Source organism: Vibrio pacinii DSM 19139 (genome assembly GCF_000711795.1).
Classification (GTDB): domain Bacteria; phylum Pseudomonadota; class Gammaproteobacteria; order Enterobacterales; family Vibrionaceae; genus Vibrio; species Vibrio pacinii.
Map to the genome: position 1 here is coordinate 288,356 of NZ_JONH01000001.1, position 115,343 is coordinate 403,698.

Here is a 115,343-nt window from a genome sequence, read left to right on the forward strand (position 1 = left end):
CAATACCAATGGCAGCCGTGAGCGCTGCCATTGTAATCGCGTTAGTTACCGACGCCTACCAAGCGTAAGTTAACACTTTCAGTATGGTTAGCGTCCGTAATGACTGGGTATGAGGTATCGGTGATAAAGCGCAGTTGACCATCAACTTCAATTCGCGCACTCACACTATAACGATGGCGTGCTTCAATTTTACTGGTGTCGTAAGCAAGGTCAAACTCGAATGGGACTTGGGCGCCGTTACTTTCAAACCGGTGCTTAGCAATCACTTTAGACGGAGCATCGGCAAGTGAGACATCTTCTAGTTTGATGGTAATCACGGCGTCATCAGGTAATGCAATGCGCTCACGATAAGCAACAATACCAGTAACATGATCGATCTTCGCTTGCGGCGCTTCCTGCTCTGAGTTTTGGCAGCCAACCAATACGCCCCCGAACACAACGGCTAGAATCAAGCCTAATGACTTTTTCATAAAACCTCACTTAACTTATTAAATTATAGTTAATTATAGGTAGTCGCTATACTAATGTCATGGTAGTGACGGTGAATTAACAAGACTCTGACCCAAATTACGCCACGATGACAATCTCGTCGCAGCCGCTGTTTTAATTGTCACTAATAGGCGTAGAATATCTGCATAATATCAAATCAAGGGTTCAATAATGAGTAAACCTCTCAATGAGTTATTAGACTTACTGCAATTAGAAAAGCTCGAAGAGGGCCTCTTCAGAGGTCAAAGTGAAAACTTGGGACTGCCTCAAGTTTATGGTGGGCAAGTCATTGGCCAAGCGCTTTCGGCTGCTCGTTATAGCGTTGATGCCGATCGCACGGTACATTCGTTTCACAGCTACTTCCTCTACCCTGGCGATCCAGAAAAGCCCATTATTTATGATGTTGAAAACCTGCGTGACGGACGCAGTTTTAGTACCAGACGTGTCAAAGCGATTCAAAATGGTCGGCCAATTTTCTATCTCACTGCCTCATACCATGGTGAAGCCCCGGGTTTTGAGCATCAAAACACCATGCCAGATATCCCCGGGCCGGAAAACTTTGCCTCAGAATCACAGTTAGCCGCTCAAATCGAGGCGTTCTTACCAGAAAAAATGAAGAAGACGTTCTGCGGTGAGAAGCCGATTGAAATGCGCCCAGTGACAGTGGTTAACCCACTCAAACCAGAAAAAGTAGAGCCAAAACAATATCTGTGGATCAAGGCGAATGGTGAAGTACCTGATGATCAGTTAATTCACCAATATTTGCTCGGTTATGCATCTGACTGGGGGTTTTTAGTCACGGCGCTGCTTCCGCACGGTGTTTCGCTAATGACGCCTAAGTTCCAGGTTGCCACTATTGACCACTCGATTTGGTTCCATCGCCCATTCAAGATGGATGAATGGTTACTGTATGTGATTGAGAGCCCGACCGCATCGAATACGCGCGGTTTAGTACGAGGAGAGATTTATAATCGTGCTGGTGACTTAGTCGCCTCAGCAGTGCAAGAAGGCGTTATGCGTTTTAACCAATAGCATCAATACCGCTGCGCTCATTGTCGTGGGCGCAGTGGTGATAAGCGATTCAATGTGGTTACTGTGAGCCTTCGCTACTAATCGGTAGCGCGGTCGTATACTTCAGCGGCTCCATAGCAAAAGTAGACGTGACATTCGACAGACCAGCGACAGAATTAACCAATTTTTTGTAGAAACGGTCGAAACAGTGCATATCTTTGACTAACACCTTCAACATGTAGTCATACTCACCAGCCATGCGGTAAAACTCCATCACCTCAGGAAACTCGCACGCGGTAGAAACAAATTGACGATACCACTCATGGGAATGGTCACTGGTTTTGACCAGTACAAAAGCGGTGAAAGACAGACCCAATTTCTCTGGATTGAGCAAAGCGACACGCTTTTGAATCACCCCCGCCTCTTCAAGCTTTTTGAGCCGTTTCCAACACGGTGTCGTGGTTAGATTGACCGCCTCCGCGAGATCGTTTAATGACAAGGTGGCATCGTTTTGTAATAGATCGAGTATTTTTCGATCAATCTTATCTAATTCAATTTCCATACAGACACAAAAGAGAAAATAATTCTCCAAATAAAGCAAATGGAAGCAAAAAAAGCAAAGTTTTTCTCTGCAACAATCGATAAATTAGTTCTATAACGATTCTAAGGAGAAAACTATGTGTACTGATCATGACTGGATTAACAACGCGGTACGTAAAATTGAAGCCGATTACCAGCGTAGCGCTGATACTCACTTAATTAAGCTTGATTTACCCAGTGTTGCCGGCATTGATATCTATCTTAAAGATGAAAGTACACATCCAACCGGTTCGCTCAAACATCGTCTGGCACGTTCACTGTTTCTCTATGCCATCTGTAATGGTTGGGTCGGGCCAGAAACCACGATTATTGAATCATCATCTGGCAGTACTGCCGTCTCTGAGGCCTACTTCGCACGACTTCTCGGGCTGCCGTTTATTGCAGTGATGCCCAAATGTACCGCACGTAAAAAAATCGAACAGATTGAATTTTATGGTGGTCAGGCACATTTAGTTGACCGCTCAGATCAAATCTACGCCGAGTCGCGTCGCCTTGCGAAAGAGCTCAACGGCCATTACATGGATCAGTTCACTTACGCAGAACGTGCCACCGACTGGCGCGGTAACAACAATATTGCTAACTCTATTTTTAGCCAAATGGAATTAGAAGATCACCCTATTCCAGCGTGGGTAGTCATGAGCCCAGGAACTGGCGGTACATCAGCAACCATTGGCCGCTTTATTCGTTATCAAATGCACGACACGAAGCTATGCGTTGTTGACCCTGAGAATTCAGTGTTTCACGACTACTTTCGCACTGGCAACAAAAATCTCATCGGCGAATGTGGCAGCAAAATTGAAGGGATTGGTCGCCCTCGTGTCGAGCCAAGTTTTATTCCTGGTGTGGTCGATGAAATGCGTACTATCGCAGATGCGGCCTCGGTGGCCACGGCGCACTGGCTAGAGAAAATATTAGGACGTAAAGTGGGGGCCTCCACGGGCACCAATTTGTATGGCGTTTTACAACTCGCCAGTGAAATGAAATTACGTGGTGAAAAGGGCTCGATTGTGACACTGCTGTGTGACAGCGGTGAGCGTTATTTGGATACTTATTACAACCAGCAGTGGATCAAAGACAATATTGGCGATCTGCAACCTTATCTCGCAAAACTTGAAACCTTTGAAGCCACAGGTGAGCTGAGCGCATAAGCATTTTAAGACTCGATAGAAAAAACGCCACTGAGTTATCCTCAATGGCGTTTTTATTTATTGTTTATTTTGACGTGCCTCAAAAGCCGCCAATTGCTCTGATGTTGCTTTCGGTTGGTGGTTTTGTTTCCACTCGTCGTAAGTCATGCCATAAACACGCTCACGTGCATCGTCAATCTCGAGCGCTACGCCTTGACTGTCAGCCTCTGCTTTATACCATTTACTAAAACAGTTACGACAGAAACCGGCCAAGATCATCAAGTCGATGTTTTGCACGTCTTTGTTGTCATCTAGATGAGTTAGCAAACGGCGAAATACCGCTGCATCGAGTTTGTCTTGCTCTTGTTGAGATAAATTTTTGTATTTAAATTCAGCCACTTTACTTACCTTTCGATTATTGTTTTAGTGGGTAAAGTGTAACAGCCTCACTATTATTTACTCAATACAAAAACGCCCAAGCTAAGAGCTCGGGCGTTGTTTAAATCGATGGTGATTAACCTTGAATGCCAACAATCAACCACGGTGCATTCGGTACCGTTAGGTCGCGCTCTAAGTGCCAGATATCTTCGATGTTCTCTTCAATACCTTCAACTGAGTCGCGGTAACGACCACTGAACTGTAGGCTCAACTGTGCTTTGCTTGCATCGCAATCAGCACGAACAATTTCTGCATCGACATACATGACGTCAGTATGCTGCTCACCTTCAAGCTTAGCTCGCTCCGCTTGTAGGTCGGCAAACAAGCTTGGTGACACGTATTCTTCAATCGTCTCAAGCTGGTTGTGATTCCACGCACCTTGCAAAATTCGGTAGTGCTCACGAGAACCGTTGATAAAGGCAGTTTGATCAAATCCTTCAGGGTAACGGTGCGGAACATCCGTTTGAGCACCAAAACCAAAGCCACCTTGATTAGCGCCTGCTTGCGGTTGCTCAAAGTTATGCATGTTCGGTTGCTCAAACTTAGACGCAGAACCGCCAAACGCAGGTTGCTGACGATGTTGGTTCATACTGCCCTGCTTAGCGCCAAGCATGCTACGCATCAACTTGAAGATAACAAAAGCAATCAAGCCCATGATCAAGATATCCATAAATTGGATACCCTCAAAAGCGCCACCAAAGAAAGCCGCAAGTAGACCGCCTGCAAGTAGGCCGCCCATTAACCCGCCCATTAACCCCTTCTTGCTTGATTGAGTTTTTGTGGTTTGGTCTTTGCCTAGCGTATTGGTGTTCTGTTGTTGCTGTTTTGGCGCAGGCGCTGTTTTAAAGCTTTTGCCAAAAGATTTGCCGCCACCGAACTTTTTAGCCTCAGCGATCGGGGTGATCGCGACTGAGACCATAAGCAGTGCAACAAGGGAAAAGAGTCGTTTCATGTTCTTCCTTAAGGTTCTTAATCGGATTAAGTCTTTTATTTATCACACCATAGTAACGTCCAGCTCACCAGTTTCAACTAAAACATTGCAGTTTGATGTATCAGAATATTGCAAATAATGATCGGCAACGTTGACGCTCTCTCCCTTCGCTCATAAAATATTGAACGTTGTTCATTACAGATTTTTATCATGGCTAGAAGAAACGATCATACTCGAGAAGAACTGGTGGCGCTCACGCTTAATACTGTCAAAAAGTTTTTGGCAACCCACTCTTATCATGAGTTAAGCTTGAGAAAAATTGCGAATATGATTGGTTATGTCCCAAGTACTTTAGTCAATGTCTTCGGCAGCTATAACCTACTCTTATTGCACACCGTTGCCCAAACTTTGGATGAACTTTCAGCCGAGGCAAATACCGTAGTCAAGCGCAGCCAAGATGCTGAGGCTGCACTGTATGATTTAGCTTACTGCTATCACGATTTTGCGCTGCGTCATCCTCATCGCTGGCAATTAATTTTCGAGCACAACATGAATGGCGATCCACTACCAGATTGGCAGGCGCAAAGAATTAACGCCATGACCAACATGCTAGAGGGCCTACTTCAAACACTCGCGCCACAGCGCAGCGCCGCTGATGTGCTTAGAGCGAGCCGTGTTCTGTGGTCTGGCGTACATGGTATTACGCTCTTAAGCGTCGACGATAAATTTTTTGCCGCTGAACCTATCGACGGTAAAGAATTGATTAGCAATCTTTTGTCCCATTACTTAAGCAACTGGTAAATTCACCAACTAAGGCTAAACAATGCCACAAAATCAAGCTTCTTTGATGAAGCAAAAGCGCTTTCTACCATACTTCATCACCCAGTTTTTTGGCGCATTTAATGACAACATCTTTAAAAATGTTTTGTTGTTGTTTGTGGCTTTCGCAGGTGTCGGCGCTTTACCTGTCTCAAGCAATCTATTTATCAACCTCGCCGCTGGGCTGTTCATTTTACCCTTTTTTCTTTTTTCGGCATCGGCTGGGGTATTAGCTGATAAATACGAAAAATCCTGGTTTATCCGTAAGGTTAAATTGGCTGAAATTGCCATCATGTGCCTTGGCGCTATCGGCTTTATCACTGAAAGCTACGTTATTCTGCTGATATTACTGTTCTTAATGGGTACACAATCCGCCTTCTTTGGCCCGGTCAAGTACGCCCTGTTGCCCCAACAATTAAAAGCCAATGAATTAGTACCAGGTAATGCGTTAGTCGAGACAGGAACCTTCTTAGCGATTCTTCTTGGCACACTGGGCGCCGGAGTGATTGCTTCAGCCGATGATGCTAAATATGTTGCAGCCGCGTGCGTCATTGTGTTTGCTCTTCTTGGCTATATTTCAAGCCGTTCGATCCCTTGCGCGCCAGCAAGCAACCCTAGCCTCAAGTTTCGCTGGCAGCCGATTAAGCAGACCAAACAAACCATTGCCATTGCCAAGGCTGACCCTACTATATTTAAAGCACTGATGGCGATTAGCTGGTTTTGGTTTCTGGGCGCGGCGTACTTAACTCAATTCCCGAACTTTACCAAGCTACACCTCAACGGCAGTGAAAGTGCGGTCTCCTTTCTGTTGGCCCTGTTTTCTATCGGTATTGCATTAGGGTCGCTTGCTTGCGACAAATTATCCAATCATCGTATCGAAGTGGGCATCGTTCCCTTGGGTAGCTTAGGCATTACCGTCTTTGGCGCTTTAATGGCGACCTCTGTACCGGAGACGATGTCGAACATAACCAGCTTCAGTGAATTGATTCACTACTCACCACTTTGGCCACTGTTTGCTTACCTATTGCTACTTGGCGCCTCTGGTGGCGTGTTCATTGTGCCTCTTTACGCCCTCATGCAACAACGCGCTCAAGTAAAACAACGCGCTCAAGTGATTGCCGCACTCAACATTTTCAATTCACTGTTTATGGTTGGCAGTGCGGTTCTGGGTATCGTCTGTTTATCACTTTTAGAACTGACGATTCCTCAACTATTCCTATTACTGGCAATATTGAACTTCCTTGTTGCGAGTTATTTGTTTATTCAAGTGCCGATCTTTGTCGTACGCTTTCTGCTGTGGGTGCTGACCCATACTATGTACCGTGTATCGCACAAGAACTTGCACCACTTACCAGAAAAACAAGGCGCATTACTGGTTTGTAACCACGTCAGTTATATGGATGCCCTGTTGCTTAGCGCTGTCTGTCCACGCTTGATTCGTTTTGTCATGGAAGAAGAGTATGCCAATACACCAGCGCTGAAAAAGTTTCTTAGCCGCGCGGGGGTAATTCCTATTTCGGCCACCAACCGCCGCTCTATCATTCGCGCTTTCAATCAAGTTGAACATGCCCTTGAACAAGGCCATATCGTGTGTATTTTTCCAGAAGGCCGCCTGACCCCTGACGGTGAAATCCACCCTTTTCTGCGCGGCATGGACATCATTTTGAAACGCAGCCCAGTACCTGTCATTCCAGTTGCGTTAAAAGGTATGTGGGGAAGCTATTTCAGTCGACACAAAGGCAAGGCGTGTCAGGGGCTACCTACACGTTACTGGTCTCGTATTGAGATAGAAGTGGGCGAACCTGTACCACCCGAGTTGGCGTCGACTGCCATGATGCAACAAAAAGTTGCACAACTGCGCGGCGATTGGCGTTAGCCTTCGACGGTTTGCTAACCACAAGCGTTAAGTTTTTCTTAACGCTTGTTCAATACAATCGGCTCTCTTTATCGCGATGGTTTCGATACACTGCGTCCTCACATAAAATATCTTACTGATTATGAACTCACTTTCTAAGTCATCACCCTTCTGGATTGCCGCGGCAATCTGTTTAACGCCACTTATCTCATCACCAACGGCGTTAGTGATCGGTTTCTTGCTTGCCTCATTAGGTCTAGTCCCTACCACCGTTAACCTTGCCAAGATCACCAAAAAGCTGCTTGCGTATTCGATTGTAGGTTTAGGGTTTGGCATCCAGTTTCAACAAGCCCTTGCCGTGACTTCAGACGGCATAGGTCTGATTGTTGTGACGATCATGGGCACATTATTGGTGGGGTGGTGGTTAGCAAAGTTACTCGGATTGAACCGGGAAACAAGCTATTTGATCTCGTCAGGAACAGCGATTTGTGGCGGCAGTGCGATTGCCGCAGTTGCTCCCGCGATTCAAGCCAAAGATGACCAAGTAGGATTAGCACTAGCAACGGTGTTTGTCCTTAACTCAATTGCCTTGTTTGTGTTTCCGGTCATCGGCCATGCACTCGAGCTAGACCAAATCACCTTCGGCACTTGGGCTGCGATTGCAATTCACGATACGTCTTCGGTTGTTGGTGCTGCCTCTGCCTACGGTGAGCAAGCGCTGACTACCGCAACCACGTTAAAATTGGCTCGTGCATTGTGGATCATTCCAGTGGCTCTGTTCAGCGCTTTTTTGTTTCGCAATGATTCGAAGAAAATAACCATACCTTACTTTATTTTCTTTTATTGCGCGGCAATTGCAGTGAGTGATTTTCTACCACAGTTTGAGTTGGTGTACCAAGCGATCTTCGACATCGCAAAACGTGCATTGGTGGTGTGTCTGTTTTTGATTGGCTGTGGTATTTCGTTCGAGAAGCTAAAAAGGGCCGGGCCAAAACCCTTGCTGTTTGGTGTGATCTTGTGGGGATTAATTTCGGTCAGTTCGCTGGCGTGGTTAACGCTGCATTAATGCTCTCTGGCTTGGCGGACACTTTTTGCTCGGCTAGCAAGCTTGATGTTTCGCACTAACACTAGGGTTGAAACAAACGCAGACAACTCCATTAATGAACGAATCAAACCGTCACTATTAATCGCGATGATAATTTGCACTATAATCGCTGCGATCAACCCGACTCTTAACATCGTTATACCCTAATTCCTTTTATATTTGCTTTATTATGAATCAGGGTTATATGATTACTAAATTCGTATTGGCACTATGAAATTACCAAATTAACTAAGTGAGTTTTGTCGGCTCTCCTAGGTAGAAACCTTGCAAGTAATCGACGCCCAACTCAGTCGCGATGTCACATACCGCTTGGTTATGAACAAATTCCGCCACCGTTTTAGCGCCAAACACATTGCATAGTCTTACTAATTGAGAGGCGACTTTACGCTGTTTAGAGTCAACATCAATATAGCGAATCAAGCTGCCATCAAGCTTAATAATATCCGGCTCAATTTTGATGATTTCATCGAGGTTCGAATAACCCGAACCAAAGTCATCAACAATAATCGTCACCCCCATCCTTCTAAAATGATTACAGACTTCGCTCATCCGCTCAAAGTCGTGAATTTGTTCAGATTCAACAATTTCGATACCGACTCGAGTTGGGTCTTGCAGGGACAGTATATTCGACTCAAGCAACTCTAAGGTTGTATCGTTAACGATATCTTGATGGGAAAGGTTGAGCGAAAACTTCTCATTACGAGGCTGCATCAACTCAAAACTATGGTTGATCATTAGTTGGCTCATTTTGTTGTATAACCGTGTACCTTGAATCAAAGGTAAAAAGTAACCCGGCGGCAGAACTTTTGACCCATGAGTTAAGCGCGCCAAGCATTCATAGTTGCTGAGCATTCGGGTAGTCGCATCAAAAATGGGTTGCACATAGGGCTCAATATTGCGCTGGGCAATCGCATGGTTAGTGATAGAGAGCTTTTCGAGACGGTCGCGACGTTGCTCCTCTTGCTGAATTAAATCATTGGCATCAACAAAAGACTGATTGGTCTTGTTAGCGTGACGGCGTGCTTCAATTGACTTAAACAACAGTGCGTCATCAGAACACGACATAAACGCCTTTTTCTGCACAATACCAGCACTGATCGATACAGCAAGATGGGTACTATCTAAAAACGAGAATCCTTTAAAGTCGACAGATTCGACTTGCTCAAGTAGCCGCTCAAATCGACGCCTTACCTCGTGCATTGGCAACGGGTTGCTGAACACCGTCGCCCACTCCCCAATTCCGATGCTGTAAAGCTTTGCTCCTTGAGGTAAGTGGTCACTGACCAACTGGGCGAAAAATGAAGTTAACATCACCAAAAGATTGTCGCCAACCGAGTAACCATATTTCTCATTGATATCGGTTAGGTTATTAATTTTTACATTGAGTAAGCTGTCATCTAGCCCCATCTCAGCGATATTTTCGATCAACACCGCTCGATTGGGAAGCCCAGTGCGACGATCAGTGCGATAACTTGAGACCAGCGCATTCGCCTGACTTTCAATCTTGTCTTGCATGATTTGATTGTAGTTTTCTAGATCTGAAAATGAATTGCGAATCATCGAAAACAGTGGCGACATAGTCGAAGACGCATCGACGTTAGGTAGTACTATATCTTGTTTCGCCTCCCCTTCGCGCATCGCCAGTAACGTCAGACTATGATGCAGCACCCTTTGTTGTTGCTGCTCTTTGTACAGCTCTCCCATGCAGTAGAAGCCATAGCAATCTGCGACCGACTGTAAGGGCTCTAGTTCCGCATTGCCCTCAATAAAATCGAGGCGCGATGTACAGTTATAAACAAAAATAGCATCCGGTTGCAGGTGGGCAAGATGAAAGGCGCCCTGCTTGACCTGCTGTATGGTCAGCTCAGGGTGGTCATAACAGAATCGAACCTTATCCCCTTGCTCTAAAGGCTGATCAAATTCAATACTCAAGTCTTCTAACACCGCGACTGGCGTGGCAAGTTCTTGATCTTGCTGATCACCTTTCATCATCGGAAAGCCAATCAATAACTCCGGTGCAAAGTGTTCGCCATCGGCTAGGTAACGACGATAAATATGGCCAATCGCTTGATGGTTGAGTTCAAATACCCGATTCCCTTGCGCTTTGGTCACGACAAATGTTTGACCAATCGGGTTCCACTCGTTGTAGGATTTTTGCCAAACATGCAGTGTGGCTGAGTGAAACGCGACAGCGACTAAAGCGTTTTGATAGAACTCACCATTGAGCATCGCCCAACGGCCATGATTCGTTACCGTGGTTGCGCCACCAGCGATTGGAACCGTGTCATGACGAAATGCTTGAAAAAGGTCTTCATCGTTGGCGCTTAAACGGTCAGCAAAACAGAGGATCGCTTTTGTCTCATCGGTGATCGCCAGCTCTTGACGTAATTGATGCGTAGCATGACGCTCTGTCGGTGAAAAATGAGCCACTGCGCTCGTCAATCGTACTTGTTCAAATTGACTAATAACGGCGACTGTCTGCTGGCGCGTGATTTTACCTTGGTCTATTTTATGCTCAGCACTACTGCCAATCACAACAGCGCTTGGCCACTTGATACGCAGTGATAAGCAATAACCCTGAACTTCACCTTGTGCTTGGTTTGAGAATAGTTGTACAAGTGGGTTTGAGTAGTGGTGATTAACCGATTCAAGCAGGATATCCAGTTCCTGTTGATTGGAAAAAGTGATAGAAGTGCTATCCATACGACAAAGGCGACCCTAGCTAATTACACCCGGTGATTATCTCGCTGAACGACGATCGAATGCAAAAACCGTCACTCAGCATGTGACTTTAAGCAATAATTATGCAGCCACAACACATTTTCGATCACACCGTATTATCCCTGAGTTGGATAATTCAATTTCAACCACTGCTTTACGGCGTGGCGTGATATTTTAATGCCATTCTCGCTTAAACCCGCTGGCATCGTATAGTAGGCGATGGGCCACTTAAATCGGCTTAGTTGACTGTCAAGATACTCAGGCATGATGCCACTATCAAAACCATCGGACGTTATTATGACCGCCACCGGACGATGACCAAACTCGAGATCTTCAACTGGCACGACGATGGCGAAATCAATCATAGGATGCCGATTTAATACTTGCTCAATCTCTTCACAATGAATGTTTTCACCGCCAGAGATAAACTGATTGTCAGCTCGACCAATAATTCTTAATTCGTCTCCTACCCACTCACCCAAATCCTTAGTATCAAACCAACCATTGACTGTTAACGGTGTTAACTGTCCACATTGATAGTAACCCGACGCTAAGGTTTCACCTCCAATGTAGATGCTTTGTCCCTCTAGCTTTAAACGCCGTTTTGCTAGCAGACGACCTGCACTGTACGTGCTATCCACTCGCTTAGCCGTCACCGTAGAGGCGGCTTCGGTTAAGCCATAACCTAGCCAGGTCTCGATCCCTCGCTGCGCCGCTTGCTGACTTAACCCATGATCAACATGGCCACCACCAAGCAACACTTGCTTTAATTGTAACGGCTGCGCACTGTCGAGCAGTCTTCGCAATTGAGTCGCCACTAACGAGGCGTGTGTGACACCTTGAATATCTTGACTTAACTCGCCACTACCCACTTTAAGGCCTGCACCACTCAATAGCCAACGATAGACAATCGCCAATCCCGACACGTGATAAAGCGGCAAACTGAGCAACCAACAGTCGCCTTGCTTGAACGGGAAAACGGCCAATAGCCCCTGCGCAGAAGCAAGATGCTGACGAGAACAGTGCGCCACCGCTTTCGGCGTTCCAGTCGAGCCAGAGGTAAAGACAATCGAGGCTAATGCATCTTGATCATAACGGCTTTGCGCATCAGGGTGTAACGACATCGGCGCATGATCTGTTTGATAGGTGCAATCGGTTTTATAAGTATAATCGGTCTGAAAAATATGCTCGGTTTCAAGAGTAATCGTGGCCGTACAAGGCGCAGATGATAATGGCTGAGTAAACCAAACATGGGACTCGCGCGGATCTTGATAGAGTGTCGCTAATTTAACGTCAAGTTCGCTTTTTGTCTGCGGCATGGTCAACGCATTAATCGCGCCTAATTCAAGACACGCTAAGTAAACCAGCAATTGCTCAACGCTATTCTTGCCAACACTGGTGATCACATGTCCAGCTTGGATCCCCTGCTGTGTTAACCCTGCAGCCACTTGATCAACCTTATCGGCTAGCTCACGCCAAGTGTATTGATGTGTTGGTGTGATTAAAGCAGGCAATAAAGGGCTCTGATGAGCCCAGTGTTTAAGCAAGGAACTCATGACTGCCAGATAAGCGCTTGTTGGTTAAGTGGCACAACAGGAAGCTCACAGCCTGGCCACTCGACTTCCAACTGCTGAGCAAACAACCCTATCGTGTCTAATCCTGGGGTCTCTTGCGGTAATTGCCATGCAGCAAACCGTGCAAGCTGAGTTAAGCCTAGACTCGACTCAATACTCGAACTAATGATGACTTTAATTCCTAGCGATTTAGCAGTGGCGATTAACTCGGCGCAACGCTCAATTGAGCCAATCAAAGTCGGTTTAATAATGATCGCTTTAGCACCATTGTAATCTTGCAGTTTAAAGTCATCTTTGCGTACAGAATGTTGCAACGTTTCATCCCAGGCGATGGCAATACCAGTCGCGATGGCAAATGAAAAGCTTTCGCCCGGCGACTGACAAGGCTCTTCAATAAACGCAATACGCTGACGCAGTGATGGGGCGATTTTCTTAGCGAACTGCAGCGCTTTTTCTGACGTCCATGCGCGATTGGCATCTAAGCGCAATGTCAAATCCGGAATCGACTCCAAAAATAGACTAACAAGCATGCCATCACGAATCGGCTCGTAAAGGCCAACTTTAATCTTGGCGACTTTTTCTCCGCTCATCGCATTGAGTTTTGGCAGCAGTTCATCAGGATCACCTGAGCATAACGGCGCCGCTTGATAACAGCCTTGCTCAGGCAGAATGTCATCGAGCTCAAGTTGCGCCATCGACAAACCAAATGCGACGGAAGGAAACAATGGCTCTAAATCAAGTTCAACACCTTGTGACCACAGAGCAAGTTGCTCAACCAGTTGAGCGTAAGTTTCCTCGAGGCTCTCGAGACTAAAACCCGGCAACGGCGCAATTTCACCACGACCTATTTTGTCATCCAGTGCCAGTTCAACAATAAACCCTTCTCGCACCGTTAAGCGTTGCTCTCGCAGAATCACCCCACTGTCCATCGGCAATTCATAGCGATAGAGTTTGGCTGATCTCATAGCTTAATCCTTTATTCATTCTTTTATCATTGTTATCACCCTCTAACCTTAGCAGTTAGAATGATGATGATTGATTTTGTTTCCACCCAATGCCAATCAGTGATACTCGATATTCAAGTATCACTATTACGATTACGCGCCAGTCTGGTTGGCGCGTAAAGCAGATTTAGTTAGATTGGCAAGTATTAAGGATTACGTGGAAACTTGTTGAAGTCAGGGCGACGTTTTTCGTTAAACGCATTGCGGCCTTCTTGCCCCTCTTCCGTCATGTAGAACATCATCGTCGCATTGCCCGCTAGCTCTTGCAAACCCGCTTGACCATCACAGTCAGCATTGAGCGCCGCTTTAAGACAACGCAGCGCCATTGGGCTATGTTGCAAGGTCTCTCGGCACCAGCGTACGGTCTCTTTCTCTAACGACTCAATTGGCACAACCGTGTTAACCAACCCCATATCTAACGCCTCTTGGGCGTCATAAAAGCGACATAGGAACCAAATTTCACGCGCTTTTTTCTGGCCGACAATACGCGCCATGTACGACGCTCCCCAACCGCCGTCAAACGAGCCTACTTTTGGCCCAGTTTGGCCAAACTGGGCGTTCTCAGCAGCGATGGTCAGATCACACATCATGTGTAATACATGACCACCACCCACAGCCCAACCTGCTACCGCAGCAATCACGGGTTTAGGGCAGGTACGAATTTGACGTTGAAAGTCGAGCACATTGAGGTGGTGGGTACCTGAATCGTCTTGGTAACCGCCGTAGTCACCACGGATTTTCTGATCGCCACCAGAGCAAAATGCTTTCTCTCCAAGCCCCGTCAGGATAATAACGCCCACCCCTTCATCATAACGAGCATCCGCTAACGCATTAATCATCTCTTTGACAGTTTGTGGCCGAAATGCATTGTGAACTTGCGGACGGGCGATGGTGATCTTGGCAATACCATCTGCCGATTTGTGGTACTGAATATCTTCATATTCACCGCTGCAGTCATTCCAGTTTACGGGTGCATAAAGTTCTTCTTCTGAGATACCGACTGTTTTTGCCATGGTGATTCCTATTCTGTTACTTAGTGACTCAGCTCAAACCATTAAGCTTCAACTGAGCATTGATTATGTCTGCGAATGCTTGGGGCTGCTCTAAATGAACATTGTGCCCAGCATTGACTACCTGGCTAAAAGACAAACCGCTTAGCTTAGCCAACTGACTAAATTTATGATCTTTTTCACCACAAATGTAATGTGTTTTTACTCGTGTACGTTTTAGTTCATCGAGTAAGTCATCTTGTTTAGCGAGCGAGGTCGCCTCGAGCATATTCGCCACCGACGGGCCAAGATTAGCACTGCGTTTCGTTATCAGTTGTTGTCTTTGCTCATGGTTTAGCGAACTAAATACGGGCTGTTGATACCAATCGCTTAACACCTGTTCAATCGGCTCATTTCTAAACCGCGCCGCCCAGTGACTATCACTAAGCCATCGCGCTTGCTTTGCATCTCGGTGCGAAAGGCCAAAGTTTCCTCCTTCGACGATCAACATCTGCACATTGAGCTGAGCAAAATCGCCATTTGCAATCCCTGACATCGCAATCCGACCACCCAGTGAATAGCCCACCAGCACTATAGGCCTGTGCGGCATAATATGGGTAAGGAGTGTGTCAGAAATTTGCTTGCAACAATCACCAAAATGACGACAAGCGTCAAGAGCGCTCACGCCATGACCCGGTAGGTCAAGACAAATATATGGCCGAGGGCTTAAGTGCTCGGTCACTGAATGCCAATCTTGTCCTGAACCCAATAATCCGTGCAAAAACACCAACACGGCTTGGTTAGTGGTATTAATGTTGGCACTGGCGCGACTATAAAGCATGAACTTGACGCACAAACTCTTTAAGTTGGTTTGACGCTTGATTGGCTGGCGTTTGGATCTCGACTAACAACGCCCCTTTACCGCTACTCAAATGCACCTCAACGGCATGTTGATACTCTGCCAAGGTTTGTGGCCGCGTATAACCTAATTTGAATTGTTTCGCCGCAAATTCAAAGTCATAACCATGTGGCATCTGATACAACGTTTGCTTCTGCTGCTCTGGTACTGGCAACAAGTCAAATATAGCGCCGCCGTCGTTATTGGTGACCACAATAACCATAGGGGTCGTTTGTTTGGTCAGCAGGGCGAGCGAATTAATATCGTACAACGCTGAAGTATCACCAATGAATAGCGTTGTCGGGCGATTTGTCACCCGCATTACACCCGCGGCAGTGGCAATGATGCCATCAATTCCTGACGCGCCTCGATTCGAATAAACCTCATAACCATCAAGGCGACCAAACATATCAACCAGACGAACAAATAAACTGTTACCGAAAAAGATCTGGCTTGATTTAGGAAGTTTGTCGACCGTCAATGCCAATGAAATTTCATCGACATTAGCGTCACGATTTAAATGGGTCAGAGCCAGCAACGCTACCTGTTCCGCAACTTCAGTCAAGCTATCAGCCCACCCGGTTGTGGTGTGGCCTATGGTTGGCCATCTCGCCAGTAATGAGTCAAAAAAACAGCCAATCTCACACTGGTGATGAATCTGCATCAAATGCGCTTGATTGTTTCTCGCTCCATTAGGCGAAAGGTAATGATAATCAGCATCGCGCCGTTCAACTTGTTCGGTTAACCATTGATTTAGCCGCTTAGAGACAATTCGCGCGCCCACTTGCAGCACCAGTTGACATTGATTAATGACCTCGGCTCGTTGGTGATGTTGCAGCCACAAGTCATAGTGCGCCCAATCAGAACAAACACCAGATTGAGGATCGCACAATAGCGGCCAACCCAGTTTGTGTGCCAATTGCTGCGCTTTTTTAGCTTCACTCACGGTCACACAACCGAGCACGATGACGCCTTTCTTATCGACAAAACTTGCTGTCGGTACAGTCGCCTGGCGATCGGTAGACCACTGCTGACAGTAAGGGCGCTCACTTTGCTGCCATCGAGCCACTTCATCAAGGTAGTCTTGATAAAGCGCTTTTGGCTGTTCACTATAAAGCGGTTCTGGGAAGGGGCAATTAATGTGTACCGCACTGCCCTGCTTGTTCTGTTGAATCAGCAACTGATCAATCGAGGTCAGTAGCCATTTAAGGGGTGTGAGTAAATTTGGACTTGGCAGATCAAGCGCTGCGGTTACATGGTGAGAAAATATCCCCGACTGAACAATGGCCTGATTGGCACCGCAACCGACCAACTCAAGTGGTCTATCTGCGGTTAATACCACGAGTTTCTCACCAGTAAGTTTGGCTTCTGCGATCGCCGGAAGCAAATTGGCTACGGCGGTACCTGAAGTAACGACAATGGCGACCGGTTTATTGCTTGCTTTAGCCAACCCTAACGCAAGAAAGCCTAAACCTCTCTCATCAAAATGAGTGTGCAGGGTGAGCTTTTGATTCTCGTCCGCTTCCAAAGTTAAAGGTGTCGAACGTGAACCAGGAGCGATACAAATATCGCTGACACCGAAACGGGTCAGCTCTTCAAGCAAGGTTTGGCACCAAATACGATTGATCACCGCCTGTTCTATTGCCTTGGTCATCATCTATGAAGCCACTCCCAAAGAAGGATGGTCTGAAATCAGTGACAGCAGCGTCGACATTTTTTTATCCAGCTCTTGCCACTCGTGTTCAGCTATCGACCCCGGCACAATGCCCGCGCCAGCGAACAGCTGAACCTGATCATCCACTACCAAGGCACTGCGAATCGCGACACAGAACTCTGCGCGCTGATGGCTAATGAACCCCATTGAACCTGCATACCAGCCGCGTGCAAACGGCTCATGCTGCTGGATAAACGCCATCGATGCTTTACGTGGCAAACCCGCCACAGCCGCCGTCGGCTGTAACGCCTCAAGCAATTGAACACCGTTAGTGCCTTTATGCAGATGGGCACGAATGTTGCGTTTGAGATGTTGCACTTTACGCAATCGAACTAATCTTGTGTCTTGTTCTACTGACACCTGATCTGAATGTGGTGACAGTCTGTCAATAATATCATCGACAACATACTGGTTTTCGTTGAGATTTTTGCTATCACTCGCGAGCCAATTGGCCAGCGCCATATCCTGAGCGGCATTTTGGCCACGCCCAATGGTGCCAGCCAGCGCCTCCGTGTTGAGCTCTTGCCCTTGACGGGCATAAAGTCGCTCAGGTGTGGAACCGATAAAACAGTGTTTTTTATCAAAGGCGAGCAAAAAATGAAAGCTGTGATGATTTTGCAGATAGCTCGACTTTAGCAGTTGTGCCGCACATAGGGGCTTATCTAAAGTTAGGGTCGTTTTACGTGCCAAGACCACTTTTTTAAACTGTTCATTTTCGATACCTTGCAACACTTTGTTGACCAAATCAGACCATTGGTGTTGCTCAGGAATATGTTGAATTGATTCAATATGCGATGAAATGGCACGCAGTGGCGCAACATCAAACTGAAGTTTAGACAAGCTCGCTAGAGTACGCTGCTTCTCGCTATTCAAGTTGATCGCAAGTGACCATTGGTCATCAAAGCGAATCAGCTCAATTTGCGGGAGGAAAAAAAATGACGACATGCAGCGGCGGTTTTTATCCGTTTGTCCGTCAAACGAACGCCCACCCCAAACGCGTTGGTCATCAGCCAAAATAGTATAGGCCGGAGCGGGGTCGACAAAGGTGTGCAATTGCCCTAAGGCGACCACTTCTTCACGAGTATCACGAGACTGCCAATAAAACTTTGGGAACACTGGTTGAGCGTCCAACCAGTCGACAAATGCAAAGTCCGGTTTTTTTTCAAGAACTTGAACCAGACGGTTTACACCCTGTTGCGCTTCCTTAGCGCGTTCAATCAGTTCAGAAACGGCTTGATGAAAGTCAGACAAATCAGCCTCGTATGCATAGGAGTTATTAATTATTTTACCTCGCTACTCTATTTATAGACCTTACTCAAATCAAGGATGTCAGTAATGTTTTATATATTCCTGTGATAACGGGCGTGCTACAAGGCAGGAATTATCGCCATTGGCTCAGATTTTTATTCTAAGTAACCTCATTTTAAGTTACTTTAATAAAGGAATGTCAATAAATTCAGGTTTTATTCAATGCAAAATATCGGGATGTCGTCAAAACTCGACAATGTCTGCTATGACATTAGGGGTCCTGTACTTAAACATGCTAAGCGCATGGAGGAAGAGGGGCATAAAATACTAAAGCTAAACATTGGTAACCCCGCACCATTTGGCTTTGACGCCCCTGACGAAATTCTGGTCGACGTGATTCGTAACCTACCGACTTCACAAGGGTATTGTGACTCGAAAGGTATCTACTCAGCACGTAAAGCCGTGGTGCAACATTACCAACGTAAAGGAATACGTTCACTTGATGTTGAAGATGTCTACATCGGTAACGGCGCCTCTGAATTGATCGTCATGGCAATGCAAGCTTTACTCAATAACGGCGACGAAATGTTGGTCCCAGCGCCCGACTACCCGTTGTGGACGGCTTCGGTCGCACTCTCTGGTGGCAAAGCCGTGCATTACTTGTGTGATGAACAGGCCGACTGGTATCCAGATCTCGACGATATTAAGAAAAAAATCACGCCTAAAACACGTGGTATTGTGTTGATCAACCCAAACAACCCAACGGGCGCGGTTTACAGTCGTGACTTTTTACTCGAAGTGATCGAAATCGCTCGTCAGCACAAACTGATTATTTTTGCTGATGAGATCTACGACAAAGTGCTCTACGACGGCGCCACCCATACGTCCGTTGCCACACTCACTGAAGATGTTTTAGTCGTGACCTTTAACGGCCTGTCGAAAGCGTACCGTGTTTGTGGTTTTCGTGGTGGTTGGATGTTCTTAACCGGACCAAAACACCAAGCACAAGGCTACATCAACGGACTCGACATGCTGTCGTCAATGCGCTTGTGCGCCAATGTACCGATGCAACATGCCATTCAAACCGCTCTGGGCGGTTATCAAAGTATTAATGAGCTGCTGTTACCTGGCGGGCGTCTGCTTGAACAGCGTGACCGCGCCTTTGAGCTTATCAATCAGATCCCCGGGGTCTCGTGTGTTAAGCCGAAAGGAGCGATGTACTTGTTCCCAAAAATCGACACGAAACGGTATAACATCAAAGACGATCAGAAAATGGTGCTCGACTTCTTGATTCAAGAGAAAGTGTTGTTGGTTCAAGGCACTGGCTTCAACTGGCCGAAACCGGATCACTTCCGTATTGTTACGCTGCCGCATGTTGAAGATTTAGAAATGGCGATTGGTCGTTTTGAACGTTTCTTATCGACATACAGTCAGTAGTAATTAGACGCTATTTTTCATATGCTTAAAGGGTGCTCATCGAGCACCCTTTTATTTTTAACGCTTAGGAGTCATCCATGCCCAATACCAACCCAAAGGAAAGCCATTTTTTTGCCCACCTTGCTCGCATGAAACTCATCCAGCGTTGGCCTTTGATGCGCTCAGTGTCGACTGAAAATATCTCTGAGCATAGTCTACAGGTGGCGTTTGTAGCCCATGCCTTGGCCGTGATCAAAAACAAAAAGTTTGGTGGCGATCTCAACCCAGAACGCATTGCTATTTTAGGCATGTATCACGATACCAGCGAAGTGCTGACTGGCGATTTGCCGACTCCGGTAAAATACTACAATCCTGACATTGCCAAAGAGTACAAAAAGATTGAAGCGGCAGCAGAACAAAAGCTGCTTTCTATGCTGCCTGAAGAGTTTCGCGATGACTTTGCTCCTTACTTGGTCTCTCAGTCAGCGCATCCTCAAGATGCAGCCATTGTGAAGCAAGCGGATACCATCTGCGCCTATTTAAAATGCCTTGAAGAGCTCAGTGCGGGCAACCATGAATATGCATTGGCTAAAAAGCGCTTGGACGTGACACTGAAAGAACGTTACACCGAAGAGATGGACTATTTCCTTAATACCTTCGCGCCCAGCTTTGAGCTTTCTCTTGATGAGATCAGCTAACATTCAGTATAGAGTAACTTTCAAATCATAAATTTTAACCTAAGAGTGAGCATACAGAGGTTGACGATGGGTATTCCAATCAGCGATTTATGGCACGACCGTCACGATGATGAACATAAAATTCGTCGTGATGATCATCGAAGCCCATACCAACGAGACCGCGCACGCATTCTCCATTCGGCGGCCTTTCGCCGTCTGCAAGCGAAAACCCAAGTTCATGGCAACAGTTTTGATGACTTTCACCGTACCCGTTTAACCCACTCGTTGGAAGCGGCTCAATTGGGCACTGGCATTGTCGCGCAACTTAAAAAGAAACAACCGCAATTTCGCGACTTGCTGCCGAGTGATAGCTTAATCGACTCAATCTGCCTTGCCCACGATATCGGCCATCCCCCTTATGGTCACGGCGGAGAAGTCGCTCTCAACTACATGATGCGTGAACACGGCGGCTTCGAGGGCAATGCACAAACTTTTCGTATTGTGACCAAATTAGAGCCCTATACTGAGCTGTTCGGTATGAACCTCGCGCGCCGCACCTTGTTAGGTTTGATCAAATACCCTGCGTTAATTAGCCATACTCGCGCTGCCGTCATCCCTGCAAGTGTCTCACATCAACGTCAACTGCGCGCTCGCGATTGGGCGCCAGCGAAAGGCTTATATGATTGCGATAAAGCTTTGTTCGATTGGGTGTTAGCGCCATTGAGCGAGCAAGACAAAACCTTGTTTAGTCAGATGCGTGATGAACCGCTATCTGAGTACCAGCATAAAAAAACACGCTTTAAGTCAATTGATTGTTCGATTATGGAGCTTTCTGATGATATTGCCTACGGCGTTCACGACCTTGAAGATGCCTTAGTACTCGGTATGGTCAATCGCCATCAATGGATTGAGGGAGCCGCCAGTCAACTTGCCGAGTGTGGCGATGTATGGTTTGAAAAACATATTGATTCGATTACAGAAATGCTTTTTTCTGGCACACACTATCAACGTAAGGATGCCATCGGAGGCATGGTTAATGCGCTACTGACCAGTATTTCGATAAAACCCGTTGAGGCGCCATTTGATTGTGAACTGCTCGCACTCAACGCCGTACTCGAACCGACCATGGATAAAGCGCTCAACATCTTGAAACGCTTCGTTAGTGACTATGTTATTCAAGTCCCGCACGTTCAAGTCGTTGAATACAAAGGCCAACAAATCATTATGGATATTTTTGAAGCCCTAAGCGCCGATCCTGAACGCTTGCTGCCAGTCAACGTACGGCAGAAATGGTCAGCGTGCGACAACAATAGCGCAGGTTTTCGCGTGATAGCCGATTACATTTCATCCATGACTGACGGGCACGCTCAAAGACTGCACCAACAACTGTTCTCTTCTCACTAAGTCCGTGGTTAGGCTATTCAGATTCTGCAAAATAATGGCTAGGCAACTTGGTAATCGCTGCTTTCAATGCGTTGAAACAGCGTTCATCAATTGCGGTATGAAGGTTCTCTTGCATAATGAGTAAGGTCTTAGGTACGGGCACCGCACCCCGATATGGCCTTTCTGCCGTGATGGCATCAAAAATATCCGCGGTAGTAATGATCCGGGTTGAGAGTGGAATTTGTTCGGCACTAAGCTGTTTTGGGTAACCAGTACCATCGAGCTTTTCATGATGCGCGCCTGCGATCCACGCCATCTCTTTAAACGGTTTTAAATAATTGAGAATTTGTTCGGTCAGTGCTGCGTGTGATTTAACGGCTTCCCACTCTTGTTCGTCGAGTTTACCCGGTTTATCTAAGATGGCATTGCTCACACCAAGTTTGCCAAGATCATGCAGCAAGGCGGCGCGTTTTAACCACTGCCTTTCAGCAAACTCAATCCCGAGTTCCTGTGCAATTAAGTCGGTATAGACGGCAACACGTTCACTATGACCTGCAGTATAAGGGCTCTTCGAGTCGACAATTTTACCAAACGCACTAACGATACAATCGAGGTACTCTTCATCAACAATGACACTGGCATGAGCGGGCGCGAGGCTCATCACACGTTCAGCGATATCCGCCGCATTAAGCCCCTCAACAAAGCTCGCTCGTTGTGATATATCGACCAAGTGCGCCACTAACTGTGGGTCAAACCAACTGCCACTACGGGCCTCAATTTCAGCAATCGCGCGGTCTAAGTCATGCTCAAATTGGAACACGTCAACCACCTGAGCGAGCAAAGCAATGCGAGAAAACAACGGAATCTGATCGTGTTTGAGTTGCTCCGGGCGCCCCGTTCCATCCCAGTGCTCATCTAAACTGTGTACACCTCTTGCCACCAGCTCATTAAATCGCAGCTCTCGGGCCACCTCCGCACCACGAGTACAACGGGTTTCAATCAGCTCTTGAGCGTAATCATTACCATTTTTGAGAATATCGATGGTGGCTGAGATCCGAGTGACCCAGCTCTGGCCGATCCCGGTATTTTTCACCACAAAGTTAATCGCACTAGACAGACTCGTACCAACAGTTTTGTAGTTGCGCTTAAAGGAACGATCATCGGTCATATAGAGTTCACAAATACGTGCAGCATTGCTACTACACCCGGCATCTTTGAGCAGCAGTGTGAAAAATAGATCATACAGCTGTTCGTCGCCAAGTTGCATTGCATCACCAAGGTGCATACCGATCCAACAACAGCGAATACAGTGTTCAGGCGGTTGACCTTCTGTCATATCTAACGCTGTGGTTAGCGAGAGCATTAGCTCAGATAACGGAATGGTTTGATTGACGTGAGGTTGCATAAAAGTCCTTATCGAGCACAGAAAAAATGTAGCAAGCGCCTAATGATGATTGTCCTTATCACCACCCATTAATACGCAACAATCGAACTTCTAGTTTAGTGGCTCATTGCGATAAAATCACTCGTCATCTGCGAGAAATGATTCTAACTGACTGTGTAAGCGGCTTTTTTCTATATCATTAATAAAACTAGCGTTGATAGCATTACGGGTAAACTGCGCCAACTCTTGCTGGCTGATCGCATGGCTCTCGGCCACCGCGATAAAGTTGTCAGTCATGTAACCGCCAAAATATGCCGGGTCGTCAGAGTTAATCGTCACACATAAGCCTCGGCGTAACAGCTCGACAATATTGTGTTCACTCATGGTTGCAAACACTTTTAACTTAGTATTTGAAAGTGGACAAACCGTCAACGGCATTTGACTTTGCTCAAGTACATTGACTAACGCATCATCATCGGCGCAGCGAACCCCATGATCGACTCGGCTCACTTTAAGTAATTCTAGGCTGTCATAGATATTGCTCACCGGCCCTTCTTCACCGGCATGAGCTACCGTCAAAAATCCCTCGTCTATTGCCTTTGCAAACACTCGGGCAAACTTTTCTGGAGGGTGACCTAGCTCTGATGAGTCAAGTCCAACAGCAACAATTTTATCTTTATGGGGCATTGCTTGAGACAAGGTGGTAAAAGCACTCTCTTCATCAAGATGACGTAAGAAACACAAGATGATTTGGCTGCTAATACCAAGTTGCCTATAACCCTCTTGCAGTGCTTGATAAATACCATTGATCGCCGTATCAAATTCAATCCCACGCTCGGTATGAGTTTGTGGATCAAAAAAGATTTCGGTATGAATGACATTGTCCTCATAGCAACGGATAAGATAAGCCCACGTCAGGTCATAGAAATCTTGTTGATGAATGAGAACGTTAGCACCTTGATAATAGATATCAAGAAATGACTGGAGATTGCTGAACTGATAAGCCTCTTTCACTTGTTGAGACGTAGAAAAAGGCAAAGCAATTTGATTACGCTGGGCCAGTTGAAACATCATGTCAGGCTCAAGGGTGCCTTCAATATGCAGATGTAATTCGACTTTAGGCAGTTGCTGAATAAAAGTAGTGTGATTCACGCTTACGTCTCTCCATTCAATATGATGAGTTTTCAACAAGCCCTTTTCTCTGAAAAGCGTAAGTCATACAAAGAGAAAAGCGCTGTGCGCTTTACTCTTGTTCATAATTCATTGATTTAATTATACTAAAATCATCAACAAAGTCACTCAAAGGTGTATTCGCTTTTAAATCTGAACAATACGGCGCTTTATCATTCTAGATGAGTATGCTTAAGTCCGTGAGCACTTAGTGACATTTGGTTAGCAGGGTATCTTTGGTGGCTGACTCCCCAAAGTTGAGTGCTACTCGAATGAGCGCTGTAAAGGTTAACTTCATTGCTTTCTTTATATCCATCGACTTGTAGGTTGGGGGAGTTAGCAGGTTTAATTTTTCGTAGCCAATCTTGGTCTTTATTATACTTACTGTATTGCCAACGCATGTTAGGATCATTTGCATTACACTTGGCTAACCTGATCGGGCTGCCAGCGAAGTTTGAATCGTATCGCCAACAATAATTCCAATCCATTTTAGAATGTATTTGTTGGGTTTGTGCAGACCAGAACCAGTTTTGTCTTGGATCTGATGCATCACACGTCACCTGAATAAGTAATTTATCAGATGTTGTATTGCCATCATAACCAATACAACGCCCTGTTCCATTTCTAGATTGCATCGTGTAATAATGGACATCTTTATAAACATATTTTCTTTCGTTGAAACTACCACTTTTCTCCATATAGATTGGAGCCTTAACAGTTGCAGTTTGTGGATACCAAAGTTGGTCTATTTTAAGGTCCAACGTTATTTTTCCTTTATAGTTTTCTATTCCGTCATTATGTTTTAATTCAACTTGCATTCGCGTCGAATTATTTTCCAATTTAATATCGGCATATTGCCCAATAGGGCGTTGGTCATTACGTATTGTTGGTGCAACGACTTGAGCTATTCTTCGACCATTAGGGAGTGTGATATATTGCTCCCCTCCCCAAGCATGGGTATGCCCAGCCAGTAAAAGTACGACATTGTACTCTTGAATTAGATTAAGAAAACGTTTTCTATCAGCTTCTTTCCAATCATGATGATTAGCCGGAATATGAAACATCAACACCACTTTCTTGCCACTATTACCGACATTGATGTCTAGGTCATTTTGTAAGAAATCAAGTTGACGATAATTTTTTACATCCTCATATTTGGTGGGGCGTTCAGAAGAGAACACGCCAGTTCCAAGCGCAACAAAATGTATCTCCTCCACATCCCACGAGTATAGAGCCCCACTTCGTCGATAACTTTGACGAGCGTATTCTCTGTTTCGATCGATAAAACTCTCAATTTTTCCATGTCTAGAAACTCCACCAGTCGTTTCATCATGGTTCCCTATGGTTTCATATGACTTATCCATGACGTTATAATATTTAATGATATTTTTCCAATGTTGAAACTCCTTCCCAAAAATACTGTTGTTGTGAGCGGTCTGGGTCATATCGCCTCCTACAAGTAAACCAAATATAGGATTAGGAGTATTTCTACTGTATGTTAAGTCATAAATAATACCAGCCAACTTATCTAAAGTAGGGTCATTAATATCTGAGCGACCTGTATAAAACTGAGGGTCAGCGGTAAATAAAAATCGCGTTAATGCGTCTCGTTTTTCTGCATTTAATGTATTTAAGTCACTTTCTTCTTGAATATTTAATCTCATATCACTGTCAGAATATGAGCAAGTACTCCAAGCAAGAAAAAATGTATATATATATAGCTGTGCAGTATTTTTAACACTCATTGAATTCATCCCCATATAGAATTAATTTCTTTATATTTATTTATATTGACATATTTTAAACAACCGCTTTATTACAGTTAAACCATAGCACTAATGATATAGTTATTAATAAAACAAAGTGTTCTAAAACTAAAATGAGAAAGTGAAGACGAAATAAATCCACCCGCTGGCATCAAGAATTACAGATAGTTTTCAGGCCTCAAACCTGAACCTTCAAGTGGAACGCAGATAGTTACTCTCAAACACACCCGGCGGCATTTGCTTGATTTGAAACTCAATCATCTGATTAAACGTGTGAATCAACGCTGAGAAGTCTTGCTCTGGTTCGAGTAGCGAAAGAATATGATAACCAGCTTCAACCGTTGACAAGCTATTGCCATCTGGCGCTTTACGAATACGATAATTGCCTTGCAGATCATCGGGTAAACGGATCAGAGGCAAAGCGTGCAAGTTGCTTGAAAGCTGCCACATTTTATACGCTTTCTTCCAAGTGCCATCGAGCAAAATAACACGGGCTTTTTTGTCCTGGCGCCGCTTTCCGACTTCGCCGTGGGCAAGGGCAGACTCTCCCGGGTAGAGAACAAAATGGCAATAGTGCGGATCGCTGAGCAACGCGTTGAGCTGCGTGTTGTCACTGAAGTCCTCCCCGACTAAACAGTGGCAGTTCGCTAATGAGAGTAGCAAGATTCTCGCCGTCCCCATCGGCTTGTTTGTTTCGCTATGATGCTGGAGGATGACCAACTCAACATTCGATGTTAGGCTTTGTACCCACTCACAGATACAAGCTTTGAGTGATTTTTTACATTGAGAACAGTATCGGGACATAGAGTGCGTGTATTTTTTCTGTTAATCGCTATTAGCTTAGTTTGCATCGGCTTACAGTTCGAGCCGCAGGCCTCTTTAGTTAATTGGCAGCGTTACCTTATTTTGGACGGCCAATGGTGGCGAATCCTAACAGGAAACTTCACCCATACCAACTTTCCCCATTTAGCCATGAACTTAGGCGGACTTTGGATGATCGGTTTGATTTTTAAACCGAGTGACAAAGCGTTGCTATTTTGCCTATTAGTGACCAGCGCTGCCATCGGCGTACTCAATTTCCTTAGCAGTATGAATAGTTATGTTGGCCTATCAGGGACCTTGCACGGCTTATTTGCTTATTTTGCCCTCCAAGAAGCGCTGAATGGGCGTAAGAGCAGTTGGTTACTGGTGATCGGGGTTTGTGCGAAAATTACCTGGGAATTGACCATGGGCGCATCACAGTCGACTCAAGTTCTGATCAATGCTCAAGTGGCTGTTGACGCTCATCTTTATGGCGCTCTGTCAGGTATCGTTCTCGCAATGGCACTTTATATACGCCAATATAAAGCAAGACATCAGCCCGCTTCGTCATAATTTGGTTGATGTTCCTCGTTAAAGGGCGCAGAATGGCGCCCTTTTTCGCGTAGTTTCAATTTGCTCGCGATTTGTCCGATTTTACCATCTAGAGAACATACTATGGGTTTTACCTCCTTGGGCCTTTCTGCTCCGATTCTTAAAGCAATTGAAGAGCAAGGCTATGACACTCCCTCTCCTATTCAGGAGCAAGCAATTCCTGCCGTTTTAGCAGGTAAAGATGTCATGGCGGCTGCGCAGACAGGTACCGGTAAAACGGCTGGTTTCACTTTGCCTATCTTAGAACGTTTAGACAATGGCCAGCGTGTGAAAGGCAACCACATTCGCGCTTTAGTTCTAACACCCACTCGTGAGCTTGCAGCGCAAGTACAAGAGAATGTTTTCAAGTACAGCCGCTACCAACGCCTGACGTCTCAAGTAGTCTTCGGCGGCGTTAAAATCAACCCACAGATGCTTAAGCTGCGCCAAGGGTGTGATGTATTGGTGGCGACACCAGGTCGACTTCTCGATCTATATCAGCAAAACGCGCTTAAATTTGACCAACTCGAAGTATTGGTTCTGGACGAAGCTGACCGTATGCTCGATATGGGCTTTATCCGCGACATCAGAAAAATTCTTAACTTGTTGCCAGCAAAACGCCAAAACCTACTCTTCTCTGCGACGTTCTCGGCTGAAATTCGTCAATTGGCGAAAGGTTTAGTGAACGACCCAGTTGAAGTGTCGGTCAATACTGAAAATTCGACAGCCGTAACAATTGAACAGTGCATCTACCCAGCTGACAAACGCAAAAAAGCGCCGATGCTGGTGAAATTGATCAACGATGGTAACTGGAGACAAGTACTGGTCTTTTCTCGTACTAAACATGGTGCCAACCGTCTGTCGCATTACCTTAATGAGCAAGGGATTACCGCAGCACCGATTCATGGTAACAAGAGCCAAGGCGCTCGAACTCGTGCATTGGCTGATTTTAAATCGGGCGATGTTCGCGTCTTAGTCGCCACCGATATTGCTGCGCGTGGTATTGATATTCCTCAGCTACCACAAGTGGTTAACTTCGAGTTACCCAATGTCTCTGAAGATTATGTTCACCGTATCGGTCGTACTGGCCGCGCAGGTGAAGTGGGTAAAGCGATCTCCCTGGTTGAGGCAGATGAAGCCATCGACCTATTTGGTATTGAACGTTTGATTCAACAAATCTTGCCGCGTATGGAGCTTGAAGGTTTTAAACCCGTTAACGAGCTACCAGAATCAAGGCTAGATACACGCCCAATAAAACCAAAGAAACCGAAGAAGCCAAAAGTAGGACACCAAGACGGTCAGCGCTCAGGTGATAATGCACGCGGCAATAAACCGGCAGGTAAGAACAAACGTCACTTCGGTGGTAACAAGCCAAACGGCGAAAGCCGAGGCGCCAACGGCCAACGAAGCGACAGCAATAAACCTGCGGCAAGCAAGCCGGCTCGCCGTCGACCAAGTAAACCGCAAGCGGCTCGCAGCTAAGTCTCGTAGAGAAGTTAAGCTCGCCACATCAAGCATAAAAAAAGCGCCCATCATTTGATGAGCGCTTTTTTATTTGACTTAAACAATCGGGCGTTGGCCACGATCGATAAGTTTCATCAGTACATTATCTGCCGCTTCACCAGCCAGACCAGCCAGCTTAGAGGTCAGTTTTTTCTTTTCGACGTAGTGAATCGCTAGCACGGTTTTCTCTTTACATGCTGCCACGACCAAGTCATCTGACGTTGTGATCTCATCTACTAAGCCAAGATCAAAGGCTGTCGTGCCAAACCAATGCTCACCTGTCGCCACTTTATCAAGGTCAAGTTGCGGGCGACGTTCACGGATAAAGTCTTTAAACAGACCATGAGTTTCTTCAAGCTCTTGTTTGAACTTCTCACGCGCTTTATCCGTGTTCTCACCAAACATGGTTAAGGTGCGCTTATACTCGCCCGCCGTCAGCTGTTCATACTCAATATCATATTTTTTCAATACCTTATGGAAGTTAGGTAATTGAGCAATCACCCCAATCGAGCCAACAATAGCAAACGGCGCTGACACGACCTTATCGGCAATACAAGCCATCATATAACCGCCACTGGCTGCCACTTTGTCTACCGCAATAGTTAAAGGCAACCCAGCTGACTTAATGCGATCGAGTTGCGATGAGGCTAAGCCGTAGCCGTGCACCATGCCGCCGCCAGACTCAAGACGCAGTAAGACTTCATCACCTTCACGTGCCACCGCCAGAATCGCAGTGACCTCTTCGCGCAATGACGCAACCTCTTTGGCATCAATACTGCCTTTAAAGTCGAGTACAAATAGGTGTGGTTCACGTTTGCTATCAAGATCCCCTTCTTTTGAGGCCTTTTTGATCGCTTTCTCACGCGCTTTACTCTTCTCTTTATCGAGTTTTTTCTCCGCTTTATCGCGCGCCTTAAGAAAAGTATTGTCGTGCAAATGATGCTCTAGCTGTTCAACCGTTCGCTTGTGTTGCTCAGTTAAGTCAGTGATTTCTAACTCACCTTTCGCCGCTCCGCTCTTACCGCCCAACGCTTTGGCGATAACTAAAATCGCCATAATGGCAACCACGACAGTCACAATCTTGGCCAAAAACAGCCCGTAATCCAACAAAAATTCCAATGTGATATCCCCTCATATGCGAATTGGTGTATTGTAACCACCAAGTTATGTATTCATAAAGCAGATCATTACAAAAGGATAAACATCGTGGAATATGCTGTTTCTTCAGATGCCCTAAAAGGGAAAATTATTCTGGTTACTGGCGCTGGCGCTGGTATCGGTAAACAAGCCGCACTCTCTTACGCTCAGCATGGTGCAACCGTGATTCTACTGGGGCGAACTGTAAACAAGCTTGAACAGACTTATGATGAAATTGAAGCGGCAGGCTACCCGACACCTGCGATCATCCCTCTCGATATGAAAGGCGCAACCAAACAGAATTATGTCGACATGGCCGATACGATTGAGAGCCAGTTCGGTCGTTTAGACGGTATATTGCATAATGCTAGTCTATTGGGTGTTATCAGCCCGTTTGACCAAATTGGTGAAGATACTTACGACGATATTATGCAGGTCAACGTCAAGGCGCAGTTCTTGATGACTCAAGCACTACTGCCATTACTGCATAAATCACAAGATGGGCGCATTGTCTTTACTTCATCGACCGTAGGCCATAGTGGTCGTGCATTCTGGGGCACCTACGCCATCTCTAAATTTGCTACCGAAGGTATGATGCAAGTCTTAGCCGATGAGCTAAGCGACAGCACCATTCGAGTCAATGCCATCAACCCAGGGGCAACACGTACTGCAATGCGAGCAAAAGCATATCCTGCTGAAGATACGGATCTGCTTAAAACACCTCAAGACATCATGCCACTTTATCTCTACCTGATGGCACCTGAGAGTAAATGCGTCAATGGCCAATGTATTGATGCTCAGCCGAAATAACTCGTAATCCCTTGACTTCCAAACATACCAACGCCTTGCGTCTACTTCAGTAACACGCAAGGCGTTTTGCTTTCCGGCCTAATGACTCAACAAAGCCTTATTGGCAAGATCGTTCAATTGATCTAGCGATTAAGAACTTGCCTTAATCTGTCTTGTGCAACCTCAACCAGAAGATCCGGCTGAAACTTAGAAATGAATCGATCACAGCCAACTTTCTTAACCATCGCATCGTTAAAGCTGCCACTTAACGATGTGTTCAAAGTGACGTAAAGGTCTTTCATACGTGGATCACTACGCACTTCATGCGTGAGCTTATAACCATCCATCTCTGGCATTTCCGCGTCGGTGATCATCAGCAATAACTCTTCAACAACGTTTTTACCCTCATCACACCAGGATTTCAGTAGATTAAGAGCTTCAAGACCGTCACGGCATTCAATAATATTTAACCCTAGCTGAGAAAGCGTACCGCGCACTTGAGCACGGGCTGTCGATGAATCGTCAACAATTAAGACCTTGCGACCGACCATTTCATTGACCAGCTCCTGATCAAGCACTCCTTCAGAAATTGAAATATCGTAATCGATGATCTGAGCGAGTACTTTTTCCACATCAATAATTTCGACAATCTCCTGTCGCTTATCCTCTTTAACATGAGTAATTGCAGTCAAGTAAGTTGAACGACCTGCGGTTTTCGGCGGTGGCTGAATCTCTGTCCATGCGGTATTGATAATATTACGCACCTGACCGACTAAGAAGCCTTGAATACTACGGTTATACTCGGTAATGATCAGGTTCTCTTCTTGATTTTCAAGGCGTGATGGCGGGAAGCCAATCGCAGCTCTAAGATCGATCACTGGCACCGATACGCCACGTAGTGACGCAACACCTGTAATATGATGGTGCGAACCGGGCATTTTCGTCATCGGTGGCACTTTAATCACTTCGCGGACTTTAAACACGTTAATCGCGAATAACTGTCTGCTGTTTAAACTAAATAACAACAACTCAAGCCGGTTTTCGCCGACAAGGTTTGTTCGTTGGTCAACGGTATTTAAAACTCCAGACATACTCATTCTCAACCGGTGTGTATATAACAAAGGTAGTCTATAGCAAGACTAAGATAAAAATAAACCCACATATCATTTCAGATTATATGGGTTTACCTCAAATATAAAGGAGAGCTAAAGCTCAGAAACGCTACCCTTCTATAACCTTCATCAATAAAAGGCCATCGTAGAGCGCTTGCTTAACCAACGCAGCACCAGGCATAGTGGCTTGTTTGTAAAAGCGTGATTCCACCAACTCTAAATCTTGGTGGTAAACGGGCAGACTCTGCTCTTCAATACAGGTCTGAATTGCTGGATAGAGCACGTCTTTTGCTTGATTGATGACGCCGCCAATCAGCACCTTTTCTGGGTTGAATAGGTTGATAACGATCGCTATCGCCGAGCCTAAGTAACGGCCGAGCTTCTCAATCACATCAACTGCCAATGGATCGCCGTTGGCCGCTGCTTCACAAATTTCTTCAACTGAAACTTCTTCGATAGCAGACAGTGACGACGCTTCGCCTCGTGCAATACGTTCGCTGACTTCATTGCGAATCGCTTGAGAACTCGCCACTGTTTCAAGGCAGCCTCGATTACCACAGTGGCACTGTTTTCCACTTGGATCGATTTGAATATGGCCTAGCTCACCGATATTACCATGGCGCCCTTGCAGCACGCGTCCATCCAATATGATGCCCGCCCCCAAGCCATGGTGGATAGAAATCAACACCGAATTTTCATTATCTTGAGAGTGGCCAAACAGTTTTTCAGCCAAAGCCCAAGCGCGAGTATCATTTGCAACAAACACAGGTAAGCCCGTCGCTTTATAAATCTCAGGGCCAAGCGGCAGATTTTCAACATTGTAGTGCGGCATTTGCAGCACAATACCTTGTTCCGAATTGACAAGACCTGGCAAAGTAATCGCAATACTGGTAACACGATCGAGTTGGTCGGCATAAGTTTGAAAAAACTCATCAATTTCATGCAGTAAACGGGCTAGTACGTCATCTTGATCAACTTCATGTATGTCAATTTTGGTGTCGATGAGTACATCTCCACCCAACTCGTGCAGTGCGATGGTCAAATAACCGCGACCAAGGCGCATAGACAGAAACTGCCAACCCTCGTTATTGACTTGTAAGCCAACAGCCGGTCGACCGCGACTGGTCGCTTCTTGGACCGTGGTTTCATGGATCAGATGCGCCTCGATAAGCTCTCGGGTAATTTTGGTGATGCTCGCTGGTGCAAGCGCACTTTTTTTCGAGAGATCTATTCGAGAAATAGGACCTTTTTGATCAATGAGTTTATATACACGGCCAGCATTGACCTGCTTGATGTGATCAATATGGCCTGGTTGAGCCATGTACATAGAGTGCTCCGAATATCAATAACCTAGTAATTTTTTTACTTTGCGAAGTAATTGTGAAGAGCTTTGATGAATCGCCGTGACAAGGGTCACGTATAAACATTTTTGTTTGTGTCGTGAATCAAATAGCGAACTATTAATCACAGTCCAGATTGATTTTTTTTGCGTTAATAATTATGTCTATAATCATACTTGCATCGCTTTAATCACCGCCAAGTGGCGATTTCAAAACACGATGGCACCGCGGGTATATACTTAACCTTAACAGTAATAATGATTAGGTAGAAAGATCCGTGCTCGCCTTTTAGAGTGTGGACTTGGCAGATTCAACTCAAGGAGAACCGAATGACTGCAATCCAAAGAAGAACCAAAATTGTTTCAACCCTTGGACCTTCAACCGATCAACCTGGTGTACTTGAATCTATTCTCGAAGCGGGTGTCAACGTAGTACGAATGAACTTCTCTCACGGTAGCGCAGATGATCATCGTGAGCGGGCAACACGCGTCCGCAATATTGCGGCTAAATTAGGCACTCACGTGGCAATATTAGGTGACCTGCAAGGACCTAAAATTCGTGTTTCAACGTTTAAGCAAGGTAAAATCCAGCTCAATATTGGCGATATTTTCACCCTAGATAGTACGCTTCCAGCTGGTGAAGGGAACGAAGACGCTGTCGGCCTTGACTACAAAGCTCTGCCAGATGATGTTTCAACCGGTGATATTTTGTTGCTTGATGATGGGCGTGTACAACTGCAAGTGATCAGTGTTAACGAGACTCAAGTACGAACCAAAGTCACGATTGGTGGCCCGCTATCAAACAATAAAGGGATCAATAAAAAAGGCGGTGGATTGTCGGCAGATGCCCTTACCGAAAAAGACAAGAAAGACATCTTACTTGCGGCGGAAATCAACGTCGATTATCTCGCCGTCTCTTTCCCACGTAATGGCGAAGACATGCATTATGCTCGTAGACTTGCTACCGATGCTGGACTTCAAGCACGACTGGTTGCAAAAGTCGAACGCGCAGAGACCGTTGCAACAGAAGAGAACATTGATGACATCATCCTTGCGTCTGACACCGTTATGGTCGCGCGTGGTGATCTTGGGGTAGAAATAGGCGACCCTGAATTAATCGGGGTACAAAAACAGCTCATTCGACGCGCCCGTGCACTCAATCGTACTGTAATTACCGCAACCCAGATGATGGAATCGATGATGGAAAACCCGATGCCAACCCGTGCAGAAGTGATGGACGTCGCTAACGCCGTGCTCGACGGTACCGATGCTGTGATGTTATCCGGTGAAACAGCAGCAGGTAAATACCCAATAGAAACCGTACGTTCAATGGCAGAAGTGTGCTTAGGCGCGGAAAAAATGGCCGCCATTAACCGCTCAAGTTATCGTATGGAGTCGGTATTTGACAGTGGTGAAGAAACCATTGCGATGTCGACTATGTACGCCGCCAATCACATGCGAGGAGTGAAAGGCATAGTGACATTAACCGAATCTGGTCGCACGGCTCTTATGATGTCTCGTCTGAGTTCGGGCTTACCCATTTTCGCTCTGTCACGCAACGAACGTACTCTGAATCTTTCCGCACTCTATCGCGGCGTGTTCCCAGTCTATTTCCACGATAAGTCAGATACAGGACTCGCCACAGCGCAAGCAGCAGTGGCAACGTTAAAACAACGCGGCCTACTCGACGATGGTGATTTAGTTATCATTACTCAAGGTGATGTGATGGATGTAATCGGTTCAACGAACTGTCTACGGATTTTAGCCGCTTAACCCTTTCATCAAATAAAGGTAATCATCAAGTAACATCAAGGGAGCCTGGGCTCTGTTGGTGTTACTTTTAATTGGTCATAGAAATAGGCGGCGCGGCACATTGAGAAAATAGCTCCACAAAACGATAGCCGGCATCTAACCCGAGCTGATAGTCATGGAGTAACTCCTCTTTCTCGCTCATCAATGAATTCGATTTCAGTGGCTGTTCAGGTCGAATCTGAATAATAAAGCAATCATCGGGTGGCGAATTTAAGAAGTCTTGGGTTAGCGAGTAGGTTTGATAGTGAACCATCAGCATGTCCGCTAAGCTCGAGTCAAACTTATCGCCGATTAGATGGCTCAAACGGTAGACTTCATCTGCACCAAACAACCAACGACCGCCATTGAGTGATTCGGTTTTACCATCAAGACTATTTTGTTGAACCGCACGTTGCATTTGATAATTAAAAAAAGCACTCCAATCTTGCTTCCACTGGCCTAGCTTCTCTTGCCATTGCCCTTGGATCACATTAAATGAATCTTTCAACCATGTAACCTGAGGCTCCTGATTGACCTCTACGGTGCCTGTTGCTAAATCATGCCCCTCGGTACGAATCACAACAATACAACGCGCCTCTCGACGCCAGGCTTCTTGTACGGGTATTGATGCCGACACTCCACCATCAACATACTCTCCATGTGGAAATTGCACTGGCTGATGATAAAGACGAGGGATTGCACAAGTTGCTATTAACACTTGTCGCCAATCGTCTTGTAGCATGGGTAAGTAGTGATCATGTAAACGCGTTGTATCTGTAACCGCAGCAAAAGCCTCTCGTCCCTGCAGCATTTTACGCCCCATATCGATATCAAGCCGATAGGGGTAATCACTGATTTTATCTAATGCCCAATCAAGGCCAAGAAACTGCTTGCGGCGGATATAACGGAACAGTTGAAAAAATTCAGGATCAGTGGTTAGGTCTAAGATAAAGGAACGCCCTATTCCACGTTGGCGACATAAGAACCCACACAGATTCAGCGCACCCGCTGACGTGCCATAAAAAGAGTGGAAAGGATCAAAGTTGGAAAGAAGAAAGGCGTCTAAAACACCAGCAGTAAAAATACCTCGCTGGCCGCCACCTTGAGCAACCAGAGCATTTTTACCACCAGTGTACCGCTTGAGTCGTTCACTATCGAGATGTACAGCAGCGTTGGTAATAACACCGCAGTTTTTCATACTGAGCCCTACGCTGATGTTACAGCAGTAATAGCAAAGCCGAGTATCATCGCAAAAGCGCACGCGGTGATCAGTAGAGCTAATTTAAGATCGTGTTCCATAAACACCTCCTGATTGTGTAACAAAGTAATAACATCAACCTGATATATCTTCAATAAATACGCTTTTTTCGCGCAAAATTATGGTGTTAGCGTCACATTATCCAAGCATTATTGACCACTATGTCATCACCCAGTAAAGAGCGCGACAAAGGAAAATCAAACAAACCGTCACTACTAGCATCAACTTGACGCTTAACAAACGTAAAAAAGGAGGCCGAAGCCTCCTTTTATCAATGATGAGTTAGTGGGGATTAACCGTTGTTACGGATCCACTCATCCATTTCTGTTTTCAGGTTGTCAGACTTAGTACCGAAAATTGCCTGAACACCACCTGCTACAACAACTACACCTGCGGCGCCAAGTTGTTTTAGTTTCTCTTGGTTAACTGATTCTGTATCAGCAACCGCAACACGTAGACGAGTGATACACGCATCAAGACCTGTGATGTTCGCTTTACCACCAAATGCGGCAACAAGTTCACCCGCTAAGTCAGAACCAGAAGTCATAGCAACTTCTTCAGATTCATCTTCACGACCAGGAGTCTTAAGGTCCATCGCTTTGATAACTGCGCGGAAAACTACGTAGTAGATTGCAGCGTATACAAGACCAACAGCAACCATCAGACCCATTTTCTGAGCGTTACCCGAAAGAACTAGGAAGTCGATCAGACCGTGTGAGAATGAAGTACCGTGTACAAAGCCTAGCGTGTTAGCAACAACGTAAGCAGAACCTGCAAGTAGAGCGTGGATTCCGTACAGTAGTGGTGCAACGAATAGGAACGAGAACTCGATTGGCTCTGTGATACCAGTTAGGAATGAGGTCAATGCCGCAGATGCCATGATACCCATTACTTTCGCACGGTTTTCAGGCTTAGCAGAATGAGCGATAGCAATCGCCGCCGCTGGTAGACCGAACATCTTGAACATGTAACCACCCGCTAGCTGACCGAAGCCATTACCAGCAGCACGAGATGCTTCATCAGCAACTAGGTAACAAGTTAGAACACCGTTCTGAGCTTCACCCGCCGCGTTAATACATTTACCTGCTTCGAAGAAGAATGGTACGTTCCAAACGTGGTGTAGACCGAATGGGATTAGAGAACGCTCAACGATACCGTAAATACCGAACGCTAGTTGAGGGTTTTGATCTGCAGCCCAATGCGAGAAAGAACCAATGGCTGCACCAATTGGTGGCCATACGACAGAAAGTACGAAGCCAAGTGCGATAGCAGCGAAACCAGTAATGATTGGTACAGCACGCTTACCAGCGAAGAAGCCAAGGTATTCTGGAAGTTGGATTTTGAAGAAACGGTTGAATGCCCAAGCAGCAACACCACCGACTAGGATACCACCTAGTACACCTGTGTCGATTTTTTCTACGCCCATAACACCAGCCATTACGCTAAGTGTTGCGGTCATAATGCCGTAACCAACGATAGCAGCAAGACCTGCTACACCGTCGTTATTTGTAAAGCCTAGTGCAACACCTACAGCAAATAGCAGTGCCATTTGACCGAAGACTGAACCACCAGCCTGTTCCATTAGATTAGAAACGATTTCTGGAATGAAACCAAGGTCGGCAGCACCGACACCTAGTAGTATACCCGCAACAGGAAGTACTGATACTGGAAGCATCAGAGACTTACCTACCTTCTGCAGGTTTGCAAAAAGGTTCTTAAACATGTTTATGCTCCTGATAAATTATAAGAATTATTGGGCTCTAACGGCACACCCCCGTAGCCTATAATGTTAGCACCCTAAGAAAATGTAACCACATATGACAGTATATTTTCTGCCTCTAAATATATATTGCGTGTAATCAAACTTTCTAGTTAGTTACGAAATTTAGTTTCAAACTAATAGATAGATCACAATCCACACCTCAATTTGAAATGGATTGCAAAGAATTAACCTATTGATTTAATTGTATTTAGTGACAGACCTGATTAATTTTGATGGGTAAATAAAATAGACGAGGTTGTTATTTTCTGTAACAAATTTACAAGACGACTTTAGCTGCTCTCAACTTCAACAAATTTAGTAAACAATAGCCAATTTTAAACTTATCGTGACTGTTCGCACAAAAAAAAGGAGCCATCGCTCCTTTTTTGTTCAAAACTCATTTTCTATCTCAAAAAAAGATTTCTGAAGTTTTCGCTAGTTTTCTGTCCAACTTCGTGTAACGAACAGCCTTTTAGCTGTGCGATGTACGCGGCGACTTCAACAACATAAGCTGGTTGGTTCTGTTTCCCTCGGTGAGGAACAGGGGCAAGATAGGGCGAATCGGTTTCAATCAATAGGCACTCTAACGGCAAAGCTTGAACAACTTGCTTCAGTTCAGTCGCTTGCTTGAACGTTACAATACCTGAAATTGAGATATAAAAACCGAGTTCTATTGCCGCCTTGGCAAAAGCAAGATCTTCGGTAAAGCAGTGGATCACTCCGCCGCATTTATCCGCATTGCCTTTGCGCAAAATGTCGAGCGTATCTTCTCTGGCATTGCGGGTATGGATGATGAGCGGCTTGTCTAACTTAACGGCCAACTCTACTTGCTGTTCAAATCGCAGTTTTTGCAATTGCGCCGTTTCGGGTTGATAGTGATAATCTAACCCCGTTTCACCAATAGCGACAACACGTGGGTGTGACGCATATTCGTGCAACGTATCTAAAGCAAAGTCACTTTCAACATCAAGTGGATGTACGCCACAAGAAGCATAGACGTTTTCATAAGGTTCGATCATCGCGAGCATATTTGGAAACGAATCAAGCGTAACCCCAACGGACAATAGTTCTCGGACATTTGCGGCGTTGGCTTTATCTATTACATCTTCAATGCCTTGGTGAAGATCTTGATAATCGAGTTTGTCTAAATGACAGTGAGAGTCTACGAACATGTTTCCTCGTTAAATTTAAATAACCAATCCAAGATTAGCAGTTCAGCATTAAGCCCTGAATGCTGGCGGAGTTGTTCCATCAAAGCCAGTAAAGCTTGTGATTGTGAGTATAGCTGCTGATAAGCAACCACGTTGGCAAGTGCTTGAGACCCCGGCGTAAAAAATGCCATGTTTAAACCATAATGCACTTTTTGAGCATCAGACAAGAGATACCACATCCAATTGAGTTGCTCGTGTGGCTCTGTGGCAAGTTCTTTGGCCAACTTAACCACATCACCGGAGCGCTGGCACCAAGCAGTCAATTGAGCTTCTAAAGCCAAGTAACGACTCATTTTATCTTGTTCAATAAACGCGAGCGTCGTAATGGGCGCATTGCCATTGATATGCGCCGCATATTCAGGAACCGTACCGCTAAACTGTTGACTCAACCATTGGGCAACCAACTGTGATTCAGGCGCCGTTAAGTGCCATTGTTGACAACGGCTAGTAATGGTCGGTAATAAGGCACTTGAACGGTGACTGACCAATAAAAACAGACAGGTTTTAGAGGGCTCTTCCAACGTTTTCAATAATGCATTGGCCGCGGATTCATTCATCGCCTCAGCAGGTTCAATGACAAACAAACGCAAACCAGACAACTGCGAAGATTCGTGCGCTAAGCGGTTACATTGACGAATTTGGTCGACCGTAATCGCTTTACCCTCTTTTTCAGGCTTGATGATGTGAAAGTCGGGATGACTTTGAGAATTCATCAACTGACAGCTATGACAAAACCCACACGCCTCTGCTGGGTAGTTTTGGCACATTACTGCACGGCTAAACTGATCAACTAACTGTTCAGCCCCCATCCCTTGCTCGGCAAGCAACAGTGCTGCATTTGAAAAGCGATCCGTTTGCAAGTTTGTCTGCCACTCACTCCACAGGTGAGTTAACCAAGGATAAAGCTCATTCATAGACTATGTATTTAACCAGTTAGTGATAACGAGGCGAATATCCTTCGCCACTTGTTCAATCGACTGTTCGGCGTTAACCACGACAACCGTATCATCATTTTCCGCTAGCTCTAGATAACGCGCACGGGTACGGTCAAAAAAGCTCATATCCATCTTCTCGATGCGATCTAACTCACCACGTCCACGGGCACGTTCAAGGCCAATTCGCGGGTCAAGATCCAAATAGAGGGTTAAGTCAGGCTTAAAGTTACCTAACGTAGTTTGCTTAAGTGCAGCCATCGTCTCACTTGGGATCTGACGACCGCCCCCTTGATAAGCTTGAGAAGACATGTCGTGGCGGTCACCCACCACCCACACACCATCAGCTAGAGCAGGCTTGATAACATTTTCGACCAACTGAACGCGAGCGGCGTACATCAGCAGCAGCTCTGTCATATCTTGCAACTCTTCGCCTTCATGCTCTTGTTTGACCAAAGTGCGTAACTTTTCGGCCAAAGCAGTTCCACCAGGTTCACGGGTATTGCGGATGCGATCAACCCCCGCTTGTTTCAGCGTGTCTAGAACAGCATTAATTGCGGTACTTTTCCCCGCCCCTTCTAGGCCTTCGATGACGATGAATTGTGCGTTTTTCATTGGTTACTTCTTAATTGTTTTAAATAAGCGCGAACCGCGCGGTTATGCTCGACAAGTGTTTTAGAAAAAACGTGCCCACCGTTGCCACTGGCGACAAAATAGAGGTAGTCACTTTGCTCTGGGTTGAGAGCAGCAGCGATAGAGGCTTCTCCCGGCATCGCAATCGGCGTCGGTGGCAACCCCGCGATCGTATAGGTGTTATATGGCGTCGGCGTGCGCAAATCTTTTTTACGAATGTTGCCATCGTATTTATCACCCATACCATAAATAACCGTAGGATCTGTCTGCAATCGCATCCGTTTATTAAGTCGATTGATAAACACTGACGCCACCCGTTCTCGCTCTGAGTCGATGGCGGTCTCTTTTTCAATAATAGAAGCCAGTATTAAGGCCTCGTAGGCCGATTTTAGTGGTAACTTTTCTTGACGCTGTGCCCAGTGCTGGTCTAACACGATTTGTAACTTATCCGCAGCGCGTTTAAGAATATCAAAATCAGACGCACCAAACGTGTAATGATAAGTCTCCGCTAAGAACAACCCCTCGAGTTTGCTATGTTCTAATCCAAGCTTCTGCCCAATTTGCGCTTCACTAAGCCCTTGCAGTTCGTGCTCTAAATACGGCGCGCTACGCAAAATTTCAAGCCACTGTTTAAAAGTCGATCCTTCAATAAAAGTAATCGCAAACTGGTGCTCTTTACCCTGCTTAAATTCCGCTAAGGCTTCAGCTAACGTTAAGTTAGGTTCAAGTAAGTAAGTCCCCGCTCTCAATTGAGTTAGTTGCGGGTAAAAACGACGAACTAACTTCACCCAATCACTTGGATTGATTAGATCAGCTTGGGTAAGATTGATGAGAACGCGGTTAAAGCTGGTTCCTGGTTCAATGGTAAAAATTTGTGCTTCTTTAAGTTGAAGCGGCTGGGTAATGTACTGCTCGACTTGTTTGGTCACGTATGAGTAACCCGCCGTTAGAAAAACAGCGACAAAGAGCAACAAGAGAGCGATTTTTTTAATCACGACTCGACCATCTCCTGAATTCGTGTAGTTATGATTCCAATATCAAAGCGTTGTGACCCTATTTGACGAACCGGTGCAACGCCGAGCAAAGAGTTGCAGATAAACACCTCTTGTGCCTGGATTAAGTCCGAGAGAGGAAACTGGCCTACCTCAACCTTAATCGCCTGCTTTTGTGCCCAATCCAGAACGACACGACGCATCACACCGGAAACACCACAAAGGGATAAATCAGGGCTAAACAGGGTGTTATTTTGCAACCAAAAAAGATTCGCCATGGTCGTTTCGACCACGTTGCCTTTTATATCCAACGCAACGCCATCGGCAAACCCGCGGCGGTCCATCTCACCTTTAAGCAAGACTTGCTCGAGGCGGTTGTTATGTTTATGACCAGCTAGCACAGGGTTGTGACCCAATCGTGTTTCACATACACCTAGCGTCACCCCCTCTTGGCACCATTGTTCATAGTGAGAGGGATAAATAAAGTCGTTAATAGTAACATTTGGTGAGGTGACTTGAGTAGGGCTATATCCACGTCCGCCTTCGCCGCGGCTGATATGTAACTTTAATCCGGCCTTGTGATCATCGCGCATCACACTACTCAGCCATTTTTCGACCAACAGCCAATCAGGATGGGGAATGTACAGTGCATCCAAACAATCGTTCATGCGCTGAACATGAAGGGACCAGTGCTGAATAGCACCATCACGGGTGAGCATGGTGGTAAAACAGCCGTCACCGTATTGGAATGAGCGATCGGTCAATGCAATTGACTCAGCGCGAATACCATTAAGCAACATATCATTTCCTTATGAACACACAACAAACTGACTATTAGAGGCTATTAAATAACAAAACGGCTTAATGCCAAAGCAGTAAGCCGTTTTTATTGAGTTTGCGAAGTCTAATTAAATCTTCTTGAACACAAGCGAGCCGTTCGTACCACCAAAGCCAAATGAGTTACAGATGGCGTAATCCATCGACACTTTTTGCGCTGTATGTGGAACGAGATCGATATCGAGATCGTCTTCAGGATTATCTAGGTTGATGGTTGGTGGGACAATTTGGTCCACCAAAGACATCACGGTAATAATCGCTTCAACGGAGCCGGCAGCACCCAATAAATGGCCTGTCATAGACTTGGTCGAAGAAACTTTAACTTGTTTCGCCCCTTCTTGGCCTAGAGCACGTTTAACGCCTTTAATTTCGGCAACGTCGCCTGCTGGCGTAGACGTACCGTGAGCATTAACATAACCGACTTGAGTACCAGTGATACCTGCATCACGCATTGCCGCTTCCATTGCCAATGCACCACCTGAACCATCTTCACTTGGTGAAGTCATGTGGTAAGCATCGCCAGACATACCGAAGCCAACAAGCTCTGCATAAATCTTTGCACCGCGCGCTTTAGCATGTTCGTACTCTTCAAGCACAATCACACCTGCACCGTCACCTAAAACGAAACCATCACGATCTTTATCCCATGGACGAGACGCTTTTTGTGGTTCGTCATTACGAGTCGACAGTGCTTTAGCGGCACCAAAACCAGCCATACCAAGCGGTGTAGATGCTTTTTCCGATCCGCCTGCAACCATCGCGTCTGCATCGCCGTATGCAATCATACGAGCCGCATGACCAATGTTATGAAGACCGGTTGTACACGCCGTCGAGATCGCGAGATTCGGACCACGTAGACCACGCATAATAGATAAGTTACCTGCAACCATGTTAACGATGGTTGATGGAACGAAGAACGGGCTAACTTTACGTGGGCCTTTTTCAACTAGCGCGGTGTGACCTGTTTCAATCAACTCTAGGCCACCAATGCCTGAACCGATCGCTACGCCAACACGTGCCGCGTTTTCTTCGTTAATTTGTAAACCAGAGTCATCTAAAGCTTGTATACCCGCTGCAATACCGTACTGGATGAAAAGATCCATTTTACGAGCATCTTTCTTCGACATGTATTCTGTGCAGTCGAAATCTTTCACTAAGCCCGCAAAGCGAGTTGAGTAATTTTCGGTATCAAAATGGTCGATATTACCAATACCACTTTGACCAGCTAGCAGGGCTTTCCAAGATGATTCTACGCTGTTGCCTACCGGTGACAACATACCCATGCCAGTGACAACAACACGACGCTTGGACACGATTTTATTCTCCGGAATTGAAATGATTCTATGGAAGGATAGAAGTGTTTAAAAGAACACAGGCGGCCAGAAGGCCGCCTGGGAGAGATATTACTGAGCGCTGTTTACGTAGTCGATTGCAGCTTGAACAGTAGTGATTTTCTCAGCTTCTTCGTCTGGAATCTCAGTGTCGAATTCTTCTTCTAGAGCCATTACTAGTTCAACAGTGTCTAGAGAATCAGCACCTAGATCGTCAACGAATGAAGCTTCGTTTTTAACTTCAGCTTCGTCTACACCTAGCTGTTCAACAATGATTTTCTTTACGCGTTCTTCGATGTTGCTCATTTTTCTTTTCCTTTACAGATTTCGCTCAATGCGATGATTCCGTAGTTTATTAGAACTACTGAAAGTTGCAAGAGGGACCTTGCTGGTCAAACCACAATTTTAGCGATTTTAACCGAAATTCAATACATTTTTGACTTAAATCATGCACAAATGTTGCGCACATCTATGTCAATTATCACAAACTATAGGCTATTTTAATGACAATAAGTAGCCTAGTTGGCGACATTATGGACAAATTCACTGTCGTTGCAGAAATTTGAGTGAAAATTAATGAAAAAATTCCTCAATTCTACAGGAAAGCGATTTACACCATGTACATACCGCCATTTACATGCAAAGTTTCGCCTGTAATATACGCCGCTTCCGGTGAAGCAAGGAAGACAACGGCTGAAGCGATTTCACGCGGATCACCTAAACGACCTGCTGGTACATTGGTAAGCGTCGTTGCACGCTGCTCATCGTTTAGTGCTTTCGTCATATCGGTTTCAATAAAACCAGGCGCAACCGTGTTGACAGTGATTCCACGAGACGCCACTTCACGTGCCGTCGATTTAGTGAAACCTATCACGCCTGCTTTAGCAGCAGCGTAGTTAGTTTGACCTGCGTTACCCATAGTACCCACAACAGAACCGACGTTGATAATACGACCTGCACGTTTTTTCATCATGCCACGCAATACTGCTTTTGACATACGGAAGATAGGCGTTAGGTTTGTATCGATGATGTCGTTCCACTCATCGTCTTTCATTCGCATCAGTAGATTATCACGAGTGATGCCCGCGTTGTTCACTAGGATATCAATCACGCCAAACTCTTCATTGATCGCTTTCAGTGTTGCTTCGATGGATGTCACATCCGTCACGTTAAGCGCCATACCTTTGCCATTATCACCAAGGTATTCACTGATCGCAGCTGCGCCGCCTGCAGAAGTCGCAGTACCGATTACCGTCGCACCGCGCTCAACCAACAGTTCAGCGATAGCACGGCCAATTCCGCGACTAGCACCCGTCACTAGAGCAATTTTGCCTTCTAGATTCATCATGTTCTTCTTTCCTATGATCTGTAAGTTACTTTGCAGCGTCTAACGAAGCGATATCGTTCACAGCAGCGCCACTCAGTGTCTTCACGATACGTTTAGTCAGGCCTGTCAGAACTTTACCTGGGCCCAACTCTAATAGTTTTTCTACGCCTTGATCACTCATTAGCTGTACGCTTTCAGTCCAACGTACTGGGTTGTATAGCTGACGAACAAGCGCATCTTTAATTTTCGCAGGTTCCGTCTCTGCAATCACATCAACGTTATTGATGACAGGCAACTGAGGGGCATTAAATTCAATCTCTTCAAGCGCCACGGCAAGCTTATCTGCCGCAGGTTTCATTAATGCGCAGTGGGAAGGAACAGAAACTGGCAACGGTAAAGCACGTTTTGCACCCGCTTCTTTACACAATGCACCCGCGCGTTCGACGGCGGCTTTACTACCCGCAATCACCACCTGACCTGGTGAGTTAAAGTTGACTGGCGAAACAACATCGCCTTGAGCTGCGTCTTCACACGCTTTAGCAATCGCACTGTCGTCAAGACCGATGATGGCATACATGGCACCAGTACCTGCAGGTACCGCTTCTTGCATTAACTGACCGCGCAGTTCAACCAGTTTGATCGCTTGTTTAAAGTCAATCACACCAGCACACACTAGTGCTGAGTACTCGCCTAAACTGTGGCCCGCTAGGTTAGCCGGTTGTTCTAGACCAAGATCTTGCCAAACGCGCCAGATAGCAACAGATGATGCTAGTAATGCTGGCTGAGTACGATGCGTTTGATTAAGATCCTCAGCAGGACCATTTTGAACCAAAGCCCAAAGGTCATAGCCAAGAGCGTCAGACGCTTCAGCAAATGTTTGTTTAACTACGTCATACTGTTCGCCAAGCTCCGCTAGCATGCCAACTGCTTGAGAACCTTGACCTGGAAATACGATAGCAAACTTGCTCATTATCTATTCCTTAAACCATTTTCTTTCATAAAAGAGAACAAAGAAAAGATGCCAATACTGGCACCTTCAATTGTAATTATTCTGCTGAAGGTTAGAACTTAACCAATGCTGAACCCCAAGTAAATCCGCCACCGAATGCTTCAAGCAACAAAGTTTGCCCGCGCTGAATTCGACCATCACGCACGGCTTCATCGAGTGCCGTTGGCACTGTCGCCGCTGAAGTGTTGCCGTGCTTATGTAGCGTGATAACCACTTGGTCAAGCGACATTGAAAGCTTTTTGGCTGTCGCTGAGATAATGCGATAGTTTGCTTGGTGTGGAACCAGCCAATCTAATTCAGACTTATGCATACCATTGGCAGCCAGCGTATCTTTTACCAGTCGCGACAATTGAGTAACCGCCACTTTAAAGACTTCATTACCCGCCATATGTAACCATTTATTCGCATCTTGACCGCGAATAGGCACAGGTAGGCTAAGCAATTCGCCAAATCGACCATCTGAATAAATGTGAGTTGAGATGATACCTGGCTCTTCACTTTGACCAACCACCACCGCACCCGCACCATCTCCAAACAGAATAATGGTTGAGCGATCGGTAGGATCACAAGTTTTAGACAAAGCATCAGCGCCGATAACTAGCACATTTTTGCACATACCCGATTTGATATGTTGATCGGCAACAGACAAGGCATAAACAAACCCTGAACACGCGGCTGCCAGATCAAATGCAGGACACCCTTGAATATCAAGTTTGGCTTGAACTTGACATGCAGAAGAGGGAAACGTGTGGCTGCTGCTGGTTGTTGCGACAATAATCAAATCAATCGCATTCTTATCAATACCTGCCATTTCGATAGCATTTTTTGCAGCGATATAACCCATGTCGGCAACTGTCTCGTTTTCAGCAGCAATACGACGCTCTTTAATACCCGTGCGAGCGACAATCCACTCATCACTGGTATCTACCATTTTCTCTAGATCTGCGTTAGTACGCACCTGAGATGGCAGGTAGCTGCCAGTACCTAAAATTTTGCTATACATGAAGACTAATAATGCCTCTCGAGTAAAACCGCTTCCAAACGATCACTAATACGGGTGGGTACTTGTCGTTTGACCTCATGCAGTGCTTCACCAATCGCGTTGATGACTGCGTCTACATCAGCACTTCCGTGGCTTTTTATGACAATGCCGCGCAATCCTAGCAAACTTGCGCCATTATACTGGTCGGGGTTCAATGTTTTTAGCTCGTTAAATAGCTCAGAAAATAATTTTCTTGCAATCCAACCCTTTATCGATGAAGCCATCATGCTTGATTTTAGCTTGTCAATAAAGAGCTGAGCAGTACCTTCACATGTTTTAAGGCACACATTGCCCACAAAACCATCACAAACAACAACGTCTGCGGCATCGTGGAGTAACTGATTACCTTCAATATAGCCAACAAAATTGACCGATTGAGTTTGAGATAACATTTCTGCGCAGCGCTTGACAAGATCATTGCCTTTTATTTCTTCTGCGCCAATATTCAAAATTGCCACTCTCGGCGGTCTTTGCAGGTATTGCTCAGCTAATGCACTGCCCATGACGGCAAATTGAAACAGCGAATCGGCGTCACTAGAAACGTTAGCACCTAAGTCTAACATCCAAGTTCGGTTGCCCGATGCCGTCGGCAAAGCAGTGGTAAGCGCGGGGCGTTCAATACCAGGGAGCAGTTTCAATTTAAAACGGGATAACGCCATCAATGCGCCAGTGTTGCCACAACTTACGCAAGCATCAGCTTGATTGGCAGCGACCAAGTCAATTGCGGTGCCCATAGAGCTACCATGACTATTTCTAAGCGCGAGGGAAGGTTTTTCTGAGTTGGAAATCACTCGGTCAGTATGCTCAATACTCAAACGAGTATCAGACTGATAACCAAGAGAAGATAATTGAGATGTGATCGAAGCTTGATCACCAATTAGGGTCACTTTTAGCTCTGGGAAATGCGACAGTGCCTGCACGGCGGCAGGCACTGTGACGCGAGGACCGAAATCCCCGCCCATTGCATCAAGTGCAACGGTTATATTGTGCAAAGGTCAACCTTACTTGTTGATAACCTTTTTGCCACGGTAGTAACCTTCTGCAGTTACGTTGTGACGTAGGTGAGTTTCACCTGAAGTTGCGTCTACAGAAAGTGCTGCTGTAGTTAGGGCATCGTGTGAACGACGCATACCACGCATTGAACGTGATTTCTTGCTCTTTTGTACGGCCATTGACCCTACTCCTATGTAAGTTCTTAAAGAATTACTTCTTTAAGCTTTTTAAAACGTCAAATGGATTCGGTTTCTGCTCTTCCACAATCTCTTCTGGAATATCACCAAACACCATATTATCTGGATTAACGCTACAGTCCGCTTCATCGTGCATTGCTATTTGAGGCAAATTTAAAATGAACTCGTCTTCAACTAACTCAATTAGGTCTAACTCACCGTACTCGTTCAGATCTACCAAATCGTACTCTTCCGGTGCTTCCTCATCAGTCTTTTCACCGTGATACGGTGTATAAGTGAATTGGACATCGCACTGATGTGCGAAAACCTCATTACAGCGTTGACACTCTAAGTCGACTACGATGTTAGCTTTACCAGAGATAACAACGAGTCGCTGCTCATCTAAGTCAAATGACAGTGACACTTGGGCGTCGCGTTTAACGCCTTCGACTGATTCCTCTAAACGCTTAAAGAGACTGACTTGAATAATACCTTCAACATCAAGTCGCTTTTGAGCAGCGCGTGTAGGATCTATCGTACGCGGTATTTTTACCTTTTGCATAGGGCGCGAATTCTATCTTCCAAATCGTTTAGAGTCAAAGAAAAAGGGGAAAAAGTTAGACTTTTTTTCCTTATCAGTTTCGGAGTTAGTATCAAAGCGATAATATCGATCAATCTCGTTCTAACTCATGATTCGATTGTAAATTAAAATGCAAAATTACCAACTAGTTTTAGCTTCTACGTCACCATATCGTCAGCAATTGCTCAATAAACTAGCAATTCCCTTTGTTACTGCGTCACCAGATTGCGATGAAACACCACTTAGTGGTGAATCTCCTATCGAACTGGTCCAGCGTTTAGCTCAGGAAAAAGCCCAATCTTGCCTAACCGAGGGCGCGAGCCTTGTCATTGGCAGTGACCAAGTGTGCGTTATTAACGGTAATATCATCGGTAAGCCACTTACTCGCGATAAAGCAATTGATCAACTGACTCAGCAAAGCGGACAGTCGATTCAGTTCTACACGGGGTTAGCACTACACAACAGCGTCACCGGACAAACTCAGGTAAAAATGGATACCTTTACGGTTCACTTCCGATCACTGAGTCCACAACAGATCGAGCACTACGTTGATAAAGAACAACCTTTCTACTGCGCTGGCAGTTTTAAGAGTGAAGGGTTAGGTATTGCCCTATTTGAGCGTTTGGAAGGCAAAGATCCGAACACATTAGTTGGTCTGCCTCTGATCGACTTGATAGATATGCTGCAATCGCAAGGGTTTGAAGTGCTTTAGCGAGGCAGTGAGTAACGGTTGACGTTTTTGCGTCAACCGTTACTCACTGTTTAGTGACGATGGTCATTGCCACCGCTACAGGCAACGATTTGCGTTGTTAAAGTTTACGTAATCCGGCTAATGCTTGCTCTAGCTTTGGCTCCATTGGGGCATTGATCTCCATCCACTCATCATTCGATGGGTGTTGAAACTTAATATTAGCCGCATGAAGGAACAAACGGTCTAAACCAACTTTACTGGTGTACGCATCGAAACGTCGGTCCCCGTAACGATCATCCCACGCAATCGGATGACCTGCATATTGGCTATGGACACGAATCTGGTGCGTTCTGCCTGTAATTGGACTCGCTTGAACGAGCGTCGCTTGAGCAAATTTTTCAAGGATCTTGAAGCGTGTTTCCGACGCTTTACCATTAGGGTGGACTCGCACAATACTGTTCACTTCATGTTTTAGTAATGGCGCATTGACGACTTTACAACTGCTTTTCCATTCGCCCATAACCAGTGCAAAGTAGAATTTCTTGACTGTTTTCTCGCGAAATTGAGCTTGCAGATGACGAAGCGCCGAACGTTTTTTTGCAACCAGCAAAATGCCAGAAGTATCGCGATCAATACGATGCACAAGTTCTAAAAACCGAGCTTCAGGACGCAATGCTCGCAGTGCCTCTATCGCGCCAAACTTCAGTCCACTTCCTCCGTGCACCGCGGTACCAGACGGCTTGTTAAGAATGAGCATGTGATCATCTTCATGAATGATCATATGCTCAAGCTCTGCCACCTTATTAAGCTTAGTGCTCGGAGCAACCTCATCGGCTTGTTCCTCAATCGTCACCGGTGGAATTCTGACCAAATCGCCCGCTTTGAGTTTGTACTCAGCTTTAACGCGTTTTTTGTTGACGCGAACCTCACCTTTGCGCACGATTCGGTAAACCATGCTTTTGGGGATACTTTTCAATTGGTTGCGTAGGAAGTTATCAATACGCTGACCCGCCATATCATCGTCAATATCGACGAACTGGACTTTCGTTCTAATTTCACTCATGGGTTTATTCTAACACTCAAAGTTGCGCAAAATCACATTTTCTACGCAACATATTGGAAAATTGGCGGACTAAGAATGGCTTGCAAATCCGCTACGAACAGAAATTCATCAATTTTCTTACAAATATCAAGATGAAGCCCGATTAACTCGAAAAAACAGTTGCTTATAAATGATAAAAACGAATTTTTTAGCGTTTTATTATAAAGCAGATTGCTGAGTTTAGTGGGTACTGCTATAGTTCACACCTGCAAACTATGATTTGGTTGCATTTTAAACAAACCAACTCATATTTGAGCAAAAAATCGAGTAGCCCGTTAATCTACCAAAATGCAGCACACGGCGTAAGACATTTTTGGAATTAACACCTTATCGTCCTACTCATCACTCATCATGTTGAGTGTTTTAACGCCACAAATGTGGCTCACAAGCTGTACGAGAAATGCTTGTGAGACTGACGTGCCCGAGAGCATCCCTCCAGCCGGGAGGCTGCACTGATTAAGCCATGGGATCAGGCACCGTGATAGTGATAGCAACGATAAGAACACAAAACGAAGAATGACAACGAGATCTATCAATGAAAAGAATGTTAATTAACGCAACTCAAAAAGAAGAGTTGCGTGTTGCTTTGGTTGATGGTCAGCGCTTGTACGATTTGGATATCGAAAGCCCTGGACATGAATCAAAAAAAGCAAATATCTACAAAGGACGTATCACACGCATCGAACCAAGCCTTGAAGCGGCTTTCGTTGACTACGGTGCAGAAAGACACGGTTTCCTCCCTCTAAAAGAAATTGCCCGCGAATATTTCCCTGAAGGTTACACTTATCAAGGTCGTCCAAGCATTAAAGAAGTGCTTAAAGAAGGCCAAGAAGTAATCGTACAAGTCGAAAAAGAAGAACGTGGCAGCAAGGGCGCAGCTCTTACTACTTTCGTTTCTCTTGCAGGTAGCTATCTTGTTCTGATGCCAAATAACCCTCGAGCTGGCGGTATTTCTCGCCGTATCGAAGGCGATGAACGTACTCAACTCAAAGCAGCATTGAGCACTCTGGAACTGCCGCAAGGCATGGGCCTGATTGTACGTACTGCTGGTGTGGGTAAAAGCGCTGAAGAACTTGAATGGGATCTTAACGTGTTGCTTAACCATTGGGGCGCGATTAAACAAGCCTCCGATACCAATGCAGCACCTTTCTTAATCCACCAAGAAAGTAACGTTATTGTTCGCGCTATTCGTGATTATTTACGTCGCGATATTGGCGAAATCCTGATCGATAGCAACACGATTTATGAACGTGCGCTTGAGCATATTCGTCTAATTCGCCCTGACTTCGTGAGTCGAGTGAAGAAATACGATGGCGAAGTACCACTATTTAGCCACTACCAAATCGAAAGCCAAATCGAGTCGGCTTTCCAACGCGAAGTGCGCTTGCCTTCTGGCGGTTCAATAGTTATTGACCCAACGGAAGCCTTAACCTCTATTGATATCAACTCTGCTCGTGCAACAAAAGGCGGTGATATCGAAGAGACAGCATTAAACACAAACCTTGAAGCCGCAGAAGAAATTGCTCGTCAGCTTCGCCTTCGTGACTTAGGTGGTCTTGTTGTTATCGATTTCATCGATATGACACCCGTCCGTCACCAACGTGAAGTTGAAAACCGTCTTCGCGACTCAGTAAGAATGGACCGCGCTCGTGTTCAAATTGGCCGAATTTCTCGTTTTGGTCTACTTGAAATGTCACGTCAACGCCTTAGTCCATCACTGGCAGAAGCGAGTCATCATATCTGTCCGCGCTGTACCGGTACCGGTGTAGTTCGCGACAATGAATCACTGGCTCTGTCTGTACTTCGTCTTATCGAAGAAGAAGCACTCAAAGACAACACAACCCAAGTATTGGCGGTTGTTCCTGTCCCTATCGCTTCTTACTTACTTAACGAAAAACGCCGTTCAGTTAACCATATTGAACGCATTCAAGAAGTTAAGATTACCGTTGTTCCAAACTCTGACATGGAAACACCGCATTTTGATGTGGTCCGTGTTCGTGATGGCGAAGAGTTCGATCTTCTCTCTTATCTTCTACCGCAAAAGATTGATGCGATGAAGGAAGCGGAAGGTAAAGAGCCAGTTGAAAGCGAAGCGAGACCAAAGCGTCTGGAAGAACCAGCGTTAAAAGGTTTTGCCTCGCCAAGTCAATCTGCTCCTGCGCCAACAGCGATAGCGCCAAAAGCACCAGAAAAAGCGCCAGAGAAAAAAGCGGCGACTGTTGCAGAGCAAGAATCACAGCCAGGCCTAGTAACACGCTTTTTGAAAGCGTTAGGCGGCTTCTTGTCTGGCTCTGCCAAAGAAGAAGAGAAACAGCCGGAAGAACAGCAACCTAAAGAAAAAGAAGAACGTCGCGAAGGTAACCGCAACAATCGCAATCGCCGTCCTCGTAACGATAATCGTCGTCGTAACAACCGCGATACTCGCAACGAAAAACCGGATGAGAAACGCGACAACAAGCGTAAAACGTCGCCTCGCGACGACACACAAGATGAAGTGAAAGGTAACGACCGCAAACAGCAAAACCGTAAGCCGAAGCAAGAACCACGCAATAAGCGTGATGATGCCAAAGCAAGCAAAGTCGCTGAAGAAGGTCTGAAACTTGCCACCGACGCTCAACAAAGTGACCAACCTGAAGTACGCAAAGAGCGTGTTGAAGAGAAAACGGTCAAAATTAAAGAGCGTCGCCAACGTCGTAAGATGACGAAGCAAGTTCGAGTTAAAGATCAGGTAGCGCAAGCTGAATCAGAGCAAAAAGCGAAACAAATCGCAGTTGAAGCAAAAGCGGATACTGTTGAAGAGAAAACGCTAGCAGCACAAGATGCTGAATCAGAAGAGCAACCTAAACAACGTCGTAACCGTCGCTCACCACGTCATCTGCGTGCAAGTGGCCAGCGACGCCGTCGCGGACGCGATCGCCGCCCTAACCCATTCCGCCTTCGCAAAGGTGGTGTTGCTTCTCCTGAGATGGCAATGGGTAAAGTGATGCCAAGTTACGGTATTACCAAACCAGCGCCAAAGCAGAAGCCAAAAACTGAGCCTGTAGTTGCAGCCGATAACGCTGAAATGACGAGCCCAACGTTAGGTGGATTCGCGTGCCCTGAAATGGCAATGGGTAAAGTTATTGTTCGCCGTGAAGACACGATTGTTGAGCCAGTAGTTGATACTGCGCCAATCACTCCAATCGTTGAAGCTCCGGTTGAAGCCGTTGAAACAACTGAACCTGTGGTCGAAACCGTACAAGCTGCGATTGAAACCGTACAGCCAGTAGTAGAAGCAGTGACAGTAGAAACAACGGTAGAAACAGAGCAAGCTTCTGTTGAAATTGAGCCAGTGCAAGCCGAAACGAAAGTTGAAGTTAGCAAGCCTGAGAAAACAGAAATTGTACTACCACCGAACCTTAAAGGTCACGCTTCAGCACCGATGGCGAAAGCCTCAGGTAACACTGAAGTCAAAGAGGTCACTGTTGTGGCAGCACCGCTTAAAGGTGAGCGTTACGACGCTCGTGGTGCAGGTAGTCAAGTTGCGCGTAGTCAAGCGGGCGCAGCAATGACCAAACCTCAGTACTAAATCTCTGAGTAAACCCGATTAAACAGCCTCTTAAACAAGAGGCTGTTTTTTTATTTGTCACACCACTATTACCCATTCCAATCACAGCGTCTATTGCCGACAAAGCTTATATAAAGTGCGACATCTATTTGTCACAAATATTGCTCAAACTTTGTATCAATCTTGAACTTAATCACACTTTTCTGTAGCATGCGCCCACTCGATCTGAATTGTTTTATTGCTCACCTGCTCTTTTACATTGCACTTTTACCCAGTGGCAACAAGTTGCAATTCAGAATACTTCTAAACACTTAGCCAAACTGAGTAAATATGTTCGAATTTCCTCAATTTTCTAAACACTCTGTAAAGAATGATGCTTTATCAGGCCTAACCGTTGCCCTCGCTTTGGTTCCTGAAGCTGTTGCTTTTGCCTTCGTTGCTGGTGTTGACCCTATGGTCGGCCTCTACGCCGCTTTTATCGTCGGCCTTATCACCTCTATTTTTGGTGGCCGTCCAGGCATGATCTCTGGTGCGACTGGCGCGATGGCTGTCGTCATGGTGTCACTGGTTGCCACGCATGGTGTGCAATACCTGTTCGCCGCCGTTATGTTTGCAGGTATCCTTCAGGTTGCTGCAGGCTTATTCAAACTTGGTAAATTCATCCGTATCGTTCCTCACCCAGTGATGATCGGTTTTGTTAATGGTTTGGCCATCGTTATCTTTTTGGCTCAGCTTGGCCAATTCAAAGCGCCAGACATCAACGGCCTGTTAACTTGGTTACCACAAGATCAAATGATTCTGATGCTCGGCTTAGTCGCTTTGACCATGGCAATCATTCATTTCTTACCTAAGTTCACCACGGCAATACCGTCATCATTGGCTGCGATTGTCACTGTGACGGCACTGGTTGTTGGCTTAGATCTGGAAACTCGCACTGTGGTTGACTTCTTGCGTGCCATGTCAGGAGATGAAGCGGCAACGCTTGCAGGTTCACTACCAACGTTCTCAATTCCAATGGTGCCATTTACGTTAGAAACGCTACAAATTATTCTGCCATATGCGATCATTCTTGCCGCTATCGGCCTGATTGAATCACTACTGACGTTGACTGTACTTGATGAAATGACCAATAGTCGTGGCCAATCTAACCGTGAGTGTATCGGTCAGGGTATGGCAAACATGACCTGTTCAGTGTTCGGTGCCATGGGTGGTTGTGCGATGATTGGCCAATCGATGATCAATGTAAACTCTGGTGGCCGTGGTCGTCTATCTGGTATCGTTGCTGCATTAGCGCTACTGTTCTTCATCTTGTTTGCATCATCTCTTATTGAAATGATCCCACTTGCAGCGCTAGTAGGTGTGATGTTTATGGTGGTGATCGGTACCTTTGAGTGGGCAACCTTTAAACTGGCACGTCGCGTACCAAAACAAGATTTTTTCGTTATCATTCTTGTTACTGTGGTTACGGTCCTGACCGATCTTGCCATCGCCGTCTTTGTCGGTGTGATAGTGTCAGCACTGATGTTTGCTTGGCAACATGCTAAGCATATCTACGCCGATACGCACATTAACCAAGAAGGCTCGAAAGAGTATAAAATCCACGGCCCTGTTTTCTTCGGTTCAGTGGCAAACTTCCTCGAAATCTTTGATGCGCACGGCGACCCCGCAGACGTTATTGTTGACTTCGCTGACTCGCGCGTGACCGATCACTCGGCTATAGAAGCGATTGAGACATTGGCTGAACGTTACACAGCGCAAGGTAAAACGTTGCATTTACGTCACTTGAGCCAAGACTGTCGTAAGCTACTCGATAAAGCTGGCAGCTTAGTCGAGATCAACGTGAAAGAAGATCCAAGTTACAAGGTTGCCACTGACGTACTAGCAGGCTAACCACTAGACCTAAAAAAGGGCTTCCAGTTGGAAGCCCTTTTTGTATCAAGTTACCGTCGCTTAAAGCAATTTATTAAGCTTGTTACCAAAGAGTTCAAGACGCCAACCTTGCATCACATCAGGCAGTTTCGCTGGATTACGTTCTTGTTTCCATACCCAGCTGATGAACTGATTAAGCTGTTTCTTTGACGCTAAAAACTCGGTCGCCAATCCACTGGTTTGAGAAGCTTTCTTCACTTCATCTTTAAGGATTTTGAACGTCTGTTTATAACCTTGAGCATCCATCAGGCGCTCTATTGGCTCTGGGTAGTCATCGGCCGTTGTCATCTTAGCTGATTTAACTAATGAGATTAGACGTGCACTATGACGCTGCACAGCGCGCATATCCATCCCCTCTTGCTCCATCAATTGGCGACTTTGAACGCCTTTTCGAGCAATGGTCAGCAAATCGTTTTCTTTAAAGACAAAGTTGAGCGCTAAATCGCGGCGAATCGCTTCGGTTAGCCGCCAAGTTGCTAATGGCTTCAACACCGCTAACTCACTCGGCTTTAACTGCCACGCCCCTTTGATATCGAGATAAGCCATCTCTGGATTCGGGTTCTTAATACGCTTACTGGCGAGTAAGTCGCTTTCTTGCTGGACCGCTTGCCACCAGCCTGCTTGGGTAATTTTCTCAAACAGTTGTTGATATAGTGGCTCAAGGTAGTAGACGTCAGCGGCTGCATACTCTAATTGCTTCTGGGTTAGAGGTCTGGCAAGCCAATCCGTTCGAGACTCGCTTTTATCAAGGTCAACGTTTAAGTACTCGGCGACTAGTGCGGCAAAGCCTGTCGATAAGCCATGGCCTAAGAAAGCAGCCATCAATTGAGTGTCTACCATTGGGTATGGCAAACAGCCAAAGCTATTGTGAAACACTTCCAAATCTTCCCCACACGCATGGAGAACTTTCAACACAGAGGTATCTTGCAACAGTTGAATAAAAGCGCTCATATCATCGATAACAGTCGGATCTATCAAGGATAGCTCTTGACCATCAAACAGCTGTATTAAGCCTAATTGCGGATAATAAGTGCGGGTACGGACAAACTCGGTATCTAGCATCACGACATCAGCTTCGCGTGCACGATTAATCACGATGTCGAGGTGTTCGGATTTGGTAATAATCTGATATTTCACTAACTTCTCACTATTAGCGGTCTTTGGCGGCGAACAAAAAATGCCGACTACATGAGTCGGCATTCTACCATCAAACAGATTATCTTGCTCAGGTAACTGAGTTACTCTTGGGAAGATTGAGCAAGCTTAGCATCGTTTTCTTCACGCAGTACGCGGCGTAGAATCTTACCCACATTGGTTTTTGGTAAGTCTTCTCTGAACTCAACTAATTTCGGTATTTTATAACCGGTTAAATGCTGACGACAGTGCGCAATGATCTCTTCTTTGGTTAAACTCGGATCGCGCTTGACCACATAAACTTTAACCAATTCGCCTGAGACCTCATGAGGCTGACCAATCGCCGCAACTTCAAGCACTTTGCCATGTAGAGCGATCACATCTTCTATCTCATTTGGATAAACATTGAAGCCAGAGACAAGAATCATGTCCTTTTTGCGGTCGACGATGTACAGCAACCCTTCGTCATCGAATTTAACGATATCGCCAGTAGACAACCAACCTTCAGTATTGATCACTTCCTTAGTCGCTTCAGGGCGCTGCCAGTAACCTTGCATCACTTGAGGACCACGGACTTGCAACTCACCCACTTCTGTCATCGCCAGCGGATTACCTTCATCATCGACAATACGCACTTCTGTTGATGGCACTGGCAAACCAATCGCGCCAGTGTAGTCGACAAGATCGTAAGGGTTGCCAGCAACTAATGGCGAACACTCTGTCAGACCATAGCCTTCTAGTAAGTGAATACCTGTGGTTTTCTTCCACTGCTCTGCAACTGCTCGCTGAACCGCCATACCGCCACCTACCGCTAGCTTGAGTTTGCTAAAGTTAAGTTCATGGAAGTCTTCGTTGTTGACCAAGGCATTAAATAGCGTGTTGACACCAGTAATCGCGGTAAACGGATATTTCTGTAGCTCTTTAACAAAACCTGGGATATCACGTGGGTTGGTGATCAGTAGGTTTTGTCCACCCATTTCAATAAACAGTAAGCAGTTCACCGTTAGTGCAAACACGTGATAAAGCGGCAGTGCCGTCACAACCAGTTCACGTCCTTCAGACAACACCGGACCATAAGCGCCTTTAGCCTGTAAAACGTTCGCAATCATATTACGGTGAGTAAGAATCGCTCCCTTGGCAACGCCGGTCGTTCCGCCAGTATATTGTAGGAAAGCGATATCTTCGCCCGACATAAACGGCTTAACGTACTGGAGACGACGACCTTTATGCAGCGCCTGACGCATTGAGATTGCACCCGGCAAGTCATATTTTGGCACCATGCCTTTGACGTACTTAACCACGAAATCGACTAACGTACCTTTCGCTCGGGGTAACATTTGACCAAGACTGGTCAGGACAACATGTTTAACGGGTGTTTTATCAACGATTTGCTCTAACGTATTGGCAAAGTTTGATACGATCACTATAGTCGTTGCCCCCGCATCATTAAGCTGATGTTCTAGCTCTCGAGGCGTATAAAGTGGGTTGACATTGACCGCGATCAGGCCAGCGCGCAGCACACCAAACAGCGCCACTGGGTACTGGAGCAGGTTGGGCATCATCAAGGCAACACGGTCACCTTTCTTTAATTTAAGATCATTTTGCAAGTAGGCTGCAAAGGCACGGCTGCGCTCTTCTAACTTACGGAAAGTCATTACCGAGCCCATATTCATAAATGCAGGCTGGTCAGCGAACTTTTGTACTGACTGTTCAAACATCTCGACTAAAGATGGGTATTGATCTGGGTTGATGTGCTCTGGCACATCACTTGGATAACGCGATAACCAAGGTTTATCCACGGTAAAACTCCTCGAAATTAACTGGCTGTCATCAATGTGAAAAGCTCTATTTTCAAACTCGACTATTACAGCACAGGGCGGCGGTTTGGGCACGAAACACTCAAACACTTGTTTAAATTTTGTTAACTAAGCCAAAAATTAGACTAGATACTCTAGAAGGAGATTGCAGATGACAATGATGGCCGCCGTGAATCCACTCTATTTGCGTGGAGGCGCGAGCATCGATTGATATTGATTGCAAAGATTCAAAACCCTGCTCACCGAGAATAATCAATTGTGAGCACAAGACATGTTGACGAAAGGTGTCAGCGTGTTGGAATGACATTCGATACAGTGACTGACTTTGCAGCTTACTATCGTGCCGCCACTGCCAACCAGAATCACATTGACGTATACCGCGATACACAACAGGGGCAATTAAATCGCTGTCGATGTCATTCACTCTCGCTCGTCTTTGTATCGCTTGTTGCGGCGATGTTAAAGTGCGAACGGGTTTACGACGAATTCGTTGTCGGCTCAGTACCCCATCGCGTAGACGTGACACGCTTAAATGAGGTTCTTCGGCTAAAGGCCCATTTCCTTCTATCTGAACTAATCCGCTAATTTGCTCAGGAAAGGCGGCACTATAGCAACTTGCAATCAAAGCACCAAGAGAATGACCTACTAACACCAGTCTGTTTGGTGATAACTTAGCCAATAGTCGGTAAACATCATCTATATAGTCATGAAATGGGTAGAAATTGTGGCTATCTTTGTGGCTCGAAAGGCCGTGCCCAGGTAAATCGATTGCGCAAAGATGCAATGAGGGTTGAAGTGCATGTAACTCAGACATCACTGTCTCAAAACTGGCGGCGTTATCTAACCAACCATGGATGAATAGCAACGAAACATCCGCGTTAGAGCTCTCGCCATATTCTATCGTTGCTATCTGCACGGCATCGATGCTGTGACATCTTTCTACCCGCATTACTTCACTTCTTTGATCACTTTGCCATATCCGCTGCTAAAATTTGAGTCTCGACAGTAGAGACCAAAACAGGGATCTAAATAGCTGTTTATCTCATGAACTATAACCCGTTCTTCCACTCTCCAAAGATGGAGACCATTGACTTTCATCACTGGAAAGTCATATTGATACTCTCCAACCAAGCCTTTTTCGCGCCCTTTGCTCTCACCAATCAGCGAGATGAGACGACCTTCTGACAAGGTAACAGGATCAGCAAAACCTTCAACATAGGCCACAAAACGCCCTTGCGGCTCTTGATTAATATCCGGCTTGCCCGCAGAACTTATTGGTAGGTTGACGACTTCAATTCGAGTTTTCTGCTCAAGGTTAGTCACTTTGGCAATGACACCACCCAAGCGCACTTGACTTGATGAGTCAGGGTTCGCTTGCCAAGTTTGGTAGTCAGAGATGATATTAGGGTTATCTGATTTAAGGCTATCTGGAAGCGTACTGCAGGCACTGAGGGTAAACAGGCCCAAAAAGGCGATCAGTAGCTGGGATGTGTATTTATTCATCGAAAACTTAAACTTACGTAGCGGTTTAGATATAAATATCGACACCAAGCATCTGAGAAAGTTCCTCGCGCTTGTTCTGATTCAACACGTTGAGGTACTCTTGCATGGCTTTGCGACCTCGCCCTTCAGGCAGATCATACTGTACTTGCGCTTTATGAATATCAGACTCGTTAACGTGACGGATAGAATGGGCCACCGCGTTTGCCACCTTACTAGGTTGACTAACTGGTGACTGGTTTTGCGACTTATTTGCCTCATTCTTTTTGTTGGCCTTATTCGCTCGGTTGGGGCCAGGAATCGAAGGAGGTAATCCGTTAATTGATACCATACTATCCGCTTATCTTAAGAGTCGTATGACTCAGTTACTCTCTGCCAGGCAACTTCTTCCATGCAACAGTATCACGAAGATAAACTGGGCTCGCCTGCTCTGCATCGATGGTATTGCCTTTCGCTAGCTCAAACTTTGCCAGTTGAACAATATCTTCCGCATCAGGAAACAGCACCTCGCTCTGTTGAGTGGCAAACTTGACTTGGCCAAGTACCTCTGAGTATGCCTGCCAACCTGTTCCTGCGCTATACCATTGATGCTCATCAGAGTGACTATTTTGTGCCACTAACTGAGGCGGGAGCACAGCCTCTTCATCCACTGCCAACCAAGTGCCATCTTCTTGACGAAGATAGCGTGCCCAATACACTTCACTCATGCGCGCATCAATCGCTGTTGCAACCTGCTCTGCGCCATGTTTACGGTAAGCGCCTTGTGCCATAGCTGCTAACGTTGAAATACCTATCATGGGTAAATCAGCGCCAAATGATAAACCTTGTGCAATACCAATGCCAATCCGTACTCCAGTAAAGCTGCCAGGCCCACGTCCAAATGCCAATGCATCGAGATCAGTCAAGGTCAAACCGGCTTCTTTCAGCACCTCATCGACCATAGGTAGGATTTTCTTTGTATGATCGCGCGGTGCAATTTCACTGCGCACATATACTTTGTCGTCGACTAAAAGAGCAACCGAACAGTTTTCAGTTGCTGTATCTAGAGCAAGGATCTTTACACTCATTGATATCTCTAATTATTGATGTGTGATTGATGTTCAAGAAAGTCTTGTACCACAGCCAAATCTCTTGTGCGTGGTATCGGCGGCAGGCTCGCAATAAATACTCCACCGTAGTCGCGAGTGACTAAGCGATTATCGCAAATAATCAGCGCGCCTTTATCTTTTTTGTCGCGTATCAGTCGTCCAACCCCTTGCTTTAAAGTGATCACCGCATCGGGGATCTGAACTTGAGCAAAAGGGTCACCGCCTTTTAATTGGCAATCTTCGATACGTGCTTTAAGCAAAGGATCGTCGGGGGCGGTAAACGGCAATTTGTCGATGATAACACAGCTAAGGGCATCACCTCTAACATCGATCCCCTCCCAAAATGCACCTGTGGCGACCAATAACGCATTACCAAGCTCCATAAACTCAGCAAGGGTTTTCTGTTTACTGGTTTCGCCTTGCATCAGCACCGGCACAGTCAAGGTTTGCCTAAAGCGTTCTCCCAGCTCTTTCATCATACTGTGAGAGGTACATAAGAAAAAACATCGTCCTTGGTTTTGTTCAATCACCGGGCTCAACATCGTCACTAACTTTTCAGCCATTCCAGGACTATTGGGCTCAGGTAGATAGCGAGGAACACACAAGCGCGCCTGACTTTGGTAATCAAATGGGCTTGGTAATGACATCTGCGCTTGAGGTTTCAAACCTAACCGGGAAGTAAAATGGCCAAAATCATTATTAACCGCCAATGTCGCTGAAGTAAAAATCCACGCGCCTTGTTTCATCTCGATCTGTTCATGAAACTTATCGGCCACACTGAGCGGCGTAATGTGTAAACTGAAATGCCGAGGGGTGGTGTCATACCAATATGAGTAACCGGTAATCGATACGTCACAAACTCGGTCAAGACGTGCCTTAATTGTATTAGCACGTTCAAAGGCACTATCGAGTAATTGGCTGCGGCCGAGCGCTAATTTAAGCACTTCGATGACAAACTCTAGCGTCTCTTCCAACCGCCTTAACTCGCGGCCGATCGAGGGTGAAGCCAGTGCTTCACGCCAGTTACCACGAAAACCCGGTTCACCCAATACAATTCTTAAGTCCATGGCGGTTTGCAACAGTTTTTCACCCGCCTTCTGTAACTGACGCATATCCTTAGCCTCAGTACGATACGCAATTTCGATATCTTTACTCAGATCTTGAATTTGACGACTCGACAAGGATTGACCAAAGTAATGGCTGGCAATATCAGGTAACTGATGGGCTTCATCAAAGATAAACACTTCTGCTTCAGGGATCAGTTCACCAAACCCCGTTTCCTTGATCGCCAAATCGGCCAAAAACAGGTGGTGATTGACCACAACCACGTCGGCGTCTAACGCCCGTTTGCGCGCTTTAAGCACAAAGCAATCTTGGTAACTTGGGCACTCTTTACCTAAGCAATTATCGTTAGTTGAGGTAATGGTGGGAATAATTGGGCTATCTTCAGCAATCGCATCGCAATCACCCAAATCGCCACTTTTGGTTTCTGAGACCCAACTGCGAACTTTGACCAATTGGCTAAGCAATGTTGGATCAGAAGTTTGATTGTGACTTTCGACCATCTGGCGACTTAAACGATCAAGACACAAGTAGTTCGCACGCCCTTTTAATAACGCCACTTGGCCATAAAAGCCTAATGCGTCGATCATTAACGGCAAGTCACGATGGAAAAGTTGCTCTTGGAGATTTTTCGAACCTGTACTGATAATGACTTTCTTGCCACTCAGCAATGCAGGAACCACATAAGCAAAGGTTTTGCCAGTACCTGTTCCAGCTTCGACCACCACTTGGGTCTGCTCTTTAATCGCCTTGGCAACCGATTCGGCCATATCGACTTGCGCCTGACGCGGTTGAAAGCCCGGAATCGCTTTACCTAGCGCTCCCTGCGCCGAGAAGGTCTTTGAAATCATGAAACAGTATGAGGTTGAACAAGAGGTGGGTAATTATGGCAGCTTTCATACCAGGGCGCGAATGAGATTTTCGCGCCCGAGCAATGTGACAAGGTTAACGTTTATTAAGGTAACGACTTAGCCACGCAGGCCCAGAAAAGCCACCTGGCTCTACTTCTGTCATTGCGCGTGCCGCCTCACTTGGGGATGTTTTGTTTTCCCACATTTGATCGAGAATTTCTTCGTCTAATTCTTTTCCGCCAGTTAGAGCACTGACACGCTCAGAATAAAGCTTACGGGCTAATAGCTCTTTATCCATAAATACCACCTAGAAACACGCTAAACAGAGCAAAAAATTCAAACAAAACACTAAGCCAAACGGTTAACTTAGATTATTTGTTGAAACCTTTTCGATATTAGTTTAATTGTAGCTTCAATAATGAGGGAGAGCTCACCGTTCGAGTCCCCTGTAAAAATTCACAAGTCGAAAAAAATAATTCACGGAAGTTCTGACCAAATGGAAAAGAAAACACTACTGACGCACTGTACAGACGCGCCCGGTCTTATCGCTAAGATCACCAATATCTGTTACAAACACCAACTCAATATCGTACACAACAACGAATTTGTCGATAATACCAGTGGGCACTTTTTCATGCGCACTGAGCTTGAAGGCTATTTTAACGATACCACCTTTCTGGCCGATCTTGATCAAGCACTGCCACAAGGAACTAAGCGTCAACTGATTGGTTCAGACCGTAAACGCATCGTTATTCTCGTCACCAAAGAAGCACACTGCTTAGGTGATATTTTAATGAAGAATTATGATGGGAGCCTTGATGTAGAAATCGCGGCAGTCGTCGGCAACTACGACAAATTACAGAGCCTCACTGAGCGCTTCGACATTCCTTACCATCATGTTTCGCATCAAGGCTTAAATCGTGAAGAGCACGAGAAGAAACTGCTGGCAGTGGTTGAACAGTATCAACCGAATTACTTAGTCTTGGCCAAGTATATGCGTGTCCTAACCCCCTCTTTTGTTGAAAAGTATCATCATAAAATCATCAACATTCACCACAGCTTTTTACCTGCGTTTATCGGGGCGAAACCTTATCAACAAGCGTATGAGCGTGGCGTAAAGATCATTGGTGCAACCGCGCACTTCGTGACCAATGATCTTGATGAAGGCCCGATCATCAAACAAGACGTCATTCCGGTCGATCATAACTTTAGCGCTCAAGATATGGCCCAAGCAGGCCGTGACGTCGAAAAAAATGTCCTAAGTAAAGCACTCAATAAAGTGCTTAATGACCATGTCTTTGTCTACGGCAATAAAACCGTCATTTTGTAACGTCTCCAAAAAAACAAAGGCTTCCGCTCGGAAGCCTTTGTCATTGATTTGCAATTACAGTTTAACTGCGAGTTCAACGCCTTGCTTGATCGCGCGCACCGCGTCTAATTCACCCGCATAATCGGCACCGCCAATCACGTGTAACTTATCACCCAGCAGGGGCCATTGGCTTTCAAATGGGCGCACAGATTCTTGCCCTGCACAAATAACCACTTTATCGGCATCAAGCAGTTGTGGCTTATCATCAATAGTAATATGCAGTCCCTGCTCGTCTATCTGGTCATAGCTCACGCCACCCAACAGGTTGACGCCGCGTTTTTCCAACGTACGCTTGTGGATCCAGCCTGTGGTTTTGCCTGGCCCTTTACCGACACGCCCTTTACGACGCTGCAGCACCCAGACGGTTTTTTCGCTGACTGAATCTGGGTAAGGGTAAAGTCCTCCTGGGTAAGCTATCTCTTTGTCGATTCCCCAGTCGTGCAGCCAATCGTCCAAATTATGCCCGACTGGCTCAGTCAACATTGTCGCGACATCAACACCAATTCCACCAGCGCCAACAATCGCAACCTTGTTACCGACAAAGGTTTTCTCTTTGATCAGCGTTTGATAATCAACCACTTTATCCGGGGTATCTAAACCTTGAATATTGACTTTACGCGGCTCAACCCCAGACGCCATCACCACTTCATCATACTCTGCCAGTAGGTCATAATCCGCTTCGGTTTCAAGGTGCAATTTAACTCCGGTTTGGTCAATACGATTGGCAAAATAGCGAATCGTTTCTCTGAATTCTTCTTTACCTGGAATTTGCATTGCCAAACGGAATTGGCCTCCGATACGGTCATTGCGCTCAAACAAATCGACCTGATGGCCACGCTCGGCTAACGTGGTCGCGCAGGCTAGCCCCGCAGGACCTGCGCCTACAACGGCAATATTTTTCTTGGTCGCGGCCTCGGTGACGACAAGTTCCGTCTCTCGACAAGCCAACGGATTGACTAAACACCCTGCGCGTTTGCCTTTGAAGACATTATCAAGACACGCTTGGTTACAACCAATACAGGTGTTGATCAGTGGCGATTGGTTCTGTTCAGCTTTAATGACAAAATGTGGATCAGCGAGGAACGGACGCGCCATCGATACCATGTCGGCATGACCGCTGGCCAGAATGTTTTCAGCCTCTTCTGGCGTATTGATTCGATTGCAGGTCACAATCGGCACGTTAACATGGGGTCGCACTTTTTCTGTTACCCAAGTAAACGCACCGCGCGGAACTTGAGTGGCAATAGTAGGAATACGTGCTTCATGCCAACCGATACCGGTATTAATGATGGTAACACCTGCTTTTTCTAACTCTTTTGCCAGTGTAACGACTTCATCAAATGTACTGCCCTCTTCGACTAAATCTAGCATAGAGAGGCGGAAGATGATGATAAAGTCATCGCCAGCCGCCTGACGAATGGCTTTGACCACTTCGAGTGGAAAGCGGATGCGATTTTCATAGCTGCCGCCCCAATCGTCGTAACGCATGTTGGTGCGTTTACAGATAAACTGGTTGAGCAAGTAGCCTTCTGAGCCCATGACTTCGACGCCATCGTAACCGGCCAACTGAGCGAGCGAAGCGCTGTTAGCAAAAGCGTCAATCGTACTCCTAATTTGACGACTGCTCATTTCGCTTGGCGCAAAACGGGCAATCGGCGCTTTAATCGCGGAAGCACTTTGCGCGAAAGGGTGCATCGCATAACGACCAGCATGCAGTAATTGCAATGCGATTTTGCCACCGTGCTCGTGCACAGCTTGAGTGACTACCTTATGTGCCTTAGCATGCTTTGGTTTACTGAACTCAGCGCTGAACGGATGCAGTCGCCCACGTAAATTAGGTGAAAAACCACCAGTAACAATAAGGCCAACGCCGCCTTTCGCGCGCTCTGCATAGAAAGCAGCCAGCTTACCTAGCCCCTCTTTGTGCTCTTCGAGACCAGTGTGCATTGAGCCCATCAGCACTCGATTACGTAGTTGAGTAAATCCAAGGTCTAATGGCTTAAGTAGATTTGGGTACATGGCAGACATCACTTAACTCTTTTCTTATTGTGGTCTGACCACAATAAAATCATCGTAATTAAAAATCAAACAGTCGTTTACATTTTTGTAACACCGATCAATCTAACAGTTGTTTGGCTATACGAGTTTGAGTAGGATGTAACTTATCTGATTTTATAAGGTCTTACAGCGAATAAGCCTTAAACTGCGCAATACGCAGCGGAGACATAATGAAAAATATTTTTAAGTTTATTGGCATGCTTTTTAAAGGGGTGTGGAAACTACTCTCCTTTGTACGTATTGCTCTCGTCAATCTGGTTTTCCTAGCCAGTATCGGCGCTATCTATTTCCTTTACACTAGCGCTGAAACGCCGGTTCCTACCGTACCGACTAAATCAGCGTTGATTCTCAATATTTCAGGGCCAATTGTTGAACAATCAAGTTATGTTAACCCAATGGACTCTGTAACTGGCTCTTTGTTTGGTCAAGACCTACCTAGAGAGAATGTGCTGTTCGAGATAGTCGATACGATTCGCCACGCCAAAGATGACAATAAGGTCAGCGGCATCGTATTAGCATTGAGCGACATGCCAGAAACGAATTTAACCAAACTGCGCTACATTGCTAAAGCACTGAACGAGTTCAAAGCCTCTGGCAAACCGATTTACGCGGTTGGGGATATGTATAATCAGAGCCAATATTATTTGGCCAGTTACGCTGATAAGATCTACCTGGCACCCGATGGTGCGGTCATGCTTAAAGGTTACAGCGCCTATTCGATGTATTACAAAACTTTGTTAGAGAACCTCGACGTTAACACTCACGTTTTCCGAGTTGGCACCTACAAGTCGGCAATTGAACCTTTTGTGCGCGATAACATGTCAGAAGCGGCCAAAGAGTCCGCTTCTAATTGGTTAGGTCAACTGTGGGGTTCCTACATTGATGATGTCGCTTCTAACCGTCAACTTGCCCCTGACGCCTTAACTCCTGACATGGACAAATTTTTAGCCTTACTCAAGCAAAACAACGGAGATTTAGCTGCTCTGTCGCTGAACGTAGGATTGGTCGATACCCTGGCCACTCGCCAACAAGTTCGTAAAGCGCTAATGGAAGTGTTCGGTAGCAATGGGGAAGACAGCTATAACCATGTCGATTACTACCAATACCTCACCACAATGACGCCTGATTTTAACCTCGCCAACGATGATATTGCAGTGGTGGTGGCAAGTGGCGCAATCATGGATGGCTCTCAACCACGTGGTACGGTTGGTGGAGATACTGTCGCGGCACTGCTACGCCAAGCTCGTACGGATGACAAAGTCAAAGCCGTGGTATTGCGCGTTGATAGCCCGGGCGGGAGCGCTTTTGCTTCAGAGGTAATACGTAACGAAGTCGATGCATTAAAAGAGGCCGGAAAACCGGTTGTGGTGTCAATGTCTAGTCTCGCTGCATCGGGCGGTTACTGGATTTCCATGAGTGCAGACAGCATTGTCGCTCAACCAACAACATTGACTGGCTCGATTGGTATCTTCAGTGTTATCACTACCTTTGAAAAAGGCTTAAACAAACTCGGTATCTATACTGATGGTATCGGCACCTCTCCATTCTCAGATGTCGGTATTACCACCGGATTATCTGCAGGGGCAGCCGAGGCTTTCCAAATGGGCATCGAGCATGGTTACAGCCGCTTTATTGGCTTAGTGAGTCAATCACGAGGCATCCCGCTGCAACAAGTAGACGATATCGCGCAAGGTCGTGTATGGACTGGCCAAGATGCGCTTAAATTAGGCTTAATCGATAAAATCGGTGATTTTGATGATGCGGTTGCGTTAGCCGCTCAACTTGCCGATGTTGAACAATACAACCTGTACTGGGTTGAAGAGCCTCTGTCACCCGCACAGCAGTTTATCCAAGACTTCATCAATCAAGTTCAGGTTAAATTTGGTTTTGATGTAAATAGCTATCTACCAGCAGCGCTACAGCCGATCGCCACTCAAGTGTTACAAGATGCCGATATGCTACAAAGCTTCAATGACCCTAAAGGTCACTACGCATTCTGCCTTAACTGTCAGATTCAATAACACTAGTCGACAAACATCACTGCACTGCTGAGCAGTCAATAATTAAGGGGGATTCCTGTGCGAAATCCCCCTTTTTATTGGCCTCGATTACGTTATAATTCGTCGCTCTGTTCCCCTACAAAATAACCGGTTTCAAGCAATGGCTAGAAAACATATTTATATCGCTTACACTGGCGGTACCATTGGCATGCAAAAATCCCATGACCACGGCTATGTGCCAGTAGCAGGCTTCATGGAAAAACAACTCGCAAGCATGCCTGAGTTTCATCGCCCTGAAATGCCAGAGTTCACTATTCACGAGTACGAACCGCTGATTGATTCATCTGACATGACTCCGGCAGATTGGCAGCAAATCGCTGATGATATTCGTCATAACTACGATAAATACGATGGCTTTGTAATTTTGCATGGTACCGACACCATGGCGTACACCGCCTCTGCTTTATCATTTATGTTAGAGAACCTCGCGAAACCAGTTATTGTCACTGGCTCGCAAATTCCCCTTGCGGAACTGCGCTCTGATGGCCAAGCCAACTTACTTAATGCTTTGCATATCGCCGCGAATTACCCAATCAATGAAGTCACTCTGTTTTTCAATAATAAGCTAATGCGCGGTAACCGCAGCACCAAATCGCACGCCGATGGTTTTAATGCTTTCACTTCTCCAAACTTGCCGCCGTTGCTGGAAGCCGGGATTAACATTCAAATCAGCAATGATATTAAAGTGGATGCAAAACCCGATGGTGACTTTACCGTGCATGACATCACGCCACAGCCAATCGGTGTGATCACCATGTATCCAGGCATTTCCCATGAAGTGATTCGTAACACTCTACTTCAACCGGTTAACGCCATGATTTTACTCACCTTTGGTGTCGGTAATGCACCGCAAAACCCAGAACTGCTAGCGCACCTTAAAGATGCCTCACAGCGCGGTGTTATCGTGGTTAACTTAACTCAATGTCTCGCAGGAAAAGTCAATATGGGTGGCTACGCGACAGGTTGTGCGTTGGCTGAAGCCGGAGTGATCAGTGGCTATGATATGACGCCAGAAGCGGCACTGGCGAAACTTCACTACCTATTGAGTCAAGGTCTAAGCTACGAGCAAGTCAAAGTCAAAATGCAGCAAGTGCTGCGCGGCGAGATGACAATTTAACAGACAATGATATACAAACCGGCTCAGGCCGGTTTTTTTACACTTGACGTAAAAGGTTGTTGATCAGAGGATTGGCAATCATTATTTAGGGAGAGCAATGATGGAAATTAACAATGTCGCTTTTATTGGTTTAGGTGTCATGGGGTACCCAATGGCGGGCCACTTAGCGAAAGCGGGATTTGATACTCGCGTTTATAACCGCACTGAGTCCAAAGCAATTCAATGGACAAATGAATTCGGTGGTAAGTCTGCAAACACCCCACATGCGGCAGCAAAGGAGTGCGATGCGGTTGCTATCTGCGTTGGCAATGACGACGATGTTCGTAGCGTTGTTTTCGGCCAAGAGGGCGTTCTTGCGGGGATGAAAGCAGGTTCAATCCTTGTTGATCATACCACCACCTCTGCCGAACTGGCGCAAGAGATCGCGCAAGCTTGTGCAGAGAAAGGGGTTCATTTTGTCGATGCTCCTGTCTCTGGCGGTCAAGCGGGCGCCGAAAATGGTGCGCTAACCATTATGTGCGGTGGCGAACCTAGCGTATTTGCAGCCCTCTCTTCACTCTTCGATGCTTATGGCAAACAAGCGGTGCTGCTTGGTGCTAATGGCCAAGGTCAACGCTGCAAAATGGTCAATCAAATCTGCATTGCCGGGATCTTACAGGGTTTGAGCGAAGCACTTCAACTTGCTCAATCAGCAAATCTTGATGTAGAGCAGGTTGTTAACGTGCTTAAACATGGTGCTGCTGGTTCTTGGCAGATGGAAAACCGCGCCGTGACTATGTCACGTGGCGAGTTTGATTTTGGCTTTGCGATTGATTGGATGCGTAAAGACTTAGGGATATGTCTCAATGAAGCCGAGAAAAACAATCTAGATTTGACTATGACTCAACAAGTCGATGCAATGTATCAATCACTGCAAGCACAAGGATTGGGACGAATGGATACATCGGTACTTATTAAGGCGTATCAAAACAAATAATCAGCAAGCCACAGAGGCGAATTACTCGCCTCTGTGATTGGTGCTTATTGAGTGGATGCCTTGAGTGATACGCCGCTGTAAGCTCTGTAACCGTCTAACATCACATGGTACGTACCCGGTTGAGCTTGGGTAAACGTACACGTTTCTTGGTTGCCACTACGATAAGGGCGACAATCCCAATTCGAAGTCGATACCTCAGAGTCATAGTTAACGTATAAATCAACATCACCCGTGCCCCCTGTGGTTTGAATGTTTAGACTCTGCTGCCCCTTTAGCTCAAAGGTGTAGCGCTTTTGACTTGAGCGCGAGCCGCTCAGGTTAGTTTTTTCTACGCCATCGATTAGCACAGTGTCATCGGGTTGCGGTTTTGAGTCGGCATTAGCCATTTCGACAATATACGATAAACCCAGTTTAGCGAACTTTTCTGCATGCGCTCCTGTTGGATCTGAGTTGGCTAGCGTGTCTTGTGCGGTGTGAATCTTGGGATTGTAATCATTAAACTTCGACTCAAACGGCATTGCGGCAGAATAACCGACATTCGTCCAAGAAGCATGATCTGAACATGCATAACCACAACGATCGTAGCCATAGGTTAGACTAGGGATATATTCATCAATCAAGTTGGCAAGAAATTGGGTCAAATTACTATCGGTGTAGTCAGTGATAAAAACAATATCTTGTTGAGACCCTTGATAGTTCGTCATATCCAATTGCAGTACAGAAACGACGTTCTTTCCCTGAGCCTTATATGCATTGGCAATATCCTGAGACCCTCTTAGCCCCACTTCTTCCGCCGCATACGCCATAAAGGCGACTGAACGCTTCGGTTGGAAGTTGTTCTCACTGAGTACACGAATGATTTCACTGACACTGGCGATACCCGACGCATCATCATCGGCTCCTGGGGCGATAGATTGCTCGTTGGTACGGGCGCCTACGGTTGAATCTAAATGCCCACCGACCACGATCCATTCATCGGGAGTTTCGCTACCTTGGATAGTTAACACCACCGATTTTTGATTGTATCCTGAATGAGTGACTTGCTCGACATTGACACCAGAGAGCTGCGAGGTCAACGCACGCCATTCACTAGCAATCCAATCGGACGCTTGCGCACCTGATGTGGTGGTATAGAAACGGTTATTGAAGCTGGTTAACGAACTAATGGTATTGGTTATTTGACTGGCACTTATCTGGGGTAACCAAGCATTGACGGTGGTTTGCTGTGATGGTGTAGGCACAACAAAATTCGCCAAGGTTTGCGGCATCGCGCTTGCAGCCATCGCACTTTGCGCGGACGCATGCACCATGTAACCACCGCAACGGTTATGCTCTTCATGCATATTGTGCGATAACTCGGCTAACTCTTCGGTGGCCACTTCACCAACCCAAACCTTTCCACTGCTTGCGAGTGAATGTGGCAACAGTGATTGAGCCCCCGAGTGCATGACGGTATCTGCAGCATCTGCGCCAATCGAGATCCATACTTTATCTTCAGCATAGGCATTGCAATATGCCGACATTAAAGCCATTGCCAACAACGTTTTTGTGTATTTCATTATCCTCTCCATGGATTTTTAAAGCCCTTTAAAGTTAGGGTAATTATACTAGTAACGAGAACTGTTCGCTTTCTCTTAAGGTGTAAGCTAGGTTTGTCACTGAATCAACAATAAAGATAAATATTATTAAAAATCATAAACTTAAAAACAATTGAGCTAGAGAGCCAACACTCTCTCCCTAGCTCCGAAACACTAGTTTTCAGTTGCGCGTAATACAACACCAGAAAAACTGTTGAATGCTTTTAGCATGATATAGAGATCTTCATCAGACGATGAAACAGAACACGTTTCATTATTGCCAGATCGATACGGTCTACAGTCGTAAGCACCAGTGGTAGGTTCGCTACCTGAACGCACATACAAATCGGCGTCTCCTGTACCTGAACTGATACTAATAGTCAGTGGCGAGGTTCTATTTTTGGCCTTAACGACCAACATACGTTGTTCCCCTTTCGACAAGGCTATTGATGAAATGGGTGTGCCTGGAATAAGCTCTTCAACGCTAGGCACCGATTGACCAACAGAGCCTTCAGGTAAGGTATTATTAAAGAATGTCGCGACCTTAGGCCAAATTTTGCTGATCTTGACCCCTTGGTTTTCACAACCACCAAAGTGATGAAGTGCAATCGCTTTATTGTCTGAAGAGTTCAACACTGGAGAGCCGGATGAACCACCGATCGTGTCGCAGAAGTAGCCAGTATCTGTCCCCGCACCACGCCCGTTGGTAGAAGCAATATCGACTTGGCATAAACCCGAGCCATTTTGATCACTTTCTATTGCAAGCTCTTTGGGGTTTCCGGCACCATGCTGAGGAATATAGATACCGTTGCCATATACTGGTTCAGACGCATCTAAGCCTAAGTAACCAAATGATTCAATCTTGCTAAAATCATCAACAGAGAACAAGGTATAGTCCAAGGTATAATCGGTACTAAATAGCTCGTTACCCATCACTTTTACCGTTGTCGACAATGCTCCACCACATGTATTACGTTGATAGTTAAACCATACCTCGGTGTTTCTAAGCTCAGACTCACTGCCAACACAATGGTTATTGGTAAAGAGTTTATTATCTGGCCCAACCCGCCAAGCCGTACAAAGGCTACGGCCATTGATCAGCAGCCGTGCTACAGGATTAGACCATGCCACTTGCTCCGGATGCGTATCTTGCCAACAAGCAACGTCTTTGCGTTCATTCACTCCACACGTCGATAGCATAGTACTGCTCGGCTCGAAAGCTATCGCCTTTTCATTACCTGCCATAAAATAATCAATATCATACTGCCCCAGTTGTCCTTCGGCATTAGGCACTAATTCAATCTTCACCGAATCACCAAATAGTGATTGCGCAAACCACTCTTGTTGACTTTCGGTATATTCAACCGTTTCCGAGCCATCACTGGACATTAATCGAATCAAACTGCCCCGAGGTAATATCAAATTCTTGAAGTGAATTTTTATGAACTCTGCACCATGATGTTGTATTTCCATGACCGTCGATTCTGATTGATGAGAAGATAACGCCAACGGTATTTCTTCTGCAATCACAGGTAATTCTGTTTGCGCGTACGCCAGCGAAGAAATGAGACAAGAGTAAGCCAGAGTGACATTGCGTATTATGTTGTTCATTGATGTTCCCTTTCAGTGTTGTGGTTTCACTACAAACATAATCGCTAAACGACAATAAGCAACCAGTTGCCTATTGTCGTTTGAGTAAACTATTGTTGACGTTAAAATTTAAATTATAAAAATCAATTGTTTATATTTCTTACTACAAAATTAAGGTACAAAAAAAGCGGCTCACTGAGCCGCTTTGCATTGTTTCAACCTTAACTTAACCGATGTGCGTCACGCCACCCATGTACTTCTGAAGCACTGTTGGGATTTCGATGCGACCATCGGCTTGTTGATTATTTTCGAGAATTGCAACCATAGTACGACCAACGGCAAGACCAGAACCATTGAGTGTATGAACAAGCTCAGGCTTCTTCTCACCTTTACGACGAAAACGCGCTTGCATACGACGAGCTTGGAAGTCCCACATGTTTGAACATGATGAGATTTCGCGGTAAGTCTCTTGAGCTGGAACCCACACTTCAAGATCGTAGGTTTTACGAGAACCAAAGCCCATGTCACCTGTACACAGTACAACTTTACGATAAGGCAGTTCTAACAACTTAAGCACTTTCTCAGCGTGGCCAGTTAGCTCTTCGAGCGCATCCATTGAATCTTCTGGCTTAGTGATTTGTACTAGCTCAACTTTATCAAATTGGTGCATACGAATGAGACCGCGAGTATCGCGACCATAAGAACCCGCCTCAGAGCGGAAACATGGTGTATGCGCTGTCATCTTAAGTGGCAGATCTGCTTCATCAGAAATGGTGTCACGGACCATGTTGGTCACTGGTACTTCTGCTGTTGGGATAAGCGACAGTTTACGCGGCTCTTCGTCGTTCACTTTCTCTTCAAGCGGCTCAGTGTGGAATAGGTCTTTACCAAATTTAGGCAACTGGCCAGTACCAAATAGGCTGTCAGAGTTCACAAGGTATGGCACGTACATTTCAGTGTAGCCGTGCTCTTCGGTATGAAGATCTAGCATGAACTGAGCAATGGCACGGTGTAGACGAGCAAATTGGCCCTTCATTACGATAAAACGTGCACCAGTGATCTTAGTTGCACTTGCGAAATCAAGACCGCCACCCATTTCGCCTAGGTCAACGTGATCTTTAAGCTCGAAGTCGTAAGTTTTTGGCTCACCCCAACGAGAGATTTCTACATTGTCGTTTTCATCTTTACCGTCTGGCACATCGTCAGCAGGCAGGTTAGGAACAGACAGAGTGATCTCATCAAGTTGCGCCATTACCGCGTCAAGTTCTACCTTTTTCGCGTCTAAATCGCTACCAAGAGTACCGATTTGCTTCTTGATCTCTTCTGCGCCTTCTTTATCGCCTGCTGCCATTTTCTGGCCGATTTGCTTGGAGATGGAGTTACGCGTGGATTGTAAATTTTCAACTTCGACTTGAATCGACTTACGTTGCTCTTCAAGTGTACGGATTGTTTCTACATCGAGCTTAAAGCCACGACGTGCGAGTTTTGCAGCTGTTTCATCCAGCTCTGTACGAAGTAATTTAGAATCCAGCATTGTTAATCCTATGCTTTTTTAGTTGTGAAATCGCGCCCAAACATCATGCTCAAACGCTAAAAAATGTTTCCCAAAATAATTGGAGTTGCCGCGCGGCAACAAACCAATTCAGCCCTATGAGCATAGGAGTTCTATGTGATTAGGGTGAATTTGTGCAGTTAACAAAGCTGCGGCTTCAAGTATGAAGGGATAATTGGATAAATGTATCTAAAATAGACGCTTATTCATAGCGCTTTTGTGGGCTTTTTGCGTCTAAACTAGCCAAGTAATCTAACTTTTCGCCAATTTTAGTTTCTAAACCTCGGTTTGTCGGTTGGTAGTAACGTTTATCCGCCATTTCAGGTGGTAGATAACGTTCACCAGCGGCGTAGGCACCGGGCTCATCATGGGCATAGCGATATTCAGCGCCGTAACCGAGATCTTTCATCAAATGAGTTGGCGCATTACGTAAATGAGGCGGAACTTCATACTCTGATAAATTATGCGCATCGGCCAAAGCTTGTTTCCAAGCGGTATACACCGCATTACTCTTTGGCGCACAAGCGAGGTAGACAATCGCCTGAGCAATGGCTCGCTCACCTTCTGCCGGCCCAACACGAGTAAAACAATCCCAGGCTGAAAGCGCAATTTGCATGGCTCGAGGGTCCGCATTGCCAATATCTTCTGAAGCGATCGCCAGTAAACGTCTGGCTATATAGAGCGGGTCACACCCTGCGGCAATCATTCTCGCTGACCAATACAGTGCCGCATCTGGGTTTGAACCACGAATCGATTTGTGTACAGCAGAAATCAGGTCGTACCAAATATCACCCTTGTTATCAAAGCGTGACACCTTCTCACCAGCGACTTCAGCCAGTAACTGCAACGTCACTTGTTTAATGCCCTGCTCATCTTCTTGGGCCATATCATAAAGAAGCTCAAGGTAGTTGAGTGACATTCGCGCATCGCCATTGACCAACTCGGCTAGGCGATCCAATACATTGTCGATGAAGGCGACGGTCACAAGGCCAAGCCCACGATCTTTGTCTGCTATCGCTTGGTCCAGTGCCAAACGAATATCTTGCTTTGCTAGTGAGGTTAACTTGTATACCCGAGCGCGCGATAAGAGTGCATTGTTAAGTTCAAATGATGGATTTTCCGTGGTGGCGCCAATAAAAGTCACCGTTCCATCTTCGATATGGGGCAAAAACGCATCTTGTTGAGACTTATTGAAACGATGCACCTCATCAACAAACAAAATAGTTCGGCGGCCGGCCAATTTGTTTTCACGAGCTTTTTCAATCGCCGCGCGGATTTCTTTGACACCCGATGTCACCGCAGAAACACGCTCCACTTCGGCATTGGCGTAGCTGGCCGCCACTTCTGCAAGAGTAGTTTTTCCGGTGCCGGGAGGCCCCCACAGGATCATCGAGTGAATATGACCGGCCTCTAAAGCGCGCCTCAGTGGCTTACCGTGGCCGAGAATATGCTGCTGTCCAATGTATTGATCTAGCGTTTGAGGCCGCATTCTCGCGGCCAAAGGACGAAAGTCTTCTTCACCGGAAAAGTCTAACGAGTAGTTACTCACAGTTAGTTCCTTTGGTCATCAACCTCAACGCCCTCTGGAATGACAAACTTAAATCGCTCGGCACTCGGCTTGGTCAGATCGATATTGTTAAATGTGAAATTGCTCTGCTGACCATCTTGCTCGACAACGCTAAAACCTTGGACTGCACCCTTGGTATCAATTTCTAACTTAAATTGGCCCTGATTACTGTCAACAGCCGTCGGTGTGAGGGTAAACACATCCCCTTGCTGTTCAACACGGTAGTTATCCCAGTCACTGGCTCGGTTACGTGTTAACAATACAAAGGGAGTTTGTTCTGTTGCTTGTTCTTGTGAGTAAATACTCACTTGCTCAATAAAAGGGCTGTAATACCACAAGCTTTCGCCGTCTGATACCAGTACGTTTTCGTCCGGCGTAGTGGTTGACCAACGAAACAGGCTCGGTCTGGCAATGTCTACTTTCCCTTCACCTTCCATGACCACATCGCCTTCGGGGCTGACTAATTGCTGAGTAAAGTCGGCGCTAAAGCCCTCGTTTATCTGCAATCTTTGGCTCAAATCATCTTTAGGGGCTGCGACGGCTGTAAAGCTCATCAGTAACAGTATCGCCAATCTCTTCATTTCATTTTTCCTAAATTCGTCGCTATTCGGTTATTTATAGCTTGCTTCGCTATTCGCTTTGACCGAAAAAGGTTAACTTTGTTCGATATAAACCACTATTGACCGCAGCACTGCTTGAATTTTTTACTACTGCCGCATGGACACTGATCATTACGTCCGATGCTTTTATAAGGGTTAACACTTTGGGATTTAGCGCCAATCATGGCCTCGTCAGCCGCTTGTGCCACTTCAGCAATCATTAAGTCGAGTTGTGGCATAAGATCGCTAAGCACTGGCGGCTGTTCAATACCAGACGCTTTCATTTGCGCCTGGGTTTGCGCTTCATCAACCGCTAGCATGAATGTCGTTAACATCGCTTGCAACATGCGCAAGGTACCGTCACCAATACTGGTTTCCATCCACTGCTGTTCAATCGTTGGCCATAAAGTCATAAAGCCTTCGGCAAAATCAGCCAATTGTTCTTGTTGACGATCTTCACCGAGTAATGCGAGCACTGAATATTCGTTACGCTTTAAATAGCCGTACTGTTGATTAATATGATTCTCAATGTCTGCTTTCGCCGCCCCGGATTGCTCACCCAATAAGGTTGGCAACCAAGTTTCTGGCGCAAGCGGTTTGGTCGCTAGATTGGCGGCAAGGGTCGCGCCCTCAAGGTACAAAGGTGACTCTTCAGTAATAGTATCGGCAAGTGTCAGTAATCGGTAGTTCATGATCTACTTCTAGTGTTAGCGAGGACTTGGGGCCATTATAACCCGATGCATGCCGCCGGGTCACTTCGAGACTTTATTCACCTCCCATCAATTCGCCATCAACTACCTTGCATTTTCCTGTGATTAAATCATATCGACGATTGAGGATGACATTTACCCTTCAAGCTTCTAAAATCACGCCTCCCGAATTGGAGACGTTTTATTATGCGAGTTGTTTTGGGCCCGATGGAGGGTGTGCTAGACCATTTGATGCGTGAGATCTTAACCGACATCAATGACTACGATTTATGTGTCACTGAGTTTGTACGCGTCGTTGATCAGCTATTGCCTGACCACGTGTTCTATCGTTTATGCCCAGAACTATTACAGGGCTCAAAAACTCAGTCAGGCGTACCCGTCCACGTCCAATTATTGGGACAAGACCCGCACTGGATGGCGCAAAACGCAAGTCGTGCCGCCCAACTTGGCGCTCGAGGCATCGATCTCAACTTTGGCTGCCCAGCGAAGCTAGTGAATAAAAGTAAGGGCGGCGCCGCGCTGCTTCAGCATCCTGAACTAATTCACAATGTGGTCAAAGCGTGTCGTGAAGCCGTACCCGAAGCAACGCCCGTCAGCGCCAAGATTCGTCTCGGTTGGGATAATCCAGAGGATTGTTTTGAAATCGTCGATGCCATTCAATCGGCAGGTGCAGACGAACTGACTGTCCATGCTCGAACTAAGACCGGGGGTTACAAAGCCAGTGAAATTAAGTGGGACTACATCAATCAAATACGCCAGAAATTCACGATCCCATTGATTGCCAATGGTGAAATATGGAGTTATCAAGACGGCCAAGCGTGTATTGAAACGACTGGCGTAGATTCTTTAATGGTGTGTCGCGGCGCGTTCAATGTGCCAAACCTAGGTAACGTGGTCAAACACAATCACTCGGTTATGCCTTGGGCTGAGGTGGTTGAACTGCTGTTAGTCTACTCTCAATATGAGATGAAAGGGGATAAAGGCCTCTACTACCCTAACCGCGTTAAACAATGGTTTTCTTACTTGCGTCAGCAATACCCACAAGCTGCCGAACTTTTCCGCGAGATACGCATCTTCAACAAAGCCGCGCCTATTGTTGATTATCTGACTCGTTATCGTGACGAAATGGCGACCAACTAGAACACCAACTTATCTTTACCCGTCGTTTTTGCTTGGTACAATTTGGTATCGGCAGCTTTGAATAACACTTCAAAGCTGCTGTCCGTCTCAGCAGATACGACTTCTACCCCACCTGAAATCGTAAATCCATCGGATAATACCTGCTGCGCCCCATCACGCACCGCTTTTTGCACTCTTTGCATACTCACTTTCAATGGTTCGATTTCGTTACCCGTCATGAAAACGACAAACTCCTCACCTCCAACACGGGCCGCTGCATCATGGCTTCGGATATTAGCGGTTATTTTTTTAGCCATATAGATGATCACTTGGTCACCGACATCATGGCCGAAGGTATCATTAATTGACTTGAAATTGTCGATATCAAACACCGCTAAAGCTAGATAATTTTCACGTTGCGCTGTCGCCAAATAAACTTCTAATCCACGTCGATTTAACAACCCCGTCAACGGGTCTCTAGCTGCAAGCTGTTTGAAGTAATTGTGCTCTACCCGAATATTTATGAAGAACAACGCTATCACGGAAAAAACATAGGTGAAAACGGCCAATAATAAACCATAACGCTGACGATCAACTAAGTGGCGAATCTCGGCTTTCCAATCATATTGGTAGTAGAGAGTATAATTCACCGCGACACCATCGATCTTGACAGATTCAATCCTCACGGCATCATTCGGCAGTGCTCGATGGGCACTATTATACAAACCCAATTCACCCGCTAAACGTTGTTGGGAACTAAGCAAAGTGTTGTAGGCAATATCAAGCGATAGCATTCCTTGATGAACATCTTGATTGAATACAGGCATCGATAGACTCATCACTAATTGACTGTATGAGAGCACTGGTGCTGGGCCAGAGATAGTAATCAAGTCTCGGTTTCTAGCCGTCACCTGCCAAAAAGGTCGCGTCTTGATGGTGTTTATGATCTCACTGGTAATATTTTTGGCGTAAGTATCGGGCGAAGACATGATGTAGCCCTCGCGATCGATGTAATGAATGCCGAGTAAGAAGTCATCAATATCATGTAGAAAAGAGAGTACTGGAGCTAAAGATACTTGCCCTGACACTCTTTTGTACTGTGCACTGTTTGGGTCACACATTACTTTGTCACCCACTAACATATAGTTAATGTCTATCGCTGGGATTTCGCCGCGACCTTCCGCCCGTAATAACGCATCAATGGGCCACATTTGGCATAAACCATCGACAACTTGACGATTATGATCCACTAGCCAAATAAAATTTGATTTCGAATAGTTTGAGAAGCTGTAATCGATCGCCGACAATACTTTAGTAGCACGTGATAAAGCACTATGTATTCGTTGATATTCATCATTAATTTGGCCATTAACCGAATCGTAATAATTTTTAATCGTCAATGCGATAATCGCCAACGGCACAATCAAAGGCACAAGAAAAACGAACGCTAAACTAAAGTGCCGCTGTCTGTTAACTTGCATCCCATTCCTCAAAAAATAATAAACCTACCCATACTGTAGTTGTAATGGATAGGTTTAGCCGATGTCATTGTGTTGATTATGTCACAAACCAATATGGTTTGTATGGCCACAATAACTCAGTAAGTCACTAATTTAACAGTAAGCTGTCATCAGCAAGCTCTTCGCCACGCACTTTAGAGAACATTTCAAGCAAATCTGGAACTTGCATATTGGCTCGCTGATCTCCTGCGACATCAAGAACAATTTCACCTTGATGGAGCATAACCGTGCGATCACCACATGCGAGGGCGTCTTTCATTGAATGAGTCACCATCATCACGGTAAGGTTAAACTCCGCGACAATTTTTTTGGTCAAACTAATAATAAATGCAGCCATGCGTGGATCAAGTGCAGCGGTATGCTCATCAAGTAACAGCAGTTTGCTGTCAGACAATGTCGCCATTACCAAGCTTACCGCCTGGCGTTGCCCACCCGAGAGCAAACCAATGCTGTCGCCTAAGCGGTCCTCTAAACCCAATCCCAAAATACTAATTCGCTCTTGAAACAGTTTTCTCCGCTTAGCCGACAAAGATAGACTCCACCCGCGCGATTTACCGCGCATATAAGCCAAAGCCATGTTCTCTTCTATCGTGAGATCGCCACACGTTCCGGCTAACGGATCTTGGAACACTCGAGCACACTGCTTTGCTCGTTGGTCGACCGTCTGCTTAGTGACGTCAAGGTCGTCGATAATCACCTTGCCACCCACCATAGGAGTTTCACCCGTTACGGCGCCAAGCAGTGTCGACTTTCCGGCACCATTGGAACCAATCACGGTTAAAAATTGGTGTTCTGGAACCTCTAACGTCACGCCTCTCAAGGCGCGGTTTTCGAGAATGGTACCGGGATTGAATGTCACTTGAATATCTTCTAAATGGATCATGTGGTTTCTCCTGACTCATTGGCTCGCTTTAGCGCTGCTTTACTTGGAGCAGGAGCATTACGCTTTTTTGCTTTTAAGTTTCCTTTTATCTTGGGGGCTATTAGTGCAATAGCAACCAAAACCGCAGTCACTAAATTAAGGTCAGAGGCTTGCAGACCAAACATACCCGTACTGAGGGCAAACGCGACCGCTAAACGATACAACACAGACCCGACGATCACTGCCAACACTGCAACCCAAATTTTGCGACCAGGAATCAGCGTTTGACCTAAAATAACGGCGGCTAAACCAACTACTATCGTCCCTACCCCTGATGTGACATCGGCAAAGCTGTTGGTTTGAGCGAATAACGCACCAGAAAAACCGACAAAACCGTTCGAGAGCGCCAAGCCAAAATAAGTGTAAAAAGCCGTGCTTGCACCTTGCGCCGAGACCATTCGCGCGTTCACGCCGGTTGCACGAAGTCCGAGCCCAAAGTCACTATTCAATAAACGCACGACTAACCATGCAGCGACTAAAACCAGCAGACCAACAATCAAAGGACGAACGAGCATCGGATCGCCGAGGGTTTCAAACGGCGTTAAAATCGTTTCTTCACCGAGCAATGCCATATTGGGCCGCCCCATAATGCGAATATTGATCGAAAACGCCGCGATCATAGTCAGTATTGAAGCCAGTAAATGTAAGATCCCACAGCGCACAGCGAGAAACGCCGTCACCCAGCCGGTTGCTGCGCCAGCGACCACCGCCATCATGGTTGCAATCCACGGGTTAATGCCTGCCACAATTGCCGTTGCCGCGACTGCCGCTCCCATAGGAAAACTGCCATCGACACTCAAGTCTGGAAAATCAAGTACCCGGAAGGTGATATACACACCTAGAGCAACGAGTCCGTAAAGCAACCCGATCTCCAGTGCGCCAAAAAAAGCAAAAGCAGACATATCCACTCCCTCTGTGCTAAAAAAAAGCAGCCCCAAATCCCATCAACTGGCCTTTGGGGCGGTGGATTATTTGACGCTAGTTGCGCGGTCAAGAACAGATTGAGGAATGGTTATGCCGAGTTTCATCGCCGCACTGCTACTGACGACTAAATCAGAACCTTTAGCCACTTTTACATCCAGTGAACCCGGCTCTGCTCCTTCGATAATTGCCGCAACGTAATCGGCGGTTTGCACACCAACTTGGTAGTAATCAAAACCGACACTCGCAATGGCGCCTTTTTCAACATATGAGGTAGCGCCGCCAAACACTGGCGTTTTAGCTTGGTTCGCCGCGACAATCATGCCTTCGATTGCGCTGGCAACGGTATTGTCTGTCGGTGCGTAAATCACGTCTGATTTGGCAACAATCGCTTGGGTCGCCGATTGAACATCAGCACTCTTCAGTGCCGTGGCTTCGACAACTTTAATCCCATGCTCACTCGCACTTTGTTTAAGCAGTTCAACCAAGGTAACCGCATTGGCTTCACCCGGATTAAACACCACACCAATGGACTTGACGTTAGGCATGATCTCTTTAATCAACGCAACATGTTGATTGACGGGTGATAGGTCAGACAGACCCGTGACATTCTTGCCTGGTTGTATCATCGTTTTAACCAACTTTGCACCGACTGGATCCGTAACGGCGGTAAAGACAACCGGAATAGAACGCGTTGCAGAAACCAGCGCTTGCGCAGTTGGCGTTGCAATACCGACCAAAACATCAGGCTTTTCACCAACAAATTGACGCGCGATTTGAACCGCTATGGCAGGATTTCCTTGCGCGGTTTTAAAATCAAAATCTAAATTTTTACCTTGCTCATAACCTTTAGCTTTTAGACCATCGATCAAACCTTGGCGGGTTGCATCTAGCGCCGGATGCTCAACAATTTGTGACACCGCTACCTTGGCTGTTTTAGCCATAATAGAGGTTGAAGAGAGTAACGTGGCACCTGCGAGTATAGCGGTCGCAATGACTTTTCCTGCTTTCATCTTAACTCCTTGATGTAATATCCATTCCATTGAGAAGCCCCGATCACAACGCCCTATGATAAAAACTCAGTAGACATTTATGATTAAGCAAGCAACGTCATTGAGCTGACAGCGCGCCTGTGTTGTGAATAAAGCGCTGGCAACTCTTGGTCTGGTATAAGCAATTGTATGTTGTGTTTAATTTATCGTTTTATCTACACATTCCGTGTACATAGCAAATATTATTACCAGTAAGCTGTACAAAAGAAAAGCAGGTTTTAACATCAAGATAACAAAAAGAGAGACTGGTGAGTATTTACTCTTTAACAGCATGGATCAGTATGTTTCGCGGTGTTGCTTCACGTGGGCAGAATTCTGAAAGAGAAACTCGGTAACCAGCCTGTTGTAGATAGAGTACTTTATCGAGCACAAGCCATAGCTCAAGTGCACGCCTAAACGGTTGTTGAACAAGACTGATACGTTCCATGTGCCAGTATCGCTCGATGCCGAGCTGATGGTAGTGGTCAAAATCAAGCTTGGGCAACGTCAGCGATTTTTTGTCACTTGCCCACAAACAAAACGCAGCGAAACCTTCGGCTAACTGAGACTTTTTGATGCTAGGTACTGGTGCATATTGTGAATGTCCTAACTCCTCACGCAGTAAAATATCGAAACCAAGTCGATAGGACATCTCTTCCATCCGATGTCGTTTGACGCGCTCGCCACCCGTGACCGTTTCTTGCAGAGGAACTCTCAATTCATTTTTTGATAGTACCAGTTGAGAGTCAATCGCTGCCTCAGACAACGGCTGATAGTGATCACTGTTGATTAGATGGTAACAACAAGGAGAAAAAGTAATGGCTGGTAATTGGTACTGTGACGCATGTTTAATCAGCGTGACGTGGAGATCGCCGCAAGCGTGCAGCGCAACCGCATGCTGTCGAGCGTTAAACACATTTTTTGCCGCCGAAGAAAACGCATCGCCTTGGACAAAGCGCATCGGTAGGCCTTGCTTATCAGCGTCGTGTTGGCCTGTTGCACATAACTCGGCCTGAAACTCAAAACTGGTGACAGGCTGCTGTGTTTGACTGGCCAAGATTCGGCCTAAATAGCCTTTGCCTGAGCACCATTCTAACCACTCCTGACCATGATGATCACACACCAAGGCTTCGCCTATGGCGCGAATTTGAGTTAACTTTCGACCGGGAATGCCGCTATCAATGCCACGTGGTAAGCACAATGAACGTTTGTTACTAGGGTTTAACCGCGTGGTGCGACTGAGCATTGCAAGTGCAGGCACAAAGGCTTGCATAACCGTTATTAGCTCAACGCTATTTTGCTTATACCACTCAATATCCGAGGCGTTAAGATTGTTGAGCCATTGACAAAGCTGAGGGTTCTCTTTTAACCAAGGTAGCGAGGGGTGTACGCTCGAAAAAAATGGCTCAAAGCGCCAATACGATTGATTGTCGAGTAGAAATTGATCAAGTGATTGAAATTGGTGTTGCATGACTTCCCCCTAGAAAGCGTAGTTTAGAGGGAAGTGAATAGAGATGATAGCGTTTAACGTATAGGTAGGTCGATATCTTTAAACATCGCGTCGATTTCAGCATTCGATTTAAGCGATAGTGCCTGTTCGACCACTGGCTTAGTTAAGTGCGGTGCAAAACGTTCCATGAAATCATACATGTAAGAACGCAAGAAAGTACCGCGGCGGAAACCAATGCTGGTCGTGCTGGCACCAAAGATATGGCTGGCATCAATCGCGACAAGATCAGTGTCCAACTCTTGATCAATTGCCATACTGGCAATAACACCAACACCAATCCCCATACGTACGTAAGTCTTAATCACGTCAGCATCGGTGGCAGTAAAGACGACTCTCGGGGTCAGTCCGTATTTATTAAATGCAGTATCGAGCTCAGAGCGCCCAGTAAAACCAAACACATAAGTGACCAAGGAGTAAGAAGCCAAATCTTGGATCGACACTGTTTCTTTCTGCGCTAGTGGGTGATTTTTAGGCACAACAATCGAACGATTCCAATGATAACAAGGCAACATAATTGCATCTTGGTATAGATGCAGGGCTTCAGTCGCAATGGCAAAATTTGCCGTGCCTTTGGCAATCGCCTCGGACATTTGCGATGGAGTACCTTGGTGCATATGCAGTGATACTTTAGGGTAACGCGCAGTAAACCCTTTGATTACATCTGGTAATGCATAACGCGCTTGGGTATGGGTGGTTGATATATTCAAGGTGCCCATTTCAGGATGAGTATGCTCACCCGCGACCGCTTTAATACTTTCTACTCGGGCAAGAATTTCTTGAGAAATTCGAATAATATCTTTGCCAGCACCGGTGACTTGAGTCAAGTGTTTGCCGCTACGCTCAAAAATTTGAATACCAAGCTCATCTTCAAGAAGGCGCACTTGTTTACTAATGCCGGGCTGCGAAGTATACAAACTCTCTGCCGTCGCTGAAACATTCAAATTATGGTTGACGACCTCAACAATATACTTCAATTGTTGTAATTTCATTCTTGACCTCGTAATCCCTTATCGGCGCCCCACAATGAGCAGACATAGTTTATAATATTTAGTTATAACGTCTCTGTGATCAAATTGGTAGCCCAATCGCATTTAAGGCTTAGAAAAGCGAGACACTTTGGTATTCGCTGCCCGTTTTGCAATCAATTACTCAGAATGAGCGTTGGGTTGACGTTTTTGATTAATAAAATGGCCTGGTTAGGCGATAATACAAAGTAGGTGCAGGGACTTTTACTATTCGTGTATGCTAACCTGCTAACCATTAGAAAATATTAAGATACGGAATTTATGAATATTGGGTTAATCATAGCTTTAGTCGCCATCTTACTCGTCTTGGTTCTTGGCTATAACATTATGCTTCAGTATAAAGTTAAAGCTGAAACTGCTCGAAAGCAGGAAAGCTCTCGCTATCTACAAATTATTGACGCGACCGAAGAGTTAATCGGTCACGCACACCACATGCCTTACAGCAAAGACTTGTTGCTATGTTTAAATAACCGCATTTTAGATGCGCTACAAAACATGTCTGAACTCGATCCTCGAAACAAACAGCTTGAGCAACGCGTTGAGAACATGAAACAGCAGATCAAGCATCTGAGCGAAAATCATCAGGGCGCCGAGAGCACTCCATTTAAAGTTCCGAGCAGTGATAAGCAAGCCATCGTCATGCTTAAACTGGTTAAACGTTTACGTGATACGGTTCGTAGCGAGCACAATAAAGGCCGCTTTGAAACCCAAGCTTATGTTGCTGAGAATGCGCGTCTAGAAACAATCCAAATTCGTATCAATATAGAAAATGTCATTAAGCGCTCAAATGATGCCATCGTACGTGGTCAACCTGGAACCGCAATTCAGTTGTTGAAAAAAGGTCTCGATGCTCTGAGTACCAAAAATGACGCCTACTCCAATCAAGCCAGAGAAAGGCTACAAACCATGTATGATGAGTTGGAGTCTAAACGTCAAACTAAGAACGCCGAAGATCTTCATCAGCATACAGAAGACCAGCGCTCCGATGATATGGACGCCCTCTTTGGTGAAAAGAAAAAGTGGTAATATAATCGCCGCAAACCAAATTCGAAAAGGTCGCTGTTGCGACCTTTTCTTTTTAATTTAAGTTGTAAGACCAAGATGATTGAATTGAACCAATATCAAGCGCTGCTCGCGCCGATAAATGACTTCCTTTATTGCCCAACCCCACAGCAGTGGGTCACCGAAGCAGCCAAAGCTGAAAATTTAAAGGTGATTCTTACCGATCACCTACTGTGTGAGCTAAAGGCATAGGTGTGCAGTTAACGATCTAATACTGGATTAAGAGGGAGGCATACAACCCCGCCTCTTCTATCTACTCAGATGCCCTTATTAGCTAAAAATTCATCACAAGCCTTAACGACATACTCAGGTATCAAATCATATTTCGTTGGATCAAGCTGACATATGTACTCATTCTCAATATGGTATGTTTCATTGATAAATTTTTGAATGACTGAATTACCCACATCAAGCTCTTCATCTACTTCTTTAAATAAACGGAAAACCTGAAGCTTTTCGTAACCATTTGAGCAATTATCATACAGCTCTTTCAATGATTCTTTAGCTTGTAACTGTTCAAGTACACTACCGTATTCAAAACCATCAATTTTATCTAAAATTTCAGCAATACCACTGTCTAACTTTTCTGGTTCCATTATCGGCGAACCATCTAATCGCCTATCTTCCGCTTCTTCCAAAGTTCTAAGGTGTAACAAGTTAGAAAGAACCTGATAAGCATCCCCCATTTCATCTGTAATCTCAAAATATCTGCGTAAGTATATTAGCTTTAATATGGAGTGAGCTTCAGTTTCTAAGTAATCTGTACAGATTTGAGAAAACGTTTTGATGTCACTCTTATCTATAACCAGTTCGCTTATTAGGCCAGAGTCGAACCTTAGATAAGAAGCAAACACCTGACTATCAAACTGTTTCTTCACCGCTTTCACTGTGTCTATGATTGGTTCAACATCATGAGTAAGCATCAAGACCGTCTTACTCTTTAAGCAATTAGCAGGCTTTCTCCGAAAAAGCATTTCCAAAATTGCATACTTTTTATTCTTATCAAATGAAGAAATCGGATCGTCCAGTATGATCAAGTCAGGCTTCTTGGATAAGCACTCGTACATAAACAAGACAATTGCAAATGCGTTACGCTCACCGAAGCTCAAATGTTGATCTCCACCAGAAACAAAACCGTCATGGTCAATATGCTGCAATTTCAATTGGGAGTTATCGTCCTCTCCTGATATTTGCACTTTATATTTATAACCAGCGTAAGATAGAAAACTGTTAATCTCTGTTTGATACTTTTCTACCAACTTTTGCATTTCGCCACGTTGTTGATTTAGCTTCCCTTGTAACTGACCAGCCTTAACTACGACTTCATCTATCGAGTTATTAATAGCGTCAATTTCTTGTTTGGTGGCATCTGAATTTAATTCAGTAAGAAAAGCAAGATCGATCTTGTATGCATTTAGCTGATCTCGTACCAACTCATCTCTTTTAAAATCAAACCCTTTGAGTGATTTCAACTTGACCAAGCGCTCAGACAAACGGTCAATCTGCGTTTTGATCTGTTTGAGATAATCGACATGCTCTGGCTCAAGACCATTTGGAAGAAGAGTGATATCTGTTAGTTTTTGCCTTGCTTCTTCAGTAAAGTAATTGCCAAGTTGGTTGATAACATCAATTATCTTTACCAAGTTTTTAATAACATTTTTGTCATATTCTTCACCAACTTTGGCGATTTGCTCTTTCTTATCCGTAGTATCTGATGAGCAGTACGGGCAACAATCTGACAACTCAGAAAACTGTTGTGCACCTTTTGTTTGCCAATCAATCCACGCCACGTTGGAAGAACTACTAATGAAGGGTTGATATACTTCTAAACCTTCAGGGATGTGTTGTAACTTGTTTCCCTGAGAAAGACCTTTCATACCTGTCGATTTCTGTGATAGGCCAGATTTTGTCAGGGTGAAAGCAGTACCTAACTCACTTAGATTACTAATGAACGTTTCAAGGTTCTCGTTTCCATCAAACAAACCATTGATTTCTTTTACGATTGTATCAATTTCTTTTTCGACAACGTTGTACGCTTCCGTTCTGATGAAAATATCGAAACTATTGCTGACCAATTCATCTGATTGAAAAGTAAATTGACGTACATACTCCTCGTTAAAACACATAACCGAATTAACCTCAACATCAGAAGTTACTGATGGTACTTTTGAGTCAGGATTATCTGTTTTCAACTTAAACGGCATTAGAGAGTCGAGAACTCCTTCTTGTGAATGCAGCGTAATAGCTTTTGCTATCGTGCTCTTTCCTGTGCCATTCGGTGCAAATTTAATATTTAGTTTTTTATCTGTCAGTGCAATCGTTGCTGAGTCAATACTGTTGCAATTTTCTATTGTGATATTCATTTATTGTTCTTACTCCAACCAACTTAACGAATTGCCATCTTACCTGATATGCAACAGCGGCTTCTCTGATGCATTTCATAATTTCCTTCTTATAAACAATGAAACTAACCGTACTGAGCGTGTTAAGATTATCGAAACAACCTGCAACTCTTTGTGAATGATGTACGAACAACTTTTAGCCCCTATTCATAACTTCCTCAAATGCTCAACCCCTGACTCTTGGATTGAAGAAGCTCGTAAGCCAGAGAACCTTTCCGTGATTTTGCGGGATCATTTACTATGCGAGTTGAAAGCTTCGCAGAGTGCCGTTTTCCTTCTTAAGCGCTATGTATTAACCGATGAAGGTAAAGAGCAAATTACTCAATTGGTTGAGCCATATGAGCACTTTGCTTACAAAGGTATTGGCAGCCTTGAAACGCTAAAAGGTAAAAGCAATATTTCTAAATCAATCAAATCCAAAGATGGCTGCGCCTACGGGCAGGATATGATTGATAAGATGGTTCTCTTGATTCGAGAAGAGCTACACCACTTCTACCAAGTGTTAGAAATCATCGAAGAGCAAGGTTTAGAGTATCGTCCTATTACGGCAAGTCGTTACGCCAAAGGAATGATTAAGCATATCCGAACTTTTGAGCCAGCAGCTCTTATCGACAAGCTGATTATTGGTGCATTTATTGAAGCTCGTTCTTGTGAACGATTTGCCAAACTTGCCCCGTTCCTTGATGAGCCAATTCAAAAATTCTACATCTCATTGCTACGCTCAGAAGCACGACACTACCACGACTACTTGGAACTCGCAGAGCAGATTGCTGGTGAAGATATTTCCGAACGTATTGAACTCTTCGCTAATGTTGAAGCTGAATTAATTACCTCTGACGATTCAGTGTTTCGCTTCCACTCTGGCGTACCAAAGCTAACAACAACTAAGCATTCACAAGCTATTATTTTATAGTTATTGAATAATTATATCACTACGTTATCAAAGCATATATATAATTCAATAATAACTTGAAATGAAAAGAGGAGCTATTAAACTCCTCCATAAAGAAAAAATCATAGCCCAAAATAATTTGTATATAGATAAGCAAAACCATATCGAGTTTTACTACCAACCATATAAGGCGTAATTATCTTGTTAGCAATGAGAATTTGTTTTAGTTCCTCTACAGTCATCTTTTGAAGATTTCTATCTGAACGATTATTGGCAACCACTTCAAGTAATAACTTTTCAAAAGAATCTTCATTTAGCATACTTTTTTTGTATTTAGGTGACACTCTATTATTGGATAAGTCTGTACAGAAATACTTCACAAACTCGTTTCCTTGCTCATTCCACAAGTCTTCTAAGTATTTAATTACTGCATTTTTTCTAACTTGTTTACTTGTACAGTAAGCTAAACCCAATATAGCTTCTTTTCTAAAGTTTTTCTGATAGTCTTGCTCTTTCTGGTTTTCAATAGAATAAGACATTAAATCAATAAAAGGTCTTAAGTTAACTGTTTTGTCTGCACTTTGAATATTTCTATAAAGATCATCATATGCTGTGCTAGGCTTGGCATTTTTTCTCTTTTTGGGTTCTCCAAAGAACAAATTAATAATTGGCTTAATTAAATGAGTATCTAATGGCAACTGATTGTGTTCTTTGTTCTTTGTCTTTAACTTCTTAGAAATTGAGGTAGCGTTAATTCTAGACTTTCCGTAATCATCAATAAACTTTAAAAAATCACTTTTTGAATAATTGAATACGATTTTTAGGAAATAAGAGAAAATTTCATTCTGAGACCACTCTAAATTAATAGCTCTAGAATTAAATGAGTTTTTATTGGTTAAATTTCCTAATCTATCATACAAATCTCTTCTCAGAAAAAGCTTAGGATAAATATAGTCCCAAGGAAACCTCATAGAAAGCTTAACTAAAGGTGAAACAACATCGTTCCACAGATATGGTTTCACTATATTGTCCAATCGGTCAAATGTAATAATCAATCGTTCATCTTTAAACTTAAGTAGTGAATTGAATTTGTACATTTCCTCTTCTATTTTTTGAAATGCATCTTCATTCTTAATTATAGAGACTATATCATTTTTGACTGTGGTTTTGCTTAAATCAACTAAGTATTCTTTATTTGAAGATTGAAAGCCTCCTCTACTACACAATGAATTCCAAATAATAAATATCCATAATTTCTTGATAAAAAGTTCATCTTTGATGTATTTATCAAAGTTTAGAACTTCAAAATTATCATTTTCAAAATTAGTTACGTTTAAAACTTTATAATTCAAATGTCTCTTTTGGCACTTATTTATGAGTGATGAAAACAACTCATCAATTTGTAGTGCTTTATAAAATGCAGTTTTACCCGTACCCTTATCACCCAGTAACATCACTTTTTCTGGTATAAAAAAGTCTTCCATACACGGGCGAATGAAAAAATCTTTATTTATGTATTCATCATTATAATCGATATTTTCAGCATAAAGGTCTGGCAACCTAGCTTCAAGCTCTGTAAGAATCTTATCTTGTAATGATATAGATTGTTGCGCTTCTACATCTTCTGCATCTTCTACATCTTCTGCATCTTCTACATCTTCTGCATCTTCTGCATCTTCTGCTTCTTCTGCTTCTTCTGCATCTTCTGCATCTTCTACATCTTCTGCATCTTCTGCATCTTCTGCTTCTTCTGCTTCTTCTGCATCTTCTGCATCTTCTGCTTCTTCTGCTTCTTCTGCTTCTTCACAAGTAGTACCCAGCTGATCCACGATATCCTCTAAATGCTTAAAGAACTTTTGGTACTGAGGGGAACCATTTTCTCCACTTATAAAGTCATTTAGGTCATCATTATCACTTAGACTAGTACCTATAAACTCCAATACGTTTTGCCTATCAAAGTAAAACACATCAGCGTTGTGATCATAAATGCTTTTTATTTGGTTTTCGAAGTTTTTAAATCTCTTGCTAAAGCTGCCGCTTAACACAGACAAAACAAATGAAGCCCCTGAATCACTATTCGTAAGTAAATTACTTAAATAGTCGATACCTGGTTGATTTTGTAAGTCATCGCCTGCCAGCACTACTACGTGGTCCGAAATAGATGCCAAAGCCCCAAATACGTTATTAAAACCTGTTCGAGAATCAATTAAAATTACATCTGGAGAATAAATTGATTGTATATGATTGACGAGGTTTTCTAGTGTTTTGATGAGCATAGAGCCTTGCATATCTAATTTTGCTAGACCCTCCAAGTAATCATTGAGATCTTCCAGACCATTCAAAATGTTTCCAGAAGACATCATATTTATAACACCCGACCCGGAATAGGTTTTTTCTATGTTATAAATATAGTCTTCTAAATTTAAAGATTCAATGAAAAGCTTATCGTTTAGATATTCAATCAGTCCACTTTTAGATGTTTCTGATTGTGATGTATTGAAAAAGTTAATTATACCTGGTGCTTCGAAGTCACAATCTAGAACGAAGACATTTTTTCCTTTTCTTGCTAAATAGGTGGCGGTCAAAGCCAAAGAGGTTGTTCTACCAACACCACCTTTATAGCTGTAAAAACTAATTATATTTCCATTTGTATTTCTGATATATTTGTTCGAATCTAAAAGTGCATTTAGTGAACGCCTTAATCCAATATTCGACTTCTCCTCTTCGAATAAATAGCTATAATCTTCGTCTTTAGATTGCGAAATCGTTATAAATTCAATTTTTATTTTTTTATTTTCAAACTCACTAATATCAACTTCATCTAGGCTCAAATCATTGATTTTCTTAACGCTATCACTAACAATATAAACGTCAATGTTATGATTAATTCTTAGCTCAATAAAATAATCATCGATTAGGCTTTCACTTTTGTTAACAACTAGATCTGATTCTAGTCTTTGCATAAAATCGACTGATTTTAACATAATTAATCCTTACATTATTCTTAGGAACTTACTAGCATGCTCATGGAAATTTTTAACCAAATCAAAATCAAGCTCTCTAGTTTCATATCTAATTTCAGGGCTCCAATTTTCAAGAAGAGCTACTATTTGAATATCATCACTTTCATGTGTAATCCCACTGATTTTGGAGTTCAAGTAGTTTTGAAGTGTAGTAAAAGAGTGTGTTTTGATTTTTTTTCGATAATTTATTCCAACTTTTCTACACTCTTCATCATCGATATCTATTTCAGAGTCAAAACCACAACACTCGAATATTTTAAATTTCAATGAACACTCAATTACATAACCAGACAGATAATAAAGACTGCAAACCAAATGTTTGAAATTTTCTGTATTTCTATCCTCATCACTAAAATCATTAGCTCGATCACGCATTAATCGACAAGCGTAACTATGACGTCTTGCTGATTCCAAATACTCATTGTATTTCAAAGAATTAAGCTCCCTAGCCTACTAATTGCCAAACAAACAATACAAATATATCATTATATCAATTGCATACTGAACTATCTACAACACGTTTTTCATCTAATCCTAATAGTCGGATTTTTTATCATCTTGGGTGTTGACATTACATCTACATATGTGACAGCAAGATACTAATCACCTTCTTAACAAAGAAGCTTGTCAAAGAGTCCGGCTACTAAAAGATATTGTTAATTCAATATTGACAAAAAACATAAAACCTGTGATCCACGTAGGTGGAAAGTAAAATTCCATTGCTGATTAGCAGTTACAATCGTTAACTCTCGGTCTCACCCGTATCAATTCCATCTGATAGTTTAAAGTTATGCATCACTCTAGCTCACACAAAATAGCCACATGGTACAAAAAAACAGCAAAACAGATAGCAATATGCACGGTAGTTCTTCAAAAGGCCGAGTCGTGCATATTGCTTTTTTGCCAAAATTTGACTTTCCCAAAAATTACATATCATTCTGTTTTAATTGGAAAATTTAAGTTAAGAACAGTTCATTTGAGTCACTTTTCTAGCTATTTTTCGAGAATTTCAATATTCCCAAGATTTGTGTGAGCTGAAAGCTGGACAGTCTGCGATGTATTTAATCCGTAAATATGCCGTCGACACATCTAGTGCGTCTAATCTACTCGATTGGTTTAAGCCTTACGAAGATTTCGCCTATCGCAAAGTCGGTAGTCTGCAAACTCTAAAAGGCAAAAGTCATATCTCCAAAGCCATCATGGCAAAGTCTGACTCGCCATACAGTCAGGACTTAATCGATAAGATGGTACTGCTGATTAAAGAAGAGTTGCATCATTTTTACCAAGTGTTAGAGATTATGCAAGCACGTGATATTGCTTATGAACCGATTCCAGCAAGTCGTTATGCCAAAGGCTTAATAAGTCATATGACCACCCACGAGCCACAAACCTTGATCGATAAACTAATTATTGGTGCTTATATAGAAGCGCGATCGTGTGAGCGCTTTGCCAAATTGGCACCGCATATGGATGAGGATATCGCGAAGTTTTATATCTCGTTACTGCGTTCAGAGGCACGCCATTATCAAGACTATTTGGCTCTTGCCGAAGCCATTGCAGGTCATAATATTGATGAGCGTATCGCCTACTTTGGCCGCTTAGAAGCAGACCTCATCTCATCGCCAGATTCGGATTTTAAATTCCACAGTGGTATTCCTGCCTAACAAAAGGTCAGCCTGAGCTGACCTTGTTTTTATCCAAAGCTGTACTTTGACATCACGCAAGTGAAGCGTTGATATCGACAAGCACTTGATCAGGGTTGACGGCTTGCGTGATCGGGCGGCCAATCACTAAGTAATCCGACCCGGCTTGAATGGCATCAAACGGCGTCATGATACGTTTCTGATCGCCAACATCAGCGCCAGCAGGTCGAATGCCTGGAGTAACAAGCTTAAATTCTTGGCCTAACTGTTGTTTTAACGTTGACGCTTCTTGCGCTGAGCATACCACGCCATCTAGCCCTGAGTTTTTACTCAAGTTAGCCAAGCGAACGACTTGCTGTTGCGGTTCAATGTCTAAACCTATTCCTGCCAAGTCGCTCTGCTCCATACTGGTCAGGACTGTAACACCAATCAATAGCGGGCGATCTTTGCCATATGGCTCGAGTATTTCACGTGAAGCCGTCATCATACGTTCACCACCACTGGCGTGAACATTAACCATCCACACGCCCATCTCAGCAGCCGCACGCACCGCTTTTGAACACGTATTGGGAATATCGTGAAATTTGAGATCCAAAAATACCGAGAAACCACGTTGGTGTAACTGTTTGACGAAATCAGGACCAAATAGCGTAAACATCTCTTTGCCCACTTTAAGGCGGCACGAGCGTGGGTCAATTCTATCCACAAAAGCGAGTGCGTCGGCTTGGTTATCATAATCAAGGGCAACAATTACTTTTTGGTCGATCATCTCATCTCCTAACATATTTATAAAAATCGAAAAAAAGCAGCGGGATCACCACTGCCATTTTATTCTGGGATAGACCCAATGATTTGCCTATTCACCATCAAGTCCTCGAATTGGCTTGATGGTTCCCCACCCTTTGCATGAAGGACAATGCCAGTACATTGAGTGGGTAGAAAATCCGCATTTACGACAGCGATAGTGAGGCTTCGTTTTTAATTGTTCACCCACCAGTTTTTGCAGTGTACCGAGACTGGCTTTAGCACGGCCTTCTTCAGCCTCTGCTAAATGATAATCCATCAAACGATAGAAGCCTTTCATGGTTGGGTTCTTAACGAGTTGTCGAGTTAACAGCTCTTGTGCCGCACCCACCCCATCATGTTGAGCAACAAGCTGCGCGAGCATTAGCTCTGCCGAAACCCCCGCTTTGCTGACGATGCACTCGCGTAAGAAGCCAAGTAATTCATCTTCTTGACCAATGTGGTGATAACACTCAGCCAGTGTTGGTAGTACTTCACTTATAAAGTCACTGTCTTGCTCAAGCACACGCTCCATGTACTTGATGGTATTTTTATAGTCTTCTGACTCAAGGTACAACTTACCGAGCGCAATACTCGCACGGACACACTTAGGATCTTCCGTTAAGGCACGTTTAAAGTGCTGAATAGCCATAGTGTCGTTACCATCAGACTTCTCTTGCATTGCCAATTCACACCAGAAGTGACCAATGCTGGTCCGCATGCGCTTACGACCCATTTTAACCAACAAATTGGCATAATGGATGGCTTTGCTCCATTCACGCGTTTGCTGATAAATAGCGACTAATTGCTGCAGCGCGGCCTCTTTGTGATCAGGCTCTTCAACTAACTGTTCAAAAATCTTCTCGGCACGATCCAAAAAGCCGGAAACCATATAATCTTTTGCTAGTTGTTGTAACGCGATGTTTTTCTGGTCGATAGTCAAACCAGAACGAGAGATAAGGTTTTGGTGGATACGGATGGCGCGATCAACTTCACCCCGGGAGCGAAAAAGATTGCCGAGAGCGAGATGGGTATCGATGGTCTCATTGTCGACCTGAAGAAGCTCGATAAAGTGATCAACCGCTTTATCAGACTGATCCGATAGCAACAGGTTTAAGCCCGTTACATATTGTCGAGAAATCTGATGGGATTGTTTCTGCTTGTCTTGCTGAGCACTTCGGTTGCCCATATACCAGCCGTATGCGGCGGCGATTGGCAATAGCAAGAAGAGAATTTCTAACATCGAGTAATAGCCTACCTAAATACGACTGCTAAGCTTTACCTTGAGATGGTTCACTTGTAGCTGGAGAAAGTTTATTGAGTTTTTTCCTCAACTTGCGCACTTGAAGCTGAGACTTTAGATGTAAGCTACCAAAGATCAACCATGCTAACGCAAAGCCAACGACAAACACGACACCTAACAATGTTGAAAGATGAAAATCACCCTGTGCAAGTAGGTAGTTAAAAGTCACCACCACTTGGTTCTGGGAGCCGAGTGCCAGTGCAATTAAAAATAGGGCCAGTACGAGAACGATTTTTATAATTTTCATAGTCCATCACCTAAGATAAATTCCGCCGTTACGATTATGCAGGAAAAGCGCCAAACAAACCATGGTTATCTCTGCTAATTCGAAGGATAAAAAAGCGGCATACACTATGTATGCCGCTCTCAAATCAGTATGTTACTGCTCTTTAATCAAGATTTACGCGTTCACGCAATTCTTTACCAGGCTTAAAGTGAGGAACGAACTTACCTTCTAACTCAACCTTTTCACCCGTTTTCGGATTGCGCCCAACACGCGGCTCTCGGTAATGCAAAGAAAAGCTGCCGAAACCACGAATCTCGATTCTGTCACCGGCTTCTAACGTTGACGCCATATGCTCTAAAATATCTTTTACAGCATCCTCTATCTCTTTTGCAGACAGGTGCGTCTGTTCAGCACAGAGTCTTTCGATCAATTCAGACTTAGTCATAGTTGTCCTCATAGAGTAATTTATCACTTATTATAGTAAGCAATACCAGTTCCAACAAACACTTGCCTTACATTTTAGACAATATTTGAGCAATGTGTGCAAAGAAAAAGTGCTTTTTCTTGAGCGACTTGTAGAGATTGGTATTACCACTATTCAAAATTAAAATATAAAAAAGGAGCCTTACGGCTCCTTTAACTTAAAAGCGAAACAATTATTCGCCTTTAGCTGCTTTGAAAGCGTCAGCCATAGCGTTACCGAATGAAGCATCATCTGCTTTGTTCAGTGAAGCCATTGCTTCTTGCTCGTCAGCTTCGTCTTTAGCTTTGATAGATAGGTTGATTACGCGGTTCTTACGGTCTACACCTGTGAACTTCGCTTCAACACTGTCACCAACACTCAAGATTAGAGAAGCGTCTTCGATGCGGTCACGAGCAACTTCAGAAGCGCGGATGTAACCTTCTACGCCTTCTTCAAGCTCGATAGTTGCACCTTTAGCGTCTACTGCTGTAACAGTACCGTTAACTAGAGCACCTTTCTTGTTGTCTGCAACGTAAGCATTGAATGGGTCATTTTCCATTTGCTTAACGCCTAGAGAAATGCGCTCACGCTCAGCGTCTACTGCTAGAACAACTGCAGAGATTTCGTCGCCTTTCTTGTACTCACGTACCGCTTCTTCACCAGCAACATTCCAAGAAATGTCAGATAGGTGAACTAGACCATCGATGCCGCCGTCTAGACCGATAAAGATACCAAAGTCAGTGATAGACTTGATCTTACCAGTTACTTTATCGCCTTTAGCTTGCGCTTCAGCGAATGACTGCCATGGGTTAGCTTTACACTGTTTCAGACCTAGAGAGATACGACGACGTTCTTCGTCGATTTCAAGAACCATAACCTCAACTTCGTCGCCAACATTAACAACTTTAGATGGGTGAATGTTCTTGTTAGTCCAATCCATTTCAGAAACGTGTACTAGACCTTCAACGCCTTCTTCGATTTCAACGAAACAGCCGTAGTCAGTTAGGTTAGTAACGCGACCAGATAGTTTGTGACCTTCTGGGTAACGCTTAGCGATTGCTACCCATGGATCTTCGCCTAGTTGCTTAAGACCTAGTGATACGCGAGTACGCTCACGGTCGAACTTAAGAACTTTAACTTGGATCTCGTCACCAACGTTAACGATCTCAGAAGGGTGCTTAACGCGCTTCCAAGCCATGTCAGTGATGTGTAGCAGGCCGTCAACGCCGCCTAGGTCTACGAATGCACCGTAGTCAGTAAGGTTCTTAACGATACCTTTAACTTCTGCGCCTTCTTGTAGAGTTTCTAGAAGCTCATCACGCTCAACACTGTTCTCAGACTCGATTACTGCACGACGAGAAACAACTACGTTGTTACGCTTCTGGTCAAGTTTGATAACTTTGAACTCTAGCTCTTTGTTTTCTAGGTGAGCAGTGTCGCGGATTGGGCGAACGTCTACTAGAGAACCAGGAAGGAAAGCACGGATTCCGTTTAGTTCAACAGTGAAACCGCCTTTAACTTTACCGTTGATGATACCAACAACAGTTTCAGCTTCTTCACAAGCTTTCTCAAGTACGATCCAAGCTTCGTGACGCTTCGCTTTCTCACGAGAAAGTTGAGTTTCACCGAAACCATCTTCAACAGCGTCTAGAGCTACGTCTACTTCAGCGCCAACTTCAACTTCAAGTTCGCCAGCAGCGTTCTTGAACTGTTCAGCAGGGATAGCAGATTCAGACTTAAGACCAGCATCAACAAGAACGAAACCGTTCTCGATAGCTACTACAGTACCTTTAACGATACTGCCTTGTTGGAATTCGGTTTCGTTTAGAAACTCTTCAAAGAGTTGAGCAAAAGATTCAGTCATTATTTAATCTTCAATAAATTAAACGTCCACGGGTATCCTACCGCGTGGGGTTATTAAATTCGCCAGTCATCATCCTTGCGACCAACGCTCTTACCTAGCAGCCTATGCTACTAGCTTCGATTCGATATATTGTAGTGCTTTTTCTACCACTTCGTCGATACTCATCGTAGTAGAATCAAGCAAAAGCGCATCCTCAGCAGGGCGTAATGGCGCTACTGGGCGGTTACGATCTCGATCGTCACGCTCTTGGATCTCGCTCAAAAGGTCGTCAAATCTAACATCTAACCCTTTGCCTTGCAACTGTTTAAGGCGACGACTCGCGCGCTCTTGCGCACTCGCATCAAGGAAAATCTTTACTTCTGCTTGTGGAAAAACCACCGTACCCATGTCGCGTCCATCCGCGACCAAACCTCTGCCGTCAGCAAACGCTCGTTGACGGCGCAGTAGCGCTTCTCTTACACGTGGTAGCGCCGCCACTTTTGATGCCGCCATACCGGTGACTTCTTTACGCAATTCACCCGAGACATCTTCACCTTCAAGGATCACTTTTACCAAGTCACCTTCAGCAATGAATTGAACATCTAAATGGGTCGCAAGAGGAACCAGGGCATCTTCAGACTCTAAATCGACACCATGGTGAATGGCTGCAAGCGCAAGTACGCGGTAAATCGCACCAGAATCTAGTAAGTGAAAACCTAGCTGTTTGGCTAGTAGCATACAAAGCGTACCTTTACCGGCACCGCTCGGTCCATCAACGGTGACCACCGGTGTATGAGACGACATGTTTTACTCCATGTTGGTTGCGCGTCAAAGCTTAATGCTGAGACCCTGTTCGGCGTGAAATTATAGAGGTAAACGAGTGTAGGTTCTAGGCAGGATCGAAGTGAATTAAAAAAAAGAGCGCCCTCGCGCTCTTACGAACAGTTATAGCTCAATCCGGTCGCGATTTTTTTCAACAATGGATGGACCGATCCCTTTTATCGCCGTGAGTGCATCAGCACTGGTAAAGTCACCATTGTGCTGACGATAGTCGATAATCGCTTGCGCTTTTTTCAGTCCAATTCCCTTTAACAGATCCGCTAACTCTTGCGCACTGGCTTGATTAATGTTGACCGTGATTTCAATACCATCATATTTTGGGTCTACATCCTGCTGCTGCGAGAAGCTTAACGGGCTGACACAGAACAAAATAAAAGCCAGCAAAACGGTTTTCATCATTTGGGTATTCCTCTTTGGTGTGAAGTCCGTTGAGACTATCCTGATTGATGAAAAAGCAACACGCCTGAGAGACAAAATAAAACGGACTGCCGAAGCAGTCCGTTTTTTATCGATGTATCAATTACATTATCTGTTGCGATCAGTTCACAACGTAGTACTCGATATCGATGGTCTTACGTAAAATACTCACTAGACCCGATAAATCTTGCTGAGAGTTGACCTGAGTGATCTGAGCGCCAATTTGCTGGTTATACTGCGGATCAAAGTCAGCAGCTACCTTAGTTAGCTCAACGATAACGATGTCACCATTAAGATCTTTGGCTGACGCGAACTCAGCTTGTCCCTCTGCAGGTTTCGCCATAGAGAAGATAACATCGGCTAACGGAGAGCTGCGATCAAGCGTTTCAGTCTCGCTGAACGCCAAATCGTTCTCAACAAGAGAAGCCTGCTCACCTTGCTTAAGGCCTTCAATCACCGTTTGCGCTAATTCCATCGCAGCCTGTTCACCTTTGATGTTCGCCAGTGATTCAGTCACCTGTGAACGAACCTCTTCGAGTGGAAGCACGGTTTCATCACGACTCTCTTCTACACGCAAGACGATCACGTGCTCTGGTGCAACTTCAATCACTTCAGAGTTTAATCCATCTTCTTTGACTTCTGGGCTTAGAATCGCCTGCATAACCGCTGGCGCTTTCAATAGCTCAGGGGCATCAGATTCAGAGATAAAGTCCGTCGTTTGGATCTTAGCATCAATCGCAATTGCTGCATCGTCGAGAGAGTCTGGATATTCAAAAGCAATGCGCTCAAGTTCACTTTGCAGTTCGTAGAACTTATCAACAGCGCGCTGGTCCTTAAGCTCTTGCTTGATGTCTGAGGCTACGTCTTGGTAAGGCTTAGCCACTGAATCTTTCAACTCGTCAAGCTTAATGATGTGGTAACCAAAGCTCGATTTAACCAAGCCCGTCGTATCACCAACATTTTGTAGACCAAATGCGGCCTCTTCAAACGTAGGGTCCATGACATCACGCTCAATCCAACCTAGCGATCCACCTTGTGACGCACTGCCAAAGTCATCGGATTTCTCTTCAGCCAAAGCTGCAAAATCGGCACCCGCGTTTAACTCATCTAAGATAGCTTGCGCTTTTGCTTGGTCATCACCTTCAATCAGAATATGGCTGACACTACGCTGCTCTTCAGACGAATATTTGTCTAGATGCTCTTGGTAGTATTGCTTAGCTTCTTCGTCAGACACTTCGAACGCTTGTTTCAACTGCTGCGCAGAAAGTTCGATGTAAGCAACTTTGGCTTGTTCCGGACGAGTATAACGCTCAGCGTTTTGTTGATAGTACTGTTCAATTTCTTGCTCAGACAGCTCAGTTTTAGCGGCAAAATCTGCACGTGATAAAGTGATTTTCTTAATGTCACGAGTTTGAGTCAGTAATTTACTTTGCGCTTCCACTTCGCCAGGCAGTGAAAAGTCACTAGCTTGGATAGCCGTTAGCAGTTGATTGCGTACCAAATCACGACGAAGGTACTCAGCAAAGCTCTCAGGAGAGAACCCAGCACGACGCAGCGCGGTTTGGTAGATGTCTTGGTCAAACTGGCCGTCGACTTGGAATTGAGGCATCTCTAAGATCAGCGTTCTTACCTGAGAGTCACTCACACGTAAACCTAATGACTCTGCGTGCTGTTCTAGCAACAAATCGTCAACCATACGATCAAGAACAGACTTGCGGAAAGACTCAACATAACTTGGATCGGCAAGCAGGTTAGAGAAGTAATCACCAAGCTGAGCCTGCATACGATTACGTTCATTTTGATAAGCTTGCTCAAACTCACCACGACCAATCTCAACATTACCTACTTTTGCTGCTGCATTGTTAGAGCCACCGATAATGTAACTACCAACTCCCGCGAACACAAAAGACAGGATGATAAGCCCTAAGATAATTTTAACCGCGATGCTATTAACGCCTTCGCGTAATCGGTCCATCATACTTAAACTACTCTCCGCTTATACAACGCACTCAAATGCTGCTTTAGCCAGTGCGACGTACATTACTAAATTAAAAATCTGGATAGCGCGATAATATCAGAAAAAGAAATGCGCATCAGTATGATGCGCATAATTTAAAAAGGTTCGAAAAAATACGTCTAAATGACGATTTTTTGATTAATTGCAAGAATCTTTTAGAGCTTTACCCGCTTTAAATGCTGGTACTTTTGCTTCAGCGATTTGGATCTCTTCACCAGTCTTTGGATTACGACCTGTGCGTGCAGCACGAGTGCGAACGCTGAATGTACCAAAGCCAACTAGAGCAACTTGGTCACCTGATTGCAGAGTTTCGCCAACTGCTTCGATGAATGCGTCTAGAGCACGACCTGCAGAAGCTTTAGATAGATCTGCATTTTCTGCGATTTTTTCTACTAATTGTGTTTTATTCACTGTGATTCCCCTTTGCGCCACCTGGTTGTATTTTTATAGGTGGCTATACGTTCCATTTCGTTTCAAATTAACGACAAACCCTTACAATACAAGGCTTGAAGCTATAGTCGCTAACGTTAGCGCCCAAAAAAAACGCTGACAAGCCTTTTTATGCTTATCAGCGTAATCTTTTACTTATTTTTGCTGCACATCACTATTTTTCGATGGCAAACTCAACACCTGACGGATCTTTTTCCAATGCAACTTTCAATACTTCGTCAATCCAACGTACTGGAATCACAGTAAGATCGGCGATAACGTTGTCTGGAATCTCTTCCAAATCACGCTCGTTGTCTTTTGGAATAAGCACCGTTTTGATGCCACCACGGTGTGCCGCTAGCAACTTCTCTTTAAGGCCGCCAATCGGAAGCACTTCACCACGTAGGGTAATTTCCCCAGTCATTGCTACTTCAGCTTTAACCGGATTACCAGTTAGGCTCGATACTAAAGCGGTACACATTGCGATACCCGCACTTGGACCATCTTTTGGTGTCGCACCTTCAGGCACGTGCACGTGAATATCACGCTTCTCATAGAAGTCGGTGTTAATTCCTAACTTCTCAGCACGAGAGCGAACCACGGTCATCGCAGCTTGAATCGACTCCTGCATCACATCGCCCAGAGAGCCTGTTTGAGTGAGCTTACCTTTACCTGGCATTGATTGCGTTTCGATAGTCAGCAGATCACCGCCCACTTCCGTCCAAGCTAGACCAGTAACTTGGCCGATACGGTTGCTGTCTTCCGCTTTACCAAAGTCGTGGCGTTGCACCCCTAAGTACTCTTTGAGGTTATCAATGTTGACTGTGACTTTCTTCAGCTCTGGTGCCAGAAGAATGTTTTTAACCGCTTTACGACAAATCTTAGAAATTTCACGCTCTAGGCTACGTACCCCAGCTTCACGGGTGTAGTAACGGATAATGCCAATGATGGCTGAGTCTTCAATCTCGATTTCACCCGTTTTCAAGCCATTACGCTTAATCTGCTTCTCTACTAAGTGGCGCTTAGCAATATTGAGCTTTTCGTCCTCGGTGTAACCTGACAGACGAATCACTTCCATACGATCCAGCAGTGGACCAGGTATATTCATCGAGTTAGACGTCGCAACGAACATCACATCAGAGAGATCGTAGTCAACCTCAAGGTAGTGGTCGTTAAATGCATTGTTCTGTTCAGGATCAAGTACTTCCAATAGAGCAGACGAAGGATCGCCACGCATGTCCGAAGACATTTTGTCAATCTCATCTAGCAAGAACAACGGATTCTTAACGCCAACTTTCGACATTTTCTGAATCAGTTTGCCAGGCATCGAGCCGATGTAAGTACGACGATGTCCACGAATCTCCGCTTCATCACGCACGCCACCAAGTGCCATACGGGTGTACTGGCGACCTGTTGCCGCTGCAATTGAGCGACCTAATGAAGTTTTACCGACACCAGGAGGACCAACAAGACAAAGAATTGGCCCTTTGAGCTTATTGATTCGGCTTTGTACTGCGAGGTATTCAAGAATACGTTCTTTGACTCGCTCTAGACCATAGTGGTCTTCATTAAGCACTTTTTCCGCTTTGGCGAGATCTTTCTTCACTTTAGAACGTTTGTTCCAAGGTACGCCAAGCATCCAATCAATATAGCCACGTACCACTGTCGCTTCGGCCGACATTGGCGACATCATCTTCAGCTTTTGCAGTTCTTGCTCGGTTTTCTCGCGCGCTTCTTTTGGCATCTTAGCATCGATGATTTTCTGCTTAAGCGTTTCAAACTCATCAACACCATCTTCGCTCTCACCCAGTTCTTTCTGAATCGCTTTCATTTGCTCATTCAGATAGTACTCACGCTGAGATTTTTCCATCTGTTTCTTAACGCGGGTACGGATGCGCTTCTCAACTTGAAGTAAGTCGATTTCAGACTCCATCTGACCCATTAAGAACTCAAGACGCTCACTCACTTCAAGCAGCTCAAGTACTCTCTGTTTGTCAGCTAACTTTAATGGCATGTGCGCCGCGATGGTATCAGCCAGACGCGCTGCTTCATCAATACCATTGAGTGACGTTAGTACTTCTGGTGGAATCTTCTTGTTAAGCTTAATGAAGCCTTCAAACTGATTAATAGCACTACGAACAATCACTTCTTGCTCGCGCTCATCCAGCTCAGCCGTTGTAAGGTACTGAGCCTCAGCGTAAAAGAAGTCATTTTCGATAAAGTGGTTAATTTTGGCGCGTTGCTGACCTTCTACTAACACCTTCACCGTGCCATCTGGCAGTTTCAGCAATTGTAGGATGGTGGCAACGGTACCCACTTCAAACATATCTGCCTGATTTGGCTCATCAGTATCCGCTTCTTTTTGCGCTACTAATAACACTTGCTTGTTGTTATCCATCGCCGCCTCTAGACAGGCGATCGACTTTTCACGGCCAACAAACAAAGGAATTACCATATGCGGGTAAACGACTACATCTCTTAGAGGTAGTACGGGGATCTCGATACGTTCGGAACGTTCCAAGTTCATATGCTTCTCTCTTCCGCTTAGTCTTATGAGCAGTATATGGGGGCTAATTGGTTGGATTCAATGAAAGAATAAAAAAAAGGGAGTAAATGATTACTCCCTTTCTATCTGTCTCTAAATCTGTGATTTAGATTATGATTCTGCGCCTGCAGCTTGATTATCTGAGTTGCTATAAATCAGCAGAGGCTCAGATTCACCTTTAATCACTGACTCATCAATAACGACTTTACTTACGTCATTCATTGATGGCAGTTCATACATGGTTTCAAGCAACACGTTTTCTAGAATTGAACGTAGACCACGAGCACCTGTTTTGCGCTCCATCGCTTTTTTGGCGATAGCACGTAGGGCGTCTTCACGGAATTCAAGTTCGGCATCTTCTAGTTCAAAAAGCGCTGCGTATTGTTTGGTCAGGGCGTTCTTTGGTTCACACAGAATCTGAATCAGTGCGTCCTCGTCGAGCTCTGTCAACGTCGTTGTTACAGGAAGACGACCAATGAACTCAGGGATAAGGCCATATTTAACCAAATCTTCAGGTTCGACTTGAGTGAACAACTCACCCACAGTTTTGGTTTCGTCTTTTGAACGAACTTCGGCGCCAAAGCCAATGCTTGTGCCTGTCGCAACACGCTGCTCAATCACTTTATCGAGACCCGCAAAAGCACCACCACAAATAAATAGAATCTTAGATGTATCTACTTGGAGGAACTCTTGTTGTGGGTGCTTACGACCACCTTGAGGTGGAACCGAAGCAACCGTGCCTTCGATCAATTTCAATAGCGCTTGCTGAACACCTTCACCCGACACGTCACGCGTGATCGATGGGTTTTCAGCTTTACGAGAAATCTTGTCGATTTCATCGATGTACACAATACCACGTTCCGCTTTAGCGACGTCGTAATCACATTTTTGCAGTAATTTCTGGATGATGTTTTCGACATCTTCACCAACGTAACCCGCTTCTGTTAGCGTGGTTGCGTCAGCCATAGTGAATGGTACATCTAGGAAACGAGCTAAGGTCTCTGCCAACAGTGTTTTACCACTACCCGTTGGACCAATCAGAAGAATGTTACTTTTACCAAGTTCAACACCTTCGCTCGTTGTATCTCCATTTCGTAAACGCTTATAGTGGTTATAAACGGCTACTGCTAACACTTTCTTAGCGTAATCTTGACCGATCACGTAGTCATCAAGGTGTTCACGAATATCGCGAGGCACAGGAAGCGCTTCGGATTGTTTCTTTGGTAGAACATCTTTAATTTCTTCACGAATAATGTCGTTACACAAATCGACACATTCGTCACAAATATAGACTGACGGACCAGCGATTAGCTTGCGAACTTCGTGCTGGCTTTTGCCGCAGAAAGAGCAGTAAAGAAGCTTACTACTACCGCTCTCTTTGCTTTTATCTGTCATTCGCTAACCTCTTAGCCTTTACTGATATAAATTGAGTGTATATCAATATACCCCAATCTTGCTAGTTATTCGCCGCGTTGAGTCAGAATTGCATCGACTAAACCGTATTCCACAGCTTGATCTGCTGCCATAAAGTTATCGCGGTCAGTATCACGCTCAATCACTTCTAGTGGCTGGCCGGTATGCTCAGCAAGAAGTTTATTGAGTCTTTGTTTAATGGTCAGAATTTCTTGGGCATGGATCTGGATATCAGATGCCTGACCTTGGAAACCACCCAATGGTTGGTGAATCATCACACGTGAATTAGGTAAAACGTAACGCTTACCTTGAGCACCACCTGCGAGCAGGAAAGCGCCCATTGAACAAGCTTGTCCCATACAAACCGTGCTTACATTTGGCTTAATAAACTGCATGGTGTCGTAAATAGACATACCTGCTGTTACGCTGCCACCTGGCGAGTTAATGTAGAGGAAAATGTCTTTGTCTGGGTTTTCAGATTCAAGGAAAAGTAGTTGAGCCACGACAAGATTTGCCATCTGATCTTCTACTTGACCGGTTAGGAATATGACACGTTCTTTAAGCAAACGAGAGTAAATGTCGTAAGAACGTTCACCACGGGAAGTCTGTTCAACCACCATTGGTACTAGCGCGTCTAAAATTGGTGACATTGCATTTTTTTCTTGGTAGCTCATATTGTTATGTCCCTAAAATAAATGGCCCGGATGAAATATTTCATACGGACCATTGTTAGCAGAATAGTTAACGCTAAGTCAACCTTCTAAGCACTATATTGCTTATTACGCTGCTGGCTGCTGGTTCATTAGCTCGTTGAAGCTAACGGCCGCTTCAGTCACCTGAGCTTTAGCAATGATAGCGTCAATCGCTTGCTCTTCAAGAGCAACGTTACGCATGTTGTTCATCATTTGCTCGTTTTGCTCGTAGTAAGCAACGACTTCTGCTGGATCTTCGTATGCTGTTGCCATCTCTTCGATGATAGCTTTAACTTTTTCGTCGTCCGCTTTTAGCTCTTCAGACTTGATCACTTCACCTAGAAGCAGACCAACAACTACGCGACGTTTAGCTTGCTCTTCGAACAATTCGCGTGGAAGCTGCGCTGCTGCTTCAGGGTTGCCGCCAAAGCGTTGCGCAGCTTGCTGACGTAGGGTACCGATCTCTTGATCGATAAGTGCAGTAGGAACGTCGATGTCGTTCTCTTTCACTAGGCCGTCAAGCGCTTGCTCTTTGATACGGTTTTTGATCGCTTGCTTAAGCTCACGTTCCATGTTCTTACGAACTTCTGCTTTAAGTGCATCAATACCACCTTCAGCAACACCGAACTTAGAAACAAACTCGTCGTTTAGTTCTGGTAGCTCACGCGCTTCAACTTTGTTTACTTTGATAGCAAACTTAGCCGCTTTACCTTTTAGGTTTTCAGCGTGGTAATCTTCAGGGAATGTCACATCGATTTCGAATTCCATACCAGCAGTCTTACCTGCGATACCATCTTCAAAACCTGGGATCATACGACCTGCACCCATTTCTAGTGGGAAGTTTTCAGCTTTTCCGCCTTCAAACTCTTCACCGTCAATAGAACCAACGAAATCAATTGTTGCACGCTTGCCTTCGCCAGCGGCTTCTTCAACTTCAACCCAAGCAGCTTGCTGCTTGCGAAGTGTGTCGATCATCTCTTCAACGTCAGCATCTTGAACTTCAGTTGTTGGTTTTTCAACAGTGATCTTATCAAGACCTTTCAGCTCAACTTCTGGGTAAACTTCAAAAGTTGCAGTGAACACTAGGTCTTGACCTTCATTGTTCTCTACTGGAGCGAAAGCTGGAGCGCCTGCTGGGTTGATTTTTTCTTTAACGATCGCTTCGATGAAGTGACGTTGCATTACTTCGCCCATCACGTCTTGACGTACTGCTTTGCCGTACATCTGCGCAACCATTTTTAGCGGCACTTTGCCTTTACGGAAACCATCGAAACGACGGTTTTTTGCGATGTTGCGTAGTTCAGCTGTTACAGCATCTTCGATGTTTGCAGCAGGAACAGTAATGTTTAGACGGCGCTGTAGGCCCTCTAGCGTTTCAACAGTAACTTGCATTATTCATTAACCTCAAAACTGGCTCAGATTACTGAGCTTATGTGCTCCACTCGTGTTATAGAGAGAACCCATCCTTGTATGTACTCTATGAGTACTCTTCATAAATCGAGTATCGGAAACTAAGCCATCTTAGTTACCGGACTAATCAGCGATATCTTCTCGAACAATCGTCGCTAAAGGTATCTCCGATTAGCCTCAGGATTAAAAATTTAGACGCAGCATTCTACCGAGCAGATCGATAGCTGTCGAGCCGATCGCTGAGATCGCCACGCGATAACCCTAAAAACTCACTTAACTGCTAAAAAAAACACCAATTACGGTTTCTTTGCACTCAGAAATGGGGACATTAAAGTCTTTTTCAAGAGAAACTAATGTTTTTTTTGAGTTTAAAGACAAAAGTAGATCTAAGTCCGGTTTTATCCCTCAATTTATCAATGCACCTAAACACATTTGTAACAAAACCCTTTACGCTATAGCCAGTTAAAGAAGTCATTCAGGGATTGAAATGCTAACGTTTCGTCGCAGCAAATTTACTCTACTAGTGCTGTACGTTTTTGTCGTTATCGGTGGCTCAAGTTGGTTTTGGCAATCAAGTGAAAACAGGCAGTTAGCAAACCATCAAGAACAACTAGAACGTTTTGCTGAGTACATTTCTAGTAAACTCGATAAGTATGCGCATTTACCGCAGTTGATCGCCAAAGACCCCGCTCTAGTTGCCGCTCTCCAGTCGCCCAACAATACGGCGCAGATAGAGTTGACCAACCGCTTTCTTGAGCAGGTTAATCAAATCATCCAATCGACGGACGCTTACCTGCTTGATGAGTATGGCAATACCATTGCGTCAAGCAACTGGAACCTTGAGCGATCGTTCTTGGGGCGGAATTACGCTTGGCGACCTTACTTTTCAGACGCTATCCAAGGGCAGCGCAGTCAATATTTTGCGCTCGGTTCAAGCTCCAAACAACGCGGCTACTATTTCTCTTATCCCGTCACCTACGCGGCGGAAATCATTGGCGTCATCGTAATTAAGACAGATCTCACTGCGATTGAGGCCAATTGGCAAAATAGAACCAATATCTTCGTCGCTACCGACGCCAATAATGTCATCTTTATGTCAAGCAATGACGACTGGTTGTTTAAAAGTTTAACCCCTCTGTCTGAACAGGATCGTTTGACTATTCTTAACAGTCGCCAGTACTTAGATAAACCAATTCGTTCAATGAATCTTATTGGAGATATAAGCCAAGAGCATGCTGAGTTAAAAAACCCGACGGCCTCTGGGTTTGAAAATGACTACTTAGTCTCTTCACGTCCATTAAGTAAACACCCACTGACCTTACGTGTACTGAGTTCGAAATCCATTTTGGTTTGGAACTCATTAAGCTTTGCTTTAGTAACCAGCTTGCTGTTTGTCATCGCCTACCTTTCACTGCAACTTGCCTACCAACGCCAGTTAAAAAAACGTCAGTTCGAGCAGTTACAATCAGAGGCCAGACAAAAACTTGAGTTTTTGGTGATGGAGCGTACTTCAGAATTACAAGCGGAAATTCATGAACGAGTCAAAACCGAGCAAGCATTACGTCAGACACAAAACGAACTAATCCAAGCGGCCAAACTGGCGGTATTAGGGCAAATGTCGGCGAGTATTAGCCACGAGTTGAATAATCCTCTCGCCGCAATTCGCAGTTTCGCCGACAATGCTCGACGCTTTCTGGTTAAGCAAAGTTATGATCGCGTCGATGATAATTTAATGCGCATCTCGGCATTGACCGATAGAATGGCAAAGATCAGTAATCAACTGCGTTCATTTGCCAAAAAGAGTGACAGTAACGAAATAAGCCAGCTTGATGTCTCTCCGTTGATCATCGCTGCCAAAGAACTGCTCAGCGCGCAATTTAAAGCCGAACAAACTGAGTTGACGTTACAGCTTGGCGATCCACTACCAGAGGTAGTGCTCAACCCAATTCAATTTGAGCAAGTGTTGATTAATCTCATCACCAATGCGCTGCAAGCCGTGACACAACAAAGTCATAAGCAGGTCGTTATCTCGACCCAACAACGAGATCAACAGCTGTGTATTTATGTCGATGACAACGGTCCTGGGATTCCGTTTAACCAACGAGCCCAACTGTTTGAGCCCTTCTACACCACCAAGAAAAATGGTTTAGGGCTTGGTTTATCGATCTCACAACAGATCATGCAAGCCATGAATGGCCGCCTGCAAGTCAATGAATCACCATTAGGTGGCGCGCGTTTTATTATTTCACTGCCGCTGAACACCGAACAAGCGTAACAAGGAACACCGATGTACGATGTAATATTCATCGATGACGAGGGCGACATTCGTCTCGCCATTGAACAAAGCTTTGAACTTGAAGAGATCTCAGCGCGATTTTTCGCCAGTGCCGAAGACGCCCTATTGGCGATTAAAATCGATGGACTGCCAAAGGTTGTGATTACAGACATCTGTCTGCCTGGTCTTTCTGGCGAGAACATGTTGTCGAGCATTTTGCACCAAGATGCAGATATTCCGGTGATCTTAATTACTGGTCACGGCGACATCTCGATGGCGGTAAATGCCCTACAAAACGGCGCTTATGATTTCATTGAAAAACCATTTCCGATTGATCGCCTGATAGACACGACCCGACGCGCCTTAGAAAAACGTGAGCTGACAATAGAGAACCAAGAGCTAAAACGTAGCTTGAAAGCGAGTCAGGCGTTAGGCCCGCGAATTATTGGTGACACACCATCAATTCAGGCGTTGCGCGATACCATCATCCATATCGCCGACACCAGTGCCGACATTTTACTGTTTGGCGAGACCGGAACCGGGAAAGAGCTGTTTGCCCGCTCGATTCACGAACAAAGCTCTCGTCGCGACAATAATTTTGTCGCGATTAACTGCGGCGCAGTTCCAGAAAACCTGATTGAAAGCGAGCTATACGGCCATGAAAAAGGCGCATTCACTGGCGCAGACAATCAACGTATTGGCAAATTTGAACATGCGCAAGGCGGAACACTGTTCTTAGATGAGATTGAGTCAATGCCGATGCAAGCACAAATTCGTCTGCTGCGGGTATTACAAGAGCGTGTGATTGAACGCGTTGGCTCTAATGAACTGATCCCGATTGATATCCGAGTGATTGCGGCGACCAAGGTTGATCTTAAACAAGCCGCAAGTGAAGGGCTCTTTCGCGAAGATCTCTATTATCGCCTCAATGTTGTCACACTCGATTTACCGCCACTGAGACAACGTAAAGAAGACATCCCAACCTTATTCCATCACTTTTTGTTAGTGGCTGCCGCGCGCTATGGTAAATCAGCACCCGCGATAGAGGCGCAACAAATCCATCAGTTAATGAGCCACGACTGGCCGGGTAACGTGCGTGAACTGCGCAATGCAGCTGAACGTTTTGTTTTACTCGGTAGATTGTCGCAGTTCGATGGTCAACCTGAGCCAGAGAGCCACGATATGGGGCTGGCCGAACAGATGGCTGAGTTTGAAAAGAGTCTCATCGAACAAGCCTTAAACCATCACCAAGGCAGCATCAAGCAAACCATGCAGCAACTGCAACTCGCACGGAAAACTCTCTACGATAAAATGCAAAAATATGGGTTAGATAAAGATAACTACAAATCTGATTAACCAATGCCACATGCCAATAAAAAGCCCCGCAATGACATCATTGCGGGGCTTTTTATTACGTTTCTAATCAAACACTACTTGGTGATGATTTCTGGCCCCATCAGGGTGGTTGGTAGCCAGGTTGATACCCAAGGTACATAAGTCACAATGATCAAGAACAAGAACATCACTCCGACCCATGGCAATGCCGCTTTAACCACCTGCATCATCGACATTTTGGCCACCCCAGCGGTGACAAACAAGTTGAGCCCCACTGGCGGCGTTATCATGCCAATCTCCATATTGACCACCATCATGATACCAAGGTGAATAGGATCGATGCCCAGCGCAATCGCAATTGGGAACACCAGTGGAGCAACAATGATCAGCAGACCCGATGGTTCCATAAACTGACCGCCAATCAACAGTAGAACGTTGACCACAATGAGGAAAGTTATCGGCCCCAGTCCGGCCGATAACATCGACTCAGTAATCATCTGAGGGATGCGTTCTTCCGTCAGTACGTGCTTGAGAATCAAAGCATTAGCAATGATAAACAGCAACATAATGGTTAGCTTACCCGCATCGTACAGAGTCTGTTTTGTGTCTTTATGCACAAACGCTTGAACAACCTTGACCAGTGCAGGCTTGGTGTTTTTCTTATCGGAAAATGGTCCCATGTCTTTGTAGACAAAGTTAGCGATAAAGAATGAGTAAATGGCCGCAACGGCAGCAGCTTCGGTCGGGGTGAAAACACCACCGTAGATACCACCAAGAATAATGACCACCAGCAATAGACCCCAGCTGGCATCCTTTGCTGAATTAAACATTTCCTTCCAACCTACAAAGGGTTGTTTCGGTAGGTTCTTTACACGCGCCGCAATGTAGATAGCTATCATCAACATTACGCCCGCCAACAGG

General features: G+C 45.1%; 99 protein-coding genes and 2 pseudogenes (2 of these 101 running past the window's edge). 27 read left to right on the plus strand and 74 right to left on the minus strand.

Features of this window, described 5'->3' with window-relative positions:
• A protein-coding gene (locus BS19_RS01195; RefSeq protein WP_038172827.1) for a DNA base-flipping protein crosses the window boundary here: on the plus strand, positions 1 to 21 show its 3' portion. It extends 282 nt beyond the left edge of the window; the window shows 21 of its 303 coding nt (coding positions 283–303); its start codon lies off the left edge, out of view; it ends in the stop codon at positions 19 to 21.
• A 20-nt stretch (positions 22 to 41) separates the two neighbouring features.
• Here the strand turns inward: BS19_RS01195 and BS19_RS01200 are convergent, their stop codons facing one another.
• Positions 42 to 470, minus strand: coding sequence for a YbaY family lipoprotein (locus BS19_RS01200; RefSeq protein ID WP_038172829.1), 429 nt, complete (start codon positions 468 to 470; stop codon positions 42 to 44).
• 190 nt (positions 471 to 660) lie between these two features.
• Between BS19_RS01200 and tesB the strand changes: the two genes are divergently transcribed.
• Positions 661 to 1,521: an acyl-CoA thioesterase II gene (gene tesB / locus BS19_RS01205; protein WP_038172830.1), complete on the plus strand. Its 861-nt coding sequence runs from the start codon at positions 661 to 663 to the stop codon at positions 1,519 to 1,521.
• Positions 1,522 to 1,579: 58 nt separating this feature from the next.
• On the opposite strand, the gene BS19_RS01210 is transcribed toward tesB, so the two are convergent.
• Entirely contained in the window at positions 1,580 to 2,062 is a 483-nt protein-coding gene (locus BS19_RS01210) for an Lrp/AsnC family transcriptional regulator (protein ID WP_211252979.1), read from the minus strand.
• Between the two features lie 115 nt (positions 2,063 to 2,177).
• On the opposite strand from BS19_RS01210, the gene BS19_RS01215 reads away from it, so the two are divergent.
• Positions 2,178 to 3,248: a PLP-dependent cysteine synthase family protein gene (locus BS19_RS01215; RefSeq protein WP_038172832.1), complete on the plus strand. Its 1,071-nt coding sequence runs from the start codon at positions 2,178 to 2,180 to the stop codon at positions 3,246 to 3,248.
• 57 nt (positions 3,249 to 3,305) lie between these two features.
• Here BS19_RS01215 and BS19_RS01220 read toward each other — a convergent pair whose 3' ends face one another.
• Both BS19_RS01220 and BS19_RS01225 read right to left on the minus strand, forming a co-directional pair.
• Complete coding sequence (locus tag BS19_RS01220; RefSeq protein WP_038172834.1) at positions 3,306 to 3,626, minus strand: DUF1244 domain-containing protein; 321 nt, start codon at positions 3,624 to 3,626, stop codon at positions 3,306 to 3,308.
• A gap of 115 nt (positions 3,627 to 3,741) precedes the next feature.
• Positions 3,742 to 4,617, minus strand: a complete 876-nt coding sequence (locus BS19_RS01225; RefSeq protein WP_038172836.1) for a Tim44 domain-containing protein — start codon at positions 4,615 to 4,617, stop codon at positions 3,742 to 3,744.
• Positions 4,618 to 4,806: 189 nt separating this feature from the next.
• Here BS19_RS01225 and BS19_RS01230 point away from each other — a divergent pair, with 189 nt between their 5' ends.
• From BS19_RS01230 to BS19_RS01240, 3 genes are all read left to right on the plus strand, one after another.
• A complete protein-coding gene (locus BS19_RS01230) occupies positions 4,807 to 5,397 on the plus strand; it encodes a TetR/AcrR family transcriptional regulator (RefSeq protein WP_038172838.1) in 591 nt (196 codons plus the stop codon).
• Between the two features lie 22 nt (positions 5,398 to 5,419).
• A complete protein-coding gene (locus BS19_RS01235; RefSeq protein WP_038172840.1) occupies positions 5,420 to 7,291 on the plus strand; it encodes an MFS transporter in 1,872 nt (623 codons plus the stop codon).
• 121 nt (positions 7,292 to 7,412) lie between these two features.
• On the plus strand, positions 7,413 to 8,336 hold the full coding sequence (locus BS19_RS01240; RefSeq protein WP_038172842.1) for a YeiH family protein: 924 nt from the start codon (positions 7,413 to 7,415) through the stop codon (positions 8,334 to 8,336).
• On the opposite strand, the gene BS19_RS20345 is transcribed toward BS19_RS01240, so the two are convergent.
• The 8 genes from BS19_RS20345 to BS19_RS01275 all read right to left on the minus strand — a co-directional run bounded on the left by BS19_RS20345 (position 8,333) and on the right by BS19_RS01275 (position 18,526).
• The gene (locus tag BS19_RS20345; protein ID WP_169738996.1) at positions 8,333 to 8,509 is read right to left on the minus strand and encodes a hypothetical protein; all 177 of its coding nucleotides are present in this window, start codon (positions 8,507 to 8,509) and stop codon (positions 8,333 to 8,335) included. The genes BS19_RS01240 and BS19_RS20345 overlap by 4 nt on opposite strands.
• 94 nt (positions 8,510 to 8,603) lie before the next feature.
• The gene (locus BS19_RS01245) at positions 8,604 to 11,078 is read right to left on the minus strand and encodes a sensor domain-containing phosphodiesterase (RefSeq protein WP_038172843.1); all 2,475 of its coding nucleotides are present in this window, start codon (positions 11,076 to 11,078) and stop codon (positions 8,604 to 8,606) included.
• Between the two features lie 134 nt (positions 11,079 to 11,212).
• Positions 11,213 to 12,652, minus strand: a complete 1,440-nt coding sequence (gene menE / locus BS19_RS01250) for an o-succinylbenzoate--CoA ligase (protein ID WP_038172844.1) — start codon at positions 12,650 to 12,652, stop codon at positions 11,213 to 11,215.
• Positions 12,649 to 13,635, minus strand: a complete 987-nt coding sequence (gene menC, locus BS19_RS01255) for an o-succinylbenzoate synthase (RefSeq protein ID WP_038172845.1) — start codon at positions 13,633 to 13,635, stop codon at positions 12,649 to 12,651. The genes menE and menC overlap by 4 nt, the downstream gene beginning before the upstream one ends.
• A 185-nt stretch (positions 13,636 to 13,820) precedes the next feature.
• A complete protein-coding gene (menB, locus tag BS19_RS01260) occupies positions 13,821 to 14,687 on the minus strand; it encodes a 1,4-dihydroxy-2-naphthoyl-CoA synthase (RefSeq protein ID WP_038172846.1) in 867 nt (288 codons plus the stop codon).
• A 28-nt stretch (positions 14,688 to 14,715) separates the two neighbouring features.
• Positions 14,716 to 15,504: a 2-succinyl-6-hydroxy-2,4-cyclohexadiene-1-carboxylate synthase gene (menH, locus tag BS19_RS01265; RefSeq protein WP_038172847.1), complete on the minus strand. Its 789-nt coding sequence runs from the start codon at positions 15,502 to 15,504 to the stop codon at positions 14,716 to 14,718.
• Positions 15,494 to 17,218, minus strand: a complete 1,725-nt coding sequence (gene menD, locus BS19_RS01270; RefSeq protein ID WP_038172848.1) for a 2-succinyl-5-enolpyruvyl-6-hydroxy-3-cyclohexene-1-carboxylic-acid synthase — start codon at positions 17,216 to 17,218, stop codon at positions 15,494 to 15,496. The genes menH and menD overlap by 11 nt, the downstream gene beginning before the upstream one ends.
• Positions 17,219 to 18,526 carry an isochorismate synthase gene (locus tag BS19_RS01275; RefSeq protein WP_038172849.1) on the minus strand — a complete coding sequence of 436 codons (1,308 nt, stop codon included), beginning with the start codon at positions 18,524 to 18,526 and terminating at the stop codon, positions 17,219 to 17,221. It lies immediately after the preceding gene.
• Positions 18,527 to 18,745: 219 nt separating this feature from the next.
• Between BS19_RS01275 and BS19_RS01280 the strand changes: the two genes are divergently transcribed.
• The 3 genes from BS19_RS01280 to BS19_RS01290 all read left to right on the plus strand — a co-directional run bounded on the left by BS19_RS01280 (position 18,746) and on the right by BS19_RS01290 (position 22,020).
• Entirely contained in the window at positions 18,746 to 19,960 is a 1,215-nt protein-coding gene (locus BS19_RS01280) for a pyridoxal phosphate-dependent aminotransferase (protein WP_038172851.1), read from the plus strand.
• 77 nt (positions 19,961 to 20,037) lie between these two features.
• On the plus strand, positions 20,038 to 20,637 hold the full coding sequence (yfbR, locus tag BS19_RS01285) for a 5'-deoxynucleotidase (protein WP_038172853.1): 600 nt from the start codon (positions 20,038 to 20,040) through the stop codon (positions 20,635 to 20,637).
• 66 nt (positions 20,638 to 20,703) lie between these two features.
• Positions 20,704 to 22,020 (plus strand): anti-phage deoxyguanosine triphosphatase, encoded by a 1,317-nt coding sequence (locus BS19_RS01290; RefSeq protein ID WP_038172855.1) that lies wholly within the window; start codon positions 20,704 to 20,706, stop codon positions 22,018 to 22,020.
• A 13-nt stretch (positions 22,021 to 22,033) separates the two neighbouring features.
• On the opposite strand, the gene BS19_RS01295 is transcribed toward BS19_RS01290, so the two are convergent.
• The 4 genes from BS19_RS01295 to BS19_RS01310 form a co-directional block, all read right to left on the minus strand.
• The gene (locus tag BS19_RS01295; protein ID WP_038172856.1) at positions 22,034 to 23,404 is read right to left on the minus strand and encodes an HD-GYP domain-containing protein; all 1,371 of its coding nucleotides are present in this window, start codon (positions 23,402 to 23,404) and stop codon (positions 22,034 to 22,036) included.
• A 117-nt stretch (positions 23,405 to 23,521) separates the two neighbouring features.
• Complete coding sequence (locus BS19_RS01300) at positions 23,522 to 24,535, minus strand: adenosine deaminase (RefSeq protein ID WP_038172857.1); 1,014 nt, start codon at positions 24,533 to 24,535, stop codon at positions 23,522 to 23,524.
• 191 nt (positions 24,536 to 24,726) lie between these two features.
• Entirely contained in the window at positions 24,727 to 26,298 is a 1,572-nt protein-coding gene (locus BS19_RS01305) for a ricin-type beta-trefoil lectin domain protein (protein ID WP_169738997.1), read from the minus strand.
• Positions 26,299 to 26,511: 213 nt separating this feature from the next.
• Complete coding sequence (locus tag BS19_RS01310; RefSeq protein ID WP_084185918.1) at positions 26,512 to 27,123, minus strand: tRNA-uridine aminocarboxypropyltransferase; 612 nt, start codon at positions 27,121 to 27,123, stop codon at positions 26,512 to 26,514.
• A 3-nt stretch (positions 27,124 to 27,126) separates the two neighbouring features.
• Between BS19_RS01310 and rrtA the strand changes: the two genes are divergently transcribed.
• Together rrtA and BS19_RS01320 are read left to right on the plus strand one after the other, a co-directional pair.
• Complete coding sequence (gene rrtA / locus BS19_RS01315; RefSeq protein ID WP_038172861.1) at positions 27,127 to 27,693, plus strand: rhombosortase; 567 nt, start codon at positions 27,127 to 27,129, stop codon at positions 27,691 to 27,693.
• A 102-nt stretch (positions 27,694 to 27,795) separates the two neighbouring features.
• The gene (locus BS19_RS01320) at positions 27,796 to 29,193 is read left to right on the plus strand and encodes a DEAD/DEAH box helicase (RefSeq protein WP_038172863.1); all 1,398 of its coding nucleotides are present in this window, start codon (positions 27,796 to 27,798) and stop codon (positions 29,191 to 29,193) included.
• A gap of 78 nt (positions 29,194 to 29,271) precedes the next feature.
• On the opposite strand, the gene sohB is transcribed toward BS19_RS01320, so the two are convergent.
• Positions 29,272 to 30,333, minus strand: a complete 1,062-nt coding sequence (sohB, locus tag BS19_RS01325; protein ID WP_038172864.1) for a protease SohB — start codon at positions 30,331 to 30,333, stop codon at positions 29,272 to 29,274.
• An 87-nt stretch (positions 30,334 to 30,420) separates the two neighbouring features.
• Between sohB and BS19_RS01330 the strand changes: the two genes are divergently transcribed.
• Positions 30,421 to 31,161 (plus strand): YciK family oxidoreductase, encoded by a 741-nt coding sequence (locus BS19_RS01330; RefSeq protein WP_038172866.1) that lies wholly within the window; start codon positions 30,421 to 30,423, stop codon positions 31,159 to 31,161.
• A gap of 122 nt (positions 31,162 to 31,283) precedes the next feature.
• Here the strand turns inward: BS19_RS01330 and BS19_RS01335 are convergent, their stop codons facing one another.
• Complete coding sequence (locus tag BS19_RS01335; protein ID WP_038172867.1) at positions 31,284 to 32,231, minus strand: chemotaxis protein CheV; 948 nt, start codon at positions 32,229 to 32,231, stop codon at positions 31,284 to 31,286.
• Between the two features lie 130 nt (positions 32,232 to 32,361).
• The gene (gene mlc / locus BS19_RS01340; protein ID WP_038172869.1) at positions 32,362 to 33,579 is read right to left on the minus strand and encodes a sugar metabolism global transcriptional regulator Mlc; all 1,218 of its coding nucleotides are present in this window, start codon (positions 33,577 to 33,579) and stop codon (positions 32,362 to 32,364) included.
• Between the two features lie 342 nt (positions 33,580 to 33,921).
• Between mlc and pyk the strand changes: the two genes are divergently transcribed.
• Positions 33,922 to 35,364, plus strand: coding sequence for a pyruvate kinase (gene pyk, locus BS19_RS01345; protein ID WP_038172870.1), 1,443 nt, complete (start codon positions 33,922 to 33,924; stop codon positions 35,362 to 35,364).
• Positions 35,365 to 35,431: 67 nt separating this feature from the next.
• Here the strand turns inward: pyk and BS19_RS01350 are convergent, their stop codons facing one another.
• The 16 genes from BS19_RS01350 to yceD form a co-directional block, all read right to left on the minus strand.
• Positions 35,432 to 36,580 (minus strand): patatin-like phospholipase family protein, encoded by a 1,149-nt coding sequence (locus BS19_RS01350; RefSeq protein WP_038172871.1) that lies wholly within the window; start codon positions 36,578 to 36,580, stop codon positions 35,432 to 35,434.
• An 8-nt stretch (positions 36,581 to 36,588) separates the two neighbouring features.
• A complete protein-coding gene (gene cydH, locus BS19_RS20130; RefSeq protein ID WP_157631111.1) occupies positions 36,589 to 36,681 on the minus strand; it encodes a cytochrome bd-I oxidase subunit CydH in 93 nt (30 codons plus the stop codon).
• A gap of 251 nt (positions 36,682 to 36,932) precedes the next feature.
• Positions 36,933 to 38,363 carry a PTS glucose transporter subunit IIBC gene (ptsG, locus tag BS19_RS01355; RefSeq protein ID WP_038172873.1) on the minus strand — a complete coding sequence of 477 codons (1,431 nt, stop codon included), beginning with the start codon at positions 38,361 to 38,363 and terminating at the stop codon, positions 36,933 to 36,935.
• Between the two features lie 443 nt (positions 38,364 to 38,806).
• The gene (locus tag BS19_RS01360) at positions 38,807 to 39,574 is read right to left on the minus strand and encodes a TatD family hydrolase (protein WP_038172874.1); all 768 of its coding nucleotides are present in this window, start codon (positions 39,572 to 39,574) and stop codon (positions 38,807 to 38,809) included.
• Complete coding sequence (locus BS19_RS01365) at positions 39,565 to 40,527, minus strand: DNA polymerase III subunit delta' (protein WP_038172876.1); 963 nt, start codon at positions 40,525 to 40,527, stop codon at positions 39,565 to 39,567. Before BS19_RS01365 ends, BS19_RS01360 begins: the two co-directional genes overlap by 10 nt.
• Before the next feature lie 3 nt (positions 40,528 to 40,530).
• Positions 40,531 to 41,160 carry a dTMP kinase gene (tmk, locus tag BS19_RS01370; protein ID WP_038172877.1) on the minus strand — a complete coding sequence of 210 codons (630 nt, stop codon included), beginning with the start codon at positions 41,158 to 41,160 and terminating at the stop codon, positions 40,531 to 40,533.
• Positions 41,157 to 42,173 (minus strand): endolytic transglycosylase MltG, encoded by a 1,017-nt coding sequence (mltG, locus tag BS19_RS01375; protein WP_038172878.1) that lies wholly within the window; start codon positions 42,171 to 42,173, stop codon positions 41,157 to 41,159. Before mltG ends, tmk begins: the two co-directional genes overlap by 4 nt.
• Positions 42,170 to 42,970, minus strand: a complete 801-nt coding sequence (gene pabC / locus BS19_RS01380; RefSeq protein ID WP_038172880.1) for an aminodeoxychorismate lyase — start codon at positions 42,968 to 42,970, stop codon at positions 42,170 to 42,172. Before pabC ends, mltG begins: the two co-directional genes overlap by 4 nt.
• A gap of 108 nt (positions 42,971 to 43,078) precedes the next feature.
• Positions 43,079 to 44,320: a beta-ketoacyl-ACP synthase II gene (gene fabF / locus BS19_RS01385; protein ID WP_038172881.1), complete on the minus strand. Its 1,242-nt coding sequence runs from the start codon at positions 44,318 to 44,320 to the stop codon at positions 43,079 to 43,081.
• A gap of 90 nt (positions 44,321 to 44,410) precedes the next feature.
• The gene (acpP, locus tag BS19_RS01390; protein WP_004406112.1) at positions 44,411 to 44,644 is read right to left on the minus strand and encodes an acyl carrier protein; all 234 of its coding nucleotides are present in this window, start codon (positions 44,642 to 44,644) and stop codon (positions 44,411 to 44,413) included.
• A gap of 304 nt (positions 44,645 to 44,948) precedes the next feature.
• Complete coding sequence (fabG, locus tag BS19_RS01395; protein WP_038173068.1) at positions 44,949 to 45,683, minus strand: 3-oxoacyl-ACP reductase FabG; 735 nt, start codon at positions 45,681 to 45,683, stop codon at positions 44,949 to 44,951.
• Positions 45,684 to 45,711: 28 nt separating this feature from the next.
• The gene (gene fabD, locus BS19_RS01400; protein ID WP_038172883.1) at positions 45,712 to 46,635 is read right to left on the minus strand and encodes an ACP S-malonyltransferase; all 924 of its coding nucleotides are present in this window, start codon (positions 46,633 to 46,635) and stop codon (positions 45,712 to 45,714) included.
• Between the two features lie 91 nt (positions 46,636 to 46,726).
• The gene (locus BS19_RS01405) at positions 46,727 to 47,677 is read right to left on the minus strand and encodes a beta-ketoacyl-ACP synthase III (protein ID WP_038172884.1); all 951 of its coding nucleotides are present in this window, start codon (positions 47,675 to 47,677) and stop codon (positions 46,727 to 46,729) included.
• Between the two features lie 5 nt (positions 47,678 to 47,682).
• On the minus strand, positions 47,683 to 48,708 hold the full coding sequence (gene plsX, locus BS19_RS01410; RefSeq protein WP_038172885.1) for a phosphate acyltransferase PlsX: 1,026 nt from the start codon (positions 48,706 to 48,708) through the stop codon (positions 47,683 to 47,685).
• Positions 48,709 to 48,717: 9 nt separating this feature from the next.
• Complete coding sequence (gene rpmF, locus BS19_RS01415; protein WP_004414666.1) at positions 48,718 to 48,888, minus strand: 50S ribosomal protein L32; 171 nt, start codon at positions 48,886 to 48,888, stop codon at positions 48,718 to 48,720.
• A gap of 31 nt (positions 48,889 to 48,919) precedes the next feature.
• Entirely contained in the window at positions 48,920 to 49,447 is a 528-nt protein-coding gene (gene yceD / locus BS19_RS01420; RefSeq protein WP_038172887.1) for a 23S rRNA accumulation protein YceD, read from the minus strand.
• 148 nt (positions 49,448 to 49,595) lie between these two features.
• On the opposite strand from yceD, the gene BS19_RS01425 reads away from it, so the two are divergent.
• Positions 49,596 to 50,177: a Maf family protein gene (locus tag BS19_RS01425; RefSeq protein ID WP_038172888.1), complete on the plus strand. Its 582-nt coding sequence runs from the start codon at positions 49,596 to 49,598 to the stop codon at positions 50,175 to 50,177.
• A 97-nt stretch (positions 50,178 to 50,274) separates the two neighbouring features.
• On the opposite strand, the gene rluC is transcribed toward BS19_RS01425, so the two are convergent.
• Positions 50,275 to 51,219: a 23S rRNA pseudouridine(955/2504/2580) synthase RluC gene (rluC, locus tag BS19_RS01430; protein ID WP_038172890.1), complete on the minus strand. Its 945-nt coding sequence runs from the start codon at positions 51,217 to 51,219 to the stop codon at positions 50,275 to 50,277.
• Between the two features lie 574 nt (positions 51,220 to 51,793).
• Between rluC and rne the strand changes: the two genes are divergently transcribed.
• Together rne and BS19_RS01440 are read left to right on the plus strand one after the other, a co-directional pair.
• Positions 51,794 to 54,826, plus strand: a complete 3,033-nt coding sequence (gene rne / locus BS19_RS01435; protein WP_038172891.1) for a ribonuclease E — start codon at positions 51,794 to 51,796, stop codon at positions 54,824 to 54,826.
• A gap of 309 nt (positions 54,827 to 55,135) precedes the next feature.
• Positions 55,136 to 56,695 carry a SulP family inorganic anion transporter gene (locus BS19_RS01440; RefSeq protein ID WP_038172893.1) on the plus strand — a complete coding sequence of 520 codons (1,560 nt, stop codon included), beginning with the start codon at positions 55,136 to 55,138 and terminating at the stop codon, positions 56,693 to 56,695.
• 60 nt (positions 56,696 to 56,755) lie between these two features.
• Here BS19_RS01440 and rnd read toward each other — a convergent pair whose 3' ends face one another.
• From rnd to BS19_RS01480, 8 genes are all read right to left on the minus strand, one after another.
• Positions 56,756 to 57,871 (minus strand): ribonuclease D, encoded by a 1,116-nt coding sequence (gene rnd, locus BS19_RS01445; protein ID WP_038173069.1) that lies wholly within the window; start codon positions 57,869 to 57,871, stop codon positions 56,756 to 56,758.
• A 101-nt stretch (positions 57,872 to 57,972) separates the two neighbouring features.
• Positions 57,973 to 59,667 (minus strand): long-chain-fatty-acid--CoA ligase FadD, encoded by a 1,695-nt coding sequence (gene fadD / locus BS19_RS01450; protein ID WP_038172894.1) that lies wholly within the window; start codon positions 59,665 to 59,667, stop codon positions 57,973 to 57,975.
• 112 nt (positions 59,668 to 59,779) lie between these two features.
• The gene (locus BS19_RS01455) at positions 59,780 to 60,634 is read right to left on the minus strand and encodes an alpha/beta hydrolase (RefSeq protein ID WP_038172896.1); all 855 of its coding nucleotides are present in this window, start codon (positions 60,632 to 60,634) and stop codon (positions 59,780 to 59,782) included.
• Positions 60,634 to 61,188, minus strand: coding sequence for a Slp family lipoprotein (locus tag BS19_RS01460; protein WP_038172897.1), 555 nt, complete (start codon positions 61,186 to 61,188; stop codon positions 60,634 to 60,636). Before BS19_RS01460 ends, BS19_RS01455 begins: the two co-directional genes overlap by 1 nt.
• A 25-nt stretch (positions 61,189 to 61,213) precedes the next feature.
• Positions 61,214 to 61,516 carry a hypothetical protein gene (locus tag BS19_RS01465; RefSeq protein WP_038172898.1) on the minus strand — a complete coding sequence of 101 codons (303 nt, stop codon included), beginning with the start codon at positions 61,514 to 61,516 and terminating at the stop codon, positions 61,214 to 61,216.
• 34 nt (positions 61,517 to 61,550) lie between these two features.
• Positions 61,551 to 62,252, minus strand: coding sequence for a tRNA (adenosine(37)-N6)-threonylcarbamoyltransferase complex dimerization subunit type 1 TsaB (tsaB, locus tag BS19_RS01470; protein ID WP_038172900.1), 702 nt, complete (start codon positions 62,250 to 62,252; stop codon positions 61,551 to 61,553).
• A gap of 8 nt (positions 62,253 to 62,260) precedes the next feature.
• Positions 62,261 to 64,186, minus strand: coding sequence for a DNA repair helicase YoaA (gene yoaA, locus BS19_RS01475; protein WP_038172901.1), 1,926 nt, complete (start codon positions 64,184 to 64,186; stop codon positions 62,261 to 62,263).
• 94 nt (positions 64,187 to 64,280) lie between these two features.
• Positions 64,281 to 64,484 (minus strand): hypothetical protein, encoded by a 204-nt coding sequence (locus tag BS19_RS01480; RefSeq protein ID WP_038172902.1) that lies wholly within the window; start codon positions 64,482 to 64,484, stop codon positions 64,281 to 64,283.
• Between the two features lie 198 nt (positions 64,485 to 64,682).
• Here BS19_RS01480 and purU point away from each other — a divergent pair, with 198 nt between their 5' ends.
• Entirely contained in the window at positions 64,683 to 65,516 is an 834-nt protein-coding gene (gene purU / locus BS19_RS01485) for a formyltetrahydrofolate deformylase (protein ID WP_038172904.1), read from the plus strand.
• A gap of 54 nt (positions 65,517 to 65,570) precedes the next feature.
• Here purU and BS19_RS01490 read toward each other — a convergent pair whose 3' ends face one another.
• Positions 65,571 to 67,574 (minus strand): FAD-dependent oxidoreductase, encoded by a 2,004-nt coding sequence (locus BS19_RS01490; RefSeq protein ID WP_038173070.1) that lies wholly within the window; start codon positions 67,572 to 67,574, stop codon positions 65,571 to 65,573.
• Between the two features lie 209 nt (positions 67,575 to 67,783).
• Here BS19_RS01490 and sppA point away from each other — a divergent pair, with 209 nt between their 5' ends.
• From sppA to BS19_RS01505, 3 genes are all read left to right on the plus strand, one after another.
• A complete protein-coding gene (sppA, locus tag BS19_RS01495; RefSeq protein WP_038172906.1) occupies positions 67,784 to 69,634 on the plus strand; it encodes a signal peptide peptidase SppA in 1,851 nt (616 codons plus the stop codon).
• Positions 69,635 to 69,773: 139 nt separating this feature from the next.
• Entirely contained in the window at positions 69,774 to 70,790 is a 1,017-nt protein-coding gene (ansA, locus tag BS19_RS01500; protein ID WP_038172907.1) for an asparaginase, read from the plus strand.
• A 100-nt stretch (positions 70,791 to 70,890) separates the two neighbouring features.
• Complete coding sequence (locus tag BS19_RS01505) at positions 70,891 to 71,766, plus strand: NAD(P)-dependent oxidoreductase (RefSeq protein WP_038172908.1); 876 nt, start codon at positions 70,891 to 70,893, stop codon at positions 71,764 to 71,766.
• A gap of 44 nt (positions 71,767 to 71,810) precedes the next feature.
• Here BS19_RS01505 and BS19_RS01510 read toward each other — a convergent pair whose 3' ends face one another.
• The 6 genes from BS19_RS01510 to BS19_RS01535 all read right to left on the minus strand — a co-directional run bounded on the left by BS19_RS01510 (position 71,811) and on the right by BS19_RS01535 (position 79,343).
• Positions 71,811 to 73,298 (minus strand): M28 family metallopeptidase, encoded by a 1,488-nt coding sequence (locus tag BS19_RS01510; protein WP_211252981.1) that lies wholly within the window; start codon positions 73,296 to 73,298, stop codon positions 71,811 to 71,813.
• Positions 73,299 to 73,517: 219 nt separating this feature from the next.
• Positions 73,518 to 74,954, minus strand: coding sequence for a serine protease (locus tag BS19_RS01515; protein ID WP_038172910.1), 1,437 nt, complete (start codon positions 74,952 to 74,954; stop codon positions 73,518 to 73,520).
• A gap of 205 nt (positions 74,955 to 75,159) precedes the next feature.
• Positions 75,160 to 76,467, minus strand: coding sequence for a serine--tRNA ligase (gene serS, locus BS19_RS01520; protein WP_038172911.1), 1,308 nt, complete (start codon positions 76,465 to 76,467; stop codon positions 75,160 to 75,162).
• A 220-nt stretch (positions 76,468 to 76,687) separates the two neighbouring features.
• Positions 76,688 to 78,034, minus strand: coding sequence for a replication-associated recombination protein A (locus tag BS19_RS01525; protein ID WP_038172912.1), 1,347 nt, complete (start codon positions 78,032 to 78,034; stop codon positions 76,688 to 76,690).
• 2 nt (positions 78,035 to 78,036) lie between these two features.
• Positions 78,037 to 78,633, minus strand: coding sequence for an outer membrane lipoprotein periplasmic chaperone LolA (lolA, locus tag BS19_RS01530; protein ID WP_038172913.1), 597 nt, complete (start codon positions 78,631 to 78,633; stop codon positions 78,037 to 78,039).
• A 95-nt stretch (positions 78,634 to 78,728) separates the two neighbouring features.
• On the minus strand, positions 78,729 to 79,343 hold the full coding sequence (locus BS19_RS01535; protein ID WP_038172914.1) for an SEC-C metal-binding domain-containing protein: 615 nt from the start codon (positions 79,341 to 79,343) through the stop codon (positions 78,729 to 78,731).
• A 204-nt stretch (positions 79,344 to 79,547) separates the two neighbouring features.
• On the opposite strand from BS19_RS01535, the gene dusC reads away from it, so the two are divergent.
• Positions 79,548 to 80,501: a tRNA dihydrouridine(16) synthase DusC gene (gene dusC, locus BS19_RS01540; RefSeq protein WP_038172915.1), complete on the plus strand. Its 954-nt coding sequence runs from the start codon at positions 79,548 to 79,550 to the stop codon at positions 80,499 to 80,501.
• Here dusC and BS19_RS01545 read toward each other — a convergent pair.
• From BS19_RS01545 to cysB, 6 genes are all read right to left on the minus strand, one after another.
• The gene (locus BS19_RS01545; protein ID WP_038172916.1) at positions 80,498 to 81,961 is read right to left on the minus strand and encodes a GGDEF domain-containing protein; all 1,464 of its coding nucleotides are present in this window, start codon (positions 81,959 to 81,961) and stop codon (positions 80,498 to 80,500) included. The two genes, dusC and BS19_RS01545, sit on opposite strands and share 4 nt — an antisense overlap.
• Before the next feature lie 127 nt (positions 81,962 to 82,088).
• Entirely contained in the window at positions 82,089 to 82,883 is a 795-nt protein-coding gene (locus BS19_RS01550) for an ABC transporter ATP-binding protein (RefSeq protein WP_038172917.1), read from the minus strand.
• The gene (locus BS19_RS01555; RefSeq protein WP_038172918.1) at positions 82,880 to 83,824 is read right to left on the minus strand and encodes an ABC transporter permease; all 945 of its coding nucleotides are present in this window, start codon (positions 83,822 to 83,824) and stop codon (positions 82,880 to 82,882) included. The genes BS19_RS01550 and BS19_RS01555 overlap by 4 nt, the downstream gene beginning before the upstream one ends.
• Before the next feature lie 66 nt (positions 83,825 to 83,890).
• The gene (locus BS19_RS01560) at positions 83,891 to 84,856 is read right to left on the minus strand and encodes an ABC transporter substrate-binding protein (protein ID WP_038172919.1); all 966 of its coding nucleotides are present in this window, start codon (positions 84,854 to 84,856) and stop codon (positions 83,891 to 83,893) included.
• A 295-nt stretch (positions 84,857 to 85,151) separates the two neighbouring features.
• Complete coding sequence (locus BS19_RS01565) at positions 85,152 to 86,345, minus strand: methyltransferase (RefSeq protein ID WP_038172920.1); 1,194 nt, start codon at positions 86,343 to 86,345, stop codon at positions 85,152 to 85,154.
• A 53-nt stretch (positions 86,346 to 86,398) separates the two neighbouring features.
• On the minus strand, positions 86,399 to 87,373 hold the full coding sequence (gene cysB, locus BS19_RS01570; RefSeq protein WP_038172921.1) for an HTH-type transcriptional regulator CysB: 975 nt from the start codon (positions 87,371 to 87,373) through the stop codon (positions 86,399 to 86,401).
• 297 nt (positions 87,374 to 87,670) lie between these two features.
• Here cysB and BS19_RS01575 point away from each other — a divergent pair, with 297 nt between their 5' ends.
• On the plus strand, positions 87,671 to 88,435 hold the full coding sequence (locus tag BS19_RS01575) for a hypothetical protein (RefSeq protein WP_038172922.1): 765 nt from the start codon (positions 87,671 to 87,673) through the stop codon (positions 88,433 to 88,435).
• A gap of 75 nt (positions 88,436 to 88,510) precedes the next feature.
• Positions 88,511 to 88,660 (plus strand): annotated as a pseudogene (gene miaE, locus BS19_RS19690) (tRNA isopentenyl-2-thiomethyl-A-37 hydroxylase MiaE); the annotation flags it as partial.
• Positions 88,661 to 88,728: 68 nt separating this feature from the next.
• Here the strand turns inward: miaE (BS19_RS19690) and BS19_RS01580 are convergent.
• The gene (locus tag BS19_RS01580; protein WP_038172923.1) at positions 88,729 to 90,834 is read right to left on the minus strand and encodes an AAA family ATPase; all 2,106 of its coding nucleotides are present in this window, start codon (positions 90,832 to 90,834) and stop codon (positions 88,729 to 88,731) included.
• Positions 90,835 to 90,994: 160 nt separating this feature from the next.
• Here BS19_RS01580 and miaE (BS19_RS01585) point away from each other — a divergent pair, with 160 nt between their 5' ends.
• Positions 90,995 to 91,786, plus strand: a complete 792-nt coding sequence (gene miaE, locus BS19_RS01585; protein ID WP_051686469.1) for a tRNA isopentenyl-2-thiomethyl-A-37 hydroxylase MiaE — start codon at positions 90,995 to 90,997, stop codon at positions 91,784 to 91,786.
• 101 nt (positions 91,787 to 91,887) lie between these two features.
• Here miaE (BS19_RS01585) and BS19_RS01590 read toward each other — a convergent pair whose 3' ends face one another.
• Both BS19_RS01590 and BS19_RS01595 read right to left on the minus strand, forming a co-directional pair.
• Positions 91,888 to 94,749, minus strand: a complete 2,862-nt coding sequence (locus BS19_RS01590) for a KGGVGR-motif variant AAA ATPase (protein WP_038172924.1) — start codon at positions 94,747 to 94,749, stop codon at positions 91,888 to 91,890.
• Between the two features lie 9 nt (positions 94,750 to 94,758).
• A complete protein-coding gene (locus BS19_RS01595; RefSeq protein WP_157631113.1) occupies positions 94,759 to 95,220 on the minus strand; it encodes a hypothetical protein in 462 nt (153 codons plus the stop codon).
• A gap of 593 nt (positions 95,221 to 95,813) precedes the next feature.
• Between BS19_RS01595 and miaE (BS19_RS01600) the strand changes: the two are divergent.
• A pseudogene (gene miaE, locus BS19_RS01600) lies at positions 95,814 to 96,452 on the plus strand (tRNA isopentenyl-2-thiomethyl-A-37 hydroxylase MiaE); the annotation flags it as partial.
• 52 nt (positions 96,453 to 96,504) lie between these two features.
• Here miaE (BS19_RS01600) and pyrF read toward each other — a convergent pair.
• From pyrF to tig, 13 genes are all read right to left on the minus strand, one after another.
• Positions 96,505 to 97,200 (minus strand): orotidine-5'-phosphate decarboxylase, encoded by a 696-nt coding sequence (gene pyrF, locus BS19_RS01605; RefSeq protein WP_038172927.1) that lies wholly within the window; start codon positions 97,198 to 97,200, stop codon positions 96,505 to 96,507.
• A gap of 87 nt (positions 97,201 to 97,287) precedes the next feature.
• Positions 97,288 to 98,457 carry a lipopolysaccharide assembly protein LapB gene (gene lapB, locus BS19_RS01610; protein ID WP_038172928.1) on the minus strand — a complete coding sequence of 390 codons (1,170 nt, stop codon included), beginning with the start codon at positions 98,455 to 98,457 and terminating at the stop codon, positions 97,288 to 97,290.
• A 28-nt stretch (positions 98,458 to 98,485) separates the two neighbouring features.
• Positions 98,486 to 98,764 carry a LapA family protein gene (locus tag BS19_RS01615; RefSeq protein ID WP_038172929.1) on the minus strand — a complete coding sequence of 93 codons (279 nt, stop codon included), beginning with the start codon at positions 98,762 to 98,764 and terminating at the stop codon, positions 98,486 to 98,488.
• A gap of 142 nt (positions 98,765 to 98,906) precedes the next feature.
• Complete coding sequence (gene ihfB, locus BS19_RS01620) at positions 98,907 to 99,188, minus strand: integration host factor subunit beta (RefSeq protein ID WP_038172930.1); 282 nt, start codon at positions 99,186 to 99,188, stop codon at positions 98,907 to 98,909.
• 211 nt (positions 99,189 to 99,399) lie between these two features.
• The gene (gene rpsA / locus BS19_RS01625; RefSeq protein WP_038172931.1) at positions 99,400 to 101,070 is read right to left on the minus strand and encodes a 30S ribosomal protein S1; all 1,671 of its coding nucleotides are present in this window, start codon (positions 101,068 to 101,070) and stop codon (positions 99,400 to 99,402) included.
• A gap of 102 nt (positions 101,071 to 101,172) precedes the next feature.
• Positions 101,173 to 101,853: a (d)CMP kinase gene (gene cmk / locus BS19_RS01630; protein WP_038172932.1), complete on the minus strand. Its 681-nt coding sequence runs from the start codon at positions 101,851 to 101,853 to the stop codon at positions 101,173 to 101,175.
• 141 nt (positions 101,854 to 101,994) lie between these two features.
• On the minus strand, positions 101,995 to 102,288 hold the full coding sequence (locus BS19_RS01635) for a ComEA family DNA-binding protein (RefSeq protein WP_038172933.1): 294 nt from the start codon (positions 102,286 to 102,288) through the stop codon (positions 101,995 to 101,997).
• Positions 102,289 to 102,427: 139 nt separating this feature from the next.
• Complete coding sequence (gene ppiD, locus BS19_RS01640) at positions 102,428 to 104,284, minus strand: peptidylprolyl isomerase (protein WP_038172934.1); 1,857 nt, start codon at positions 104,282 to 104,284, stop codon at positions 102,428 to 102,430.
• Between the two features lie 177 nt (positions 104,285 to 104,461).
• Entirely contained in the window at positions 104,462 to 104,740 is a 279-nt protein-coding gene (locus BS19_RS01645; RefSeq protein ID WP_269376233.1) for an HU family DNA-binding protein, read from the minus strand.
• Positions 104,741 to 104,927: 187 nt separating this feature from the next.
• Positions 104,928 to 107,279 (minus strand): endopeptidase La, encoded by a 2,352-nt coding sequence (lon, locus tag BS19_RS01650; RefSeq protein ID WP_038172936.1) that lies wholly within the window; start codon positions 107,277 to 107,279, stop codon positions 104,928 to 104,930.
• 129 nt (positions 107,280 to 107,408) lie between these two features.
• Positions 107,409 to 108,692, minus strand: coding sequence for an ATP-dependent protease ATP-binding subunit ClpX (clpX, locus tag BS19_RS01655; RefSeq protein ID WP_038172937.1), 1,284 nt, complete (start codon positions 108,690 to 108,692; stop codon positions 107,409 to 107,411).
• A 65-nt stretch (positions 108,693 to 108,757) separates the two neighbouring features.
• Positions 108,758 to 109,384, minus strand: a complete 627-nt coding sequence (gene clpP, locus BS19_RS01660) for an ATP-dependent Clp endopeptidase proteolytic subunit ClpP (RefSeq protein WP_038172938.1) — start codon at positions 109,382 to 109,384, stop codon at positions 108,758 to 108,760.
• Between the two features lie 105 nt (positions 109,385 to 109,489).
• Positions 109,490 to 110,794: a trigger factor gene (gene tig / locus BS19_RS01665; protein WP_038172939.1), complete on the minus strand. Its 1,305-nt coding sequence runs from the start codon at positions 110,792 to 110,794 to the stop codon at positions 109,490 to 109,492.
• Between the two features lie 505 nt (positions 110,795 to 111,299).
• Between tig and BS19_RS01670 the strand changes: the two genes are divergently transcribed.
• A complete protein-coding gene (locus BS19_RS01670; protein ID WP_038172940.1) occupies positions 111,300 to 113,087 on the plus strand; it encodes an ATP-binding protein in 1,788 nt (595 codons plus the stop codon).
• A 12-nt stretch (positions 113,088 to 113,099) separates the two neighbouring features.
• Positions 113,100 to 114,443 carry a sigma-54-dependent transcriptional regulator gene (locus BS19_RS01675; protein WP_038172941.1) on the plus strand — a complete coding sequence of 448 codons (1,344 nt, stop codon included), beginning with the start codon at positions 113,100 to 113,102 and terminating at the stop codon, positions 114,441 to 114,443.
• A 74-nt stretch (positions 114,444 to 114,517) separates the two neighbouring features.
• Here the strand turns inward: BS19_RS01675 and BS19_RS01680 are convergent, their stop codons facing one another.
• Positions 114,518 to 115,343: the 3' portion of a TRAP transporter large permease gene (locus BS19_RS01680; RefSeq protein ID WP_038172942.1), read on the minus strand. It continues 536 nt past the right edge of the window; the window shows 826 of its 1,362 coding nt (coding positions 537–1,362); the start codon falls outside the window, past its right edge; it ends in the stop codon at positions 114,518 to 114,520.

Coding starts and splice junctions, on each gene's coding strand:
- BS19_RS01200 (WP_038172829.1), bottom strand. CDS start 470: ATGAAAAAGTCATTAGGCTTGATTCTAGCCGTTGTGTTCGGGGGCGTA.
- tesB (WP_038172830.1), top strand. CDS start 661: ATGAGTAAACCTCTCAATGAGTTATTAGACTTACTGCAATTAGAAAAG.
- BS19_RS01210 (WP_211252979.1), bottom strand. CDS start 2,062: ATGGAAATTGAATTAGATAAGATTGATCGAAAAATACTCGATCTATTA.
- BS19_RS01215 (WP_038172832.1), top strand. CDS start 2,178: ATGTGTACTGATCATGACTGGATTAACAACGCGGTACGTAAAATTGAA.
- BS19_RS01225 (WP_038172836.1), bottom strand. CDS start 4,617: ATGAAACGACTCTTTTCCCTTGTTGCACTGCTTATGGTCTCAGTCGCG.
- BS19_RS01230 (WP_038172838.1), top strand. CDS start 4,807: ATGGCTAGAAGAAACGATCATACTCGAGAAGAACTGGTGGCGCTCACG.
- BS19_RS01235 (WP_038172840.1), top strand. CDS start 5,420: ATGCCACAAAATCAAGCTTCTTTGATGAAGCAAAAGCGCTTTCTACCA.
- BS19_RS01240 (WP_038172842.1), top strand. CDS start 7,413: ATGAACTCACTTTCTAAGTCATCACCCTTCTGGATTGCCGCGGCAATC.
- BS19_RS20345 (WP_169738996.1), bottom strand. CDS start 8,509: ATGTTAAGAGTCGGGTTGATCGCAGCGATTATAGTGCAAATTATCATC.
- BS19_RS01245 (WP_038172843.1), bottom strand. CDS start 11,078: ATGGATAGCACTTCTATCACTTTTTCCAATCAACAGGAACTGGATATC.
- menE (WP_038172844.1), bottom strand. CDS start 12,652: ATGAGTTCCTTGCTTAAACACTGGGCTCATCAGAGCCCTTTATTGCCT.
- menC (WP_038172845.1), bottom strand. CDS start 13,635: ATGAGATCAGCCAAACTCTATCGCTATGAATTGCCGATGGACAGTGGG.
- menB (WP_038172846.1), bottom strand. CDS start 14,687: ATGGCAAAAACAGTCGGTATCTCAGAAGAAGAACTTTATGCACCCGTA.
- menH (WP_038172847.1), bottom strand. CDS start 15,504: ATGCTTTATAGTCGCGCCAGTGCCAACATTAATACCACTAACCAAGCC.
- menD (WP_038172848.1), bottom strand. CDS start 17,218: ATGATGACCAAGGCAATAGAACAGGCGGTGATCAATCGTATTTGGTGC.
- BS19_RS01280 (WP_038172851.1), top strand. CDS start 18,746: ATGCAAAATATCGGGATGTCGTCAAAACTCGACAATGTCTGCTATGAC.
- yfbR (WP_038172853.1), top strand. CDS start 20,038: ATGCCCAATACCAACCCAAAGGAAAGCCATTTTTTTGCCCACCTTGCT.
- BS19_RS01290 (WP_038172855.1), top strand. CDS start 20,704: ATGGGTATTCCAATCAGCGATTTATGGCACGACCGTCACGATGATGAA.
- BS19_RS01295 (WP_038172856.1), bottom strand. CDS start 23,404: ATGCAACCTCACGTCAATCAAACCATTCCGTTATCTGAGCTAATGCTC.
- BS19_RS01305 (WP_169738997.1), bottom strand. CDS start 26,298: ATGAGTGTTAAAAATACTGCACAGCTATATATATATACATTTTTTCTT.
- BS19_RS01310 (WP_084185918.1), bottom strand. CDS start 27,123: ATGTCCCGATACTGTTCTCAATGTAAAAAATCACTCAAAGCTTGTATC.
- BS19_RS01320 (WP_038172863.1), top strand. CDS start 27,796: ATGGGTTTTACCTCCTTGGGCCTTTCTGCTCCGATTCTTAAAGCAATT.
- BS19_RS01335 (WP_038172867.1), bottom strand. CDS start 32,231: ATGTCTGGAGTTTTAAATACCGTTGACCAACGAACAAACCTTGTCGGC.
- mlc (WP_038172869.1), bottom strand. CDS start 33,579: ATGTACATGGCTCAACCAGGCCATATTGATCACATCAAGCAGGTCAAT.
- pyk (WP_038172870.1), top strand. CDS start 33,922: ATGACTGCAATCCAAAGAAGAACCAAAATTGTTTCAACCCTTGGACCT.
- BS19_RS01350 (WP_038172871.1), bottom strand. CDS start 36,580: ATGAAAAACTGCGGTGTTATTACCAACGCTGCTGTACATCTCGATAGT.
- cydH (WP_157631111.1), bottom strand. CDS start 36,681: ATGGAACACGATCTTAAATTAGCTCTACTGATCACCGCGTGCGCTTTT.
- ptsG (WP_038172873.1), bottom strand. CDS start 38,363: ATGTTTAAGAACCTTTTTGCAAACCTGCAGAAGGTAGGTAAGTCTCTG.
- BS19_RS01360 (WP_038172874.1), bottom strand. CDS start 39,574: ATGTTCGTAGACTCTCACTGTCATTTAGACAAACTCGATTATCAAGAT.
- BS19_RS01365 (WP_038172876.1), bottom strand. CDS start 40,527: ATGAATGAGCTTTATCCTTGGTTAACTCACCTGTGGAGTGAGTGGCAG.
- tmk (WP_038172877.1), bottom strand. CDS start 41,160: ATGAAAAACGCACAATTCATCGTCATCGAAGGCCTAGAAGGGGCGGGG.
- pabC (WP_038172880.1), bottom strand. CDS start 42,970: ATGTTGCTTAATGGTATTCGCGCTGAGTCAATTGCATTGACCGATCGC.
- acpP (WP_004406112.1), bottom strand. CDS start 44,644: ATGAGCAACATCGAAGAACGCGTAAAGAAAATCATTGTTGAACAGCTA.
- fabG (WP_038173068.1), bottom strand. CDS start 45,683: ATGAATCTAGAAGGCAAAATTGCTCTAGTGACGGGTGCTAGTCGCGGA.
- fabD (WP_038172883.1), bottom strand. CDS start 46,635: ATGAGCAAGTTTGCTATCGTATTTCCAGGTCAAGGTTCTCAAGCAGTT.
- BS19_RS01405 (WP_038172884.1), bottom strand. CDS start 47,677: ATGTATAGCAAAATTTTAGGTACTGGCAGCTACCTGCCATCTCAGGTG.
- rpmF (WP_004414666.1), bottom strand. CDS start 48,888: ATGGCCGTACAAAAGAGCAAGAAATCACGTTCAATGCGTGGTATGCGT.
- yceD (WP_038172887.1), bottom strand. CDS start 49,447: ATGCAAAAGGTAAAAATACCGCGTACGATAGATCCTACACGCGCTGCT.
- BS19_RS01425 (WP_038172888.1), top strand. CDS start 49,596: ATGCAAAATTACCAACTAGTTTTAGCTTCTACGTCACCATATCGTCAG.
- rluC (WP_038172890.1), bottom strand. CDS start 51,219: ATGAGTGAAATTAGAACGAAAGTCCAGTTCGTCGATATTGACGATGAT.
- rne (WP_038172891.1), top strand. CDS start 51,794: ATGAAAAGAATGTTAATTAACGCAACTCAAAAAGAAGAGTTGCGTGTT.
- BS19_RS01440 (WP_038172893.1), top strand. CDS start 55,136: ATGTTCGAATTTCCTCAATTTTCTAAACACTCTGTAAAGAATGATGCT.
- BS19_RS01455 (WP_038172896.1), bottom strand. CDS start 60,634: ATGCGGGTAGAAAGATGTCACAGCATCGATGCCGTGCAGATAGCAACG.
- BS19_RS01460 (WP_038172897.1), bottom strand. CDS start 61,188: ATGAATAAATACACATCCCAGCTACTGATCGCCTTTTTGGGCCTGTTT.
- BS19_RS01465 (WP_038172898.1), bottom strand. CDS start 61,516: ATGGTATCAATTAACGGATTACCTCCTTCGATTCCTGGCCCCAACCGA.
- tsaB (WP_038172900.1), bottom strand. CDS start 62,252: ATGAGTGTAAAGATCCTTGCTCTAGATACAGCAACTGAAAACTGTTCG.
- yoaA (WP_038172901.1), bottom strand. CDS start 64,186: ATGATTTCAAAGACCTTCTCGGCGCAGGGAGCGCTAGGTAAAGCGATT.
- BS19_RS01480 (WP_038172902.1), bottom strand. CDS start 64,484: ATGGATAAAGAGCTATTAGCCCGTAAGCTTTATTCTGAGCGTGTCAGT.
- purU (WP_038172904.1), top strand. CDS start 64,683: ATGGAAAAGAAAACACTACTGACGCACTGTACAGACGCGCCCGGTCTT.
- BS19_RS01490 (WP_038173070.1), bottom strand. CDS start 67,574: ATGTACCCAAATCTACTTAAGCCATTAGACCTTGGATTTACTCAACTA.
- sppA (WP_038172906.1), top strand. CDS start 67,784: ATGAAAAATATTTTTAAGTTTATTGGCATGCTTTTTAAAGGGGTGTGG.
- ansA (WP_038172907.1), top strand. CDS start 69,774: ATGGCTAGAAAACATATTTATATCGCTTACACTGGCGGTACCATTGGC.
- BS19_RS01505 (WP_038172908.1), top strand. CDS start 70,891: ATGGAAATTAACAATGTCGCTTTTATTGGTTTAGGTGTCATGGGGTAC.
- BS19_RS01510 (WP_211252981.1), bottom strand. CDS start 73,298: ATGGCTTTAATGTCGGCATATTGCAATGCCTATGCTGAAGATAAAGTA.
- BS19_RS01515 (WP_038172910.1), bottom strand. CDS start 74,954: ATGAACAACATAATACGCAATGTCACTCTGGCTTACTCTTGTCTCATT.
- serS (WP_038172911.1), bottom strand. CDS start 76,467: ATGCTGGATTCTAAATTACTTCGTACAGAGCTGGATGAAACAGCTGCA.
- lolA (WP_038172913.1), bottom strand. CDS start 78,633: ATGAAGAGATTGGCGATACTGTTACTGATGAGCTTTACAGCCGTCGCA.
- BS19_RS01535 (WP_038172914.1), bottom strand. CDS start 79,343: ATGAACTACCGATTACTGACACTTGCCGATACTATTACTGAAGAGTCA.
- dusC (WP_038172915.1), top strand. CDS start 79,548: ATGCGAGTTGTTTTGGGCCCGATGGAGGGTGTGCTAGACCATTTGATG.
- BS19_RS01545 (WP_038172916.1), bottom strand. CDS start 81,961: ATGCAAGTTAACAGACAGCGGCACTTTAGTTTAGCGTTCGTTTTTCTT.
- BS19_RS01550 (WP_038172917.1), bottom strand. CDS start 82,883: ATGATCCATTTAGAAGATATTCAAGTGACATTCAATCCCGGTACCATT.
- BS19_RS01555 (WP_038172918.1), bottom strand. CDS start 83,824: ATGTCTGCTTTTGCTTTTTTTGGCGCACTGGAGATCGGGTTGCTTTAC.
- BS19_RS01560 (WP_038172919.1), bottom strand. CDS start 84,856: ATGAAAGCAGGAAAAGTCATTGCGACCGCTATACTCGCAGGTGCCACG.
- BS19_RS01565 (WP_038172920.1), bottom strand. CDS start 86,345: ATGCAACACCAATTTCAATCACTTGATCAATTTCTACTCGACAATCAA.
- cysB (WP_038172921.1), bottom strand. CDS start 87,373: ATGAAATTACAACAATTGAAGTATATTGTTGAGGTCGTCAACCATAAT.
- BS19_RS01575 (WP_038172922.1), top strand. CDS start 87,671: ATGAATATTGGGTTAATCATAGCTTTAGTCGCCATCTTACTCGTCTTG.
- BS19_RS01580 (WP_038172923.1), bottom strand. CDS start 90,834: ATGAATATCACAATAGAAAATTGCAACAGTATTGACTCAGCAACGATT.
- miaE (WP_051686469.1), top strand. CDS start 90,995: ATGTACGAACAACTTTTAGCCCCTATTCATAACTTCCTCAAATGCTCA.
- BS19_RS01590 (WP_038172924.1), bottom strand. CDS start 94,749: ATGTTAAAATCAGTCGATTTTATGCAAAGACTAGAATCAGATCTAGTT.
- pyrF (WP_038172927.1), bottom strand. CDS start 97,200: ATGATCGACCAAAAAGTAATTGTTGCCCTTGATTATGATAACCAAGCC.
- lapB (WP_038172928.1), bottom strand. CDS start 98,457: ATGTTAGAAATTCTCTTCTTGCTATTGCCAATCGCCGCCGCATACGGC.
- BS19_RS01615 (WP_038172929.1), bottom strand. CDS start 98,764: ATGAAAATTATAAAAATCGTTCTCGTACTGGCCCTATTTTTAATTGCA.
- ihfB (WP_038172930.1), bottom strand. CDS start 99,188: ATGACTAAGTCTGAATTGATCGAAAGACTCTGTGCTGAACAGACGCAC.
- rpsA (WP_038172931.1), bottom strand. CDS start 101,070: ATGACTGAATCTTTTGCTCAACTCTTTGAAGAGTTTCTAAACGAAACC.
- cmk (WP_038172932.1), bottom strand. CDS start 101,853: ATGTCGTCTCATACACCGGTGGTCACCGTTGATGGACCGAGCGGTGCC.
- BS19_RS01635 (WP_038172933.1), bottom strand. CDS start 102,288: ATGATGAAAACCGTTTTGCTGGCTTTTATTTTGTTCTGTGTCAGCCCG.
- ppiD (WP_038172934.1), bottom strand. CDS start 104,284: ATGATGGACCGATTACGCGAAGGCGTTAATAGCATCGCGGTTAAAATT.
- lon (WP_038172936.1), bottom strand. CDS start 107,279: ATGAACTTGGAACGTTCCGAACGTATCGAGATCCCCGTACTACCTCTA.
- clpX (WP_038172937.1), bottom strand. CDS start 108,692: ATGACAGATAAAAGCAAAGAGAGCGGTAGTAGTAAGCTTCTTTACTGC.
- clpP (WP_038172938.1), bottom strand. CDS start 109,384: ATGAGCTACCAAGAAAAAAATGCAATGTCACCAATTTTAGACGCGCTA.
- tig (WP_038172939.1), bottom strand. CDS start 110,794: ATGCAAGTTACTGTTGAAACGCTAGAGGGCCTACAGCGCCGTCTAAAC.
- BS19_RS01670 (WP_038172940.1), top strand. CDS start 111,300: ATGCTAACGTTTCGTCGCAGCAAATTTACTCTACTAGTGCTGTACGTT.
- BS19_RS01675 (WP_038172941.1), top strand. CDS start 113,100: ATGTACGATGTAATATTCATCGATGACGAGGGCGACATTCGTCTCGCC.